At 45.3% G+C, this 115,343-nt stretch carries 121 protein-coding genes and 1 pseudogene (2 of these 122 cut by a window edge); 87 read left to right on the top strand and 35 right to left on the bottom strand.

Translation table 11 applies throughout. The features are described 5' to 3' along the window. On the bottom strand, positions 1-271 hold the beginning of the coding sequence (locus tag CK797_RS04260) for an SDR family NAD(P)-dependent oxidoreductase (RefSeq protein ID WP_104688556.1). 500 nt of this gene lie to the left of the window's left edge; 271 of the gene's 771 nt are visible here — the first part of the coding sequence; the start codon lies at positions 269-271; the stop codon falls past the left edge of the window. Between the two features lie 587 nt (positions 272-858). On the opposite strand from CK797_RS04260, the gene adhP reads away from it, so the two are divergent. The 7 genes and pseudogenes from adhP (at position 859) to CK797_RS04295 (ending at position 14,505) form a co-directional block, all read left to right on the top strand. After that, a complete protein-coding gene (gene adhP / locus CK797_RS04265; protein WP_104688557.1) occupies positions 859-1,881 on the top strand; it encodes an alcohol dehydrogenase AdhP in 1,023 nt (340 codons plus the stop codon). Between the two features lie 144 nt (positions 1,882-2,025). Next, positions 2,026-2,493, top strand: a complete 468-nt coding sequence (locus CK797_RS04270; protein WP_104688667.1) for a CtsR family transcriptional regulator — start codon at positions 2,026-2,028, stop codon at positions 2,491-2,493. Positions 2,494-2,506: 13 nt separating this feature from the next. Then, positions 2,507-4,999, top strand: a complete 2,493-nt coding sequence (locus tag CK797_RS04275; RefSeq protein WP_104688558.1) for an ATP-dependent Clp protease ATP-binding subunit — start codon at positions 2,507-2,509, stop codon at positions 4,997-4,999. Between the two features lie 129 nt (positions 5,000-5,128). Then, positions 5,129-5,737 (top strand): TetR/AcrR family transcriptional regulator, encoded by a 609-nt coding sequence (locus CK797_RS04280; protein WP_104688559.1) that lies wholly within the window; start codon positions 5,129-5,131, stop codon positions 5,735-5,737. A 213-nt stretch (positions 5,738-5,950) separates the two neighbouring features. Next, positions 5,951-9,568: a DNA-directed RNA polymerase subunit beta gene (locus CK797_RS04285; protein ID WP_104688560.1), complete on the top strand. Its 3,618-nt coding sequence runs from the start codon at positions 5,951-5,953 to the stop codon at positions 9,566-9,568. Between the two features lie 43 nt (positions 9,569-9,611). Beyond that, complete coding sequence (gene rpoC, locus CK797_RS04290; RefSeq protein WP_104688561.1) at positions 9,612-13,247, top strand: DNA-directed RNA polymerase subunit beta'; 3,636 nt, start codon at positions 9,612-9,614, stop codon at positions 13,245-13,247. 78 nt (positions 13,248-13,325) lie between these two features. Then, a pseudogene (locus tag CK797_RS04295) lies at positions 13,326-14,505 on the top strand (ABC transporter permease). A gap of 38 nt (positions 14,506-14,543) precedes the next feature. On the opposite strand, the gene CK797_RS04300 reads toward CK797_RS04295, so the two are convergent. Then, complete coding sequence (locus CK797_RS04300; RefSeq protein WP_104688562.1) at positions 14,544-15,221, bottom strand: A24 family peptidase; 678 nt, start codon at positions 15,219-15,221, stop codon at positions 14,544-14,546. Positions 15,222-15,474: 253 nt separating this feature from the next. Here CK797_RS04300 and rpsL point away from each other — a divergent pair, with 253 nt between their 5' ends. The 42 genes from rpsL to CK797_RS04510 all read left to right on the top strand — a co-directional run bounded on the left by rpsL (position 15,475) and on the right by CK797_RS04510 (position 41,030). Further along, on the top strand, positions 15,475-15,888 hold the full coding sequence (rpsL, locus tag CK797_RS04305; protein ID WP_057805858.1) for a 30S ribosomal protein S12: 414 nt from the start codon (positions 15,475-15,477) through the stop codon (positions 15,886-15,888). Positions 15,889-15,909: 21 nt separating this feature from the next. Beyond that, positions 15,910-16,380 (top strand): 30S ribosomal protein S7, encoded by a 471-nt coding sequence (gene rpsG, locus CK797_RS04310; protein WP_057805856.1) that lies wholly within the window; start codon positions 15,910-15,912, stop codon positions 16,378-16,380. A gap of 132 nt (positions 16,381-16,512) precedes the next feature. Then, a complete protein-coding gene (gene fusA, locus CK797_RS04315; protein ID WP_104688563.1) occupies positions 16,513-18,603 on the top strand; it encodes an elongation factor G in 2,091 nt (696 codons plus the stop codon). A 538-nt stretch (positions 18,604-19,141) separates the two neighbouring features. Continuing rightward, positions 19,142-19,450 carry a 30S ribosomal protein S10 gene (gene rpsJ / locus CK797_RS04320; RefSeq protein ID WP_104688564.1) on the top strand — a complete coding sequence of 103 codons (309 nt, stop codon included), beginning with the start codon at positions 19,142-19,144 and terminating at the stop codon, positions 19,448-19,450. Positions 19,451-19,498: 48 nt separating this feature from the next. Further along, positions 19,499-20,161: a 50S ribosomal protein L3 gene (gene rplC / locus CK797_RS04325; protein ID WP_104688565.1), complete on the top strand. Its 663-nt coding sequence runs from the start codon at positions 19,499-19,501 to the stop codon at positions 20,159-20,161. 21 nt (positions 20,162-20,182) lie between these two features. Beyond that, positions 20,183-20,806: a 50S ribosomal protein L4 gene (gene rplD, locus CK797_RS04330; RefSeq protein ID WP_104688566.1), complete on the top strand. Its 624-nt coding sequence runs from the start codon at positions 20,183-20,185 to the stop codon at positions 20,804-20,806. Further along, complete coding sequence (rplW, locus tag CK797_RS04335; RefSeq protein WP_104688567.1) at positions 20,806-21,102, top strand: 50S ribosomal protein L23; 297 nt, start codon at positions 20,806-20,808, stop codon at positions 21,100-21,102. Before rplD ends, rplW begins: the two co-directional genes overlap by 1 nt. Positions 21,103-21,127: 25 nt before the next feature. Then, positions 21,128-21,973: a 50S ribosomal protein L2 gene (rplB, locus tag CK797_RS04340; RefSeq protein WP_104688568.1), complete on the top strand. Its 846-nt coding sequence runs from the start codon at positions 21,128-21,130 to the stop codon at positions 21,971-21,973. A 34-nt stretch (positions 21,974-22,007) separates the two neighbouring features. Continuing rightward, positions 22,008-22,286 (top strand): 30S ribosomal protein S19, encoded by a 279-nt coding sequence (rpsS, locus tag CK797_RS04345; RefSeq protein WP_057805838.1) that lies wholly within the window; start codon positions 22,008-22,010, stop codon positions 22,284-22,286. A 17-nt stretch (positions 22,287-22,303) separates the two neighbouring features. Next, entirely contained in the window at positions 22,304-22,651 is a 348-nt protein-coding gene (rplV, locus tag CK797_RS04350; RefSeq protein ID WP_104688569.1) for a 50S ribosomal protein L22, read from the top strand. 12 nt (positions 22,652-22,663) lie between these two features. Continuing rightward, a complete protein-coding gene (rpsC, locus tag CK797_RS04355; protein ID WP_057805834.1) occupies positions 22,664-23,329 on the top strand; it encodes a 30S ribosomal protein S3 in 666 nt (221 codons plus the stop codon). Between the two features lie 3 nt (positions 23,330-23,332). Then, positions 23,333-23,767 carry a 50S ribosomal protein L16 gene (rplP, locus tag CK797_RS04360; protein ID WP_104688570.1) on the top strand — a complete coding sequence of 145 codons (435 nt, stop codon included), beginning with the start codon at positions 23,333-23,335 and terminating at the stop codon, positions 23,765-23,767. Further along, positions 23,757-23,963, top strand: coding sequence for a 50S ribosomal protein L29 (gene rpmC, locus CK797_RS04365; RefSeq protein WP_057805829.1), 207 nt, complete (start codon positions 23,757-23,759; stop codon positions 23,961-23,963). Before rplP ends, rpmC begins: the two co-directional genes overlap by 11 nt. Positions 23,964-23,987: 24 nt before the next feature. Next, on the top strand, positions 23,988-24,254 hold the full coding sequence (gene rpsQ, locus CK797_RS04370) for a 30S ribosomal protein S17 (RefSeq protein WP_057805827.1): 267 nt from the start codon (positions 23,988-23,990) through the stop codon (positions 24,252-24,254). A 63-nt stretch (positions 24,255-24,317) separates the two neighbouring features. Beyond that, positions 24,318-24,686, top strand: a complete 369-nt coding sequence (rplN, locus tag CK797_RS04375) for a 50S ribosomal protein L14 (RefSeq protein ID WP_003714461.1) — start codon at positions 24,318-24,320, stop codon at positions 24,684-24,686. Between the two features lie 34 nt (positions 24,687-24,720). Then, positions 24,721-25,029: a 50S ribosomal protein L24 gene (rplX, locus tag CK797_RS04380; protein ID WP_057805826.1), complete on the top strand. Its 309-nt coding sequence runs from the start codon at positions 24,721-24,723 to the stop codon at positions 25,027-25,029. Between the two features lie 28 nt (positions 25,030-25,057). Beyond that, a complete protein-coding gene (gene rplE, locus CK797_RS04385; RefSeq protein WP_104688571.1) occupies positions 25,058-25,600 on the top strand; it encodes a 50S ribosomal protein L5 in 543 nt (180 codons plus the stop codon). A 15-nt stretch (positions 25,601-25,615) separates the two neighbouring features. Beyond that, positions 25,616-25,801, top strand: a complete 186-nt coding sequence (locus CK797_RS04390) for a type Z 30S ribosomal protein S14 (protein WP_003664547.1) — start codon at positions 25,616-25,618, stop codon at positions 25,799-25,801. A gap of 31 nt (positions 25,802-25,832) precedes the next feature. Further along, the gene (rpsH, locus tag CK797_RS04395) at positions 25,833-26,231 is read left to right on the top strand and encodes a 30S ribosomal protein S8 (protein WP_057805823.1); all 399 of its coding nucleotides are present in this window, start codon (positions 25,833-25,835) and stop codon (positions 26,229-26,231) included. 28 nt (positions 26,232-26,259) lie between these two features. After that, entirely contained in the window at positions 26,260-26,796 is a 537-nt protein-coding gene (gene rplF, locus CK797_RS04400) for a 50S ribosomal protein L6 (RefSeq protein WP_104688572.1), read from the top strand. 56 nt (positions 26,797-26,852) lie between these two features. After that, entirely contained in the window at positions 26,853-27,218 is a 366-nt protein-coding gene (gene rplR, locus CK797_RS04405; RefSeq protein ID WP_318531294.1) for a 50S ribosomal protein L18, read from the top strand. Positions 27,219-27,240: 22 nt separating this feature from the next. After that, positions 27,241-27,750: a 30S ribosomal protein S5 gene (gene rpsE / locus CK797_RS04410; RefSeq protein WP_104688574.1), complete on the top strand. Its 510-nt coding sequence runs from the start codon at positions 27,241-27,243 to the stop codon at positions 27,748-27,750. A 14-nt stretch (positions 27,751-27,764) separates the two neighbouring features. Next, the gene (gene rpmD / locus CK797_RS04415) at positions 27,765-27,947 is read left to right on the top strand and encodes a 50S ribosomal protein L30 (protein ID WP_047767366.1); all 183 of its coding nucleotides are present in this window, start codon (positions 27,765-27,767) and stop codon (positions 27,945-27,947) included. A 32-nt stretch (positions 27,948-27,979) separates the two neighbouring features. Further along, complete coding sequence (rplO, locus tag CK797_RS04420; protein ID WP_057805816.1) at positions 27,980-28,414, top strand: 50S ribosomal protein L15; 435 nt, start codon at positions 27,980-27,982, stop codon at positions 28,412-28,414. 1 nt (position 28,415) lies between these two features. Next, positions 28,416-29,735, top strand: a complete 1,320-nt coding sequence (gene secY / locus CK797_RS04425; RefSeq protein WP_104688575.1) for a preprotein translocase subunit SecY — start codon at positions 28,416-28,418, stop codon at positions 29,733-29,735. Further along, complete coding sequence (locus CK797_RS04430; protein WP_057805812.1) at positions 29,732-30,388, top strand: adenylate kinase; 657 nt, start codon at positions 29,732-29,734, stop codon at positions 30,386-30,388. Before secY ends, CK797_RS04430 begins: the two co-directional genes overlap by 4 nt. Before the next feature lie 133 nt (positions 30,389-30,521). After that, positions 30,522-30,740: a translation initiation factor IF-1 gene (infA, locus tag CK797_RS04435; protein ID WP_003664537.1), complete on the top strand. Its 219-nt coding sequence runs from the start codon at positions 30,522-30,524 to the stop codon at positions 30,738-30,740. Positions 30,741-30,773: 33 nt separating this feature from the next. Continuing rightward, positions 30,774-30,893: a 50S ribosomal protein L36 gene (gene rpmJ, locus CK797_RS04440; protein ID WP_003714521.1), complete on the top strand. Its 120-nt coding sequence runs from the start codon at positions 30,774-30,776 to the stop codon at positions 30,891-30,893. Between the two features lie 30 nt (positions 30,894-30,923). Further along, positions 30,924-31,289, top strand: a complete 366-nt coding sequence (gene rpsM, locus CK797_RS04445) for a 30S ribosomal protein S13 (protein WP_057805809.1) — start codon at positions 30,924-30,926, stop codon at positions 31,287-31,289. A 35-nt stretch (positions 31,290-31,324) separates the two neighbouring features. Further along, positions 31,325-31,714, top strand: coding sequence for a 30S ribosomal protein S11 (gene rpsK / locus CK797_RS04450; RefSeq protein WP_003716676.1), 390 nt, complete (start codon positions 31,325-31,327; stop codon positions 31,712-31,714). A gap of 79 nt (positions 31,715-31,793) precedes the next feature. Next, positions 31,794-32,738 carry a DNA-directed RNA polymerase subunit alpha gene (locus CK797_RS04455; RefSeq protein WP_104688576.1) on the top strand — a complete coding sequence of 315 codons (945 nt, stop codon included), beginning with the start codon at positions 31,794-31,796 and terminating at the stop codon, positions 32,736-32,738. Between the two features lie 32 nt (positions 32,739-32,770). After that, positions 32,771-33,154 (top strand): 50S ribosomal protein L17, encoded by a 384-nt coding sequence (gene rplQ / locus CK797_RS04460; protein ID WP_057805804.1) that lies wholly within the window; start codon positions 32,771-32,773, stop codon positions 33,152-33,154. A 210-nt stretch (positions 33,155-33,364) separates the two neighbouring features. Beyond that, positions 33,365-34,189, top strand: coding sequence for an energy-coupling factor transporter ATPase (locus CK797_RS04465; protein WP_104688577.1), 825 nt, complete (start codon positions 33,365-33,367; stop codon positions 34,187-34,189). Beyond that, positions 34,168-35,031, top strand: coding sequence for an energy-coupling factor transporter ATPase (locus tag CK797_RS04470; protein ID WP_412458020.1), 864 nt, complete (start codon positions 34,168-34,170; stop codon positions 35,029-35,031). The genes CK797_RS04465 and CK797_RS04470 overlap by 22 nt, the downstream gene beginning before the upstream one ends. After that, complete coding sequence (locus CK797_RS04475; protein ID WP_104688578.1) at positions 35,024-35,830, top strand: energy-coupling factor transporter transmembrane component T family protein; 807 nt, start codon at positions 35,024-35,026, stop codon at positions 35,828-35,830. The genes CK797_RS04470 and CK797_RS04475 overlap by 8 nt, the downstream gene beginning before the upstream one ends. A gap of 2 nt (positions 35,831-35,832) precedes the next feature. Beyond that, complete coding sequence (gene truA / locus CK797_RS04480) at positions 35,833-36,588, top strand: tRNA pseudouridine(38-40) synthase TruA (protein ID WP_104688579.1); 756 nt, start codon at positions 35,833-35,835, stop codon at positions 36,586-36,588. A 109-nt stretch (positions 36,589-36,697) separates the two neighbouring features. Further along, positions 36,698-37,141, top strand: a complete 444-nt coding sequence (gene rplM / locus CK797_RS04485; protein ID WP_104688580.1) for a 50S ribosomal protein L13 — start codon at positions 36,698-36,700, stop codon at positions 37,139-37,141. A gap of 7 nt (positions 37,142-37,148) precedes the next feature. Further along, on the top strand, positions 37,149-37,550 hold the full coding sequence (gene rpsI, locus CK797_RS04490) for a 30S ribosomal protein S9 (RefSeq protein ID WP_104688581.1): 402 nt from the start codon (positions 37,149-37,151) through the stop codon (positions 37,548-37,550). 182 nt (positions 37,551-37,732) lie between these two features. Continuing rightward, positions 37,733-38,506: a (S)-acetoin forming diacetyl reductase gene (locus CK797_RS04495; protein ID WP_104688582.1), complete on the top strand. Its 774-nt coding sequence runs from the start codon at positions 37,733-37,735 to the stop codon at positions 38,504-38,506. 127 nt (positions 38,507-38,633) lie between these two features. Then, positions 38,634-39,257, top strand: coding sequence for a glycoside hydrolase family 73 protein (locus CK797_RS04500; RefSeq protein WP_104688583.1), 624 nt, complete (start codon positions 38,634-38,636; stop codon positions 39,255-39,257). Between the two features lie 22 nt (positions 39,258-39,279). Then, a complete protein-coding gene (locus CK797_RS04505) occupies positions 39,280-39,855 on the top strand; it encodes a xanthine phosphoribosyltransferase (protein ID WP_104688584.1) in 576 nt (191 codons plus the stop codon). Positions 39,856-39,875: 20 nt separating this feature from the next. Next, entirely contained in the window at positions 39,876-41,030 is a 1,155-nt protein-coding gene (locus tag CK797_RS04510) for an ATP-grasp domain-containing protein (protein WP_104688585.1), read from the top strand. A gap of 159 nt (positions 41,031-41,189) precedes the next feature. Here CK797_RS04510 and CK797_RS04515 read toward each other — a convergent pair whose 3' ends face one another. Then, entirely contained in the window at positions 41,190-42,521 is a 1,332-nt protein-coding gene (locus CK797_RS04515) for an MATE family efflux transporter (RefSeq protein WP_104688586.1), read from the bottom strand. 168 nt (positions 42,522-42,689) lie between these two features. On the opposite strand from CK797_RS04515, the gene pcrA reads away from it, so the two are divergent. The 8 genes from pcrA (at position 42,690) to rlmD (ending at position 54,031) form a co-directional block, all read left to right on the top strand. Next, the gene (pcrA, locus tag CK797_RS04520; RefSeq protein ID WP_104688587.1) at positions 42,690-44,954 is read left to right on the top strand and encodes a DNA helicase PcrA; all 2,265 of its coding nucleotides are present in this window, start codon (positions 42,690-42,692) and stop codon (positions 44,952-44,954) included. 18 nt (positions 44,955-44,972) lie between these two features. After that, positions 44,973-47,012 carry an NAD-dependent DNA ligase LigA gene (ligA, locus tag CK797_RS04525; RefSeq protein ID WP_104688588.1) on the top strand — a complete coding sequence of 680 codons (2,040 nt, stop codon included), beginning with the start codon at positions 44,973-44,975 and terminating at the stop codon, positions 47,010-47,012. Positions 47,013-47,014: 2 nt separating this feature from the next. Then, positions 47,015-48,139 (top strand): CamS family sex pheromone protein, encoded by a 1,125-nt coding sequence (locus CK797_RS04530; RefSeq protein WP_104688589.1) that lies wholly within the window; start codon positions 47,015-47,017, stop codon positions 48,137-48,139. A gap of 148 nt (positions 48,140-48,287) precedes the next feature. After that, positions 48,288-48,605 carry an Asp-tRNA(Asn)/Glu-tRNA(Gln) amidotransferase subunit GatC gene (gene gatC, locus CK797_RS04535; protein ID WP_104688590.1) on the top strand — a complete coding sequence of 106 codons (318 nt, stop codon included), beginning with the start codon at positions 48,288-48,290 and terminating at the stop codon, positions 48,603-48,605. After that, positions 48,605-50,077 (top strand): Asp-tRNA(Asn)/Glu-tRNA(Gln) amidotransferase subunit GatA, encoded by a 1,473-nt coding sequence (gatA, locus tag CK797_RS04540; protein WP_104688591.1) that lies wholly within the window; start codon positions 48,605-48,607, stop codon positions 50,075-50,077. Before gatC ends, gatA begins: the two co-directional genes overlap by 1 nt. Position 50,078: 1 nt before the next feature. Next, positions 50,079-51,503 (top strand): Asp-tRNA(Asn)/Glu-tRNA(Gln) amidotransferase subunit GatB, encoded by a 1,425-nt coding sequence (gene gatB, locus CK797_RS04545; RefSeq protein WP_104688592.1) that lies wholly within the window; start codon positions 50,079-50,081, stop codon positions 51,501-51,503. Between the two features lie 16 nt (positions 51,504-51,519). Beyond that, the gene (locus CK797_RS04550) at positions 51,520-52,527 is read left to right on the top strand and encodes a diacylglycerol kinase (protein WP_104688593.1); all 1,008 of its coding nucleotides are present in this window, start codon (positions 51,520-51,522) and stop codon (positions 52,525-52,527) included. A 127-nt stretch (positions 52,528-52,654) separates the two neighbouring features. Further along, positions 52,655-54,031, top strand: a complete 1,377-nt coding sequence (rlmD, locus tag CK797_RS04555; protein WP_104688594.1) for a 23S rRNA (uracil(1939)-C(5))-methyltransferase RlmD — start codon at positions 52,655-52,657, stop codon at positions 54,029-54,031. Positions 54,032-54,617: 586 nt separating this feature from the next. Here rlmD and CK797_RS04560 read toward each other — a convergent pair. After that, complete coding sequence (locus tag CK797_RS04560) at positions 54,618-55,265, bottom strand: NAD(P)-dependent oxidoreductase (protein ID WP_070366300.1); 648 nt, start codon at positions 55,263-55,265, stop codon at positions 54,618-54,620. A gap of 20 nt (positions 55,266-55,285) precedes the next feature. Next, positions 55,286-56,452 carry an alpha/beta hydrolase family protein gene (locus CK797_RS04565; RefSeq protein WP_070366299.1) on the bottom strand — a complete coding sequence of 389 codons (1,167 nt, stop codon included), beginning with the start codon at positions 56,450-56,452 and terminating at the stop codon, positions 55,286-55,288. Positions 56,453-56,539: 87 nt separating this feature from the next. Here CK797_RS04565 and CK797_RS04570 point away from each other — a divergent pair, with 87 nt between their 5' ends. Then, positions 56,540-57,112, top strand: coding sequence for a TetR/AcrR family transcriptional regulator (locus tag CK797_RS04570; protein ID WP_104688595.1), 573 nt, complete (start codon positions 56,540-56,542; stop codon positions 57,110-57,112). A 132-nt stretch (positions 57,113-57,244) separates the two neighbouring features. Here CK797_RS04570 and CK797_RS04575 read toward each other — a convergent pair whose 3' ends face one another. The 28 genes from CK797_RS04575 to CK797_RS04710 form a co-directional block, all read right to left on the bottom strand. Further along, entirely contained in the window at positions 57,245-58,822 is a 1,578-nt protein-coding gene (locus CK797_RS04575) for a recombinase family protein (RefSeq protein ID WP_104688596.1), read from the bottom strand. After that, complete coding sequence (locus tag CK797_RS04580; RefSeq protein WP_104688597.1) at positions 58,815-60,476, bottom strand: recombinase family protein; 1,662 nt, start codon at positions 60,474-60,476, stop codon at positions 58,815-58,817. Before CK797_RS04580 ends, CK797_RS04575 begins: the two co-directional genes overlap by 8 nt. 29 nt (positions 60,477-60,505) lie before the next feature. After that, positions 60,506-60,745, bottom strand: a complete 240-nt coding sequence (locus tag CK797_RS04585) for an SHOCT domain-containing protein (protein ID WP_070366295.1) — start codon at positions 60,743-60,745, stop codon at positions 60,506-60,508. A gap of 95 nt (positions 60,746-60,840) precedes the next feature. After that, positions 60,841-61,248: a holin family protein gene (locus tag CK797_RS04590; protein WP_070366294.1), complete on the bottom strand. Its 408-nt coding sequence runs from the start codon at positions 61,246-61,248 to the stop codon at positions 60,841-60,843. Beyond that, positions 61,238-61,612, bottom strand: a complete 375-nt coding sequence (locus CK797_RS04595) for a phage head closure protein (RefSeq protein WP_070366293.1) — start codon at positions 61,610-61,612, stop codon at positions 61,238-61,240. Before CK797_RS04595 ends, CK797_RS04590 begins: the two co-directional genes overlap by 11 nt. After that, entirely contained in the window at positions 61,613-61,891 is a 279-nt protein-coding gene (locus tag CK797_RS04600) for a head-tail connector protein (RefSeq protein WP_070366292.1), read from the bottom strand. 16 nt (positions 61,892-61,907) lie between these two features. Beyond that, a complete protein-coding gene (locus CK797_RS04605; protein WP_070366291.1) occupies positions 61,908-63,086 on the bottom strand; it encodes a phage major capsid protein in 1,179 nt (392 codons plus the stop codon). A gap of 21 nt (positions 63,087-63,107) precedes the next feature. After that, complete coding sequence (locus CK797_RS04610) at positions 63,108-63,779, bottom strand: head maturation protease, ClpP-related (RefSeq protein WP_070366290.1); 672 nt, start codon at positions 63,777-63,779, stop codon at positions 63,108-63,110. Continuing rightward, the gene (locus CK797_RS04615; RefSeq protein WP_174532785.1) at positions 63,776-65,041 is read right to left on the bottom strand and encodes a phage portal protein; all 1,266 of its coding nucleotides are present in this window, start codon (positions 65,039-65,041) and stop codon (positions 63,776-63,778) included. Before CK797_RS04615 ends, CK797_RS04610 begins: the two co-directional genes overlap by 4 nt. 97 nt (positions 65,042-65,138) lie before the next feature. Further along, entirely contained in the window at positions 65,139-65,420 is a 282-nt protein-coding gene (locus tag CK797_RS04620) for a type II toxin-antitoxin system RelE family toxin (protein WP_412052693.1), read from the bottom strand. After that, complete coding sequence (gene relB / locus CK797_RS04625; protein WP_070366289.1) at positions 65,420-65,647, bottom strand: type II toxin-antitoxin system RelB family antitoxin; 228 nt, start codon at positions 65,645-65,647, stop codon at positions 65,420-65,422. The genes CK797_RS04620 and relB overlap by 1 nt, the downstream gene beginning before the upstream one ends. A gap of 67 nt (positions 65,648-65,714) precedes the next feature. Continuing rightward, entirely contained in the window at positions 65,715-67,313 is a 1,599-nt protein-coding gene (locus CK797_RS04630; protein ID WP_225365025.1) for a terminase large subunit, read from the bottom strand. A gap of 65 nt (positions 67,314-67,378) precedes the next feature. Beyond that, positions 67,379-67,585: a DUF5049 domain-containing protein gene (locus tag CK797_RS04635; protein ID WP_070366287.1), complete on the bottom strand. Its 207-nt coding sequence runs from the start codon at positions 67,583-67,585 to the stop codon at positions 67,379-67,381. Then, positions 67,572-68,210 carry a hypothetical protein gene (locus CK797_RS04640; RefSeq protein ID WP_104688598.1) on the bottom strand — a complete coding sequence of 213 codons (639 nt, stop codon included), beginning with the start codon at positions 68,208-68,210 and terminating at the stop codon, positions 67,572-67,574. Before CK797_RS04640 ends, CK797_RS04635 begins: the two co-directional genes overlap by 14 nt. A gap of 63 nt (positions 68,211-68,273) precedes the next feature. Beyond that, entirely contained in the window at positions 68,274-69,509 is a 1,236-nt protein-coding gene (locus CK797_RS04645) for a site-specific DNA-methyltransferase (protein ID WP_070366285.1), read from the bottom strand. Then, positions 69,509-70,051: a P27 family phage terminase small subunit gene (locus CK797_RS04650; protein WP_104688599.1), complete on the bottom strand. Its 543-nt coding sequence runs from the start codon at positions 70,049-70,051 to the stop codon at positions 69,509-69,511. Before CK797_RS04650 ends, CK797_RS04645 begins: the two co-directional genes overlap by 1 nt. 119 nt (positions 70,052-70,170) lie before the next feature. Beyond that, complete coding sequence (locus CK797_RS04655) at positions 70,171-70,548, bottom strand: HNH endonuclease (RefSeq protein WP_003671980.1); 378 nt, start codon at positions 70,546-70,548, stop codon at positions 70,171-70,173. Positions 70,549-70,696: 148 nt separating this feature from the next. After that, the gene (locus tag CK797_RS04660; RefSeq protein WP_104688600.1) at positions 70,697-71,164 is read right to left on the bottom strand and encodes a restriction endonuclease; all 468 of its coding nucleotides are present in this window, start codon (positions 71,162-71,164) and stop codon (positions 70,697-70,699) included. After that, positions 71,161-72,516, bottom strand: a complete 1,356-nt coding sequence (locus CK797_RS04665; RefSeq protein WP_104688601.1) for a DEAD/DEAH box helicase — start codon at positions 72,514-72,516, stop codon at positions 71,161-71,163. Before CK797_RS04665 ends, CK797_RS04660 begins: the two co-directional genes overlap by 4 nt. Then, entirely contained in the window at positions 72,497-72,778 is a 282-nt protein-coding gene (locus CK797_RS04670) for a VRR-NUC domain-containing protein (protein WP_104688602.1), read from the bottom strand. The genes CK797_RS04665 and CK797_RS04670 overlap by 20 nt, the downstream gene beginning before the upstream one ends. Before the next feature lie 213 nt (positions 72,779-72,991). Continuing rightward, a complete protein-coding gene (locus CK797_RS04675; RefSeq protein ID WP_104688603.1) occupies positions 72,992-75,247 on the bottom strand; it encodes a phage/plasmid primase, P4 family in 2,256 nt (751 codons plus the stop codon). Between the two features lie 2 nt (positions 75,248-75,249). Next, positions 75,250-75,636: a hypothetical protein gene (locus CK797_RS04680; protein WP_003672034.1), complete on the bottom strand. Its 387-nt coding sequence runs from the start codon at positions 75,634-75,636 to the stop codon at positions 75,250-75,252. A gap of 86 nt (positions 75,637-75,722) precedes the next feature. Further along, positions 75,723-77,657, bottom strand: a complete 1,935-nt coding sequence (locus tag CK797_RS04685; RefSeq protein WP_104688604.1) for a DNA polymerase — start codon at positions 77,655-77,657, stop codon at positions 75,723-75,725. 55 nt (positions 77,658-77,712) lie between these two features. Beyond that, positions 77,713-78,288, bottom strand: a complete 576-nt coding sequence (locus CK797_RS04690; RefSeq protein WP_104688605.1) for a DUF2815 family protein — start codon at positions 78,286-78,288, stop codon at positions 77,713-77,715. After that, positions 78,266-79,405, bottom strand: coding sequence for a DUF2800 domain-containing protein (locus CK797_RS04695; protein ID WP_104688606.1), 1,140 nt, complete (start codon positions 79,403-79,405; stop codon positions 78,266-78,268). The genes CK797_RS04690 and CK797_RS04695 overlap by 23 nt, the downstream gene beginning before the upstream one ends. Then, positions 79,402-79,719, bottom strand: a complete 318-nt coding sequence (locus CK797_RS04700) for a hypothetical protein (protein WP_104688607.1) — start codon at positions 79,717-79,719, stop codon at positions 79,402-79,404. The genes CK797_RS04695 and CK797_RS04700 overlap by 4 nt, the downstream gene beginning before the upstream one ends. Further along, entirely contained in the window at positions 79,703-79,903 is a 201-nt protein-coding gene (locus CK797_RS04705; protein WP_104688608.1) for a hypothetical protein, read from the bottom strand. Before CK797_RS04705 ends, CK797_RS04700 begins: the two co-directional genes overlap by 17 nt. A gap of 93 nt (positions 79,904-79,996) precedes the next feature. Continuing rightward, on the bottom strand, positions 79,997-80,518 hold the full coding sequence (locus CK797_RS04710) for a sigma-70 family RNA polymerase sigma factor (protein ID WP_104688609.1): 522 nt from the start codon (positions 80,516-80,518) through the stop codon (positions 79,997-79,999). Positions 80,519-80,891: 373 nt separating this feature from the next. Here CK797_RS04710 and CK797_RS04715 point away from each other — a divergent pair, with 373 nt between their 5' ends. The 12 genes from CK797_RS04715 to CK797_RS04770 all read left to right on the top strand — a co-directional run bounded on the left by CK797_RS04715 (position 80,892) and on the right by CK797_RS04770 (position 97,792). Beyond that, on the top strand, positions 80,892-82,112 hold the full coding sequence (locus CK797_RS04715; RefSeq protein ID WP_104688610.1) for an ABC-three component system protein: 1,221 nt from the start codon (positions 80,892-80,894) through the stop codon (positions 82,110-82,112). After that, on the top strand, positions 82,102-82,329 hold the full coding sequence (locus tag CK797_RS04720; protein ID WP_003652749.1) for an ABC-three component system middle component 7: 228 nt from the start codon (positions 82,102-82,104) through the stop codon (positions 82,327-82,329). Before CK797_RS04715 ends, CK797_RS04720 begins: the two co-directional genes overlap by 11 nt. Next, positions 82,313-83,968: a DUF2326 domain-containing protein gene (locus tag CK797_RS04725; RefSeq protein ID WP_075667494.1), complete on the top strand. Its 1,656-nt coding sequence runs from the start codon at positions 82,313-82,315 to the stop codon at positions 83,966-83,968. Before CK797_RS04720 ends, CK797_RS04725 begins: the two co-directional genes overlap by 17 nt. Then, positions 83,949-84,197, top strand: coding sequence for a helix-turn-helix domain-containing protein (locus CK797_RS04730; protein ID WP_011678941.1), 249 nt, complete (start codon positions 83,949-83,951; stop codon positions 84,195-84,197). The genes CK797_RS04725 and CK797_RS04730 overlap by 20 nt, the downstream gene beginning before the upstream one ends. Before the next feature lie 3 nt (positions 84,198-84,200). Beyond that, a complete protein-coding gene (locus tag CK797_RS04735) occupies positions 84,201-86,216 on the top strand; it encodes a site-specific DNA-methyltransferase (RefSeq protein ID WP_104688611.1) in 2,016 nt (671 codons plus the stop codon). 3 nt (positions 86,217-86,219) lie between these two features. Continuing rightward, on the top strand, positions 86,220-89,195 hold the full coding sequence (locus CK797_RS04740) for a type III restriction-modification system endonuclease (RefSeq protein WP_104688612.1): 2,976 nt from the start codon (positions 86,220-86,222) through the stop codon (positions 89,193-89,195). 1 nt (position 89,196) lies between these two features. Beyond that, a complete protein-coding gene (locus CK797_RS04745) occupies positions 89,197-90,489 on the top strand; it encodes a hypothetical protein (RefSeq protein ID WP_104688613.1) in 1,293 nt (430 codons plus the stop codon). After that, positions 90,470-92,362, top strand: coding sequence for a DEAD/DEAH box helicase (locus CK797_RS04750; RefSeq protein ID WP_104688614.1), 1,893 nt, complete (start codon positions 90,470-90,472; stop codon positions 92,360-92,362). The genes CK797_RS04745 and CK797_RS04750 overlap by 20 nt, the downstream gene beginning before the upstream one ends. Before the next feature lie 15 nt (positions 92,363-92,377). Next, the gene (locus tag CK797_RS04755) at positions 92,378-92,713 is read left to right on the top strand and encodes a hypothetical protein (RefSeq protein WP_075667499.1); all 336 of its coding nucleotides are present in this window, start codon (positions 92,378-92,380) and stop codon (positions 92,711-92,713) included. A 573-nt stretch (positions 92,714-93,286) separates the two neighbouring features. Continuing rightward, positions 93,287-94,444 (top strand): CPBP family intramembrane glutamic endopeptidase, encoded by a 1,158-nt coding sequence (locus CK797_RS04760; RefSeq protein ID WP_104688615.1) that lies wholly within the window; start codon positions 93,287-93,289, stop codon positions 94,442-94,444. 274 nt (positions 94,445-94,718) lie between these two features. Then, the gene (locus CK797_RS04765; protein ID WP_104688616.1) at positions 94,719-96,362 is read left to right on the top strand and encodes an IS1096 element passenger TnpR family protein; all 1,644 of its coding nucleotides are present in this window, start codon (positions 94,719-94,721) and stop codon (positions 96,360-96,362) included. A gap of 113 nt (positions 96,363-96,475) precedes the next feature. After that, positions 96,476-97,792, top strand: a complete 1,317-nt coding sequence (locus tag CK797_RS04770) for an FAD-dependent oxidoreductase (RefSeq protein ID WP_104688617.1) — start codon at positions 96,476-96,478, stop codon at positions 97,790-97,792. Positions 97,793-97,921: 129 nt separating this feature from the next. Here CK797_RS04770 and CK797_RS04775 read toward each other — a convergent pair whose 3' ends face one another. Together CK797_RS04775 and CK797_RS04780 are read right to left on the bottom strand one after the other, a co-directional pair. Beyond that, positions 97,922-99,436, bottom strand: a complete 1,515-nt coding sequence (locus CK797_RS04775; protein ID WP_104688618.1) for a YfcC family protein — start codon at positions 99,434-99,436, stop codon at positions 97,922-97,924. 10 nt (positions 99,437-99,446) lie between these two features. Further along, positions 99,447-100,598 carry an ArgE/DapE family deacylase gene (locus tag CK797_RS04780; protein WP_104688619.1) on the bottom strand — a complete coding sequence of 384 codons (1,152 nt, stop codon included), beginning with the start codon at positions 100,596-100,598 and terminating at the stop codon, positions 99,447-99,449. Positions 100,599-100,994: 396 nt separating this feature from the next. On the opposite strand from CK797_RS04780, the gene CK797_RS04785 reads away from it, so the two are divergent. The 17 genes from CK797_RS04785 to CK797_RS04865 form a co-directional block, all read left to right on the top strand. Further along, positions 100,995-101,498 carry a helix-turn-helix transcriptional regulator gene (locus CK797_RS04785; RefSeq protein ID WP_104688620.1) on the top strand — a complete coding sequence of 168 codons (504 nt, stop codon included), beginning with the start codon at positions 100,995-100,997 and terminating at the stop codon, positions 101,496-101,498. 116 nt (positions 101,499-101,614) lie between these two features. Then, complete coding sequence (locus tag CK797_RS04790; RefSeq protein ID WP_104688621.1) at positions 101,615-101,878, top strand: hypothetical protein; 264 nt, start codon at positions 101,615-101,617, stop codon at positions 101,876-101,878. Positions 101,879-101,894: 16 nt separating this feature from the next. After that, the gene (locus CK797_RS04795; RefSeq protein WP_104688622.1) at positions 101,895-102,215 is read left to right on the top strand and encodes a hypothetical protein; all 321 of its coding nucleotides are present in this window, start codon (positions 101,895-101,897) and stop codon (positions 102,213-102,215) included. 22 nt (positions 102,216-102,237) lie between these two features. After that, positions 102,238-102,444: a hypothetical protein gene (locus tag CK797_RS04800; RefSeq protein WP_104688623.1), complete on the top strand. Its 207-nt coding sequence runs from the start codon at positions 102,238-102,240 to the stop codon at positions 102,442-102,444. Between the two features lie 335 nt (positions 102,445-102,779). Further along, complete coding sequence (locus tag CK797_RS04805; RefSeq protein ID WP_104688624.1) at positions 102,780-103,535, top strand: SDR family NAD(P)-dependent oxidoreductase; 756 nt, start codon at positions 102,780-102,782, stop codon at positions 103,533-103,535. 16 nt (positions 103,536-103,551) lie between these two features. Next, positions 103,552-104,505 carry a 2-keto-3-deoxygluconate permease gene (locus CK797_RS04810; RefSeq protein ID WP_104688625.1) on the top strand — a complete coding sequence of 318 codons (954 nt, stop codon included), beginning with the start codon at positions 103,552-103,554 and terminating at the stop codon, positions 104,503-104,505. A 248-nt stretch (positions 104,506-104,753) separates the two neighbouring features. Further along, positions 104,754-105,380, top strand: a complete 627-nt coding sequence (locus CK797_RS04815) for a GyrI-like domain-containing protein (RefSeq protein ID WP_104688626.1) — start codon at positions 104,754-104,756, stop codon at positions 105,378-105,380. Positions 105,381-105,465: 85 nt separating this feature from the next. After that, positions 105,466-106,719 carry a hypothetical protein gene (locus tag CK797_RS04820; RefSeq protein WP_104688627.1) on the top strand — a complete coding sequence of 418 codons (1,254 nt, stop codon included), beginning with the start codon at positions 105,466-105,468 and terminating at the stop codon, positions 106,717-106,719. Positions 106,720-106,730: 11 nt separating this feature from the next. Further along, on the top strand, positions 106,731-107,465 hold the full coding sequence (locus CK797_RS04825) for a hypothetical protein (RefSeq protein ID WP_104688628.1): 735 nt from the start codon (positions 106,731-106,733) through the stop codon (positions 107,463-107,465). Positions 107,466-107,478: 13 nt separating this feature from the next. Next, on the top strand, positions 107,479-108,045 hold the full coding sequence (locus tag CK797_RS04830) for a hypothetical protein (protein ID WP_104688629.1): 567 nt from the start codon (positions 107,479-107,481) through the stop codon (positions 108,043-108,045). 17 nt (positions 108,046-108,062) lie between these two features. After that, positions 108,063-109,859 carry an AAA family ATPase gene (locus CK797_RS04835; protein WP_104688630.1) on the top strand — a complete coding sequence of 599 codons (1,797 nt, stop codon included), beginning with the start codon at positions 108,063-108,065 and terminating at the stop codon, positions 109,857-109,859. A 67-nt stretch (positions 109,860-109,926) separates the two neighbouring features. Next, on the top strand, positions 109,927-110,310 hold the full coding sequence (locus CK797_RS04840; protein ID WP_104688631.1) for a hypothetical protein: 384 nt from the start codon (positions 109,927-109,929) through the stop codon (positions 110,308-110,310). 11 nt (positions 110,311-110,321) lie between these two features. After that, the gene (locus tag CK797_RS04845) at positions 110,322-111,443 is read left to right on the top strand and encodes a DUF3114 domain-containing protein (RefSeq protein ID WP_225365026.1); all 1,122 of its coding nucleotides are present in this window, start codon (positions 110,322-110,324) and stop codon (positions 111,441-111,443) included. Positions 111,444-111,520: 77 nt separating this feature from the next. Further along, a complete protein-coding gene (locus CK797_RS04850; protein ID WP_104688632.1) occupies positions 111,521-112,189 on the top strand; it encodes a type 1 glutamine amidotransferase in 669 nt (222 codons plus the stop codon). Between the two features lie 132 nt (positions 112,190-112,321). Beyond that, positions 112,322-113,854 (top strand): glutamate--cysteine ligase, encoded by a 1,533-nt coding sequence (locus tag CK797_RS04855; protein ID WP_104688633.1) that lies wholly within the window; start codon positions 112,322-112,324, stop codon positions 113,852-113,854. Between the two features lie 82 nt (positions 113,855-113,936). Beyond that, positions 113,937-114,866, top strand: a complete 930-nt coding sequence (locus CK797_RS04860; RefSeq protein WP_104688634.1) for a lactate/malate family dehydrogenase — start codon at positions 113,937-113,939, stop codon at positions 114,864-114,866. Further along, on the top strand, positions 114,859-115,343 hold the 5' portion of the coding sequence (locus tag CK797_RS04865) for a TIGR00730 family Rossman fold protein (RefSeq protein WP_104688635.1). 97 nt of this gene lie beyond the right edge of the window; the window shows 485 of its 582 coding nt (coding positions 1-485); it begins with the start codon at positions 114,859-114,861; its stop codon lies off the right edge, out of view. The genes CK797_RS04860 and CK797_RS04865 overlap by 8 nt, the downstream gene beginning before the upstream one ends.

The following is a 115,343-nucleotide window of genomic DNA, read 5'->3' on the forward strand; positions in this document are numbered from 1 at the left end:
TGACCAGAACGTCAATCTTGCCAAATTTTGCAATCCCCTTAGCGATAGCATCGACCCACTGTTTCTCCTGGGTGACGTCTAACTTTAGCGGCAGAATCACGTCACCGTGTTGTTCCCGCAGGGCGTCTACATGCTGGTTGAGCAGTTTAATGTTGACGTCAGTTGCGATTACTTTCGCACCTTCTTTAACGAACAGTGCCGTTTCGGCTGCCCCTTGGCCGCTGGCTGCCCCAGTGATCAGTGCTACTTTATCAATTAGTCGTTTTGACATAGGTAATAACTCCCTTAATCTTTTCTAACAAAATATCAGTTACATAATATCAACAAAACCAGATCGAGAGCAATTAAATTTAAGTTACCGAAAGATTAAAATTATTACAGGGACATAAGCAAACCCTAAATGGTAATACTGGGTACTTCAACATTAAATGCAGGTTACTAAATCGTCGGCTGAAGATCTACATAGGGTTACCCTTGCTTTATATTAAAGAGTCTGTTTATGGCTGAAGCTTAATCGAGATCGTCCATCTTAGATGGCACTATGTTTCTGCAGAATATGCAGACGAGAAACATGACGAATGATCGGGTATTCCGGCGTCTAATCTATGCTCTTAAAGAAATAACAAAATTGTGAAGTGCTCACAATTTTGTTACTTTTAGTTAGTAATACGATTTATTTTTTATAATTGGTTTGCTTTGCTTGATTCCAGTCATAACGCTGTCATTGCCAATTTAATCATAAATGGTTCGCTTTCATTAATGATTTTTTTGCAAAATGGCCTTTAAAAACCGAGGGTGTTCTGCTATTATAATAATTGTGAAAAATATAACATGTCTTTGAGAAGGAGATCTTACCTTATGAAAGCTGCTGTTATCAATGATCCAGTAGATGGATACGTTACTGTTAAGGATGTTAAGCTTCGTGACCTTAAGCCAGGCGAAGCATTGGTTGACATGGAATACTGTGGTCTTTGCCACACTGACCTTCACTGTGCTGCCGGTGACTTCGGCAAGAAGCCTGGCCGGATTATTGGTCACGAAGGGGTAGGCCGTGTATCTAAGGTTGCCCCTGGTGTTACCTCATTGAAGGTTGGGGACCGGGTATCAATCGCTTGGTTCTTCAAGGGCTGTGGCCACTGTGAGTACTGCCTGACCGGTCGTGAAACCCTTTGCCGTAACGTTCTGAACGCTGGTTACACCGCTGATGGTGCCATGGCTCAACAGTGCATCGTTCCAGCAGACTACGCCGTTAAGGTTCCAGAAGGATTGGATCCTGTTGAAGCTACCTCACTAACCTGTGCTGGTGTTACGATGTACAAGGCATTGAAGGTTGCTGATATTAAGCCTGGTCAATGGGTATCAATTGTTGGTGCCGGTGGTCTTGGTAACCTCGGTATCCAGTTTGCCCACAATGTCTTTGGTGCCCACGTTATTGCCGTTGATGGTAATGAGGACAAGCTGAAGGCTGCCAAGGAAAATGGTGCTGAAATCTGCATCAACCGTCATGATGATAATGTTGATCAACAGATCCAAGAAAAGGTTGGCGGTGTTCATGCCGCAGTTGTTACAGCTGTTACAACTGCTGCCTTTGACCAAGCCGTTAACTCCCTTCGCCCAGATGGTCGCTTAGTTGCTGTTGCCCTTCCACAAGGTGACATGAAGCTAAACATCGCTAAGACGGTTCTTGATGGGATTATCGTTGCCGGTTCCCTAGTTGGTACCCGTCAAGACTTAGCAGAATGCTTCCAATTCGGTGCAGAAGGTAAGGTTCACCCAATCGTTCACACACGGAAGCTTTCCGAAATTAACGACATGATCCAAGAGCTCAAGGACAACAAGGTTGTTGGCCGGAATGTTGTTGACTTCAGCCTCGAAGACTAACTAAATTCAATTTAATAATACATAGAACTACAAGGAATAACGTTATTCCTTGTAGTTTTTTCGTTTAAGGCGTTATTCGGGCAGAACTCGGCAAAATATGGTAAAATAATGGTCAAGATTAGTCAGATGATGGAGGGCGATGAAATGGAGAACCGAAGTATTTCGGATGTTATTGAAGCATACCTTAAGGAAATCTTTGGCGACGATACCCAAATTGAAATCCGTCGTTCTGAAATTGCCGATCATTTTAACGTTGTTCCATCACAAATTAACTATGTGATTAAGACCCGGTTTACTATCCAGAATGGCTACCTCGTCCAGAGCAAGCGGGGTGGTGGTGGTTACATCCGCATTGAGCGCGTTAATTTACTTGGTGACGTGGATGTGTTAGACTCACTGGTCCAGGCAATTGGCGATTCAATCCGTGAGCGGGATGCGTTTGCGATTATTCAAACGCTTTACAATGAGAAGGTGATTTCACAACGTGAGGGTGACTTAATGCTGGTGGCACTATCAAAGCAGACATTAGCAGTTGATGATACTAATACGGAAAATAAACTTCGTGCACGGATTTTAGTTTCATTTCTTAATCGATTACGGTATGAAAGTTAGAGGATGATTGCAGATGGATAACATGTTTACACCCAGCGCTAAGCACGTTTTAGCAATTGCTCACGAACAGGCAAAGTACTTTAAGCACCAGGCCGTGGGGACCGAACACCTTCTGCTGGCCCTGTCAATGGATAAGGACGGGATTGCCAACAAGATCTTCGAGCAGTTCTCAATCACGAGTGACGATATTCGGGAGGAGATCGAGCGACTGATTGGGTATGGAACGATGGATGACCTTGGGCCGGCTGATTACCTGCCGTACTCACCAAAAGCCAAGCAGGTCCTGGCTTTAGCGGGTCGTGAAGCTCAACAGATGCACGCTTTAAAGATTGGAACAGAACACTTACTTCTTGCTCTGATTGCTGATGAAGGAGTGCTTTCATCCCGGATCCTGTTCAGTCTTGATGTCTTGCCACGACAGGTTCGCAAAGTTACCCTACGTCGGCTTGGGATCGCTGAGAGCCAGGTCCAGCAGGCTAGTCAGAAAGGTAATGGTACCCAGCCATCTGGGACGCCAACTCTGGATAAACTGGCTCGTGACATGACCCAGTTGGCCCGAACCAACCGACTTGATCCAGTTGTCGGCCGGGACAAGGAAATCAAACGTGTTGTTCAGATTCTGAGTAGACGGACGAAAAACAACCCCGTTCTAATTGGTGAACCCGGGGTTGGGAAGACGGCGATCGTCGAGGGCCTGGCTCAACGGATGATTGCTGGGACGGTTCCCGCGGAATTAGCTAATAAACGACTGATGGTCCTTGATATGGGATCCTTGGTAGCTGGCACCAAGTATCGTGGTGAATTTGAAAACCGATTAAAGAAGGTTATCGAAGAGATTCAAAACGACGGCCACGTTATTCTCTTTATTGACGAACTTCACACTCTGATCGGGGCTGGTGGGGCTGAAGGGGCTATTGATGCCTCCAATATCTTGAAGCCGGCCCTGGCTCGGGGTGAGTTGCAGACGATCGGGGCTACTACACTGGATGAGTATCAGAAATACATCGAGTCCGACGCGGCCCTGGAGCGGCGGTTTGCGACCGTTCAGGTGGATGAACCATCTTCTGAGGCGACCCTGCATATCTTGAAGGGGTTGCGGCCGAAGTATGAGGCCCACCACCATGCTAAAATTACGGATGACGCCTTGAAACAGGCGGTCAAGCTATCTGATCGCTACATTACAGATCGTTTCTTGCCTGATAAGGCTATTGACCTGATGGACGAATCAGCGGCAATGGTTCGGATTGATGCTGAGGAGAAGCGGGATCGGCAGCCATCTCTTCAGAGTAAGCTGGACGATCTGCGTGCGGCTAAGGAGACAGCGATTGAGAACCAAAACTTCGATCGGGCTGCTCAACTTCGCCAAGATGAGCTGACACTGAAAGCTGAATTGGATCGTCAGCAGAAGAAGATGGCTTCAAAGAAGAATACCAAGGGTAACTATCATCTGAAGGTTACTGGTGAAGACGTCGCTAAGGTAGTGGCCGAATGGACCGGGGTGCCGCTAACCCAGTTGAAAAAGAGTGAGAGTGAACGTTTGGTTAACCTTGAGCGGGTTCTTCACCGGCGGGTTATTGGCCAAGAGGAGGCAGTTGCTGCCGTGGCTAAGGCTATCCGGCGGGCTCGCAGTGGGCTCAAGGACCCGAACCGGCCAATCGGCTCCTTTATGTTCCTAGGACCAACTGGGGTCGGGAAGACCGAACTTGCTAAGGCCTTGGCCGAGGCCATGTTTGGCTCCGAAGGCAACATGATTCGGATCGATATGTCTGAATACATGGAGAAGTACAGCACCAGTCGGTTGATTGGAGCTGCTCCGGGATACGTCGGCTATGACGAGGGTGGACAGCTGACTGAGAAAGTTCGTCAGCATCCATATTCGGTAGTTCTGTTGGATGAGGCTGAGAAGGCACATCCCGACGTCTTCAACCTCCTTCTTCAGGTGCTTGACGATGGCTACTTGACCGATGCGAAGGGGCGTAAGGTTGATTTTCGAAATACGATCATTATCATGACCTCCAACCTGGGAGCTACCCAGCTTCAGGATGAAAAGGCAGTTGGCTTCGGGGCTAAGGACTTGAGTAGTGATTACAATGCCATGGCAGCGGCTATTAAGCAGCAGTTGAAGCTGCACTTCCGGCCTGAGTTTCTTAACCGGATTGATGAGACAATCATTTTCCACTCCCTCAACAAGAAAGAGTTGCATCAGATTGTTAAGTTAATGGCTGGTGAGCTGAGTGCTCGGATCGCCGAGCAGGGTATTAATCTGAAAATTACACCGGCCGCAATTGACGAGATTGCCAAGATCGGGTACAATCCTGCTTATGGAGCCCGGCCACTGCGGCGGGCGCTCCAGGACCATGTTGAGGATAGCCTCAGCACGGCTCTGTTGGACGGCCAGATCAAGGTTGGCGATGACGTCACCATTGGCGCTCACCGTGGCCAGCTGACGATGAAGATCAAGAATGCTAACACGACTAAGCCTATCTTGGTTAAGATGAATAAGTAATAGATTAGGAGCTGTCTCTGTGATGAGCCAGCTCCTAATTTATGATGAACTTATGAAACCGTTGTTAAGTAACGTTGGCTGGTAATATAATATTGATAAAAGTGATTTTTGAGGAGGATGTCAATTCAAATGAAACGAACGGAGCAGCTTGAAAAGACACGGGCCGCGATTCTACGGACAGCAACGCGTCTCTTCTTGCAAAAGGGGTTTGCCCAAACATCGACCAGAGACATTGCAAAAGAGATTGGAATCACCCAACCAGCACTGTACCACCACTTCAGCGACAAAGAGGTGCTCTTTTTGAGTGTGATGACGGATTTTTCTGGGAAAGTACGTGCGGACATCAACAAGGTCCTGCGCAAGCATAAGTTATCACCGGAGGAGCAGCTCTTCGAAATCGTTAAGGTTTTGAAGAAACATCACCCAATCAGCATTTACGACCAGTATAACCAGGCTATGCAGCTGCTTTCCAAGAGTGCCCAGCGGAAATTCAATATGATCTTCGTAATGGACTACTTGATTCCGATTGGTGAATACTTTAAGCAGCCTGAGTTTAACCTGCGGGCGGATCTTCTGCCAAAGGAAGCAGCAGAATTATTTTTGGCCAGTCTGACGCCAGTCTTTGGTACCTACCAGGTGATCGGTGGTCAGGCCATTACCAATGACCAACGGACTAAGTTGATCATTGATTGTATCGTTAATGGCCTAAAGCGGACACCTAAGGAAGAAATTATTTAACCCTTGACAAGTTAATATTTAGAACTTATACTATTGTAGTATGTAATTTGTGAGTTCATTTGGTTCTGGTGATCTATTGTCCATCAGGTCCTGCAATAAAACCAAAGACAGTTTCCAACTGTTTTTGGATTTTTTTTGCCCAAAAGTTGCATTTTGAGGTAATTGTAACCAAAATGTAACATTTGGAAATGACTCACCCAACAAATTAGAGAGGTGAACAGTTTGGCCGGACATTTAGTAAAATACGGTAAGCACCGTACCCGTCGTAGTTACTCCCGGATTAAAGAAGTTCTCGAGTTGCCTAACCTGATTGAGATCCAGACCAATTCCTACAATTGGTTTATGGACAAAGGGTTGCGGGAAATGTTTGATGACATTATGCCAATTGATGACTTCCAGGGTAAGCTTTCCTTGGAATTCGTTGACTATCAACTTTTAGAACCTAAGTACACTGTTGATGAAGCACGTGAACACGATGCTAACTACTCAGCACCATTGCACGTTACTTTACGGTTAACCAACCACGAAACTGGTGAGATCAAGTCGCAGGATGTTTTCTTCGGCGACTTCCCACTGATGACTGATCAGGGGACTTTCATTATCAACGGGGCTGAGCGGGTAATTGTTTCCCAATTGGTTCGTTCCCCTGGTGTCTACTATAATGAAGAAACTGACAAGAATGGTCGGCCAAGCTACGGTGCTACCTTTATTCCTAACCGTGGTGCTTGGCTGGAATATGAAACCGACGCCAAGAATGTTTCCTACGTCCGGATTGACCGGACCCGGAAGCTACCAATGACCGAATTGGTTCGGGCATTGGGCTTTGGTTCCGACGATGAAATCATTGATATGTTCGGTGGCGATAGTGAGACCCTGTCTTTGACGTTAGATAAGGATGTTCACAAGAACGCCGAAGATTCCCGTGTTGAAGAGGCATTGAAGGACATTTACGAACGTTTACGTCCAGGTGAACCAAAGACCGCCGATTCCGCACGGAACTTGCTGACTGCCCGCTTCTTTGATCCAAAACGTTACGACATGGCACCGGTTGGCCGTTACAAGACCAACAAGAAGCTGATGCTCAAGTACCGCCTGCTCGGAGAGACGCTGGCTGAAACCTTAGCCGATCCTGATACCGGTGAAGTATTGGCTCAAAAGGGTGACACGGTTACCAAGGAAGTCCTCAAGAAGCTTGAACCGTACCTGGACCGTGACGACTTTAAGATGGTTACCTACACGCCATCCGACGAAGCCGTAGTTACGGAACCCGTTAAGCTTCAGAAGATCCTGGTATACTCCAAGAAGGACCCAGAACGGGTCGTGCCAATCATTGGTAACGGCCACATTCCATTGGAATACAAGCACATTGAGCCAGCTGATATCCTGGCTTCTCTGAACTACTTCTTCAACCTTCAAGAGGGTATTGGTTCAACTGATGATATTGATCACTTGGGTAACCGGCGGATTCGTTCTGTCGGTGAGTTGTTGCAAAACCAATTCCGGATCGGTCTGGCCCGGATGGAACGGGTGGTTCGTGAACGGATGTCAATTCAAGATCCTGACACCGTAACCCCGCAACAATTGATCAACATTCGGCCGGTGGTTGCTTCAATCAAGGAATTCTTTGGTTCATCTCAGCTATCGCAATTCATGGACCAAACTAACCCACTGGGTGAGCTGACCCACAAGCGGCGTCTGTCTGCCCTTGGTCCTGGTGGTTTGACGCGTGATCGGGCTGGTTATGAAGTCCGGGACGTGCACTATACCCACTACGGCCGGATGTGCCCAATTGAAACGCCAGAAGGACCAAACATTGGTCTGATTAACAGTCTGTCTTCCTATGCCCGTGTTAACAAGTATGGTTTCATTGAAACGCCATACCGGCGGGTTTCCTGGAAGACCCACAAGGTTACTGATAAGATCGACTACCTGACAGCCGACGAAGAAGATAACTTTGTGATTGCCCAAGCCAACTCACCGCTGAATGACGATGGTTCATTCGTTGATGATGAGGTTATGGCTCGTGACAAGGATGAATACGTTGAAACTAGTGTTGAGAACGTCGATTACATGGACGTTTCACCAAAACAAGTTGTCTCCGTCGCTTCCGCATGTATTCCATTCCTTGAAAACGATGACTCTAACCGTGCCTTAATGGGTGCTAACATGCAGCGGCAAGCCGTACCGTTGCTTAACCCACACGCTCCGCTGGTAAGTACCGGAATTGACTACAAGGCTGCGCACGACTCCGGGGTTGCTATGATTGCCAAGAAGGCCGGGACCGTGGAATACGTTGACGCTCGTGAGGTTCGAGTTCGCGAAGATGACGGCACACTTGATACATACAAGCTGATGAAGTTCCGTCGTTCTAACGGTGGTAAGAACTATAACCAGCGGCCAATCGTCAAGGTCGGCGAACACGTTGACGCTGACGATGTTCTAGCCGATGGTCCATCAATGGAGCAGGGAGAATTGGCCCTTGGTCAGAATCCACTGATTGCCTTCATGACTTGGCAGGGTTACAACTTCGAAGATGCCATTGCTATCAACGAGCGCTTGGTCAAGGATGATGTCTACACGTCCATTCACATCGAATCCTACGAGTCCGAAGCGCGGGAAACCAAGCTTGGACCAGAAGAGATGACCCGGGAAATTCCAAACGTCGGTGACGACGCCCTGAAGGATCTTGATGAAAACGGGATCGTTCGGGTTGGTGCTGAAGTTCACGACGGCGACATCCTGGTTGGTAAGGTTACGCCGAAGGGAATGACTGAACTATCTGCCGAAGAACGGCTTCTGCACGCCATCTTCGGTGAAAAGTCCCGTGAAGTTCGTGACACCTCACTGCGGGTTCCTCACGGTGGCGGCGGAATTATCCAGGACGTTAAGGTATTTACCCGTGAAAACGGGGACGAACTGTCACCAGGTGTCAACACCATGGTTCGGGTCTACATCGCTCAAAAGCGGAAGATTCAGGTTGGTGACAAGATGTCTGGTCGTCATGGTAACAAGGGTACTGTTTCCATTGTTATTCCTGAAGAAGATATGCCATACATGCCAGATGGAACACCAATTGATATCATGCTGAGTCCAATGGGTGTGCCAAGTCGTATGAACATCGGCCAGCTGCTTGAATTGCACCTGGGGATGGCTGCTAAGCGGCTTGGAATTCACATGGCAACGCCAGTCTTTGATGGGGCTTCTGACAAGGATGTCTGGGACGCCGTTCGGGAATCTGGTTTTCCAGAAGATGGTAAGACCATTCTCTATGACGGTCGGACTGGTGAACCATTTGAAAATCGGATCGCCGTTGGTTCCATGCACTACCTGAAGTTGGCTCACATGGTTGATGATAAGATTCACGCCCGGTCAACTGGTCCTTACTCACTGGTTACCCAACAGCCACTGGGTGGTAAAGCCCAATTCGGTGGTCAGCGGTTTGGTGAAATGGAAGTTTGGGCCCTCGAAGCTTATGGTGCGGCTTACACCCTGCAGGAAATTCTGACTTACAAGTCTGATGACACGGTTGGTCGTGTTCGGACCTACGATGCCATCATCAATGGTCAGCCAATTCCAAAGCCGGGTGTTCCTGAATCGTTCCGGGTTCTTGTTAAGGAACTCCAGGCCCTGGGTCTTGATATGAAGGTCCTCGATGGTCACCACCAAGAAGTTCAATTAAAGAACATGGATGAAGATGACTCCGAAGTTGTCAGTGTTGACGCCTTGGCCAAGTATGCTGAGCAGCACAACACCAGCAATGATAAGAAGAAAGATTCGGCTTCGAAGACCACATCTGCATCAACGACTGAAGATAAAACCAAGCAAGATTAATCGTTCTTCAACTAAGATTTACTGAAATAAGGAGGAACATCCTTTGATTGATGTCAATAAATTTGAAAGCATGCAGATCGGTCTGGCATCTCCAGACAAGATCCGTAGCTGGTCTTACGGTGAGGTAAAGAAGCCGGAGACAATCAACTACCGGACCTTGAAGCCGGAGAAGCAGGGTCTGTTTGATGAACGAATCTTTGGCCCAACTAAGGACTACGAGTGTGCTTGTGGAAAGTACAAGCGGATTCGTTACAAGGGTCGGATTTGTGACCGGTGTGGCGTCGAAGTTACCAGTTCCAAGGTTCGTCGTGAACGGATGGGCCACATTGAGCTGGCCGCTCCCGTTTCCCACATCTGGTACTTCAAGGGGATCCCAAGCCGGATGGGCCTGGTTCTGGACATGAGTCCACGCTCCCTGGAAGAAGTTATCTACTTTGCTTCCTACGTAGTACTTGATCCTGGTGATACCCCGCTGGAGAAGAAGCAACTGCTCTCTGAAGCCGAATACCGTGACAAGAAAGCTGAATTTGGCAACCGGTTCACCGCTGAGATGGGTGCCGCAGCTATCAAGAAGCTGCTCGCTGACGTGGATCTGGAGAAAGAAGCTAAGGAACTTAAGGAAGAATTAAAGGAAGCCACTGGTCAAAAGCGGACTCGGGCTATTCGGCGCCTGGACATCCTGGAAGCCTTCATTAAGTCTGGCAACAAGCCAGAATGGATGGTCATGGATGTTATTCCAGTTATGCCGCCTGATCTGCGGCCAATGGTTCAACTGGAAGGTGGTCGTTTCGCAACTTCTGACCTAAACGATCTTTACCGGCGGGTTATTAACCGGAATAACCGATTAAAGCGGCTGCTTAAGCTGCAGGCTCCTGGCATCATTGTGCAAAACGAAAAGCGGATGCTGCAGGAAGCCGTCGATGCCCTGATCGATAACGGTCGGCGGGGTCGTCCGGTTGCCGGTCCTGGTAACCGTCCGCTGAAGTCCCTATCCCACCTGCTCAAGGGTAAGCAGGGGCGGTTCCGTCAGAACTTGCTCGGTAAGCGTGTCGACTACTCTGGTCGTTCCGTTATTGATGTCGGTCCATCTCTGAAGATGAACCAGATGGGGCTGCCAGTACCAATGGCTCTTGAACTGTTCAAGCCATTCATCATGCACGAACTGGTTAAGCGGGGGCTGTCCGCCAACGTCAAGGCAGCCAAGCGCAAGATTGATCGGCGTGACGATGATGTCTTCGATGTATTGGAAGACGTTATTAAGGAACACCCAGTGTTGCTGAACCGGGCACCTACCTTGCACCGACTTGGTATTCAAGCCTTCGAACCAATTCTAGTTTCCGGGAAGTCCATGCGTCTACACCCATTGGTATGTACCGCCTACAACGCCGACTTCGATGGTGACCAGATGGCCATCCACGTGCCATTGTCTGATGAAGCTCAGGCCGAGGCCCGTTTGCTGATGCTGGCTGCTCACCATATTCTGAGTCCTCGTGACGGTGAACCAATCGTGTCACCATCACAGGATATGGTTATCGGTAATTACTACATGACCACCGAAGATAAGGGTCGTGAGGGCGAAGGAATGATCTTCAAGGATACCGACGAAGCTGAAATGGCCTACAAGAATGGTTACGTTTCCCTGCAGACTCGGGTTGGTGTTCAGGTTTCATCATTCCCTGACAAGCCATTTACCGACGAACAACGTGGTCGGATCATGGTAACTTCTGTTGGTAAGCTCCTTTTCAACCGGATCATGCCAAAGGACTTTGCCTACATTAATGAGCCAACCGATGCTAATATTCACGAAGGGGTCGACGACAAGTTCTTCCTCGAACCTGGTGAAGACATTCATGAATACCTCGAAAATGCACCACTGGTTCCACCATTCAAGAAGGGCTTCCTGTCCGACTTGATTGCCGAAGTTTACAAGCAGTACAAGGTTACTAAGACTTCTCAGTTCTTGGACCGGATCAAGGATCTTGGTTACTACGAATCTACTATTTCCGGCCTGACTACGGCTATGTCTGATATTCATGATTTGCCAGAAAAGCCAGAGATCATCAAGGATGCCCGTAAGCAGGTGGCCCTGATCACAAAGCAATTCCGTCGTGGTCTGATCACGGACGATGAACGGTACGAACGGGTTATTGCTGCCTGGAACGACGCCAAAGATGAAGTGCAGAACAAGCTGATTGAGCACATGGATATCCACAACCCAATCAACATGATGTCTGACTCTGGTGCGCGTGGTAACATTTCTAACTTTACCCAGCTAGCCGGGATGCGTGGTTTGATGGCCTCACCAAACGGTAAGATTATGGAGCTGCCAGTTCTGTCCAACTTCTACGAAGGACTGTCTGTTCTGGAAATGTTCCTGTCCTCTCACGGTGCTCGTAAGGGGATGACTGATACCGCCTTGAAGACTGCCAACTCAGGTTACTTAACCCGGCGGCTGGTCGATGTTGCCCAGGACGTTGTTGTTCGTGAGAAGGACTGTGGCACTGACCGTGGCCTTGAAGTTACCGCCATCACTAATGGTAACGAAATGATCGAACCACTGTATGATCGGATCATGGGTCGCTACACGATGAAGTCTGTTTTCGATCCAAAGACCGGCGAGAAGATTGTCGGCAAGAATGTTCTGATTGACGAAGATATGGCCCAGAAGATTGTTGACGCTGGGGTTAAGAAGGTAACAATTCGCTCTGCCTTCACTTGCAACACCGAACATGGTGTTTGTGAACGCTGCTATGGCCGGAACGCCGCTACTGGTGACCGGGTAGAAGCCGGTGAAGCCGTGGGGACGGTTGCCGCTCAATCAATTGGTGAACCAGGTACCCAGCTGACCCTGCGGAACTTCCACACTGGTGGGGTTGCCGGCAACGATGATATCACTCAGGGTCTTCCTCGTGTGCAAGAAATTGTGGAAGCGCGGAACCCGAAAGGTCGGGCAACAATCACCGAGGTAACTGGTGAAGTTGTTTCCATCGAAGAAAATCCTGCTGAACGGACCAAGGACGTTACTGTTAAGGGTGAAACCGACACTCGGACCTACACCCTGCCGATTACGGCACGGATGCGGGTTGCTGAAGGTGATTTCATCCACCGCGGAACGGCCCTTAACGAAGGTTCAATCGATCCAAAGGAACTGATTCGGGTTCGGGATGTTCTGTCCACAGAAACTTACTTGCTGGCTCAAATTCAGGGTGTTTACCGGATGCAGGGGATTGACCTGCTCGATAAGCACGTTGAAATCATGATTCGGCAGATGATGCGGAAGGTACGGGTCATGGATCCAGGTGACACCGACCTCCTGCCTGGTCAATTGATGGACATCAGTCAATTCCGTGATGCCAACAAGCCGACACTGTATGCTGGTGGTATTCCGGCAACTGCCCGTCCAGTTATCCTTGGGATTACCAAGGCAGCTCTTGAAACCAACAGTTTCCTCTCCGCAGCCTCCTTCCAGGAGACGACTCGGGTTCTTACCGACGCTGCTATTCGTGGTAAGAATGACCCGCTGGTTGGTCTGAAGGAAAATGTTATCATTGGTAAGATCATTCCAGCCGGAACTGGAATGCCAACTTACCGGAACATAAAGCCGAAGGAAGTCAATGTTGCTGCTTACTCCATTAAGGACCTTGAGGCCAAGATGAAGGAAGAAGACAAGCAGAACTAGGCTTGTGGATAAGTTAAAGAAGAGAGAGGCTGGTAAGTCGCTTACCGGCCTCTCTTTTGTTGTGAATGAGGTGTTTACTTGACCCAAAAATATCAAATTGAAATCCCGGAGGCAGCGCTGGATCAGACCGACTTTCAATCGGGAGACCAGCTGGCCCTGAGTGTTAATCACAAGCAGATTGATGTTCGGCCGGCACGAGTAATTGACCAGTTACCGCAGATCGCTTTCTGGTGGTATGCTCTACCGGCTGCGGTGGTCACTTTGCTCTTTTATGCTTTCTTTCGGCAACGAAATGCTGTTCATCCGATTCCGCTGACGGGCAGTGACTACTCCTTAGCCAACGGATCAATGTTTCTTGGGGTGATCTCGGGCCTGGTAATTTTTATCACTACCTTTATTGTGGAAAAGGTGAAGAAGGCTGGACCAACAAAGGACTTCTATTGGCGGAGTCTACCCCCGCTGGCAATTGCCTGTGGATTAATCATGGTCTTTTCCTTTTCGGCCTTCTTCTGGCTACTTGGTAAGATGTTTACAAATGCTAGCTTTGATCTCTACACGACGACAATCTTTGCCTTCGTGATCTTTGCCGCGGTGAACTACGTGATGATCAACTTGGCGATGACCCTGACCTCTAGTGTGGTTACCAACCTGTTAACGATTATGATTATCGGCGGGATGCTCTTCTCAATGCTAACTAACTCATCGCGAAATTGGTGGAAGCATAACTTCAGCTTCTTAGGGACTGCGGAGAATTCGGCTAGCCTCCAGTTCAATATCACCCTGATCTTCTCGGGCCTGTTGATGTTGACCCTGGTTGACTACCTGTTTGTCAACCTGCAGAAACGCTACCGGGGACCGCGGATACTGACACTGCGCTGGCTTCTGTACATGCTGTCAGCCTGCATTGCCTCGATTGGTCTCTTTCCCAACGATCCTCAGTTTCATGTTCTGCATGACCGGGTGTCAATGTGGCTGGTCTACATCATGCTGATCCTAATCGTACTGGTTCGCTGGATCTTGCCGGAGGTTACCCGACAGTTCCTGACCCTCTCTTACATCATGGGGGGGGCTGATGGGATTGGAGTACATTGTCTTCAAGCTTAGTGATTACCTATCACTGACGGCTTTTGAGCTGCTTGAGTTCGGCCTAGCTTTCTCCTGGCTGTTACTGTTACTTCAGAATATTGAAAATCTGGCCCGCTTCGGTCATAATCTTTTTCTGGTGAGGATTACTCCGGTTGGGGATAAAACTAAATAAGTAATGAAATTGGTCACGGTACGTTTACCGTGGCTTTTTTAGTAGCTGATGACGATTAGGGTGGCTAGACAAAGAGCCGGCAGAAAGGGTAAACGCTCTTGATGACTGTGGAAAAAGGCGAGGAGGGTACCTAAGCAGGCAAGCAGAATGATCAAAACTGTGGATTCAATCTCAAACGTTAAGAGGAGGACAGCAATGAAGAGAACATCCCCGCCACCGAGTCCATGAAAGCGGGTGACCATAATGGTGAGCAGGCCGAGGAAGAGCAAATCGGAGAGCAGCGTTGTTAGACTTGGCCAGGTCCAGTTAGGGATAATTAGGGGCAGGGGGAGAAGAGCAATTAAGCTGAGCGGATACAGGTAGCCGTGGTAGTAGTCACAGCTGGCGATGAAGAGGAGGGCTTGGATGACTAGGACCACTAGGAAACTGTGGAAAAGTTCAGGGTCGCTAAGCCGCCAGGCGAAGAAACCGCTGGCTAGTTCACATAAGGGATTATAAACTGCAATGCGTTGACGGCAGAAGTGACAGTGCCCGCCCTGAACGATCCAGCCGAGGAGGGGGATCAGCTGCCACCAGGCAAGGGGATGGTGGCAACGGTCACAGTAGGAACGCGGCGGCGACCAGGGAGACTGATCGTTACCGATGCGCTGGGCGCAAAGGACAGTGAACGAGGCGAGACAGACAGTGAGAATAATAGTGAATGACTTGGTAAGCATGGCAAAAACCTCCTATAATAAACGAACGTGGTTTATAGTAATTGGCGCCAAAATAAATCTGGTGATCACGTTGACATTCATTTGGGGACGTGATAGTCTATTTAAGGTGCTTTTTTAGCAACGGAGTGTCTGTCGTTGGGCAGACTTTTGCGTCAACGAAGGCACGACAATCTAATAACCATCCAGCAATTTTTTTATTCATCAAAAAGAACCACCTGGATGTGTGGACTTAAAACAAGGAAGGGGAAAAATTATGCCAACCATTAACCAATTGGTACGTAAGGGCCGTAAGAGCCACAAGGGCAAGTCAAAGTCACCAGCTCTTGGCTATGTTTACAACACGTTTAAGAAGGAAGAAGTTAAGGTACCAGCTCCACAAAAGCGTGGGGTTGCTACCCGTGTTGGTACCATGACTCCTAAGAAGCCAAACTCAGCGCTGCGGAAGTACGCCCGTGTACGTCTTTCCAACCTGATCGAAGTTACTGCTTACATTCCTGGTATTGGTCACAACCTCCAAGAACACTCAGTTGTTTTAATTCGTGGTGGTCGTGTTAAGGACTTGCCAGGGGTTCGTTACCACATCATCCGTGGTACCCTCGATACTGCCGGTGTTGAAGGCCGGATGCAATCACGGTCCAAGTACGGTACTAAGAAGCCTAAGAAGTAATTTTTAAGGAGGAGTTAAGTAATGCCACGTAAAGGACATGTACAAAAGCGTGAAATTTTACCAGATCCAGTGTACAACTCAAAGCTGGTTACAAGCTTAATCGACCGTTTGATGGTTGATGGTAAGCGTGGGACTGCTACGAAGATTTTATACGCAGCGTTCGACCAAATTAAGGAAGAAACTGGTAACGATCCAGTTGAAGTTTTCCAACAAGCTATGGAAAACGTTATGCCTGTTCTTGAAGTTAAGGCTCGTCGTGTTGGTGGTTCTAACTACCAAGTTCCGATCGAAGTTCGTCCAGAACGGCGGACCACGTTGGGCCTTCGTTGGATTGTTCAATACGCACGGCTGCGTGGTGAACACACCATGGTTGAGCGTCTTTCCCGTGAAATCATCGATGCTTCCAACAACACTGGTGCTTCCGTTAAGAAGCGTGAAGACACTCACCGGATGGCAGAAGCTAACCGGGCCTTTGCACACTACCGCTGGTAATCATCGGCAATTGAAACCAGTTGCCTGACTGGTTACAATAAAGGGGTGACGTAGTTGATTGATAACCGTCATCCCTTTTTCTAAAAATGACGATTATAAGATATTATCTTTCGGAAGGAGATACACTTTAAGATGGCTAACAAACGTGAATATCCACTTGCTAAGACGCGTAATATCGGTATCATGGCCCACATCGATGCCGGTAAGACGACTGCCACTGAGCGGATTCTTTACTACACCGGTAAGATTCACAAGATTGGTGAAACCCACGATGGTGCTTCACAAATGGACTGGATGGATGAAGAAAAGGAACGTGGTATCACCATCACGTCCGCTGCTACCACAGCCGTTTGGAAGGATTACCGTATCAACATCATCGATACCCCAGGACACGTGGACTTCACTGTCGAAGTTGAACGTGCATTGCGGGTGCTTGATGGTGCCGTAACGGTCCTCGATGCCCAAGCCGGTGTTGAACCACAGACCGAAACAGTTTGGCGTCAAGCCGACCAATTCAACGTTCCACGGATCGTCTTTGCTAACAAGATGGACAAGGTTGGTGCCAACTTTGACTACTCTGTTCAAACGATCAAGGACCGTCTGAACGTTACCCCACTGCCAATCCAAATGCCAATTGGTGCTGAAGATACCTTCTCTGGGGTTGTTGACCTGGTTAAGATGGTTGCCTACGTTTATGACGAAGATAAGCTGGGTACCAACTGGGACACCGTTGATATTCCGGATGACATGAAGGATGAAGCCCAAAAGCGTCACGAAGCAATGATCGAAACGCTGGCGGACATTGATGATAACATTATGGAAAAGTACCTTGAAGGTGAAGACATTTCCGTTGACGAAATCAAGGCTGCTATCCGTAAGGGAACCCTGGAAGAAAAGCTTTTCCCTGTACTGGCTGGTTCTGCCTACAAGGATAAGGGTATCCAAATGATGCTTGATGCCGTTATCGACTACCTGCCATCACCACTTGATGTTAAGCCATTCGTTGCTCATGATGCTGATGGGAATGAAGTTGAACTGACTGCCGGTGATGACAAGCCATTTGCTGCCCTGGCCTTCAAGATTGCCACCGACCCATTTGTTGGTCGTCTGACCTTCTTACGTGTTTACACCGGTTCCCTGCAATCCGGTTCATACGTTCTGAATGCCACTAAGGACAAGCGTGAACGTATCGGTCGTCTGCTTCAAATGCACTCTAACCAACAGCACGAAATCCCAGAAGTATTCTCTGGTGATATCGCCGCTGCGATCGGTCTGAAGAACACCACTACTGGTGACTCCCTGACCGACCCTGATCACCCATTACAACTTGAATCCATGGACTTCCCTGACCCAGTTATTCAGGTTTCCGTTGAACCAAAGTCAAAGGCTGACCAGGACAAGATGGACAAGGGTCTGCAAAAGCTGGCTGAAGAAGACCCAACCTTCAAGGCAGAAACGAACCCTGAAACTGGTGAAACTCTGATTGCCGGGATGGGTGAATTGCACCTGGACATCATTGTTGAACGTCTGCGTCGTGAATTCCACGCCGAAGTTACTGTTGGTAAGCCACAAGTATCCTACCGTGAAGCATTCACTAAGAAGGCTTCTGCACAAGGTAAGTTCGTTCGTCAATCTGGTGGTAAAGGTCAATACGGTGATGTATGGATCGAATTCACGCCGCTTAAGGAAGGGGAAGGCTTCGAATTCGAAGACGCCATCGTCGGTGGTGTTGTTCCTCGTGAATTCATTCCGGCCGTTGAACAAGGTCTGAAGGAAGCTATGCAAAATGGTGTCCTGGCCGGCTACCCATTGGTTGACATGCACGCTAAGCTCTACGATGGTAGTTACCACGAAGTCGATTCCAGTGAAGCGGCCTTCAAGGTTGCTGCATCTCTCGCCCTGAAGAATGCGGCTAAGAAGGCTGACCCAGTTATCCTTGAACCAATCATGAAGGTTGATATCGTTGTTCCACAAGACAACATGGGTGACGTTATGGGTCAAGTAACTGCTCGTCGTGGGACGATCGATGGGATGGAAGAACGTGGAAACGCTCAACTGATCCACTCATTTGTTCCACTGTCAGAAATGTTCGGTTACGCTACTGCCCTGCGTTCTGCTACCCAGGGTCGTGGTACCTTCACGATGACTTTCGATCACTACTCAGCTGTTCCTAAGTCAGTTCAAGAAGACATCATTAAGAAGAATGGTAAGGGTAACGACTAATTCGCTACCGTGACCATAATAAGGAAGATCGGTTTTGACCGATCTTTTTTATTTTTAAATTTAAAATGGTGGCGGTTGTCGGTTGTCCTGGTTACCAAGATGATTATTCACGGAATACATGTCGGATACTGATTGTTATTGTGATCCTATCGGCGATTAACCGTGATCTGATTACATCTATCCGTACCCAGATTTAGTTTATATAGGAGAACAAAATCGTCGACGGTGAATTTAGTCTATTGCTATTGATTTTTAAAGTTTTTATGAGGAAATTACTCTTATATTGAAAACGATTTTACTTTACAGAAAGATTTCAATCAAAATTAATTGCATTAAACACTTGATATGACAACGATTCTTTAGTATTATGGATAGGTGCTTGAGCGTTGGCGGGTAGATTTGCCCTACCCCCATAGGAGTTTAAGCTGCGAAGCGTTGATGCGGAAGGTTGCGACACACCCGGCCGCTTTGCCACAGGATGTGGCGGTAATTTCCGCGGAGCTAGTCAAATTTTAAATCTGACGAAGGAGGGAACATAATGGCAAAACAAAAGATTCGTATTCGGTTAAAGGCTTATGAACACCGTATTCTTGACCAATCTGCTGATAAGATTGTTGAAACCGCTAAGCGGACAGGTGCTCAAATTTCAGGTCCGATCCCGTTACCAACTGAACGGACTATCTACACGGTTATCCGTTCACCACACAAGTTCAAGAAGTCTCGGGAACAATTTGAAATGCGGACCCACAAGCGTTTGATCGATATCATCGACCCTACGCCAAAGACGGTTGACTCATTAATGAAGCTCGACCTGCCAAGTGGTGTTGACATCGAAATCAAGTTGTAATTATTTCTTACTTTATTAAAATAAAAACATTAAATTGGAGGTGTACTCATGGCCAAAGGAATCTTAGGTAAAAAGGTTGGAATGACTCAAGTCTTCACTGACAACGGTGAATTGGTTCCAGTTACTGTTATCGATGTAACCCCAAACGTTGTTATGCAAATCAAGACTGTTGAAAACGATGGCTACAATGCCGTTCAACTCGGTTTTGACGATAAGCGCGAAATCTTGAGCAACAAGCCTGAACAAGGTCATGCAGCAAAAGCAAATACGACCCCTAAGCGCTTCATCGGTGAAATCCGTGACGCTGAATTAGGGGATGACATCAAGGTTGGAGACGAAGTTAAGGCTGACGTCTTCTCTGAAGGTGAAACCGTCGACGTTACGGGTGTTACCAAGGGTCATGGTTACCAAGGTAACATTCACAAGGACAACCAATCACGTGGTCCAATGGCTCACGGTTCTCGTTACCACCGTCGTCCAGGTTCTCTGGGTGCAATCATTAACCGGGTATTCAAGGGTATGAAGCTCCCAGGCCGGATGGGTAACAAGACTGTTACTATGCAACACTTGAAGGTTGTTAAGGTTGACCTCGACAACAATGTATTACTGATCAAGGGTAACGTTCCTGGCGCTAACAAGTCATACGTTACGATTAAGAACTCTGTGAAGGCAAACACCAAGAAGAGCCTGAGCAAGCAACACAACAAATAATAAGAAAGGAGGAAGTAAATAATGACTAGCGTTAATTTGTACAAGCAAGATGGTAGTCAAAACGGCACCATTGAACTGGACGCAGCAGTATTTGGCGTTGAACCAAATCAAAACGCTGAATTCGATGCAATCCTGCGTCAACGTGCTTCATTACGTCAAGGTACTCACGCTGTTAAGAATCGTTCTGCAGTTAGCGGTGGTGGTAAGAAGCCATGGCGTCAAAAGGGTACTGGTCGTGCTCGTCAAGGATCAATCCGTTCACCACAATTCCGTGGCGGTGGTATTGTCTTTGGCCCAACTCCACGTTCCTACAAGTACAGCCTTCCTCGTAAGGTTCGTCAACTGGCTATTAAGTCAGCTCTCTCCCAAAAGGTACTGGACGACAGCTTAGTAGTTGTTGACTCCCTGAACTTCGATGCACCGAAGACAAAGGACTTTGCAGCTGCCTTAGATAACTTGAAGGTTGCCGAAAAGGCACTGATCGTTGTTACTGACGATGACAAGAACGCTGCTTTATCTGCGCGCAACCTGGCTAATGCGTCTGTTGTTACGCCAGCCGGTGTTAACATCTTAAACGTTGTTGACGCTCAGAAGGTTGTCATCACTAAGTCAGCTCTTTCTCAAGTAGAGGAGGTGCTCGCATAATGGAAGCACGTGAAATCATTTTACGTCCTGTTGTCACTGAAGCCTCAATGGCTGGCATGGACGACAAGCGTTACACGTTCGATGTTGATTTACGAGCAACCAAGACGCAAGTCAAGAACGCAGTTGAAGAAATCTTCGGCGTTAAGGTTGTTAAGGTAAACATCATGAACATCAAGGGTAAGAAGAAGCGTCAAGGTCGTTACGTTGGCTACACTAAGCGCCGTCGCAAGGCTATTGTTACGCTCTCTGCCGATTCTGATGAAATCAAGCTGTTCAACGACAACAGTGAAAACTAATCATTAAAAAAAGGAGGAAAACACAGTGGGAATTCGTAAGTACAAACCTACTACTAACGGTCGCCGGAACATGAACGGTTACGACTTCGCGGAAATCACGAAGAACACCCCTGAAAAGTCATTGCTGGCACCATTGAAGAGTACTGCTGGTCGTAACAGTTACGGTCACATTACTGTTCGTCACCGTGGTGGTGGAGTTAAGCGTCAATACCGGATCATTGACTTCAAGCGGATCAAGGATGATGTTCCTGCAACTGTTAAGGCCATTGAATATGACCCTAACCGGACTGCTAACATTGCATTGCTTGGTTACGCTGATGGTACCAAGTCATACATCATCGCTCCTAAGGGCTTGAAGGTTGGTATGACTGTTCAATCTGGTCCAGATGCTGATATCAAGGTTGGTAACGCTCTTCCATTGAAGAACATTCCAGTTGGTACTGTTATTCACAACATTGAATTAAAGCCAGGTAAGGGTGGCCAACTTGCTCGTTCAGCTGGTGCATCTGCACAACTGCTTGGTAAGGAAGAAAAGTACGTCTTAGTTCGTCTCTCATCCGGTGAAGTTCGGATGGTTCTGGCTACCTGCCGTGCCACGATTGGTACCGTTGGTAATGATGAACACGCCCTGTTAATCAAGGGTAAGGCTGGTCGTACGCGTTATGCAGGTCAACGTCCACACGTTCGTGGTTCTGTAATGAACCCTAACGATCACCCACATGGTGGTGGTGAAGGTAAGCAACCTGTTGGTTTACCATCACCTCTGTCTCCATGGGGTAAGAAGACCGTTGGTAAGAAGACCCGTTCACACAAGGCTCGTTCAAACAAGTTCATTGTTCGTGGTCGGAAGCGCGGTCCACATACTCGTTAATTTACGTTTTATTACCCGAGAGGAGGTACACTAAATGGGTCGTAGTTTGAAGAAGGGACCTTTCGCTGACGCTTCATTATTGAAGAAGGTCGAAGCTCAAAAAGATTCCGAAAAGAAGACTGTCATCAAGACATGGTCACGTCGTTCAACCATTTTCCCAAGCTTTATTGGTTACACTTTTGCTGTTTACGATGGTCGGAAGCACGTACCAGTTTACGTTCAAGAAGACATGGTTGGCCACAAGTTAGGTGAATTCGTACCAACGCGGACTTTCCATGGTCACGCTACCGATGACAAGAAGACTGGTAAGTAAGGAGGGTGAATTAATAAATGGCTGAAAACATTACATCCGCTAAGGCAACTGCCAAGATGGTTCGGGTTGCACCCCGGAAGGCTCGTCTTGTGTTAGATGCAATTCGCGGCAAGAGTGTTGCCGAAGCATTTGCTATTCTGAAGTTCACCAGCCGCGGTGCCGCTTCAGATGTTGAAAAAGTATTAAATTCTGCTGTTGCAAACGCTGAAAACAACTTTGACTTAGATCGTGCATCTTTGGTTGTTAGCGAAGCTTATGCGAACGAAGGACCAACCTTAAAGCGGTTCCGTCCACGTGCAAAGGGTTCTGCTTCACCAATTAACAAGCGGACTAGTCACATCACAGTGGTTGTTACAGAACGATAGGAGGAATGAATAGTGGGTCAAAAGATCAATCCTAATGGTTTTCGTGTCGGAGTCATTCGCGATTGGACTGCAAAGTGGTACGCTGACAAGAACTTTGCCGACTATCTGAACGAAGACCTTCGGATCCGTAAGTACATTGAAAAGCGACTTGCTGATGCCTCTGTATCAACCGTTGAAATTGAACGTGCCGCTAACCGCGTTAACGTTTCAATTCACACTGCCAAGCCAGGAATGGTTATCGGTAAGGGTGGTTCAGAAGTTGAAGCACTTCGTAAGGAATTAAACAAGTTAACTGGCAAGCGTGTCCACATTAACATTGTGGAAATCAAGAAGCCAGACTTGGATGCACACCTTGTTGGTGAAAGCATTGCTCGTCAACTGGAAGCGCGGATTGCCTTCCGTCGTGCAATGCGTGGAGCAATGCAACGTGCAATGCGTGCCGGTGCTAAGGGTATCAAAACCCAAGTTGCTGGTCGTCTGAACGGTGCTGATATGTCTCGGGTTGAATCATACTCAGATGGTACTGTTCCGCTTCACACACTCCGTGCAGACATTGATTACTCTTGGGATGAAGCTAACACTACTTACGGTGTTCTCGGTGTTAAGACTTGGATCTACCGTGGTGAAGTTCTTCCTGCCAAGAAGAATGAAAATGACGATGAACAAGGAGGGAAGTAAAACATGCTAGTACCAAAGCGAGTAAAGCACCGTAAGGTTCAACGTGGTCACATGCGTGGTGAAGCCAAGGGTGGCAAGACGGTTACCTTTGGTGACTACGGTTTGCAAGCCCTTGATTCTCACTGGATCAGCAACCGTCAAATCGAAGCTGCCCGTATCGCCATGACCCGTTACATGAAGCGTGGTGGGAAGGTTTGGATCAAGATCTTCCCTCAACTTTCCTACACCAGCAAAGGTGTTGGTGTCCGGATGGGTAATGGTAAAGGTGCTCCAGAAGGCTGGGTTGCCCCAGTTAAGCGCGGCAAGGTTATGTTCGAAGTAGGGGGCGTTTCTGAAGAAGTCGCTCGTGAAGCTTTGCGTCTTGCCGGTCACAAGTTGCCAGTTCGCACTAAGATCGTACAACGTGAGGAAGTAGGTGGACAATCTAATGAAAAGTAAAGATTACGTACAAGAACTGAATGGATTAACCACTGACAAGCTACTTGACCGTGAGAAGGAATTGAAGGAACAATTGTTTAACTTACGTTTCCAGTTAGCAACCGGCCAATTGGAAAACACTGCAAGTCTGAAGCAAGTACGTAAGGACATTGCACGGGTTAAGACAGTTCTTCGTCAACAACAATTAAACAAATAAGAATACGAAAAGGAGGATTAGCGCATGAGTGAAGAACGTAATGCACGTAAGGTTTACCAAGGCCGCGTTGTTTCTGACAAGATGGATAAGACCATCACTGTCGTAGTTGACACTTACAAGAGTGCCCCTGTCTACGGCAAGCGTGTACGTTACTCAAAGAAGTACTACGCACATGACGAAAACAACGAAGCTAAGACCGGCGACACTGTACAAATCATGGAAACTCGGCCACTGTCAGCTAAGAAGCGTTTCCGTCTTGTAAAGATTGTCGAAAAGGCTGCTACCCTTTAATTAGCAGATAACTCTTAAATTCGTATTCTAATTCTTATTTGTAAATGGAAGGAGGACCTAACCGTGATTCAACAGGAAAGTCGGTTGAAAGTCGCTGATAACTCCGGTGCGCGCGAAATCTTAGTTATCAAGATTTTGGGTGGTTCCCGAGTTAAGACTGGTAATATTGGTGACATTATTGTTGCTACTGTAAAGCAGGCAACACCAGGTGGCGTTGTTAAGAAGGGTGACGTTGTTAAGGCCGTTGTCGTACGGACTAAGCATGGTCTGCACCGTAAGGATGGTTCATACATCAAGTTTGATGAAAACGCTGCTGTTTTGATTAACAATGATAAGAGCCCTAAGGGTACCCGTATTTTTGGCCCAATCGCTCGTGAGCTCCGTGGTGATGACTTCATGAAGATCGTCTCACTCGCTCCAGAAGTTCTGTAAGATTTAACCAAGAATAAGGAGGTGCACAATCAACATGTTCATTAAGACAGGTGACAAAGTTCGCGTTATTGCCGGCAAGGACAAGGGCAAGGAAGGTAGCGTTAAGAAGATCTTAGCTGCTGAAAACCGTGTTGTTGTTGAAGGCATTAACAAGATCAAGAAACATCAAAAGCCAAACAACGCTAACCCAAATGGTGGTGTTATCGATACTGAAGCCCCAATCAATGCTTCAAACGTAATGCTGATTGATCCTTCAACTAACGAACCAACTCGGGTCGGTTACAAGTTTGTTGATGGTAAGAAGGTTCGCGTTGCCAAGAAGTCAGGCAAGACCCTCGACTAATATTGGAAGAAAGGAGGAATAACGACTAATGGAAAACCGTTTGAAAGCTAAATACGAAAGCGAAATTCGCCCAGCCTTAATTGAAAAGTTCAACTACTCTTCAGTTATGCAAGCACCAAAGATTGACAAGATTGTTTTGAACATGGGTGTTGGTGATGCTACTACCAACTCAAAGAACCTCGATGAAGCCGTTGAGGAACTTGGCCTTATCGCTGGTCAAAAGCCATTGATTACCAAGGCTAAGAAGTCTATCGCCGGCTTCCGTCTTCGTGAAGGTATGGCAATTGGTGCCAAGGTTACCCTGCGTGGTGAACGGATGTACGATTTCTTGGACAAGTTGATCAACGTTGCTCTGCCACGGGTTCGTGACTTCCACGGTGTAAGCAACAAGGCCTTCGATGGTCGTGGTAACTACACTCTCGGTATTCGTGAACAATTAATTTTCCCAGAAATTGATTACGACAAGGTAAATCGTGTTCGTGGTTTGGATGTTGTAATTGTAACAACTGCTCAAAGTGATGAAGAATCACACGAATTACTTGCCAAGCTCGGCATGCCATTTGCTAAATAAAGGAGGTTCCACAAATTGGCTAAAAAATCAATGATTGCTAAGTGCAACCGTCCCGCTAAGTTCTCAAGTCGTGAATACACACGTTGTGCTCGTTGTGGACGTCCGCACTCAGTTTACCGTAAATTCCACCTATGCCGGATTTGCTTACGAGAACTTGCCCACAAGGGACAAATTCCTGGTTTGAAGAAGGCTAGCTGGTAAACAAATCACCGACAAAAGGAGGAAAACATCGATGTCTATGAGTGATCCAATTGCAGATTTCTTAACTCGTATTCGTAACGCTAACATGGCTCAACACGAATCAGTTGAGGCACCTGCATCAAAGATGAAGAAGGACATCGCTGAAATCTTGAAGAACGAAGGTTTCATTCGCGATGTTGAATATGTTGACGATAACAAGCAAGGCATCATCCGTGTATTCTTGAAGTACGGAAACGACGGCCAACGCGTTATTTCCGGTTTGAAGCGGATTTCAAAGCCTGGTTTGCGCTCATACGTTAAGGCCGACGCTGTGCCAAAGGTTCTTAACGGATTAGGTATTGCCATTATCTCAACATCTGAGGGTGTTGTGACTGACAAGGTTGCTCGCGCCAAGAACATTGGTGGCGAAGTTATCGCCTACGTTTGGTAATATTAATAATTAGTTAGGAGGTGTACGCATGAGTCGTATTGGTTACAAGGAAATTGACCTGCCAAAGGGCGTTGAAGTATCACAAGATGGTAACGTGGTAACTGTTAAGGGTCCTAAGGGTACTTTATCTCGTGAAATCTCACCATTGATTAAGATGACCGTTGCCGACAACGTTGTTAAGTTTGATCGTGATGGCGATTCCAACAAGTTAAAGATGATCCACGGTACTACCCGGGCTAACGTTAACAACATGGTTGAAGGTGTTGTTGATGGTTACAAGAAGGTTCTGAAGCTCGTCGGTGTTGGTTACCGTGCACAATTCAAGGGCAACAAGCTGATCTTGACTGTTGGTTACTCCAACCCAGTTGAAATTGACAAGCCTGAAGATGTTGACATCAAGGTGCCAGACAACACCACGATCGAATTGAGCTCAATCAACAAGGAACACCTTGGTGATTTTGCTGCGCAAGTTCGTGCCGTTCGTTCACCTGAACCATACAAGGGTAAAGGTATTCGTTACGAAAACGAACACATCATCCGTAAGGAAGGTAAGACTGGTAAGTAATCTGATTAGGTTATTAGACCAGCAATTCATAATTAACATAAAATATTCAATAAGAGGTGACTATTGTGATTTCTAAACCAGATAAGAACAAGATCCGTCAACGCCGTCACATGCGCGTTCGCGGTAAGATTTCTGGTACTGCGGAGCGCCCACGCTTAAGTGTTTACCGTTCAAACAAAAACATTTACGCTCAATTAATTGATGACGTAAAGGGTGTGACGCTCGCTAGTGCCTCCACAATGGACAGTGAAGTTAGTGGTAAGACAAAGACTGAGCAAGCTAGTGGTGTTGGTGCATTGATCGCCAAGCGTGCTATTGCCAAGAACATTAACAATGTTGTCTTCGATCGTGGTGGATACCTTTACCACGGCCGTGTCGAAGCCTTAGCTGACGCTGCTCGTGAAAACGGACTTAAATTCTAAAGAGAAGGAGGAATAACCTGCAATGACATCATCAGAATTCATTGATCCAGCAAAGTTGGACTTAGACGATCAAGTTGTTGCCATCAACCGGATTACCAAGGTTGTTAAGGGTGGTCGCCGGATGCGGTTTGCTGCCTTAGTAATCGTTGGTGATCGGAAGGGCCATGTTGGTTTCGGTACTGGTAAGGCTCAAGAAGTTCCGGAAGCTATTCGGAAGGCTCAAGCTGCTGCTGAAAAGAACTTGATCACTGTGCCAATCGTTGGTACGACTATTCCACACGAAGTTATCGGTGTATACGGCGGTGGAAAGATCATGTTGAAGCCAGCCGTTGAAGGTTCCGGAGTTGCTGCCGGTGGTGCGGTACGTAACGTTATGGATCTTGCTGGTGTAGCTGATGTTACTTCAAAGCGTCTTGGTTCCAACACTCCTGTTAACGTTGTTCGTGCAACGTTTGAAGGTTTGAAGCAATTGAAGAGTGCTGAAGAAGTTGCCAAGCTTCGTGGCGTTTCAGTTGACCACTTGGCAGAATAAGGAGGGCACTAATTATGGCTAAAGTTAAAGTTACCTTAATCCACAGTGTTGCCCACCGTGAACCAACCCAACGTAAGACCGTTAAGGCATTGGGTCTGGGCAAAATCGGCAGTTCTAACATCCTGCCAGATAACGCCGCAACACGTGGTCAAATTTTCAAGGTTGCACACTTAGTTTCTATTGAAGAAGTTAAGTAATTACAATTAAATAATAAGGAGGTGCCTAGTAAATGAAGTTAAATGAATTGAAGCCTGCAGAAGGTTCTCGTTCAAAGCGTCTTCGTAAGGGTCGTGGCCTTTCATCCGGTCATGGTTTTACTTCCGGACGTGGTACGAAGGGTCAAAAGGCTCATGGTAAGACTCGTCTGGGCTTTGAAGGGGGCCAAATGCCACTCTACCGGCAAATCCCAAAGCGTGGTTTTACCAACATTAACCGTAAGGAATACGCTATTGTTAACTTGACTGCATTGAACAAGTTCGATGACGGTACTGAAGTTACTCCACAAGTCCTGATGGAAAGCGGCTTGGTCAAGAACTTGAAGAGCGGTGTTAAGGTTCTTGGTAGTGGTAAGCTTGAGAAGAAGTTAACTGTTAAGGCTAACAAGTTTTCCGCTTCCGCAGTTTCTGCAATTGAAGCTGCCGGTGGTAAAACTGAGGTGATGTAATTTGTTCAAAGCCGTCAAGAATGCACTTGGGGTTAAGGACATTCGTAAGAAGATCCTGTTTACCCTGTTTGTGCTGATTGTTTACCGGATTGGGGCGGCTATCACTGTTCCTGGAGTTAATGCTGCTGCACTGCAGGAGATTTCCTCGACCGGGTTAGCATCGATCCTCAATACTTTTAGTGGTGGTGGATTGGAGAACTACTCATTGTTTGCGATGGGGGTATCTCCATACATCACTGCTCAGATTGTTGTTCAACTGCTGCAGATGGATATCGTTCCGCGGTTTGTTGAATGGAGTAAGCAAGGTGAAGTTGGACGGCGAAAATTGAATCAAGCGACTCGGTGGTTGACGATTGTACTGGGCTTTATTCAGTCGATTGGGATTACTGCCGGGTTTAATGCCTTGAGTTCAATCCACTTGGTTAATCACCCGGGGGTTCAGACCTATCTGACCATCGGGTTGATCTTGACCGCTGGTACAATGTTTGCTACTTGGATGGGTGATATGATCACGGAACGGGGCCTCGGTAACGGGGTTTCCGTAATCATCTTTGCCGGGATCGTTGCACAGATGCCGGGTGGAATTCGGCAACTCTGGGATGATCAAATTGCAGGTGAATCTGGTTCCGCCCTCTGGATGGGAATCGGCTTCATCGCCTTAGTAGTTATTGCATTAGTTATTATTGTGGCATTCGTTACCTGGGTTCAACAGGCCGAGCGGCGGCTGCCAATTCAATATACTCGTCGGACAACCACTTCACCATCAAGTAGTTATCTACCATTGAAGATTAACGTTTCTGGAGTTATTCCAGTTATCTTTGCCGGATCCTTCATTTCGACGCCGCAGACCATTCTGATGGCGTTTCAACAGAATCACGGGGGAGATACCTGGTACCAAGTTATGTCAACGATCTTTAACATGCAGTCTGGACCGGGGATTACCCTTTACATTCTGCTGATTGTTGTCTTTACCTTTTTCTACGCCTTTGTTCAGGTTAATCCCGAAAAGTTGGCCGAAAACTTGCAGAAGCAAGGCAGTTACATTTCAGGTGTTCGTCCTGGAAAGGGCACGCAAGATTATGTTTCGTCACTGTTAATGCGTTTGAGTACGGTTGGTTCACTATTCCTGGGCCTGATTTCGTTGATCCCATTGGTTGCAAGTAATGTTTGGAACCTCAGTCAATCAATCGGTCTTGGTGGTACTAGTTTACTGATCATTGTCCAAATCGCATTGGACTTGGTTCGGCAATTGAACGGTTTAACAATGAAGCGTGAATACATCGGATTTATTCGCGAACCTGAAGGAGGAAATGGTAAATGAGTATGAATCTTGTTTTAATGGGTTTGCCCGGCGCTGGTAAGGGTACCCAAGCTCAGAAGATTGTGGAAGACTTCGATATTCCTCACATCTCAACCGGTGACATTTTCCGGGCGGCGATCAAGAACGAAACGCCGATGGGGCTCGAAGCTAAGAAGTACATTGATAAGGGTGAACTTGTTCCAGACGAGGTCACTAACGGTATCGTTAAGGAACGGTTAGCTCAAGACGACACCAAGAACGGCTTCATGCTTGATGGTTTTCCTCGTAATCTTAACCAGGCAGCAGCCTTGGATAAGATGTTAGCAGAGAGTGACCGTCACTTAGATGCAGTCATCAACATCCACGTTGAACCGGATGTGTTGGTTGAACGTCTGAGTGGCCGGTTCATCTGTCGCAACTGTGGTGCAACTTACCACAAGGTTTACAACCCAACCAAGGTTGAAGGTACTTGTGATGTTTGTGGCGGCCACGAATTCTACCAACGTGACGATGACAAGCCGGCAACGGTTAAGAATCGTCTTGATGTTAACATCAAATTGAATACACCACTGGTAGATTACTACCAAAAGCAAGGCGTTTTGCACACGATCGATGGCCAACAGGACATTGACAAGGTTTACGACGACGTCAAGAAAGTGCTCAATAACCTTTAATCTGGGTTATGCCTTGCGAAGTGCGGCTAGTTATGCTAAACTAGGCAAGGTTTATCTAGCTGACAGTGGGAAGTGACCGCACTTTCCACCGTTTTTACGTAATTTTCTTGATTAGGCAAGGAGGAACCATTCCGTGGCAAAAGCCGATGTGATTGAAGTAGAAGGTAAAGTTACCGAGACTTTGCCTAATGCGATGTTTAAAGTTGAACTGGAAAATGGAGCTGAGATCTTAGCTCACGTCTCCGGTAAGATTCGGATGCACTACATCAAGATCTTACCTGGTGACCGGGTTAAGGTTGAAATGTCCCCTTATGACCTGACTAAGGGTCGGATCACGTTCCGGTTTAAGTAGTAGTTAACAGGAACTCTCTAGGAGGATTTAATAATGAAAGTAAGACCATCAGTCAAGCGGATGTGCGAGCACTGCAAGATCGTTAAGCGTCATGGACGTGTTATGGTTATTTGCTCTGCAAACCCTAAGCACAAGCAGCGTCAAGGTAAGTAATAAAATTAATTAAGAACGGAGGTGCAATAAATGGCTCGTATTGCAGGTGTCGATTTACCTCGTGACAAGCGTATCGTAATCGGCTTAACTTATATTTACGGTATTGGTGATTCTCGTGCAAAGAAGATCCTTGAAAATGCCGGTGTTTCAGAAGACATTCGTGTTCGTGATCTGACTCCAGATCAAGAAGAAAAGATTCGTGCACAAGTCGACCAGATCCAAGTGGAAGGTGACTTGCGTCGTGAAGTTTCCATGAACATCAAGCGGCTCCAAGAAATTGGTTCATACCGTGGTATGCGTCACCGTCGTGGTTTGCCTGTTCGTGGTCAACACACGAAGAACAACGCCCGGACTCGTAAGGGTAAGGCTGTTACCATCGCAAACAAGAAGAAGTAATTAGATTTTATTAAAAAAGGAGGTTAGTACTAGATATGGCAACCAAAAAGGGTACGCGTAAGCGTCGTGCAAAAAAGAATGTTGAAACTGGTGTTGCCCACATCCACTCAACGTTCAACAACACTTTGATCATGATCACTGATGTTCAAGGTAACGCTGTTGCTTGGTCATCAGCCGGTGTTTTAGGCTTCAAGGGTAGTCGTAAGTCTACACCATTCGCTGCTCAAATGGCATCAGAAGCTGCTGCTAAGCAAGCAATGGAACACGGTATGAAGACTGTTGAAGTTGAAGTTAAGGGTCCAGGTTCCGGTCGTGAATCTGCCATCCGTGCTCTTCAAGCAACTGGTTTGGAAGTTACTGCTATTCGTGATGTAACTCCAGTCCCACACAATGGTTCTCGTCCTCCAAAGCGTCGTCGTGTTTAATTGACAGTGTTGGTATTTGCCAGCGATTGCCTTTTCGTCTCAAATGCGAACCACGTTTTGAAAGGGGTACAGGGATAGAATGATCGAATTTGAAAAGCCAAACATTCACAAAGTTGAAGAGACTGATAACTACGGCAAGTTTGTTGTAGAACCACTTGAACGCGGTTATGGAACTACTCTTGGTAATTCATTAAGACGTGTACTGCTGGCTTCACTCCCGGGTGCAGCAATCACCAGTATGCAAATTGATGGGGTTTTGCATGAATTCAGCACCGTTGAAGGTGTCACTGAAGATGTAACCCAAATTATCTTAAATCTTAAGAAGGTTTCCTTGAAGATTAACTCTGAAGATCAAAAGGATCTTGAGCTCGATGTCAAGGGACCAGCCGAAGTAACTGCCGCGGATATCCAGGGTGATGGTGAAGTCACCATTTTAAACCCTGACCTGCACATTGCAACTGTTGCTGACGGTGCGGAATTACACATTAAGATGACAGCTGATAAAGGTCGCGGTTACCTTTCTGCTAATGATAATAAGGCCCGGATGGAAGACCTTGCCATCGGTGTATTGCCAATTGACTCCATCTATACCCCAATTGAACGTGTAAACTACACTGTCGAAAATGCACGTGTTGGTCAACGCAACGATTACGATAAGTTGACTTTGGATGTTTGGACTGACGGTTCATTAACACCTACTGAAGCGGTGAGCCTAGGGGCCAAGATTTTGACCGAACACCTGGCAATGTTTGTGGATCTTACCGAAGAAGCACAAAATGCCCAAGTGATGGTCGAAAAGGAAGAAACCCATAAGGAAAAGATGCTCGAAATGACGATTGAGGAACTGGACCTTTCAGTCCGTTCATACAACTGCCTTAAGCGGGCGGGCATCAACACCGTCAAGGAATTGACTGATCGTACCGTTTCGGACATGATGAAGGTTCGAAACTTAGGACAGAAGTCATTAGAAGAAATTAAGCTTAAGTTAAATGATCTCGGTGTTTCATTCCGCCAAGATGATTAATTAACACCAATTGCAAAGGAGGGAACCACTTCATGAGTTACCGTAAATTAGGACGTACAAGTTCACAACGTAAAGCTTTATTACGTGATTTAACTACTGATTTAATTGTTAATGGTCAAATTACCACTACCGAAGCACGGGCTAAGGAAGTTCGTAAGACTGCTGATAAGATGATCACGCTTGCCAAGCATGGTGATCTTGCATCCCGGCGTAAGGCTGCTGCTTATCTTCGGAACGTCGTTGCTGACGTTAAGGAAGACGGCGACAACATTCGGATTCAATCTGCTCTTCAACACCTGTTTGAAGAACTTGCTCCAAAGTATGCTGACCGTCAAGGTGGTTACACGCGGATTCTGAAGACGATGCCTCGTCGTGGTGACGGTGCACCAATGGTTATTTTGGAATTCGTTGACTAATACTTTGTCGACCAATAACTAAATACGTAATAAAGAATCACTATCATCAGTGGTATAGAGCGTTACGATGGTGGGAGCAATCCCTAGTCTAGCTCGAATGCGGAAACCCCGCGCACCTTGGTGGTAAGTGATTTTTTAGTTTAAAATCCTTTTGATGGCAGTGGTTCGCTGTTAAAATAGTGATATTAACGATGTGAGGAGGAACGCGTGGTGGATGCAGTCACACTGACCAACGTTCAATTTCAATATCCCAATACTGACCGACCGATTCTTGATGACGTCAGCCTCAGCTTTCCGGTAGGGGAATGGACAGCGATTATCGGTCGTAACGGGAGCGGGAAGAGTACCCTAGCCCGCTTGATCGATGGCCTATTGATGCCTAAGCAGGGACAGATTAATGTCTGTGGTTTGTCGGTGACCGAGGAGAATATGGCCCAGGTGCACCAGCAGGTGGGGATCGTCTTTCAGAACCCCGACAATCAGTTTGTTGGTGCCACGGTAGCCGATGACGTGGCGTTTGGTCTGGAGAATCGCCAGGTCGCCACAAAAGAGATGGCGCCACGGATTCAACGCGCTCTAGCAGCGGTTGGAATGGAGAAAATGGCAAACGCTGAACCAGCGATGCTGTCTGGGGGCCAGAAACAACGGGTGGCAATTGCTGGTATTCTGGCACTTAAACCAAAAGTAATTATCTTGGATGAGGCCACTAGTATGCTAGATCCGGCTGGGCGTCAGCTGATCCTGGACCTTCTCCAGCGCCTGCGGGGCGAGCGGAATTATACAATTATTTCAATTACCCATGACCCCGTTGAGATGGCAACCGCGGACCGGGTTCTGGTATTGGACGCTGGTCAGGTCATTCGCCAGGGAAAGACCGCGACGGTTCTTCAGGATGTGGACCTTTTGCGGCGCATCGGAGTCGGTGTACCAGCTGGCCAAGCCCTTCGCCAGGCACTGGTTGATCGTGGAGTGTTTGTGCCGGCCCAGTACTTCACGGAGGAAGCGATGGTGGAATGGTTATGCCAACAATTGTAATTAAAAATGTCAGCTTTAACTACTCGTCCCCGGCAAAACGGCCGGCACTTGATAATGTGAGTGTACGGATTGCGGCTGGCAGTTTTGTCGGCATCGTCGGCCATACCGGGAGTGGAAAGAGCACCCTGGCCTCGTTGATCGATGGCTTAGGCCGACCGACCAGTGGTCAGATTCAGGTGGGGGATGTCACGGTAACTGCCCAGTCATCTCCGGCGGACCTTGCTCGGCTGCGGCAGCATGTTGGTTATGTCTTCCAATTTCCCGAGCAGCAGCTCTTTGCTGAGACGGTCGGTCAGGACATTGCTTTTGGTCCCACAAATCTTGGCTGGTCACCCGAGCGTGTACAGGCAGCGGTTAGTGATGCCCTTAAACTGGTGGACCTGCCTGCGACCTTTGCCGACCGATCACCGTTTGCCCTCTCCGGTGGTCAAATGCGGCGGGTTGCCATTGCCGGGGTACTGGCCATGCGCCCGGCTATCCTGATCTTAGATGAGCCGACTGCCGGCCTTGATGCCGCTGCCACCCATCGTCTGCTTGCTAACATTGCCAAATTGCATGCGGCTGGAACAACCATCCTCCTGATTACTCACCAAATGGACCAGGTGGCCGAGTATGCTGATCAAGTGGTTGTAATGAACCAGGGACACCTGGTAAAAAGTGCGCCACCACGAGAGATTTTTGCCGATCCAGCCTTTCTAGCAGCTAATCACCTTAACGTTCCAGCTGCCGTAGGAATGGCCCACCGGTTGCGCGATGCCGGGGTATCGGTTGACCCGGCGCTGAGTATCGATGCCCTGGCTGATCAGCTAGCGGCTAAGTTAGGGGGAAAACACGGTGAATAACAAGATTGTCTTTGGAAGTTACGTCCCAGTTGCCTCGCCCCTTCACCGTCTCGATCCTCGGATGAAGCTTTTAATGTGTGTCTGGTACGTCGTTCTGGTCTTCTTTGCCAATAGCTGGGGAACCAGTCTTTGGCTACTGGCGGGGCTATTGGTGGCAATACTAATGAGTCGTGTTAGTTTCCACCAGTACTGGCAGGGGCTGCGGCCGTTAACATGGGTGATCATCTTTACAGTTGCCTTTCAAGTCCTTTTCAGCAGCGGGGGACAACTTTACTGGCACTGGGGGATCATGTCGATCACGCATGACGGGCTGGTCAACTCTCTGATCATCTTTTATCGGTTTATGGTTATTATCACTGCCTCGACTGTCCTCACGGCGACAACGCCGACTCTTCGTATTGCTGACGGATTAGACTGGTTTATGCGGCCGCTAAAAGTCCTGCGAGTCCCGGTTAACCAGATCACTTTAATGCTGTCAATCGCCCTGCGGTTCATTCCAACAATCATGGATGAGGCGGGAAAAATTACCAATGCCCAGCGGTCCCGGGGGATGAACTTCCATCAGGGGAACCTGGTTCAGCGGATTAAGCACCTTGTTCCAGTCCTGATTCCGTTGTTTGTCAATTCCTTTAAACGGGCTGAGGATCTGGCAACCGCTATGGAAGCGCGAGGGTATGACCCCGATTCCCCCCGGACTCATTTCCGTCAGCTTCATTGGCAGGGTCGCGACACCGTGACATTCGTGGTGATGGTTCTGGTAACCGTCATCTTATTCATGATTAGAGGAGGATTATTGTAACTTTGTATCGCTATAAAATTACCTTTGCCTATGATGGCACTAACTTCTCCGGCTTCCAGATTCAGCCTCACAAGCGGACGGTGGAGCAGGTCCTGAAGAATGCCGTTAACAAGATTGCCAAACATCCGGACCCGGCAATTGCTGTGATTGGGTCGGGACGGACGGACGCTGGAGTTCACGCGCTTAACCAGGTGGCCCATTTTGATATTCCTTATCATTTGAGCAACGATTCGATGCGTAAGGCCTTAAACAGCATCCTGCCACTCGATATTCTGGTGAAGAAGGCTGAGGAGGTCAGTACCGACTTTCATGCCCGTTATAGTGCTCATCGAAAGACCTACCGTTATCGAGTTGACCAAGGGGAGTTTGTCAACCCCTTTAAGCGCAACTACACGGCTCACTATAAGTACCCGCTTGACCTGGCGAAGATGAAGGCGGCGGCGAAGGACTTTATCGGTGAACATGACTTTACCTCGTTTGTGGCCTCGGGAAGCCAGGCCAAGAGCAATGTTCGGACGGTAGAGAAGATAATAATTTACCGCGACGAGCACGACAATGAGGTAATCTTCGAGTTCACGGGGAACGGCTTTCTCTACAACCAGATCCGAATCATGGTTGCCTTCCTGCTCGAGGTCGGTAGTAACCAGCGACCGGTCAGTGACGTCAAGCGGGTTCTAGCTGCCAAGGATCGAACCCAGGCCCGGATGACTGCACCGGCGAGTGGACTGTATCTGGTGTCGGTGGATTATGGAAAATGATTGACGTCAGGGGTAGAAGAAGGTATACTAGCACTTGGTATTTCTTTTCCATCTAATAACTCGGTACACTATTATATGTAAAAGAAAAACAAAATTGGAGGACTTAATCGTGAGAACGACATACATCGCAAAACCTGGTGAAGTTGATCGCAAGTGGTACGTTGTCGATGCTAAGGATGTCCCAATGGGTCGTCTGGCCACCGTCGTCGCATCAATTCTGCGTGGTAAGAACAAGCCAACATTTACTCCACACGTTGATACTGGTGACAATGTTATTGTTATCAACGCTGCGCAAGTTAAGTTAACTGGTAAGAAGGCTTCACAAAAGAAGTACTACCGTCACTCAAACTACCCTGGTGGTTTGAAGGAACGGACTGCCGGTGACTTCCGTGCTAAGGAACCAGAAAAGTTGCTGGAAACTGCTATCAAGGGTATGCTTCCCCACAACTCTCTGGGTCACAAGATGGGCATGAAGCTGCATGTTTACGCTGGTGAAGACCACAGTCATGCTGCACAAAAGCCTGAAGCATTGGATATTACGAACTTAATCTAAGGAGGGAATGGAATTGGCTCAACAAGTACAATACAGTGGTACTGGTCGGCGTAAGGACGCAACCGCACGTGTTCGCTTAGTACCAGGTTCAGGTAAGATTACGATGAACGGCAAGGCAATTGAAGACTACATTCCATTTGCCAACTTACGTGCTATCGTTAACCAACCATTCGATGTTACCAAGACTAACGGTCAATACGACGTTATCGCTAACATCAATGGTGGTGGATTCTCCGGTCAAGCCGGCGCTGTTCGTCACGGGATTGCCCGTGCCCTGCTCAGCGTTGACCCTGACTTCCGTGACGCCCTCAAGAAGGCCGGTCTTTTGACTCGTGACCCTCGTATGAAGGAACGTCGTAAGCCAGGTCTGAAGAAGGCTCGTAAGGCTGCTCAATTCAGTAAGCGTTAATATTCGATTATCGCTTCAATATCAAAAGCATCAGCTATTTGGCTGGTGCTTTTTTGTGTCTTAAGATGCGTGTTGGCAGATATATTTTAACGACTGATAACATCCTATCGCTTCACTTCTGAAAGCGCTTCAATTATAATAAAGGTGTTGATGGAAATTGGATAATAAGGAGGTAAACTCTCATGGCAAAGAAAGTTGCAATTGTTACCGGTGGTAGTCAAGGTATCGGGAAGGCGATTGCTGAACGCCTCGTTCGGGATGGCTTTGCAGTCGCCTTGTTAGCTCTGGAAAAGGATAAGTTGGATGACACTGCCAAGGAGTTTAATGATAGGGGCGGTGAGGCACTACCGATCGTGGCCGACGTTTCTGATCGTGATGCTGTCTTTGCAGCGGTTGATCAAACTGTTGATCACTTTGGCGACCTCAACGTCATGGTTAACAATGCCGGCTTGGGGCCGACCACTCCGATCGACACGATTACCCCAGAACAATTCAGTAAGGTTTATGGTGTCAACGTTGGTGGGGTCCTTTGGGGAATTCAGGCGGCCCACCGGGCATTCAAGAAGCTGGGGCACGGCGGTAAGATTATCAACGCAACCTCGCAGGCTGGGGTGGTTGGTAACCCGAACCTAGCTCTCTACTCTGGAACCAAGTTTGCTATTCGGGGGATCACTCAGGTAGCTGCCCGGGATTTCGCTGATGAAGGGATTACTGTTAATGCCTACGCACCAGGAATTGTTAAGACACCGATGATGTTCGATATTGCCCACCAGGTTGGAAAGAACGCTGGCAAGAGCGATGAATGGGGGATGCAGACCTTTGCTAAGAACATCGCCTTGAAGCGGCTCTCTGAACCAGCAGACGTTGCCAATGTGGTTGGGTTCTTGGCCGGACCGGACTCCAATTACATCACTGGCCAGACCATCATTGTCGATGGTGGGATGCAGTTCCACTAGAATGAAGTTAAATAAGGACTCAGCTGAGGATTGTTCGGCTGAGTCCTTATTTTTGTTTTAAAATTAGCGCCAAAATGGGTTTATTTTGCTACAATTAAGAACTAGTAGGATAAAGGAGGCCCATTTTTTGGCAAAACGTAGAAGAACAAAGAAACGCCGCTCGACGACTAGGACGACGGTATGGATACTAGCAGTCATTGTGATCTTCCTGGGGGTGTATGCCGGGCACCACTTCTACCGGATTTGGAACCAGCAGCGGATTGAGCAGCAGGCCCGAGAGCGTGATCGTCAGGCCAAGGAGCTCTTTATTAAGCAGGTTGCCCCTGAGGCCCAGGCAATGCAGAATACCTACCATGTTTACGCCTCGATCACGATTGCTCAGGCGATTCTGGAATCACAGTGGGGAACCAGCAAGCTGGCATCCCAGTACCATAACCTCTTTGGAATCAAAGGAACTGGTCCCAACTCTCGGGAACTAACTACGAAGGAATATATCAATGGTAAGTGGATCGTGACCAAGGGGCGTTTCCGGGTCTACGATAGCTGGAGTGACTCGATCAAGGATCACACCAAGTTGATGTTAACGGGGACCGACACTAATCAGCAGAACTATGACCGGGTGGTTAAGGCCAGCAACTATCAGGAGGCGGCCAAGGCCCTCCAGGATTCTGGTTACGCCACTGATCCAGATTATGCGCAGAAATTAATCTCGGTAATCAAGACTTATAAGTTATATAATTATGATAAGTAGCAAATAAAGGGGTGTAGCGACGATGCGTGAACTAGAGGAAAAGATTAGAGAATATGGAACGGTCTTGCCAGGCAACGTCCTCAAGGTGGACGCATTTTTGAACCACCAGGTGGACCCAGAGTTGATGCTGCACGTGGGCCAAGAGTTTGCTAAACTCTTCGCCGATTCCGGCGTCACCAAGATTTGGACGGTCGAATCATCCGGGATTGCTCCGGCGGTAATGACCGGGTTGGCGATGAAGGTGCCAGTAATCTTCGCCCGCAAGCATAAGAGCCTGACATTAAACCAAAACATGTACGTGGCCGATGTCTACTCATATACCAAAAAGACGACTAACCGCATCTCAATCTCCAAAAAGTATGTCTCACCGGATGACAAGATTTTGATGATCGATGACTTCCTGGCAAACGGTCAGGCTGTTGAGGGAATGCTCGAGATTGCCGACCAGGCCGGTGTCCAAGTAGCTGGCGCCGGAATCGTGATTGAAAAGAGCTTCCAGCCAGGTGCCAAGGAACTCAAGGACCGGGGAATTCGTCTGGAATCACTGGCGCGGATCAAGTCCCTGTCGGACAATCAGATTGAATTTATGCCCAACTAGATAGTGAAAGGAGCTTAAGCATGAAGAGGAATGCTTTTTATCCAGGGAGTACCCTGGGAATCATTGCCATCAACCGTAACGGCGGTGCCCTGATTGCGGCGGCAAAAAAGGCTGGGTTCAACGTTCTGGTTTACGTTGATCATGCCCAGCCGACGATCACTAAGATGGCTGATGAGACCATCATCGGGGCTTACAATGATAAAATTAAGCTGGCCCAGTTTGGCGAATCCTGTGATGCAATCATCTACCAGACGCCAAACGTCGATGCCCGGGTTTTGCATTTTCTGGGTCAGTATGCTGCTATTCCACAGGGGATCAATGGTCTGGAGATTATTCAGGACCGCTTGATGGAGCGGGCTTTCCTAGATCAGGTCAACATCAATATTGCTCCCTACGTCACGGTGGTCAGCCTGGATGACGTTTACCAATCGATTGACTCGATCGGTTATCCAGCATTGCTAAAGCCGATTCAGCGGGGCCTTGGTGAACAGTCGATGATCATCAAGCGTCAGTCTGACATTGTTCGGGCAGCAGATTTCATTGAGACCGGAACCTATCTGCTGGAGTCTTGGATCGATCATACGAGCGAGTACACGATGACGGCGGCTACTGATGGCGAGGATACAGAGATCTTCCCACTGGCCAAACTGCATTTCACGGCGGACCGTCAGCTGGTTTCGGTTGCCACTCCAGCAACGGTCAACGATGACCTGCTGGCTGAAATGCAACGGATCGTGAAGAGCGTTGCCAATTCGCTTGAATACAACGGGGTCTTCTCGGTCAACTTTTACGTCACCGGGACGGGCACCCTCTATGTCAAGAACATCGAACTGGGCCTGACTTCAATTGCCAACGTCTATGACACCACAGCCAATGTTGACCAGTACGAGGAACAGGTTCGGGCCACAGTGGGGATGCCGCTCCACCAGGTCCAACCACTCCAAGTAGGTTTGCTGATGGTAGTTCGCAGGTACCAGCAAATCGCTATCCAGCGTCAGTGGCTGTTGAAAAACAACTGGCAGTTCCGGTTCTTCAATGACCAGGATGGCGACGACCAGAGCATTCTTGGCTTTGTTTGGGTTACGGGCAGTGATAACTTGATTGACCTGGAGAACCAGGTTGATGATACCGAGGTCTGGAAGGAACCGGTTAGTGAGGATCAGGAAGATAATTAAGAGTAGAAAGAAGCTTATTTCCCGTAACTACTTTATAATATTCGGAACTGAAAAAGGGGCTGGGAGAAACAACATTTTCTCCCAGCCATTTGTGGTTTTCTGGATACTTTTAATGTTACGGGGAAACTGATATGCTAGCCGTCCAGGATACCAAGCGGTTTATTTCCTCTTTTTGAAGCGTGGCCGGTAGACATGGTAAAGAAAGGCGGCTAGGACTAAGGTGAGGACGTCTGAGCAGGCCTGGGCAGCCAGAATTCCAGTGTAACCGAAGAAGTGAGTTAATACGATAATAACAATGGCAAAGATCAGGCCTTGCCGGCTGAATGAGAGCCAGAATGCGGGGATGGCCTTACCCATCGATTGGAAGGTGGTGGTAAGGACCATCACGATCCCGGCGATGGTTGTCGATGAGGCCAGCCAACGCAGCATCCCAGTCCCTTCACGGACAATGACCGGATCGTGCATGAAGAGGTGAATAATCTGGGGAGCCAGGATCATCATCAGGATAGTCAGAATGATTGCCAGGCCAGCTACCACGGCCAGGTCAAAGCGAAGAGTCTCCTTGAAGCGGCGCTCATCGCGGGCTCCATAGGTGTAACCGATCAGTGGTTGGGCTCCGAAGGCAAAGCCGACCATTACCATGACGATAATGGTATTGACCTTCATGGCGATCCCCATCGCGGCGACACTATTGGCCCCGTAGGCAATCAGGTAGCGGTTGGTGACAGCGGTGGCGAAGGTCACCATGATGTTGGTCACTGAGGCGGGAATACCAATGGCGTAGATCTCGCGCTGGAGCTGGCCGCTGATTCGGGTCTCGTGGATCGAGGTGGTCAGTTTCTTGCTCTTGGTTCGCAGGTAGTAGACCATCAGAATGTCGGCGATGACGTTGCTGACCACGGTGGCGAGGGCTGACCCAGCTGCCCCCAGTCCGCAGGTAAAGATGAAAATCGGGTTGAGGACAATGTTGATTCCGGTCCCGGTAATGCTGGCGATCATTGACTGTGTTGCCAGCCCCTCGGTTCGGAGGATGTTAGTAGGCGATAGACCGAAGATAATGAAGGTTGCTCCAGCGGCAATCACCAGATAGTACTCCCGGGCATACTTCCAGGTGGCTGGTGACGCCCCCAGCATGTGGAGAATTGGTGTCTGGAAGATGAACATCAGGGCGGTAACAATCAGGCCGCAGACGATGGCAGCGTAGAAACAGTAGCCACTGACGTAGCGGGCAGTTTTATCGCGGCGCTCACCAAAGAGACGGGAGATCACCGAACTACCGCCGAGACCGAAGATATCCCCGATGGCGATCATCAGCGTGAAGATCGGGGCCCCTTGAGAGACTCCGGCAACTAGGTCGGGGTTCCCGGTTTTGGCAACGAAGAAGGTGTCGACCATGTTGTAGATGATCGTGATCGCCATGCTCATAACTACCGGTAAGGCCAGAATGAAATAGGCGCGCTTGATCGAGGTGTTTTCAAATAGCTTATCCACACAATTCCTCCTTAAATAATCCTAATTTGCAAAACAGGTTATTTTAGCACGTGTGTCGCTGTCCGGACAAGGCTGCCGGTATAAATTAGGGGGAGTGTTTCGGCCCAAGGAAGTTGATTATTTGGTATAATATTAGCCGATGATTTTTTAAGAGAGGACGGTAACGGCGTGAATAACAGTCAAGAGCTTTTAGAAGGAATGAATGACAAGCAGGCTGAGGCGGTGGTAACCACTGAGGGGCCGCTGTTGGTGATGGCTGGAGCAGGTTCTGGAAAGACCCGGGTGCTGACGCATCGGGTGGCCTACCTGATTGAAGAGAAGGGGGTTCTGCCCTGGAACATCCTGGCAATTACCTTCACTAATAAGGCCGCTAAGGAGATGCAAGAGCGGGTCGGCAAGCTGCTCGGCGAGAGTGCCAACGATGTCTGGGTATCGACATTCCACGCCTTGTGTGTGCGGATTCTGCGCCGCGATATCGAGAAGATCGGCTATAACCGGGCCTTTACGATTGCTGATACCAGTGAGCAGCGGACACTGATGAAGCGAATCTGTGGCGAGTTGAATATCGATACCAAGAAGTTCGACCCGCGCAGTATCCTCAGTGAGATTTCCAATGCCAAGAACGCATTGCTGACTCCAGCGGAATACAGCGATAAGGCCGACAGCATGTTTGAGAACATGGTGGCACGGGCCTACAAGCTTTACCAGCAGGAACTGGAAGCCAACCAGGCCTTGGATTTCGACGACCTAATCATGAAGACAATCGAGCTGTTTGAACAGGATCCTGAAACCTTAGAGTTTTACCAAAACAAGTTCCACTACATCCACGTCGACGAATACCAGGATACCAATGACGCACAGTACCGGCTGGTTAACCTGTTGGCCAAGGGTTATCAGAATCTTTGTGTTGTTGGGGATGCCGACCAGAGTATCTATGGCTGGCGGGGTGCCAACATGAATAACATTCTGAACTTTGAGCATGACTACCCGCAGGCCAAGACGGTTATGTTGGAGCAAAACTACCGGTCCACCCAGAATATTTTGGATGCAGCCAATGAAGTCATCGTGAATAACGTCAACCGGCGCAAGAAGAAACTTTGGACCGAAAATGGCCAGGGGGAGAAGATTTCCTACTATCGGGCCCAGAGTGAGCACGATGAAGCTCAGTTTATCGTTTCTAAGATTATGGAAGAACGTGAAAAGCACGGTTACCACTACAACGACTTTGCTATTCTCTACCGAACCAATGCCCAGTCACGGGTGATTGAGGAAACCTTCCTGAAGAGCAGTGTGCCCTATACGATGGTCGGTGGTCATAAGTTCTATGACCGTAAGGAAATCCGCGACGTCCTGGCCTATCTGACCCTAATCGTCAATCCGCAGGACTCGATGAGCTTTACCAGGGTTGTCAACACTCCTAAACGGGGGATCGGACTGACCAGTGTTGAGCACCTGCGGGAGTTTGCTAACGACAATCACTGGTCCCTCCTCCAGGCAGCTGAGAATGTTGACATTGCCAACCAGATCACCAGCCGGACCCGGAACAAGATCGCTGAGTTTGGTGACTTGATGAGGAACCTGACTAAACAGGCCGAATATCTGAACCTGACTGATCTGACCGAACAGATCCTGGAACAGAGTGGTTACAACAAGATGCTTGACCAGGACAAGAACCTCGAGGCCCAGACTCGTCGGGAGAACCTGGATGAATTTAAGTCAGTGACTCAGGAGTACGACGAAAAGCACAAGGACGACGGTGACGACAACGTCCAAAAGATCACCAACTTCCTAGCCGATCTGGCCCTGGTTTCCGACCAGGATGACGTCGACGAACAGGCGCCAGCGGTGACCCTGATGACCCTGCACGCCGCCAAGGGGCTGGAATTCCCGGTCGTCTTTCTTGTGGGGATGGAAGAGGGGATCTTCCCTCTCTCCCGGGCCGTCATGGAGAACGACGAGTTGGAGGAAGAGCGTCGTTTGGCCTATGTTGGGATCACCCGGGCCAAGAAGAAACTCTACCTGACCAACGCTTTCTCCCGACTGCTGTACGGCCGGATTCAGCGTAATCAGCCGTCAAGATTTGTCGAGGAAATCAACCCTGATCTGCTGCAGTTTGAGAACAGCAGTGAAGGCAATGACCTGAATGAACGCAAGCTGCCGTTTGGTAAGACGTCAGCCACGGCGTCAACCTACCGTTCCCAGCACGACTATCGCCACGCCGGGAAGAGGGTCAAGCCGATCACCAATACCGGAACCGGTGCCGACAAGGTCAGCTGGAAAACCGGTGACAAGGTTCAACACAAGAAATGGGGTCAGGGAACCGTGGTCAAGGTCAGTGGGACCGGTAACGATATGGAGCTCGATATCGCCTTTCCTCAGCAGGGCGTTAAACGGCTCTTGGCTAGTTTTGCCCCGATTACTAAAGTTGATTGAGAGAAGTGAGGCCATACAATGGATAAACAAGTACCAGTAAGCCAGCTCAGTTTGGCGGCGGCCAAAAAAGAAATTGTCCCCCTCCGTAAACAGCTTACCCAGTGGGGGAAGGAATACTATGAGCAGGATAACCCTAGCGTGGAAGACTATGTCTATGATCGGGCCTATCAGCGCCTGGTTGATTTAGAGACTCAGTTTCCGGAGCTGAAGACGGCCGACTCTCCGACACAGCGGGTTGGTGGGGCAGTGACCACCCAGCTCACCAAGGTCCAGCACGACATTCCGATGTTATCGATGGGGGATGTCTTCTCGGTGGATGAATTGATGGATTTTAACCGTCGTCAGCAAGAGAATGGCGACGTGACCGTAGAGCCGGAATATAATCTGGAACTCAAGATTGACGGTCTGTCCCTCTCCCTGGTTTATGAAAATGGAAAGCTGGTCCAGGGATCGACCCGGGGTAATGGGACGATCGGTGAGGACGTGACCGCTAACGTGATGACGATCAAGTCGGTGCCCCACGAGCTGCCCGAGCCGCTCACCCTGGAATTTCGGGGTGAGTGCTACATGCCTAAGGCATCCTTCGTGAAACTGAACCAGGAGCGCGAGGCAGCAGGCCTGCCCGTCTTCGCCAATCCACGGAACGCAGCAGCTGGCAGTCTTCGTCAACTTGACCCCAAAGTGACGGCCAAGCGGGATCTGGCGACTTTCATGTACTACGTTCCGGAATACCAGAAACTGGGCGTGACGACTCAGGCCGCTGCTCTTGACCGGATGCGCGAGCTCGGTTTTAGTGTTAACCCCAACAACCGGGTGGTTCACAACGAAGCGGAGATTACTGCCTACATCGATGAGTACACCAAGCAGCGTAACCAGCTGTCCTATGGGATTGACGGGATTGTAGAAAAGGTTAATGACCTAGCTACTGAGAACGCCCTGGGCAATACAGTCAAGGTACCGCGGTGGGAAATTGCCTACAAGTTTCCGCCGGAGGAACAGGCAACGATCGTTCGGGACATCGTTTGGACGGTTGGCCGGACAGGTAACGTAACGCCGACTGCGGTGATGGATCCGGTTCAGCTGGCCGGGACGACGGTCAGCCGGGCCTCCCTGCACAATCCGGACTACTTACGGGAGAAGGACATCCGCATCGGTGATACCGTCTACCTTCATAAGGCTGGCGACATTATTCCCGAAATCTCCCGGGTTGATCTCAAAAAGCGCCCAGTGGATAGCCAGGAGTACGTGATTCCGACTAAGTGTCCGGTCTGTGGTTCCGCCCTGGTCCACCTAGACGATGAGGTCGCCCTGCGCTGCATCAACCCGATGTGTCCGGCTCAGATCAAGGAGGGGCTAGCTCACTTTGCGTCTCGGAATGCAATGAACATCGATGGCCTGGGGCCGAAGATCATTCAGCAGCTTTGGGACAAACAGTTGATCCATGACGTGGCCGACCTCTACCAGTTAACGTATGACCAATTGTTAACTTTAGATAAATTTGGTGACAAATCGGCCAATAACCTATTGACATCAATCGATAATAGTCGTAATAATTCTGTCGAGCGCTTATTGTTCGGTCTTGGTATCCGCCATGTTGGTGCTAAGGCAGCACGGCAGATCATGGCCCACTTTGGCAACTTAGATCAGCTGATGACGGCCAGTGCCGATGAGGTCGCGGCCGTCGACGGGATTGGCCCGATCATCGGTGAGAGTGTCCATACCTACTTTGCTAATCCACAGGTGGTGATGTTGATCGATGAGCTCCGGGATGCGGGGATCAACTTCGCGTATCAGGGAGCAGCTGCCGCGGTGGCAGAGGAGAGTGACTGGAACGGTCGGCGAGTCGTCTTAACCGGGAAGTTGGAAGAGATGACTCGCAGTGACGCCAAACAGTGGCTCGAAGACCACGGCGCCAAGGTAACCGGTAGCGTATCAAAGAAAACAGACATTGTCATTGCGGGTACGGCAGCCGGCAGCAAGCTGACTAAGGCCCAGGACCTCGGAATTACCGTTTGGGACGAGGCCCGGTTCCATCAAGCAATGCAGGAGGAAGAATAATCGTGAATGCGAAAATGAAGAAAATCACTGCTGCCACCATGATATTGATGAGCAGCCTTATCCTGGCATCATGTGGCTTCGGCGGTCACTCATCCTCGTCTAAGGATTACACCACGACCGGCTCCGGTGGTGGTAACTACCAGGGGGTTATTCAGAATGGCCGCTATAAGACCAGTAAGGCCCGGGGAATCAACGTTAGTCAAAACGATAACCAGTACAACTTGAAAAGCTTTGAAAACGGGTTAACCCAGGTTTCTAAGCGGGTCTTCTCGCCGAAGAACTACATTTTCCAGGAGGGTCAGTACCTCGACAGCAGTACGATCGAGGACTGGCTGGGGCGGAAGACAAAGAACAACCCATCTGGCCTGAACCCGGCCGAGGGTAAGCGGAGCAATCCTAACCCGATATATGTTCAGCAGATTGAGGAGCAGGACTACATGGAAGAGAGTGGCAACTCCATGAAGCTGAAAGGGATGACCATCGGGATCGGGATCAATTCTGAGTACAACTACAAGAAGAAGGACGATGGCCCAAGCTTCACCAAGAAGATCAGCGATGCCGAGGTTAAGCGCCAGGGTGAGATCGCTGCGGCTAAGGTCCTGAAGCGGGTCCGGCAAAAGTCGGGTGTGGGCAATATTCCAATTGTAATTGCCCTCTATAAGCAGGCACCCGATGACAGCCTGGTCGGCGGCAGCTTCTTTGCCTACAGTAAGAATAGCGGCGACAAGATCAGCAACTGGCATAAGCTGGACTACAAGACGGTGGTTCTGCCAAAGGCCAGCGGCACGTCCAACTCAACCGGCAGTGCCAGCCAGACGGATAGCGACAGTTTCTCCAACTTCAAGAGTCAGATCCAGAGCTTCTTCCCGAATCTGAGTGGGGTTACCGCCCAGGCTCAATACAAGAATGGTCAGCTGGATGGGATGCATATTACCGTGACGACTCAGTTCTACAGCCAGTCGGAGATTACCAGCTTTACTCAGTACATTGCTCGGGCTGCCAAGAAGTATCTGCCAAACGGGATTCCAATCGACATTCGGATCCAGTCTGATTCTGAGATGCAGGCAATTGTTTACCGGGATGCCGGTTCTGACACCTTCCGGACGCACATTTTGACATCATATTAAGATCAATGAATCAGCTAGATTGGTTAGTCCGGTCTAGCTGATTTTGATTTATCCCACCGCTTTAATAAAAATCATTCGCATTCTGTGCTAAAATTATAAAATGTATGTATACAAAATTACTAAAATTACTGGAAAAGAGGTAGAGAGAATGGCCAGTAAAATCACTGAGCAACAAGTAGAACACGTTGCTGAACTTGCCAAGCTTGAGTTTCCAAAGGACGAGCTGGGCAAGTTTACCACTCAATTAGGAAGCATTATCGATATGTTTGAAGACCTCGCTGCCGTCGACACCGATGGGGTTGAACCAATGACTTCAGCCACCGATCGGATCAACGTGATGCGTGAAGATAAGGCCGTCAGATCATCTAAGGAGGAGCGCGAGGCAATCTTGAAGAACGCTCCGGACACCGATGGCGGTTACATTAGAGTTCCAGCAATCATTAACGAAAGCGAGGACGGTGAATAATGGATTTCTATCAAACTGATCTGACCCAGTTACACGACGACCTGGTCAATAAGAAGATCAGCGCCACGGAACTGACCAAGGAAACCTTCGACCACATTAAGGGTAACGATGATCAGGTTAAGGCCTTCATCACCCTAAATGAGGATGCAGCCATGAAGCGGGCCCAGGAGGTTGACGCTGCCGGGATCGCCGGGGACCAGCTGGTTTCTGGAGTGCCGCTAGCTGTCAAAGATAACATCCTGACGAAGGGATTGACGACAACGGCTGCCTCTAAGATGCTGGAGAACTTCAATCCGGTTTACGACGCCACGGTCGTTGATAAGTTGAACAAGGCTGGCTTTATCAACGTCGGTAAGACTAACCTGGATGAATTTGCCATGGGCTCCTCGACGGAAAACTCCGCCTTCTTCACTTCTCATAACCCGTGGGACCTGACTCGGGTACCCGGCGGTTCCTCTGGTGGTTCTGCGGCGGCTGTTGCAGCGGGTGACGTCCTTGGGGCTCTCGGGACCGATACCGGTGGTTCCATCCGGATGCCTGCTTCATTCAACGGGGTGGTTGGTATGAAGCCAACCTATGGCCGTGTTTCCCGGTGGGGGATTATTGCCTTCGGTTCCAGTTTTGATCAGGTTGGCTGGCTGACCCGGACCGTCAAGGATAATGCTTACCTGACTGCTCTGATTGCCGGTAACGACGAGCACGATATGACCTCTTCACTCAAAGAGGTACCAGACTGGGCTGCCAAGCTGAACGACAACACCAGTGTCAAGGGTCTGCGGATTGCCGTGCCAAAAGAATACTTCGATGACCTAGATGAGGACGTGCATGATGTTATTAAGGCGGCCCTGGATCATCTGGAATCCCTCGGTGCCATCATTGATGAGGTCAGTTTGCCACACACGAAGTACGGGGTACCGGCCTACTACATTCTGGCTTCGTCTGAGGCATCATCTAACCTGCAACGTTATGACGGGATCCGTTACGGTTTCCGGGCCAAGGATGTTAAAAACCTGGAAGACGTTTATGTTCATTCCCGTTCCGAAGGCTTTGGTGAGGAAGTTAAACGGCGGATCATGCTGGGGACCTTCTCCCTGTCCGCTGGGTTCTACGACGCTTACTTCAATAAAGCTGCCAAGGTTCGTCGCTTGATCGCCCAGGACTTTGACGATGTCTTCAAGAATCACGACCTGATCCTGGGGGCTACTGGTGCTTCCACTGCCTTCAAGATTGGTGCTGAAATCGACGACCCGAAGAAGATGTACATGAACGATGTCTTGACGGTTCCGGTTAACATGGCCGGTCTGCCATCGATGTCCGTACCAGCTGGCTTCTCTGCCAAGAACGGAATGCCAGTAGGCCTGCAGATCATTGGGAAGCCATTCGATGAGCAGACCATCTACAATGCTGGTTACGTCTTTGAACAGACGACTGACTTCCATAAAAAAGCACCAAAGTTAGGGGGCCAAAACTAAGATGAATTTTCAAACAACAATCGGGCTCGAAGTCCACGTTGAATTAAAAACGAATTCAAAGATCTATAGTCCATCACCGGTTGAGTATGGTGACCAGCCAAACGCCAACACCAACGTGATCGACTGGGGATACCCTGGTGTTTTGCCAACCCTGAATAAGGGGGTTGTCCGTGATGGGATCATGGCCGGTCTGGCTCTGCATGCGCAGATTGCCCACCACATGCACTTCGACCGGAAGAACTACTTCTACCCGGACAACCCGAAGGCCTACCAGATCACCCAATCTGATACGCCAATTGCCCATGATGGCTGGATCGAGATCGAGGTCAACGGCAAGAAGAAAAAGATCGGGATCAAAGAGATGCATATTGAAGAGGATGCCGGGAAGAACACCCACACCAGCAAGTATTCCTACGTCGACCTCAACCGGCAGGGGACACCGCTGATCGAAATTGTCTCCAAGCCGGATATTGCTTCTCCTGACGAGGCCGTCGCATACCTGGAAGCCTTGCGGCAACGGATCCAGTTTACCGGGATCTCTGACGTTAAGATGGAAGAAGGATCGATGCGGGTGGACACCAACATTTCCATCCGGCCAGTCGGCTCTGACCAGTTCGGGACCAAGACGGAAATGAAGAACATTAACTCCTTCAACTACGTCCGCAAAGCCCTTGCCTTCGAAGAGAAACGGCACCAAAATGTCCTGATGTCCGGTGGCCACATCGCTCAGGAAACGCGGCGGTATGATGAACCAACCGGGACCACGGTTTCCATGCGGACCAAGGAAGGGGCCGATGACTACCGTTACTTCCCAGAACCGGATATTCCAGATCTGAACGTCAGTGACGACTGGATCAAGGAGATTGAGTCTGAGATGCCGGAGATGCCGGGTGAACGGCGCAAACACTACGTTGACGACCTTGGCCTGACCGATTACGACGCCATGGTCCTGACCCAGACGAAGGAAATGTCAGACTTCTTTGAGGCAGCTGTCAAGGATGGTGGCGATCCAAAGCGGGTGGCCAACTACCTGATGAACGATGTGAACTCCTACTTAAACGATCAGCACCTCGACTTGCCAGAAACCAAGCTGACACCAGCCAACCTGGCCGGGATGGTTAAGCTGATCGAAGACGGCACTATCTCATCTAAGATGGCTAAGAAGGTCTTCAAGGGGATCCTAAATGGTGAAGAACCAAGTGCCTACGCTAAGGCACACGGCCTGGTTCAACTGTCGGACCCTGCCCAGCTGCAGCCAATCGTGGACGATGTGTTAGCCAACAACCAGCAATCCATCGACGACTACAAGAGTGGTAAGGACCGGGCATTCGGTTTCTTGATGGGTCAGATCATGAAGCAGACCCGCGGGAAGGCTAACCCTCAGATGGTTACCCAGCTGCTGAAGAAGTCCTTGGCTGCCATGTAGCAAAGGAGGGTTGATCATGCGAAAACGAGCGCGAGTGATTTACAACCCAACTTCTGGTCGGGAGGCTCTGCGCAGTGATCTGGTGGACATCCTGTCGATTTACGAGCAGGCAGGCTATGAGACCAGCGCCTTTGCTACCACGCCAGCGCCAGACTCTGCCAAGAACGAGGCGCGGCGAGCGGCTGAGGAGGGCTTTGACCTGATCGTGGCCGCCGGTGGTGACGGGACCCTAAACGAGGTCGTCAACGGGATCGCTGGGCTGAAACACCGGCCGACGATGGCAATCATCCCCGCCGGAACTACCAACGATTACGCGCGGGCGCTACGGATTCCGCGTGATGATCCGATTGCGGCGGCTAAGCTGATCCTGCGTAAGAACAAGAAGTTTAAGATCGACATCGGCCGGGCCGGTGAAAATTACTTCATGAACATTGCGGCCGGGGGAACCCTGACTGAGCTGACCTATGACGTGCCTTCCCAGATGAAGTCACTGTTTGGCTACGCTGCCTACTTTGCCAAGGGGGCCGAGCTTTTGCCACGGGTCAAACCGGTCGACGTATCCATTAAGTACGACAGCCAGGAGTACCGTGGTCAGGCCTCGACAATCTTTTTGGCCCTGACCAATTCGGTCGGCGGCTTCGAGCAGATCGTGCCCGATGCCTCCCTGGATGACGGGAAGTTTACGATGATCATCGTAAAGAAGAGCAATCTGATCGATATGCTGAGCCTGATGGCCAAAGCCCTTCAGGGTAAGCACATCGGTGATCCGGGGATCATCTATGCCAAGGCGACGGACGTTGAAATAACGCCACTGAGCAAGGATGATCGGATTATGATCAACTTGGACGGTGAATACGGTGGCGATGCGCCAATGAAGTTCCACGACCTCAAGCAGCACCTGGAAGTGATTGCCAACCTGGACGAGATTCCAGACGATGCAATTACCGAATCGCCTGACTTCAAGCGGGTTGAGAAGGACTTCGTTGAGGGTGTTGGTAAGATTAATAAGGATCAAGAAAAGTAGCATAAAAGAGCTAGGTGATTGATGAATTGCCTAGCTCTTTTTCTGTGATTGTTGTGACAGACGGGTTCCTGTGCTTCTGCTATAATAGGAGAAGTTTAATACGTTGAAAGTTGAATGGAGGAATATTGTGAAAGTTAAAGTGCCAGTTCATAAGAATGAAGAGTACCCGGCCAAGGTGGTTGACCTAACCTATGAAGGCAACGGGGTTGTCAAGATTGATGATTTCCCAGTCTTCGTGCCCAATGCCCTGCCGGGGGAAGAGGTCACTGTCAAGATTACTAAAGTGGCCAGCCACTTTGCCTGGGGCCGAGTGATGGCTTGGCAGACTAAGAGTCCGGACCGGGTGGACGTCAAGGATAAGAAGTACATCCAGACCGGGATTGCACCATTGGGCCACCTGAAGTATGCGGCTCAGTTGAAATTCAAACAGCACCAGATCAAGGAGCTACTTGAAAAAGCCCACCTAGATGATATTGCGGTGTTGCCGACAATGGGGATGGACCGGCCCTACCATTACCGGAATAAGGCTCAGGTGCCAGTCAAGACAATTCGTGGCCAGCTGCAGACCGGGTTTTACAAGCGAGGTAGCCACACCTTAGTGCCAATTGAAGACTTTTACATTCAGGATCCCAAGATTGATGCGGCAATCGTGGTTGTCCGCGACCTGTTGCGAAAGTACCATGTGACCCCGTATGATGAACGAACGGGGAAGGGCGTTATCCGGACAGTGATGGTTCGGCGCGGTTACTATAGCCACGAGGTAATGGTGGTCTTGGTTACCAACACGCGGCGGCTGCCGATGGCTGACCAGATTGTGGATGGCATCGTGGCCGGGGTGCCTGAGGTGAAGAGCATCGTTCAAAACATCAATGATAAGCGGACCAATCGTCTGCTGGGTGACCGTAACCGGACTCTGTGGGGTAAGGATGAGATTCATGACCAGCTGTTGGGGATCGATTTTGCAATATCGCCGTTGTCCTTCTATCAGGTCAACCCACAACAGACGGAGCGCCTCTATCAGACAGCGATTGATAACGCCGGGTTAGATGGTAGCCAGACCGTGATCGATGCCTACTGTGGGATCGGGACAATTTCCCTAGCTGTGGCTAAGCACGCCAAGCAGGTCTACGGGGTTGAAATTGTGCCTGCCGCAATTGCGGATGCTAAGCACAACGCTAAGCGTAACGGGATAAGGAATGCCCAGTTCGTGGTTGGCAAGGCGGAAGACCAGTTTGCTAAGTGGCAGGCATCTGGCTTAAAGCCGGATGTCGTTATCGTTGATCCACCACGCAAGGGGGTTGCCGAATCGTTGATTGAGGCCACCGGCAAGATGGGTCCGGAGAAGGTCATCTATGTTTCCTGTAATCCAGCAACCCTGGTGCGGGACATCAAGCGCTTCGGCGAACAGGGCTACCGCGTTGCTAAGCCAATCCAGCCAGTTGACCAGTTCCCACAGACGACACATGTTGAGTCAGTAACGGTGCTGGAACGTACAGAAAAATAGCCTGGGAATGCCGGTGTGACGGTATTCTTGATAGATCAAAAGTGTACTAATTCCCGCTTTGCTGATTGGAATTAGTACACTTTTTGTTTATTGAGCTAGAGGGTCGAGTGGACAGTGTGCTGGATTTTCGGGTTGAGTATGCAAGTGTCTGTTTTAGAGAGTTGAGTTGATTGGGGTTATGGAAATGGCGATAAAAGTTGATGTGGTGGGATTGATGCGGGATAACAAAATGGTTAAATTTTAGCTTAACAGTTGAGTGGACTAAGTTACTGATACAAAACCAATTTTTTCTTCTTGACCAGATTTTATTTAGGAGAATTATAAACTCAACCATGTTCAGCCCAAAAAGAAAAGCATGGTTGCTAAACCATACTTAGTAATTATTTTTATCGTTTGGTAAAGGAAATAGTAAATTAATTTAAACCTTGACCAATAATATCTTAGTATACTTGCTCGTCGGTGTCGCCTTCAGTATCGATTACTAGTATCCGAGAGGAGGAGTTTAATCCCAAACGCTGACGAAGGTTCTGATCTTACAAAACAGCATTGACAAATGCGAAACCAGCGACACCCAATTCACCGGAAACTATTTGTCTTGCCCTGAACACATAATCAACTGTTTACCAAAAGTTTTCTGGTCCTTGATAATTCTTAGCATTACTTGGGCTACATCACCACGATAAGTTCGAGGTGCACCTGGCATCTTATATCCCGAAGCAGCATCCCTAACTAAAGGATTTTCGGTCTTTTTACCATTAAACAACGGACCAGGATGAATAGTAGTCCAGTTTAAATCGGAATCCTTAAGTTGACTTTCACCTGCTTCATGGTCAGCAAAATTACCTTTCAAAAAACTTTTAGCCCCCATGCGGTAAGGATAACTGGTATTAGCTAAAGTTGTCCCAACGCCTAATGCAGAAAGACTAATTAATCGATTAATTTTTGCCTGATCCATTGCCTTAATAATATCAGGTATTGCAAAACTAAATAATTTACCACTACTGTTAGAAATTGGATTACCTAAAGTTACTAATACAGCTTCACATCCCTTCATTGCAGCAGCCATTGTTGCAACATCATCAAGTTGTCCTTTAACTATTGTTAGCTTAGGATCATTTATATTTAACTTTGAAGGGGTTCTAACGTAAGCAACTAATTTATCATTACGTGTTAATGCTTGTTTAACTATTTCAGATCCTGTTCTACCTGTAGCACCAATTAAAAAAAGTTTCATTAGCCTCTCCTTCCTATTAACTAAAAATTATCTTCAATCCAATTCATAATATATTCAGTTCCAGTTGCATAGCCACCCATTTGCGTATGTTGCTGAGCAGTTGAATTTTCATCAAACAGTAAGTAGTCCTTAGGACAGGTTAAAGCATCATAAAATCTTTTCGCTGCTCCATGAGTAACCTCTGCTGAACCATCTAAAACTAAGGTTTTAGTTTTAATATTTTGTACAATTTTTGTATTATCAAATTTCTTTAATTCATTAATTATGGTTTTATTATTTGCTCCATGCTTCCATTCATAGTCCTTTAAAACAAAGTCAATCATATTAGGTCGAATTATAGCTGGCATCTTAAGTGCTTTTTCTAAGCGTCCAGCGATCATACCGCCCCAATTCATATTACCGGGATCAGAAATAATAAACTTTAGGCGATCATCAAAAGCTGCACCGCGCGCTACTAAAAAGCCACCAAAACTCATGCCCATTGCGCCGATTTGTTGTGAATCAACTTCCTCTTGTTTTTGAGCAAAATCAATAACTGGTCCTAAAACATTTTCAAAGTCTGGTCTAAACTTTAAGTCTTGCAATCTTAATGCCATCCCTTGTCCAGGGCCGTCAAAAGTTAGGGCATGAATTCCGCGCTTAATTGCTGCGTCAGTAACCCAAATCGTATCATCTGCCCAGGTATCACGTCCTGGAATTACGATCAATAACGGTGCCTTTTTATTCTTAGCATATGGTGAGCGATAAAAATGACCTGGTAAATAAGTATTTTCATAAGGAATTCTTATTGCTTCACCTGGATAACCATTTAACTCTAAAGCACGATCATAACAATCTTTACTCCTTTGGGAATATTCTTGCATTCTAGAATCCTGCCAATCACCAAAGTACATTAAGGATACACGCCAGTAAGTAGAAGCTCGCAGATAACTACTACCAGCACTAATTAGTTTGCCATCCTTTTCAAACTTATGCGCACGAGTCTGTAAGTTTGCTGCCATATTACTCCAGGCATTAATCCAACTTTGCTCATCACTTTCTTTAATGTTCATAATAATTTCTAAGACTTCGCCTTCATCGCTCATACGATATGGCATCAAATCCATCACATGCTTGATTAATGCATCTTGCAGCATGTTTTTATTATATTTATATTCTGACCAATGTTTTTTAAATATTTCTGTCATAGATTACTACCTCTTTTTTATTGTTGATTTAATCTTAAAGAAAATAAGATTATAATTTAACTACAAAATGAGATGGAGTGTTGCATTTTGAGTAAATATCATAAGAAAAATGGAGAAACGGATCGAATAATAGAATCAGCACTATTAAAATTAATGGAATCACGTGATTTAAATAAAATCTCGATGAATGAATTAGCTGCCATGGCAAATATTAATCGTGTTACTATTTATCGCCACTTCAATGATAAATGGACAATTATTGAGCAAATCGAAGCTAAGTTTTTTACGGCATTAAAAAAACCACATCAGCAAATGCTCGATCAATTAGCATTAAAATCTGATAATGGTATTGAATATCTAACTAATTTTTTACAGGTCTTCAAAGATAACTTAACAACAATTCGTATTCTGACTTCTAGTCATGGTGACCTAAGTTTCTCAGCCAAGTTAATGAACCATTTATTGAAAATGGAAGGATTGTCGCATTCATTGATGCATTTACAAGCAAACAAAGATTTACAGGAACTATTTTCTTATTACAGTATTTCTGCGTTAATTGGAATTATTCGTTTTTGGACTATTCATCCCAACTATTCATCCAAAGAAATGGCTACTTTTTTCTTTAAAATGCGAAATGGAGAATTAACAAAATTAAGTTAACTGAAAACATGAAAAAAGGACTAATCTAATATATTAAATATTGAACCAGTGCATTAAAAGACGAGGCTAAGTTGTCAATATCTTAATTTAATGACATTGCAAAAATAGTTGCGTGCCGCACATCCTGAATATTTACATCTTAACTTTAATCACCTCACCATCTTTGAATGTGAACTCTATGTAACGTTGAAAGATGGTGATTTTTTCGATTAGGCGGCGGACAAGATGTGGATCGAACTCCTGAATACCATGTTGGTGTTCGTCTACGAAGTCGCTGACCTGATCGATGTTATGGAGCTTGACCTGATTTTCCGTTTCTAAACTTTGAACCTTTTCCTTTTGTTGGCGCAGGTCCATCACTTCTTGGGTAAGTTCATTGCAGTTTTGATGATGGTTTGCAGCTTGGATTAGTTTTAACTGTGCATCTTCCAGTTGCTTATCAAGTTCTTCAATTGTTGGCCCTTTGGAATTCTTCACGATCTTCATGATGTTAGCCTTAATTTGTTTATCGGCTAGCTCATGGCTTTCTATTAGCTGATTGATGGCATCAAGGGTTGCCGCTTTTAATAACGGTTCCTTAATATTACGGATCATACAACGTCGACCTTTCTTGCTACGTCTAATTCGGCTGGCACAACGCCAAACAGCAACTTTGGTTGGCCGATACCACATGTTTCTCTGGAAGATGTCACCGCATTTTCCGCAAAAGACCCGTTGCGAAAAGCAGTATTTGCCGTTAACTCTGCGGTGACGACCATTTTTGGTAGTAATGCCGTTACGCCGTTGACGGATTAGATTCTGTACTTGCATGAAGACCGATTTAGGAATAATCGCTGGATGGTCATTTTCAACATAGTATTGAGGCATGATCCCTTTATTCTTAACTCGTTTCTTGGTTAAAAAGTCAACAGTATAAGTTTTCTGGAGGAGTGCATCACCCATATATTTTTCATTTTTGAGGATCCGATTAACGCCACTAGATCCCCAATTGGTTCCCTTGCCGCCGGTTAAGACACCATCTACCTTGAGTGATTCGGCAATTTGTTTCATCGTCATGCCTTGCAGGTAGCTATAGAAGATTCGTTTAACCGTTTTAGCTTCTTCTGGTTCAATCACTAAATTGCCATCTTTATCCTTGGTATAGCCCAAAAAGTGATTATGGTTAATCAGAACCTTGCCTTGCTGGTAACGATATTGCAAACCAAGTTTAACATTTTGCGATAAAGATTCACTTTCTTGCTGGGCGAGGGAAGCCATAATGGTAATTAGGACCTCACCTTTGGCGTCCATTGTGTTAATGTTCTCTTTTTCAAAAAAGATTGCCACATTGATGGCTTTCAAGTCCCGGATATACTTTAGACAATCAATTGTATTCCGCGCAAACCGACTAATTGATTTGGTGACAATTAAGTCAATCTTACCAGCTTTACAAGCGGCAATCATTTTATTGAACTGTTCTCGCTTCTTGGTGTTGGTTCCAGAGATTCCATCATCGGCGAAGATGCCAGCCATTTCCCAGCTGGGATCTTTTTGAATCAGCTCTTTATAGTGACTAACTTGTGTTTCATATGAGTTAGCTTGTTCATCGAGTTCAGTTGAAACCCGACAGTAGGCCGCAACTCGTAGTTTTTCTGATTGTGGTTCATCTGGTAAACGGTGGACACTATTGCCACGTTGCTGATGGGCAGGAATAATATGAACTTTACTCAATTAAATCCACCTCGCTTTTAATGGTACTGTATAGATATTCAGCCTGTTTAACAGGTTCATTGAACCGTTGATGAATAACATCTCGATAGAAATGCTCGTTAACCATGGCTTTCTTGGTAAGATGCTCTTCCAAATTAAGTCCACATTTTAGCTGAAAGGTAATCTCATATTGATTAAGAACCTTAACTGACCGGACATAAGTTTGAAACAGTTTGGGATCAAACCTAGTTAGTAATTGTCCTTGCTGGCACCAGCGGAGCAGGTCACGAAAATCTTCTAAGTTATTAGCGTTATCAGTTTGATTACTATTGATTTGCTTGATCTGCTCTTGGTATTGATAGCTCGATTGCTCTAATTTAGCGGTTTGATTGATGTACAGCGATTTATCGATTAAGCCTTCCTGCATTAATTTAGTAAGGGTTGCTGCTTTTTGATCGTTTGCCTCAATTAGTTTTGTGAACTGGTTCAGTTTACCGTCAGTATCCGCATTAATTTGTTCCCTTAGCTTTTGTAGCAGTGGCTGGATGAGGAACTTTTTGCTGAAGACAAGCTTATTCATCATGGTGCAAAAAGCATTTCGAATCCCTTCTTCAGAGATCGCTTTCACCGGACATTGAGTTGCGGAATGTAAATGCTTTTGGCAAGCCCAGCAAATTCTATTTGATCGCGTTTGCCGCTTAAAAGTAGTACCGCAGTAGCCACAAATAAGTTTCCTAGTGAATAGGTAGTGTCGCTGGTATTTATGACTGCCGACTTCAATGTGCCGCTTTTGTGCGATGTGTTTTAATAAGTCCTGCGCGCGGTCAAAATCCTGATGACTAACTATTGCCGGATGATGGTCTTCAATTAGGTACTGCGCTAGTTCGCCGTGATTAATGTGTCGCCGATATTGATCATCTCGATAAGTTTTCTGACATAACATGTCGCCGGTATAGTTAATGTTACGCAGAATATTGATAATGGTACTGCTCCACCAATGATGACCATGCTGGGTTGGAATCTGTCTAATGTTTAGCTGCTTAGCAATTTGACTAGTTGATTGCCCCTGTAAGAAGTGGTTAAAAATTGTTTTAACGATTCGTACTTCATGAGGGTTAATCATTAGGTTGCCGTCCTGAATGAAATAACCATATGGAGCCGAAGAAACTCTAAAACTACCATCGGCGAACCGTTTTCGAATGGACCAGCGTAAATTACCTGCGGTTGAGTGTGATTCATCCTGGGCAATACTGCTAAGGATCGAAAGAAACAACTCACTGGCCATTTCACCGGTATTAATCCGTTCCTTTTCAAAGTAAATAGGAATGTTAAGTTGCTGTAGTTGCCGAACAATCTGTAAACAGTCAGTAGTATTACGTGATAATCGACTAATTGACTTAGTAATTACCAGGTCAATGCGATGGTTATTGCAGTCAGCTAATAACTCATTAAGAGCTTTTCGCTGTTGGGTTTTGGTTCCGGATAGCCCTTCATCATAGTAGATTCTAGCTAGCTGCCAGTTAGGGTGACGTCGAATATATTCTTGGTAATGTTGACGTTGATTTTCCAGACTTTCGAGCTGAGCAATATTGTCAGTTGAGACTCGACAGTAGGCAGCCACCCTTAGTTGCTGGACATTACGTTGGAATTCTTGAATTTTAGTAATGGTTGACATGGCAAACCTCCTTTCGTCAGTGTGGTATGTTAGCTCTGAACTGTTGATGTATCAACACCTTCCGGGCCGATTAAAGGAGGAAAGGACTGTCGATGCAATTGATCAATTTGGTGGAATTCATGGCTAGAGATTAGCCCTTTTTGCAAGAGTTTCAATGTTATTTGACGAGCCTGCTGGTAGTGAAGTTCATCTAATAGTTGTGATTGTGTCATACTGGTATTAACTGATATCAGTGGTTGGTGTGTTACGGTTTTTACTTTTTTAGTCATTGTAATTACCTCCACTGATAAGCCAGCCAAAGTAAAAAAGTAAACCATGACAAAATAAAAAAGCCTGCAGACTGCAGTCCACAGGCGAAAAGTAATTATTGATGGTTGTTCTTGGTATGCAATTGCTGGAGGGCACTTTTTAATTTATCAGGAATGGGCAAACCGAGCTGACTAGCATTTTCAAGAAGTGAAATTCCTTCATTGGAAATGTAAAAGAAGATGGTAGCAGTTCTAATTGCCGAGCCATTCTTTAATAAGTGAATGTCGAGCACATTGGCAATACCCACTAAGACTAAAATTAAAACTTTACGTGTCAGTCCTCGAAAGCCGATTTCACTCGAGAGCTTATGTTCACTGATGGCACAAAGAATACCGGTTAGGTAATCCACTACCATAAAAATTAAGAGGGCATACAAAAAGTCATCCATACCACCTAGATACCAGCCGAGGAAGGCTCCAATTGCACCCCAGCAAGAATTAATCGCAATCGCACTAATCTTCAAGTTTAATCCCCCTTTTGTATTCTGCTTTTAACTCCATAAACTCGTGCCCATATTTAACATCATCGATGAAGCCAATATCATAGCCGCGGCCTTCAAACCAGATATTAGTATCTTCATCAACGTCAGGACGATAGCGAATAATAAAGGAAAGCTGCTTTTCTAGTTTGACAGTAACGGCGGTGTAGTATTCCTGCCCGTGAAGGGAAGAAACCTTAGCCCAAACGTTACCTAATTTGACGTTTTTATACATACTCATCCCGGTATTTGGATTTTCGCCCACGTACTTTTCTTTCATGAGGGTGATTCGCTTGTTTAATTCGCCAATATCAGCGATTTTACTGACACGATTATTTTGTTGCTGCACTTAAAATTCCTCCTTTCGGTAGGGGGATAGGATTGCACGGAGAAATTTGATCATGGCATCAAAGTCAGCCGTTTCACGATACTCATAGAGATAAGCAGTTGTGTAAAGAATGGCGGTATGAATATCATCGGGAAGAGAATCAAAAGCAGACAAGGGTTGCCGTAGAACATTTTCAACGGTTGCGGTAGCTGATCCAATCAATTTAGTAATCAGATCATCTTCCGTTGTACTATCAACCCTTAAGTAGGTTTTTGCTTCGGCCAGAGTAACAGTAGCCACATTTCATCATTCCTTTCTACTTTGCAGCCATTGCTAGGGTTTTGATAGCTTCGGGGAGGATAACTTTAGCGTCGACCCGTTGTGAACCTAAAAAGCCCACTTGACCAGTAACAGCGTAAAGTTCGTTAAGACGCTTGAAAGTTCGTCCTTGGCGATCGGCAATCCAATAATAATTGAAATCGCCGAAGAGGACGGGTTTATTTCCAGCAGCCAAGTTAGGCATGTAGGGACTGGTGTAAACTGGGCAGTTTAGAATGCGATCCGGTTGTCCCGCTTGGACCGATGGTTGCCAAACGTATTGGTCATTCTTATCTTTCAGCTTACGAATTGCTTTGACAGTGTCATCGCTCATTAAAAATATGGCATTCTGCTGGTAAGGTGCTTTCAGTGAATAGAAGAGGTCAATTAGGTCATCAAATGTTAAGGTATCGGTTTTTGCTGCGGTTGAGCCAGCTGATGCACCGTTGGTATCTGTTAAAATTCCGGTTGGTTGATTGGTCCCTGTCCCGGTTAAGAAAGCTTGTTCCTCAGCATTACCCAGTCGACGACCAAATTCGCCAGAGAGATAAGTCATCAAATCAAAAGCCGAATCATTGAGTAATTCTTCAGATACCTTAATTAATGTTCCTAATTTATGGGCAGCCAGGGATACTTGGCTGAACTGGGTGTTGGATTCCGTGTAGGCAGCTTCTTCGTCCAGCCAAGCGGCGGTCCCTTCACTAGCAACTACAGGAATTTTATGTTCACCGCTGTTCGTTTGAATAACATGACTGATCGTCCGTAAGACGTTAGCTTCCTGTAGCTTCTGAATTAGTTGATTTTCAAACTCATCTGGAACCAGGAAACCACCATCAGGATCGGCGCCTTCTTTTAGGGCATCAACTACGCCCTGGCCACGCATCATCTGCCAAAAGTCCTTAGTATATCCAGTTGCCTTAATGGATTGCGTTTCAGCAGACGGGATATTAGTTAGAGCCTGGGAAGTGGGCTGATTGAGAGCCGCTTCGATTTCTTCTTGCTTGTGACGCCGGTCGATTTCTTTACCTAGATCAACGACATCTTGTTCCATCTTTTCGTAGGTCGCATTATCTTCAGCAGACAGTACATCTGATTCTTTCTGCTTAGCGTCAAGGAAATCTTTTGCCTGCTTCCAGATCCGGGCACGCTTATCTTGTAATTCAGTAATCTTAGTCATATTTAGGGTTCCTCCTCAAATTTAATGTGATAACAAAGAAAGCCGCTTTTGCAGCGACTTTACAGAGATAGTTGTTTTAGTTGTTGGTTTGAGTTTGTTCAGTAGAACAAGGTTCGACTGTTTATCAGAGTAGGAGTAACAATCTGTTACGTTCTTATTTTGCCCGAGCATCTCGTCAGCAAAACCAAGTTCAATTGCCTTATTAACGTTCATCCAGGTTTCGTTGTCCATCATTGTTGAAATCTTAGCTCGGGGCAGATTCGTTTTAAGCTCATAGGCGTTAATAATGGATTCTTTAGTTTCGGTCAACATCTGCACTGCCTGATCGAGGTCTTTCTTCTGCCCGCCCACAATAGTCAAGGGATTATGGATCATTAGCATTGCAGTCGGTGCCATTGAAACGGTAGTTCCCGCCATGGCAATGACTGAAGCGGCTGAAGCAGCTAATCCATCAATTTTGACGTTGACATCATTAGGGTAGTTCATCAGCATGGTGTAAATACGGCTGGCTGCAGTACAGTCACCACCAGGAGAGTTAAGCCAGAGATCAATTGGTCCTTGATCTTCATTTAGTTCATCTTGGAATACTTGCGGTGAAATATCGTCATTTACCCAGCTATCAGGTGCAATTACTCCAGAAATAGATAATTGACGCTGGTCACCGTCATGGTTCCAGTTCCAGAATCGTTTCAAATTGATTTATCCTCGCTTTCTTGTTTTGCCTTTGGATTATAGAAATTACCAGCTTGATTTAACGGAAGCATATTGCCATTAACTAAGTACTGATCACCACCTTCACTGGCGGGAATTTGGTTGAGGTCTTCCAGTTCACGAATGTCGTTAGCAGATAACCAGCCATTTTGCCGACCAATTGCGTAGCCGTTCATCCGGCTTTCATAGTCACCCCGAAGCAAGCCATCCACGTTAAATTTAATGAAGTATTTCTGCTGGTCGTCAGGTGAGAGCAGTTGCTGGTTCATGGCTTGCTCCCAGCGAACACACCAGGGATTTAAGGTATACTTCACGAATTCCAGTGATTGCTGTTCGATATTTGAAAAAGTTGATCGATCCAGATCACCGACCATATGAGGCGGGACGCGAAAGATCCGTGCGATTTCGTCTAACTGGAATTTTCTAGTATCAAGAAACTGCGCTTGATCAGGAGGAATCGAAAGTTGGTGGAAGGTCATGCCTTCTTCTAGAACCGCAATACTATGGTTGTTGGAACCCGAGAATTGAGCCTGCCAACTTTTACGTAAACGTTCTGGATCTTTGACCACGTTAGGGTGTTCAAGTACGCCACCGGGTGTGGCATCGTTTTTAAAGAAAGTTGACCCATATTGTTCAGCGGCCATCGATAAGCCAATTGCATTTTTGGCCATCGCAATTGGACTATAGCCAATCAAACCATCAAAACCTAGTCCGGCAATATGAAGAACTTCATCAGATAAGAGAATGACTTGCTTGGATTTATTCTTGGCTTGGTAATCATCATAGTTTTGGGTATAAGTGTAGTAGAGGTCACCGTTGGCAGCGCGATTGACATCCATGCGATCGGGCATCAAGGGATAAAGTCCAGTGATTTGTCCCTGACCATTTCGAATGATCTGGGCATAGGCGTTACCCCAAAGTAATAGATGATTCATCAAGGTTTCCCGAAAGACAAAGCTGGTCATTTCTGGATTAGGAGCATCATGGAGCAAAAAATAAAGCGGGTGTTTAATTGCCCGCTGTTTACCACCATCATTGGTGTATTGGTAAATATGAAGTGGCAGTTCTGCTAAACCTTCCGCTAATACCCGGACACAAGCATAAACTGCGGTGTTTTGCATAGCAGTGCGTTCGGTGACGTTTTGGCCGGCAATGGAACTGCCAAAAAGAAACGACATCGTGCTGGATAAGGTGTTTTTAGGTGAAGTTTTGTTGGTGTGGAATAGTTTATTGAGAAAGTTCATAGCATCAACTCCTTTTAGGGCATAATAAAAACACCGACTTGCTAAAAGTCGATGCTAATTAATATATTTTGATCTCTTTGGTAAGTTCAATCACCGCTTAACTTTTTCGTTTGTAGACGTCATTTCTTTTACCCGCCTTTACGACAACAACCGTAAAAACTTCGTCTTGAATATCGGCAATGATGCGGTAACTACCAGCTCGGTAACGCCATAGAGTACCCAGTTCACCTTCCAGGGCTTTACCCCAAACTCGCGGATTATCAGAACCTTCGATATGTTTGTCAAGCCAATTGATGATTCTTCGCTGAACAGGCTTGTCGAGATTTTTCTTAAAATCCTTTAGTGCCTTTTGATTAAATGACCAAGTGTATTTCATCATTAAAGGCCTAATTGCTTTTTAACGTCATTGCGAGATACAGTTTGGCCATGGGATTCACGGATGTTTTTGACTGCATCTTGATAGTCAAGACTATCTTCGAGCTTTTCTAAAACGGCATTTCGCATGAATTCGGTAGCAGATTGACCATCAAGATCCGCTTGTTTGTGAATCAAATTTAAGACGTCTTTATCAAAACGGATAGTGGTGGATTTAGTAGCAGTTGCCATGTTTGGACCTCCTTGGATTTGTTAATGATATTATATCATATCAGAATGCAAATGCGTTCTATTTTGATTAAAGCATTAATAGTCCGCGACCATCGTAAACTGAATCACCACTATCTTCATTTCGAATAGCCCGATCTAACCCCATGATAGTGGCGACTACACCATCGATCTTTTCGGTAGATTTGGCTTTATCTGGTTTGATATTACCGGCTGGATCTGTGCGGATGTAAATGTTATCCATCATCCAACGTAAAACTGGGTGTCCACCATGAGCAATCTTCTTTTCAAGGGTTAACCGCATCAATTCCTTGGTTGGCGGGGTCATATCCTTAAACCCTTGACCAAATGGCACGACTGTAAATCCCATACCTTCCAGATTTTGAACCATTTCAACGGCGCCCCAACGGTCAAAGGCAATTTCTCGGATATGATATTTTTTACCAAGATCATCGATAAAATGTTCAATGAAACCATAGTGAACAACGTTGCCTTCCGTAGTTTGTAGGTAACCTTGCTGTTTCCAAATATCGTAGGGAACATGGTCACGGCGAACCCGTAAATCAACGTTATCTTCAGGGATCCAGAAGTAAGGGAGCAGAGTGTACCCTTCTGATTCATCACGCGGTGGGAAAACAAGAACGAAGGCGGTAATGTCAGTAGTGGAGGATAAGTCCAAGCCACCAAAGCAATCACGCCCGCGTAGCTCATCTGGATCAACTGGGAAAGCGCAAGCATCCCACTTATCCATCGGCATCCAACGAACATCTTGTTTAACCCATTGATTGAGTCGCAGTTGTCGGAAAGTGTTCTCTTCAGCCGGATTTTCCTTTGCTGAGTTATAGGCATCTTTGACTTTCTCCATTTTGACCGTGATGCCTAAGGAAGGGTTAGCCTTTTTCCAAACCTCTGGGCTGGACCAATCTTCATCACGCCCAGCGCCGTAAATAACCGGATAGAAACGAGAATCATGCTTGCGGCCTTTCATAATATCGATCGCTTTTTGATGAACTTGGTAACAGATGGAATTTTCATCGTTTCCCGCAGTGGTGATCAAAAAGTAGAGTGGCTGGGTACGGGCATCCCCAGAACCTTTTGTCATGACGTCATAAAGTTTGCGATTCGGCTGAGTGTGCAATTCGTCAAAGATAACCCCAGATACGTTAAATCCGTGTTTAGAGTATGCATCAGCAGATAGAACCTGATAAAAGCTATTAGTTGGTTCATAAATTAACCGTTTCTGAGAAGCCAGGATCTTGCAGCGTTTCTTTAACGCCGGGTTCATGCGTACCATATCGGCGGCCACGTCAAAAACGATGGCAGCTTGTTGCCGGTCAGCCGCACAGCCATAGACTTCTGCCCGCTCTTCACCATCAGCACAGCATAGTAATAAAGCGACTGCTGCAGCTAATTCTGATTTGCCTTGTTTCTTGGGAATCTCAACATAGGCAGTATTGAACTGACGGTAACCATCCGGTTTAAGGATCCCGAAGATATCACGGATAATTTTTTCTTGCCAGTCAATTAAGTCAAAAGGCTTGCCTGCCCAGGTACCCTTGGTATGACAAAGGCATTCAATGAACGATACCGCAAAGTCGGCCGCATCTTTGTTGTAGGTGGAGTCTTTGGCCATAAAGCGGGTTGGTTTATAGTCCTTTAATTTACGCAAGGGGTAATCACATCCTTTCAGTGATACTAAAAAAGCACTGAGCTTTTAACTCAATGCCGCAATGTTTAGTTAAATTTACCAGTCAAAATCAGTTTGATGTATCCAGCACGATCAGTGTTTAAATATTTGATTAGATCATGGCAGTTATAGTAATAAGCTAGTCGTTTCACGTTTTCAACATCAAACATATTCGTTTCGCCAGTGTTGCGGATTTGCAAAACTTGTTGACGAATACGATCGCGTTGAGCTAATTCTTCTTTAATTCGGTTCATAGCTAAGCCTCCTCGTATTCTTAAATGCCGCCGATCCCGTTAAGTTGCGTAATAATATCTTACGTTGCTTTTTGTATTTGGAACCAATAAAACCCAGTCGCAATAAGAAACAACGAAAGGCATATTTTTCATTGCTTTCTTCGTGGGGTGTGGACATGATTCGCTGATGGCTCTGTGCGTATTGCACCAATTTATCGACAAATTCCTGATAGGCAGCAGTATCTTCTGGACTAATCTGATCAAACCAGTCAAATGATACACGTTGTTCATCAATGATAAGGTGTAAAGATTTGATGTCAAAAGCATCCTTAATTAGCTGACTTTTTGCCCATATTAAGTGCCGTAGGTTGTCCAAAGATTGTTCAGTAAAGTTTTCTCTAGGATAGGAAAGATTGAACTGAATGACCTTTGTTCCGTTAAAGCCTAATTTATTTAAGTATTCCAGCAATTGTGGTGGAATTTTATCTGGGGAACTTAGTGTGCCATTTCGACTGACATTATATTTGCCAATTTGATATGCGTATGTTGGTGTGTATTGGTATTCAGCTTGTTGCTTGGTATAAGTTGCAATGAGCATCACCAACTTTTTACGCTTTTTACCATGAACGTTAAAGTTAATTTCCATTATCTGTACCTCCTTGTTTAGTTACTGTATACATCACTCTGTAAGGCACAGATAGCAAGCTCTTTAAGCTGATTTTGGCGCTTTTTTTGCCCGACTATAAGGTAAAGTTTTGCCATCCCTTTCTACGCTAACTTTTTTGTCAGAGCCAGCCTGCTCAATATAGCGATTGATGATGACATCACAGTATTTCGGGTCTAGTTCCATCATGTAACAGATGCGATTGGTCTGTTCACAGGCGATTAGAGTAGATCCAGAACCGCCGAACGGGTCCAGTACCGTACAATTGGACATAGTGGAGTTCATAATTGGGTAGGCAAGTAAGGGGATTGGTTTCATGGTAGGATGTTCCTTACTTTGTTTTGGACGATCAAATTCCCAGATCGTTGATTCCTTGCGACCGGTATACCATTCGTGCTTGCCATCTTTTTTCCAACCATAAAGAACTGGCTCATGCTGCCACTGGTAAGGTGAACGACCGAGTACCAGCGATTGTTTCTTCCAAATGCAGCATCCAGATAAATAAAAACCAGCATCCTGGAAAGCGCGACGGAAGTTTAATCCCTCCGTGTCGGCGTGGAACACATAGATGCTGGCATCATTAGCCATGGTTTGGTTCATATTTTGAAAAGCAGCAAGCAAGAATTGATAGAATTTATCGTTGGCTTGGTGATCATTCTTAATTTTACCAGCTTTACTTTGATAATCGACATTGTAAGGTGGATCGGTAAGTACTAAGTTTACCTTGTTTCCACCAAGTAATTGTTGATAGCTGGCCTCCTTAGTGGCGTCACCGCATAATAAAGTGTGTTTACCTAAATGCCAAAGGTCGCCAGGTTTACTGAAAGTTGGCTTATTAAGTTCATTATCCACGTCAAAATTATCGTCGCGAGTATCATCTGCAGTACCGAGTAGATCGGTGATTTCACTCTCATCAAAACCGGTTAACGAAACGTCAAGATCACTAGCTTGTAAGTCAGTCATCAACAGGGCTAACTTGTTTTTATCCCAATCACCGCTGATTTTATTCAATGCGACATTGAGCGCTTTCTCTTTCTCATCATTGAGATTAACGACTACACAGTCAGCTTCTTGAATACCTTCGTCTTGCAGAATTTTTAAGCGTTGGTGACCACCAACTACATGACCGGTTTGTTGATTCCAGATGATTGGGTCAACGTAACCAAATTCATGCATTGAGCGTTTTAGCTTTTCGTAGTCCGGATCACCAGGCTTGAGATCTTTACGCGGATTATAATCTGCGGGGATCAAGTCGGTGATTTTCTTTTTGATAATTTTCATTAGTTCACTCCTTTCCGGCTTCGCAAAAGCCGTTCCATGACATCATCTTGTGGTGTAGATCCTTGATAGGCGGTTGCGTTGTTTTCCTTAACCACTTGAAAAATTTGAAACCATAACTGACTTGATTGCTTCATGTAATCGCGGCTCATTGACACATAGGGTGATGCAATCGCGTTCCCAGTGGTGGGGTGGCGAGCAAGGAAGCCAAATTTAGAGATACATTCCTCACATTGAATCCACCGGCTAACACTAACCGCATATTGTTCGATCAGCTGGGTGTTTACTAGTTTTTCACACCCCCGTTCCACTAGCCACTCCCACGTTTCCTTGAAGATATCAGCAGCATCAAACTCTAAACCATTTTTCTGCTTGGCTTTGAGGTACTTCTTCACTGGCGGCATAACGTGCCCTTCAAGATTAGTTGGAGTAGGCAAGTCGATTACAGTTGCTTCCTGGCCAGCTTCGAGCTTATCGTGAAGTGATTTAGATTTCCGGCCGGCTCCGACCCGAGTCCCGCCACGATTTGTACCATCTTTAGCCAAATCTCTCCCTCCTTTCGGCAGGGGTTAATACCCTGTTTGATTTCAATTTTTTGTACACGGAGGCCCAGGCCCGCTCCCGCGCGAAAAATTTTTAAGGATTTGATGGCCCCCTCCGTGGTTTAGTAATGATATCGACGTGGCTTTTTATGCCAGCGATCATCCATCTGGGCGGTGATGCGGGAGTGGCATGGCTTACATAATGCCATCAGGTTCTTGAACTCGTTGGTGCCGCCGTGTTCCAGAGGCAGAACGTGATGGACCTCGGTGGCTTGGGTATACCTTCCTTGGCTCAGGCACATCTCACAGAAGGGATGGTGGAGCAAGTAGCGTTGACGGATCTTTGGCCAGCCACGATGATAGCGCGGACGACTACGTTTTGGTCGTTGGTAACGATTGTAGTGAGAACTGACTTGCTTAGCATGGACGTCACAATAAGTGTTGTGGGTTAGTCGCGGGCAGCCAGGGTAACGACAGGGTTTCTTGGGTGAGTAGGGCATGACACTCCTCCTTTCTGAGGGTATAAGAAAAGCCCAGCAGTTTTGCACCGCTAGGCTTCAATGTTATAAAGCAAATGCCTTTATCCTAATTTTCTACGCTACCATCGTAACATAGATAAGCCGATTGTTTGTTCTGCGTTTTACCTTTCTAATGATGGGATCCATAAAGTAAGAGCGTGAGGTGATCGAGTGCTTTGTTCTTTCGATTGTAAGCAGTGGTTTTCGCAATGAAGTACTTGTCCATCACGATGGTTAGTCCCTCGTTCATTGACTGGTTTGGAGTGTGATAGCAGACATCTAAAACAAAGCGCTCGTCTTCAGATAACTCTTGCCAGGCTGGCTCGAACCACTTGAAGTAAAGTTGGGCTTGTTGGTAGCGTTCATTCAGCTTGGTTGTCTCATCGATGCCATGCAGCAGGCGATGCTCAGTTGGGTTATCTTTTTTACTGCTGCCAGGTACGAAACCGTAGCGTGGCGAACTGACACCAATCATTTGTTCCTTGGCTAGCTTCAGGTCGTCTTGGTAAGAGTCAATGATGAACTTCATACCATCGTAATCTTTCAAGGCTGCGACGGTCGCTCGCCGTTTGTCTAAGTAGTTCCACATGATACTCATGCCATAACACTTCCTTTCAGGTTGGCTTTCACTGCGTTAATTAAAGCTAACTGGGTTTTGTCTTTGCGTTTCAGGGCCGCCAGAATGTTTTCGTCAATGGTGCCTTCAGTGATGATGTGGTGGATAACTACTGGTTGACGTTGCCCTTGCCGCCAGAGCCGAGCGTTAGTTTGCTGGTAGAGTTCCAGACTCCAAGTTAATCCATACCAGATTAAGGTAGCACCACCAGCCTGCAGGTTAAGACCATGACCAGCAGAAGCGGGATGGATCAAAGCTAAAGGAATCTTACCGGCATTCCAGTCCTGAATGTCACGGGGTGTTTTGATCTCACGAACCTTGAAACGACTTTTAATCTGGATTAGATCATGTTTGAACCAGTAAGCTACCAAGACAGGTTTACCATTAGCAGCTTCAACCAAATCTTCAAGGGCATCAAGTTTTCGCTGGTGAATTTGAATAATCTGCTGCTGGTCGTCGTAGACACAACCATTTGCCATCTGGCAAAGTTTATTCGATAGACTGGCTGCGTTGAGGGCATCGATTTGTTTACCCTGGGCTGAAACTACTAGCTGGGCATTAAGCTCATCATAGATTGCCTGCTCACTATTACTCATTTTTACCGGAACGGTGTTCATAGTTAACGGTGGCAGACTCAAGTAATCCTTAGACTTCATAGAAATGGTGATGTCATCAATGGCGCGGTAGATACTTTGTTCAGCACCGGGCTTAGGTTTGTAGGTAAACACTTGATACATGTTTCGCTTGTCAGGGTCAAAGTAGTTCATTCGGTAAGATGAGATGAAACGGCCGAGTCGTTGGCCCATGTCTAGTACGCGGAACTCTGCCCACAAATCCATCAAGCCATTAGACGACGGTGTGCCTGTTAAGCCAACCACGCGCTTAATCAGTGGTCGCACTCGTTTGAGGGCTTTGAAGCGTTGTGAGCGGTAAGACTTAAAACTAGAGAGTTCATCGATCACCAACATGTCGTAGTCAAAGGAATTACCAGAGGATTCAATTAGCCATTTCAAGTTTTCCCGATTAATGATATAAATGTCGACATCTTGCTGCAGTGCTTTGATCCTTTGAAGCTTAGAACCAGTGACGACTGAATAGTTAAGGCCTTTTAAGTGGTCCCATTTTTCAATTTCTTCTGGCCAGGTTTGTTTAGCCACGCGCAGTGGAGCGACAACTAATACTCGTTGAACTTTACCTTGCTGAATAAGCTGCTTAATAGCAGTTAGGGTAATGACACTCTTGCCAAGTCCCATATCAAGCAAGATGGCTGTTACGGGATGGTCCAAAATAAAACGAGTTGTATATTGTTGATATTCATGCGGTTTGTATAGCATCAAGCATTCCTCCAATCTGATCAAGCTGATCGCAAACAAAGACTTGGAAACCAAGTTGTTTTAACTGGTTGAGTCTTTGCACTTGTAACGGGCGGGGATGTTTACCAGGAGCCTTCATCTCCACAAAGCCCATGTGACCATCAGGCAGGAGGACCAATCGATCAGGTACTCCGGCCATAGATTGCGAGATGAACTTTAGGCAAAGACCTCCGCGTTGGTGAGTAGCTTTGACAAAAGCGGTTTCGATTTGTTTTTCTAACATTTTTAAAATCCTTCCTAAACGTTGATATATCGGTGATTCGTCAGGGTTAATGACGGTCGTGACAGTTGATTTACTACTCTTCTCTATACCTCTTTTTTTCTATTTTTATTCCTATATACAAGTAAGGTAAAAGAGTGTCATGACTGTCATTAGGATTGGTAAATACTGATGTATCAAGCTTTTTAAGTTGTAAAGGGTGACAGTCGATGACAGTCAACTAAGGAATTCATCAGCCTTAACTTTTAATCGCAGTCCCTTGATGAAACGACCGTTTTGTTTGTGTTGACGTTGAAAGCCAGCATTTTTGAGGGCCGTGTAAAAGTCTGACGTGCTGCGGATATATTCACCGATACTTTGACAATATTCGCGATACTTTTGATAAAGATCGCCTGACTTTTGTTCATAACTGGGGTCAAGTTCACAATTCTCATGAAGAAAATGTCCTAGCCAATCGTTATCAGCGTGGTAGGATCGTACCGCTTTGGTTACGGCAACGGGGGTGGTTAACTGGTAATTTTGCTGAATGATTCGCTGGGCACCCTCAATAATCCACTGCAATACCGCTGGACCAGCTTGTTCGGTTAGATACTGAGCATAGTTTTTAATGTCATTCCGTTTAGCAATCGTGGCTTTAAAGGGAATTACAATCAATCGGCGCCAGATTCCTTCATCATTACCACCTACGTGGGGCAGGTAATTGGTGTATAACACGATGGTGTGGCTGGGCGTAAAAGAGAAAGGTTTCATGTATTTCTTTTCGGCATAGATTTCATCAGTTGAACAGAGTTGCTTGACGATGGAAGTGTTCAGTCGCTTACCTTCTTCTAGTTCAGCGGAGATGATTAGCCGCTTGCCTTTGACTTCGGCCATCTCTGGTTTGACGTTTCGCCGAACACCAGTGGTCAAGGCATCAGCTGAGAGGTGACCGGTATAAGTGCCGAGTACATTAGCGATGGTGTTCCAGAAGGTTGACTTACCATTCCTCCCGCTGCCGTAAGCAATAATCAGAGCTTCCAAGTACACCTGACCGATCGCCACCAGTCCCACAATTTCTTGGACGTAATTAATCAACGCTTGGTCACCACAGAAGAAAGTAGTGAGTGCTTCTTGCCAGAGTGAAGCTCCTTGATTACCAGGAACACAGGATGTGGATTTGGTGATTAATTCATCAGCTTGAATTTCCTGTTGACCGTGCATCCCTTTCTTTAAATTGAAAGGTCCGTTGGGCGTGTTCAACAAAAACGGATCAGCATCAAAATCATTAATCTCTTTGACGAGCTTTGGTCGAGAATTAGTTAAGATCCCGTTAATACCTCGAGTGCTGCGTTCCTTGAGAATAAAGGCTTCGTAAGCTTTAGCATTTTCGTAATCCTTGAATGCGGCTAGTTGTTCATCATTAAAAGTACGACTAGCTTTTGTTTTACCCATTGCTTGCAAAGCGGATGTCACACCATTTTGCTGAATCTTCTTATAACTATTAGTGACACGAAGCTGAGCATCAGTTAATTGTTTATCGCTAAAGCGCTGGACTTCACCGAGAGCTAAAGGTTCCGATTCCTGCCAAACCTTCCCATCGAACCACATAAAACCTGATTGGTTGGTATAGCAAACCCGCTCTTTGCAGTTGTTGACAAAGACATAAGATTCACCAGTATCCGAGTAATCATCCGGTTGTAGATCGTCATTGGGCTGATTGTATTCTTCAGGCGGAATATAACCTTTTTGACTAGCCATGCGCTGACCAAATTTGGTGGCACTATGCCAGATGTTTTTTAATTCCTGCTTGCTTAGTGGTGGATCACATTTAGCAGCTTCTTCCCGAAATGCCTGACGAGCTTCAGCAGTATTGCCAAGACGCATAATGATGCGACCGGCAAAATGTGAGAGGGTTGCATTACGTTGACCTTCATGGATTGATCCGATGTTTTGCTGAGCAAAGTAACGCTCGGCCATCATAAATTTGTCCACGGCTTGTGATCCTTCATGCCAGATGGCTTTAGTACTAGGCACACCAAAGACAAACCGGGCCGCATCAAGCGCATTGTCATCAAAATAGGGAAAGTATTCTTGAATTTCGTGTTTTAGTTCGGCGTAGGTTTTAGCATCCGTAATCTCAGTAATCGGAAAGTAGACGTGAAACTTAGGCCGGGGTGTTTTATGGTGCTTGGCCTTCATATTGTTTCGCGAGAAAGTAATGGCGTAGGAAACATCATCGAAATAGTTAGCAATGTTTGCAGGTTTGATCCAAGTAGTCGGATCGTCAGAATGATCGTTATCGCAGTCCATGATCAGGCAGTCAGCTTTGATGAAGTTGGCAATAGCGCGTTGGTTATTTGTAAATTGACCGCAGACATGGTCATAATGGGCAGCCTGTTCTAATTCCTGTGCGTTAGTGATAGTTTGTTGATGAGGATAGATCGTATTGCTAGCCTGACCGGAATTACCTGCCATCGATAAAGTAAAATGCATCTTTAGTTGGCCTCCATTTCATTATTAAAGTAGCGGATATTTTTATTTTTACGTTTGGCAAAGCGGATGAAGTAGCACATATCGTGCGTCGGTTTACCAAATGACCAGGCTTCGGCGCATTTAGTCAGTAGCACAATGTTAATAAAAGTGGCTACTTGAAATTCCTGTGAATGGTGCAGGTTAATAAATTGAGGTAGGTAAAGCTGTGGACAAATGGGAATGCCGCCATGTTGATAGACAAATCGGCAGTAAGACTGCACCTTATGAACGATCACTGGATCTTTTTTCACTACTTCCGTAAAGGGAGCGACTACGAAGATCAACGGTCGGTAGTTGGGATTAGGCTTATTGGTACGTAGCTTGGCGATAGCTAGCGTTGCTTCTGACATAGATTCAGATCCTTTCTTAATAATTTATGGGACTAAAAAAGCCCTCACTGATAAGCCAGATGAGGGCGAGAAGTAAACTATAAAAATTAATCTTTTTTGTAGAAGCCTCCGACAAAGCCAGCAGCATTGAGGATTAAGCCATCAGCCCAGTCAGGGACCTCGGTCATAATCTTAACTATTGTGTCGAGCGAGCGGTCTGTCGGAGCATCAATCACGGCTTCATCATGAATGTGCATTACGACAGGGTTACCAGCTGTTTCTAAGCGACGCATAGCCCCGGCTAACAAGTCCCGACTAGTTGCTTGGACAATGTTTTCTACCAGCTTGGCCCCATAGGTTTCAATTCGATCCCATTTTTTCACGGTGTTGTTCCCCATGAAGGTAATCGATTCAGAACCAAACCGGTTAATGCCAATTTTAGGTTGGGGGTAGCAAAGATAACGTCCCGACCGTAAACGAAGAAACATGCAGCCACTCCGGTAAATAAACTTCATTCCGTGGGTAGTTTGCGGGAGGTGCGTTTTAATACATTCTTTAGCTGCTTTATCAACGTCCCACCAAAACTGCACAATGTGAGGACTAGCATTACGCCACATTTGAACCAGTGGTGGTAATTCATCATCGGTTAGGCCAAGATTAGTGGCACCCATGGCTTTGAGCGCACCAATAGAACCGCCATAGCCCAGGGCGAGTTCCGCAATTTTACCCTTTTGACGGAGTTCACCATTGATTCCATGTTTGACCACCGGGACACCAAACATCTGGCTTGCAGATACACAATAGATATCTTCATTCTTGGCAAAGGATTCTTGTCGCCATTTTTCATTAGATAGCCAAGCAATCACCCGTGCTTCAACCGCTGAGAAGTCAGCCACGTAGAAATGATGATTTTTGCTAGGGATAAAAGCAGTGCGAATCAATTGTGATAAGACGTCTGGCACTGAATCATAAAGCATTGCAAGTGCTGGTACGTTGCCTTGCTTAACTAATTCGCGAGCTTCTTCGAGGTCTGGCATTGAATTACGGGGAAGATTTTGTACTTGTACAAGGCGACCAGCCCACCGACCCGTCCGGTTAGCACCATAAAATTGTAAAAGACCATGGACACGACCATCTTGGCACATAGCTTTCTGCATAGCCTGGTACTTTTTGACACTTGATTTGGAGAGTAACTGACGGAGAGCTAATACTTGATGAACCGTGCCGGTAGTGGTTTGTAATAGCTGTGCCACTGATGCTTTGGATAGTGAATTAGTTTTAATACCTTGCTGCTGGAGCCAGTCTTTTAGCTGTAATGGAGAGTTAGGATTTGCTAGACCTGTTAATTCTTTAGCAGTTTGTAAGTACTGGTCATGGAAGACGTTTTGACATTTGATCGCATTGTTAACCAGTTGTTGGTCAATCCGGATACCGCGATCATTAATGTCTTGATCCATCCAGTAGTTTTCCCATTCATTCTGTGGGACAGGGAAGCATTCAAGCTTCTGGGTGATTTCCATTTCAACCTCGACGTCACGCTGATTGTATTGCTTAAACTGTTGCCATTTATCAGGAGCATGGTAGGGGAAGTTACGAGTGCGATTTTGATTGGCCTTCGTAGGTTTGCAAGGTGTACAGAAGTAGCGCACAAGCTCTTTACCAGCAGTGATCTTTTGCCGTGGTAACCCTAACACGCTTCCAACATCTCGTAGTGATAATGGCAAGCCGAGAGTGGCAGACCAAACACGAGAACAATGCCAACCAGTTGGCTTTAAGCGGTGACCAACAAAGCGTGACAGACAGACCCGTTCAAATTGAGCATTAAAGGCACTTTTAATAATAGTAGGATCATCTAACGCCTTAATAACCTGAGGAGGAATTGATTCACCCTGAGTGAGGTCTATAACCTTTACTGGACCGAAGTCGATAGCGTAGCCAAAAAGCAGGAGTTCAAAGTCTTTACTGTCTGCATAACGATAGACACCAGTCTGATTTAGGTTGGTGCTGGAATAAGTTTCAATATCAATTGAAATTTGCTTCATCAGGAATCCTTTCTACAAAAAATGGGTAGTCAAAGTCGACTGCCCATCTTTTGGTTTAAGCTAAGAAATCATCGTTATTGCTATCATTAATCGCTGTGAAGTCATCGCTGGCACTAGCATGTCCACCTAACGGTTCGCCATCACGGATCTTTTGAATATTGCCGAGCCCACAAGCTACTCCGCGGTTACCATTGGTGTTAAAGGCGTAGAAGTTAATGGAAACCCGAGCATAGCAACCACTGTAGACTTCGTTTTGGTCGAGAATTGGTTGGACATGCTTGTCAACAATCTGTGGTGCGGTGATAGAATTAGCGTTGATAAAGTAGCTGTTCTGATAAGCTTCATCATCACGTTCGACATCACCATCGCGGAGTGGCAGTTTTAGGGTAGCCTTGTTTGGCTTCTTGTCACCAAACTTTCCAATTCCTTCCTGGATGGCAGCATCGATAGCTTTTTCGATGGCAGTGACTGTCTTTTGATCGGACTTGGGGATGATTAGACTAACTGAATACTTTTCCTTACCACCATTGATAGACTTTGGTTCCCAGACGTTAGCGTAAGAGAGACGAGTGTTGATACCAGTAACGACTTTAGTTTGTTGTGACATATTATTTTTCCTCCTTAAATTCATCTTGTGGGTTTGATTTGCCAATACTCTGACGCCGATCATAATTTGGTACTAAAGTTGGTTTACCCGCAGGTTTAACAATTTCTTGACTAAACAGTTCGGTGAATTTTTTCTTACCGACCTGTTTTTCTAGTTTTTTAATCGGTAATAGCTTCTTTTGGTAAATATCATGGTAGCCATGTTCTTCAGCAATTTTTGCTACGGCTGCTTCATCCTTGTAATGACGCACAGACCGTCCTTCGACAATTTTGTAGCCGGGCCATTGCTTACCATGATTGATGGCTAAGTTGGCAGCATAGTCTTTAACTTCGTGAGCCCAGCGGTTTAAATCGTCGATATGCTCGAGGACCTCAGTAACCTCACTATCTGTTAGCAAGTTCGGTGACCGTAGTTGAAAGCGGGTGAGCTTGTGATGATAGTCATAACGGGCTCGCAGTACAGCATTGCAAGCAGAGAATTGGCACCAGGGGCCATAATGGACGGTGCCTTGACCAGCGAAAGCAAGTTCGGCTTTTTCTTTTAACTCGGTATTGGCCCAATGCATTAGCTCTTTAGCGTTAATGGTCCAGGTACTAATATTGGCCATGCGAGGTTGAAAGATTGTCGTTTCAACTTCATCTATGTTATATAGACTACCGAACATCTCTAATGCTCCGACGGCATAAAGTTTCATCTGTGGATTGTTCTGGGCTTCCACTCGGACACCCTTGCCATATTTGAAGTCGATAATGTGGAGTAGGTGATCAGAAACAATTACGCAGTCGCCAGTACCAAAACCTTCAGGAACATATTTAGAGAAATCCAGTTTCTGCTCTACCTTGATCGTGGCATCAGGTGCATACTCCTTAGCTTTATGATATTGTTCCAGGACATAGCTTGCGTAATCATCAGTTAGGTCTTCCATCTCATCTGATTGGTAGTCAGAAGTAGGACGCTTGAATTTGTCACCAAGCAAGCGATGAATTTTATATTCACCGAGGGCATGGGCAGCCGTCCCTTCAGCAGCTACATTAGAAGTAGTGTGGGGGAAGTATTGCTCTAGTCGTGGGAGTGGTGAAGCACTTAGCCAACGATTAGCACTGGAAGCTGATAATAATGCGTGGTGGGTTGGTGAACTCATTGTCCTAATCCCTCCGCACTGTAGTAAAGATCTTCGTAATCTTTAGGGTCCACGTCAGAAAGCTTCTCCGCATCAAACTTATGGAGCAAAGCTTTAACTTGGTCGGTATAACCTTCGGCGCTCTTCTTTGCTAGCATCTTGCGGACAGTTACTTTATCTTCAACTGGATCGCGCTTTGGCTGCTCATCTTTAAATTGCTCTCCATTTTGGTTGCTTGATAGCAATCCATGAAGGGACAGAATAGCTTCTTTGGTCTGATCGATTAAGTTCTCAGCTTCCTTGAGTTTCAAATCAAGATCATTCATTGCGCTCATAGGAATCCTCCTTTACTTCGTTAATCTGTAGCTGTTGAACATCTTTGCCAAGTGCGATCACCATCAAGTGATGTGCTTTACCAAGCAGCAAACGCAGCAGTCGTTCACGGATCGTGACGTTGCGCATGTCGATGATGCCATCTTGAGGGTGCTTGGTAAGCTTAATTGACACTTTATTAGCCATCTTTTATCTCCTTTCAAATAACTGTGTGGGTCATTCCTCACATCTATTTGCCAGGAGAAGAAAAAAAGTGAACCATCTCTGGCTCACTTTTTCTTAATTACTTTTGATCCCGTAGAATTGTCGCAGCTTTGCTAAGCCAGCTTTAACATGTCTACCAGCCATGACATTACTGATACCCATATTGTTGGCGATTTGCCTTTTTCTGAGTTTCAGACAGTAGTAGCTCAGGACAGCATACCGCTGTTTGACAGTTAAAGTCTTTAAAGCATCTGGTAATTGATTAGCTAATTGTTGGCGTAGTTGATTGTCTTCATTTTTAATTAACATATCTAACAAATAATCTTTCCCGTAAACAGACGTGATTTCCATAGAATACCTATCCGCTAACGTATCGATTGCATTAATGTCTGGATCTTCTAATGAAGTAGCAAAGAACTTGTCTTGATGCCTTTCATTTCGATGATCTGAATTGTATTGATCATGATTAAAGTCAAATACAATATTTCCCTGCGCTTTGGTAATTGTAGTTACCTGCTTTCCCATGTGCTTTACCCTAACGATTAACTTGCCGTCCTTTTCACCGATTAATTCATACTCACTGTTATCTGTTTTCATTAATAAAACCTCCATTCCGGTCTCCCGAAACGAAGGCAAAGGACAAAAAGAGCCACTGGTAGTGTGCAAAACAGTCCGAAACTTATTCGTTTCGGGACTGCAGCAAACCTTCCAGTGGCTGGTTGCAGTTAAAGTATTCAATTTGGTAAGCATGCTGGAACATCGTTAGCTTGACGATGCATGCTGAATTAAATAGATAAAATTCACGATCGCCTAAATAATATTGAGAAACGTATATGTAAACGGTATACTTAAATAGTGAATTAAATCATTATCTTTAATTCACAATTAGTATATTGGAAACAAGAATTTGACCCCGGACAGTTTGAGACAAAATCGGGCATTTTTTGTCCGAAAGTAGAGTGTGATTAATATGGAATTTTCTGATTTCTTTGACATAATGTGGACTTACCTGGCTGACCCAGAATCTAAAGAAAGCAACAAAGAAGGCCGACCAGAGTTCCTTAAAAATTTAATTGATATGTTGATCCGTGAACCGCAAACAGAAGAGGAAGACCAAAAAGCGGAAAACGGAGATTTAAATCCGTTAAATAATAAGGAAGCAGACACGATTAATAAGTACTGTTCTGGATCCAGAAAAATTCCAAAAAAAGATGCAAAAGATATCTTGAAAAGAATCAGTGATGGAAATCGATTTTTTGAAAGAATTGTTTTTGCAGCTCCTGGGGCAAAAAAAGGTATTAGAGATGAACTTAGAAAAAGAAGTTTTAATGTTACTTCTGCTTCATTAGGTAAAGTATGTTTTGACATAATGAAAGCCTTCCTAGAAAAATTTAAGGAAGGAAAAAGTTCTGTGACTGAATCCGATATTGCAGATGATAAAAAGAATGTTACCTACTTAAAGTTAGTCCACGATGTTCGATTTAAATGTCCACTATGTGGACGAGAATTGATTACTGATGGAGATACTGAAGCAATTGCAGGATATGATGTGGTCCATATTTTTCCAGCCAATCTATCAATGGAAGGTAAAGCAGAATTTTCCAAAATAAAAAAAGCACCTGAAAATTCAGATGCTTTGGAAAATAAAATTCCCTTGTGCTTAAATTGTGCAAATCTTTATCTCGAGAATCCAACATTAAAGAATTATCAAACCTTAGTTAATGAAAAAAGACGTATTGATATTGAACACAAACTCGCCAAAGGACTTAATCAGTTAACCTTAGAAGATAATTTAATCAAAGTTATAAAGGGCTTAAAAGAGATAAAGCCCGATAAGATTACTAATCCCATTTCTTATGATGCGCATAAGATAGAAGAAAAGATTAACAATGACTATCCTTTGCAAGGTGCTGTTCAATTTTATGTTATGGGTTACTACAACAAAATAAGAGATCAATTCTCAAGTATGGAGGGTAACTCGTTCAGTTTTGATGATCTGGCCACAACAATTAAATTGGCATATATCAAATTTAAACGAGAAGGATTAAGTCAGAGTGAAGTTTTTAATCATCTGGCTCATTGGATTCTTGAAAAAGAACATTTGGAAAATGATTTTATAGAAGCGGCGAGAATTTTAGTTGCTTTCTTTGTACAAAATTGTGAGGTGTTTGAAGTTGAAATTGCCCAGTAAAGTTACTGATTATAAAGAGAGTACACTAGCCAATCTACCTAAAATTTTAAAAGCCTTAGATAAGGATGCTATGAATCCACAACAACTTTTTGCAGCCACAAAAAGATATTTTGATGATGTTGGCGAATTTGTTGAGTCCTTAGATTGTTTATTTACTTTGGGTAAAATTCGCATTGATAAAGAGACAGGTGTGATACACAGTGTTAAAGCAAATTAGTTGTGATCAATTTATTATTGATGGAAAGGTTCGAGGACCAATAAATTTTGGTAAGGGGCTAAATGTTGTACTAGGTGGAAAGGGTGGAACTAATTCAATAGGGAAATCTACCTTTTTAATGATCTTAGATTTCGTGTTTGGAGGGAATGATTACGTAAAGAAGGATAGTGACGTTCAAAAGAACGTTGGACAGCATACTATCAAATTTATTTTTGAATTTAATGGTAAAGACTACTATTTTTCAAGATCCACTGAGGATTTTCAAAACATCAATGTCTGTGATGAAAATTTTAAGCCTTTAGCGGATAAAAGGATGACAAGGGATGAATATTTAAAGTTCTTGTCTAAAAAATATAATTTGGACCTACCTGGATTATCTTTTAGAAACGCTGTTAGCAGATTTATTCGGGTCTATAACCGTCAAACAGTGAATGAAAGAAGACCGTTGCAAGCTGTTAATCAGGAACAAGGCAAGCAACAGGTTTATAGTTTGTTGAAACTATTTGATAGATATTCTCCGATAGAGGCGAGGGAAAAAGCTGCAAGTGACGCTGATAAAGCCTATAAAGTATTTAAAAATGCAGGTGCGTTTAAGTATGTGCCAATAGTAGATACTAAAAAGCAGTTCAAAGAAAACGTTGATAAAATTTCTGAACTTAAAGATGAGCTATCTGATCTAGAATCAAAAAATAATGAAGGAACATTAAATCTAGATGAAATACAGGCTGAACATCTTAGAAGTATTAGAGAAGATTTATCAAAATTGAGAGATTACAAGAATACATATATTAGTAGACTTAATGTTGTTAAGGCTAATGAGCAAGCTGGGCCTGGTAAATTTAGAAGTAATTATCGAGAATTACAACAATTTTTCCCAGACATTGATTTAAATAAGATAGAAGAAATCGACAAGTTTCATCATCAAGTTACCAAGTTCTTGAAAGAGGAATTTGAAAAAGAGAAGAACTCTTTAGAGAAAAATATTAGTGAAATTGATCATCATATTAACGAGCTAGTAACTGAAGCAAGGAAAATTAAAAATCAACAAGCTCCTAACGTTCAAACGGCTATTCTTAATGACTATGCTGATAAAAAAGCTGAACTTAAAAGGTTGGAAGACGAAAATAAAAATTATGAGAAGAAAAAAGAACTTAAAGAAGCGCAAAAAGATCAAAATGAAGCTTTAAAAACAACTGTGAATACTCAGCTTGCGGAAGTTCAGCACTTACTAAATGAAAAAATGGCCAAGCTAAATGAAGAGATATGTGGTTCATCCTCTTTTCAGCCGCCCCATATTGAATTAAAAGCTAACAATTATTCCTTTGAAACTATTAATGATCAAGGAACAGGTACCTCATTTAAAGGTCTAATTCTTTTTGATCAGGCATGCTTAGAGTTAACCAGATTACCGTTCTTTATTCATGATTCTTTGATGTTCTCTAACATTGAAATAGATCGCAAGGATAAGATCATTGAAATGTATGGAAAGGAAAATAAACAGGTTTTCATTTCTATTGATACTATTGATCTTCTTTCAGACAAGGCACAACAAATTATAAAAAAGCACACTGTTCTTACGTTAGAGCGTGGTGGTAAAGAGTTATTTGGGAGATCTTGGAATGAACAACAATCAAACTAAGTTAAAAATCAACTATAAGATGAGCTACAAAAAGTTATGGAAGTTACTAATTGACAGAGGCATGCAAAAAAAGGATTTGCAAAAACAATGTGATATTAGTGCAGCATCTATTGCTAAGCTAGGAAAAAATGCCAACGTTACTACAGATCTTTTAATGAAGATATGCTCAGGGTTAAATTGTAACCTTGCCGATATTTGTGAAACAGAACGCATCAACACAGGAGAATAATTAATGCAAACAGATAATGAAAGATATAACGAAACTGTGCAGCCAAACACAGCTTTCTTAAATGAACTGAAAGAAAAGCTACCTGAATTTTTTACCAAGGATGGGTCTTTTGATCTGGATAAGTTTAAGGACCAATTAAAAGATAAGAATGTCAATGAATTAAGTGAAGGTTATCAGTTAGATTTTATTGGTAAGGATTACGCTCGGCGCCAAGCTGGTGAAATGCCATCAACTGTAATTGTTCCTGATGAAAAGCAAAATCAGGGTGAGGGGAAGGACAGTAAGAACCTGTTCTTTACCGGCGATAATTTGGAAGTACTGCGTCATTTGCAGAACAACTATCAGAATAGAATCGACGTCATTTATATTGACCCACCATATAACACGGGTAGTGATGGCTTTGTTTATCCCGATTCCTTTGAATACAGTGACGACAAGTTAAAAGACATGTTTGGACTTGATGATGATCAGGTTGAGAGATTAAAAAGTATTCAGGGTAAATCAAGTCATTCGGCATGGTTGACATTCATGTATCCCAGACTAGTTTTAGCCAAAAGATTGTTAAATGATAATGGCGTTATATTTATATCGATTGACTCGAATGAGCAAGCAACTCTTCGAGAAATACAAGAAGAGATCTTTGGTGAGAATCAGTTTATTGCCGAAATAGTTAGAAATACAAATAGTTCAAAAAATAATAGTTTGTTTATTTCTACTAGCCATGATTATTGCCTTGTTTATGGAAAAGATAGACAATCATTAGAAAAAAAGTATGCTGAAAGAAAGTGGAGTGTTTATAAAAACAATATTTCTGAGTATCTAAAGCGAGTTAAAGATCTCCAGAATTCAGGTTTAACAAATAATGAAATATCTGATGAACTGAAGCAATTAACAAAGTATCCACGATTTATAGATTTTACGAACTATTGGTATATTGATAAAAGAGGACTTTATAGAAAAGATAATATTGGTGGTGTAAAGAATGGAAATATGGAACCATTATATAATCCCATTACAAAAAAGAATGATCCCGTTCCACCCAATGGTTATAGGTATAGCCCAGAAAAATTAAAAGAGCTGGTCAAAGAGGATCGTATACATTTTCATACGGATGGCAGTTTACCAGCTGTTAAAAGGTATTTGAATGAAAATTTGAAGCAGAGGCCCAAAGCCATTATGAGCGATGATCAGAGGCCTGATGATAAATTACTAAAATCATTTAAGACCCCTTTTAGCAATCCAAAACAGTTAGCGTTTATTACTAGAATACTAAGTATTTTTCCAAGCGATGCTACATTTTTAGATTTTTTCGCAGGGTCCGCTACAACGGCTCATGCAGTGATGAGTCTTAACGCTCAAGATAACGGAAAAAGGAAATTTATAATGGTTCAGCTCCCAGAAAAGACGTATCACACAAATAAAGATGGAAATGAAGTACCAACTGATGGGGGAAAGGAAGCTTATAAATTAGGGTATAAATCAATAGACGAAATTTCACGACGACGTATTAATATGGCTGCAAAAAAGATTCGTGAGGATAATGAATTAACCTTGCCAAAAGATTTTGATGGCAGTTTTAAGCACTATCGAGTAGTAAAGCCAGTCAAACAAACCCTAGAAGAAATTGATGACTTTGATCCAAATAACACCAATTTATTTACTAACATGGTCGATGGATTTTCTAGCAAGAGTTTGGGTATTGATGGGGATGCTACTGGGGAAGAAACGATTCTTACCACTTGGCTTGCAAAGGATGGTTATTCCTTTGATGCTGACGTTGAGGAAGTTAAGTTCGGCAATTACTCGGCCCACAAGGTTGAAGATAATCGACTTTACTTAATCAACGAAGGCTGGAGAGCAGATCAAACTAAAGAATTACTCAACCAACTTGGTACTTGCCAATTAGAAATCCAAAGTGTGGTTATTTTTGGCTACTCCTTTAACGTGGCAGAACTGCGTGAACTGGAAAATGGCTTAAAACAGCTAGACAGTAAAGTAACTTTAATCAAGAGGTACTAAACCATGAAGATTAAACTAGAAACTTTACAACACCAAACTGATGCCCTAGCTGCTATTGATAAAGCTTTCCCAGGCATGGATACCATGAGTAATAATCCAGATGCTAATTACATTTATGCCAATCCACTGATTAGGTGTCGTTATAGGGATGAAGCCAATATTGACATCAAGATGGAGACGGGAACTGGGAAGACCTATGTCTACACCCGGATGATGTATGAAATGCACCAAAAGTATGGCCTATTCAAGTTTGTCATTGCTGTACCGAGCCCAAGTATTAAGGAAGGTACTCGTAGCTTTATTAGTAGCGATTATGCTAAGCAGCACTTTAGCGAATTTTATGAAAATACCCGGGTCCAATTAAACGTCATCGACGCAGGTGACTTTAGTGCGCGTTCAGGACGACGCAATTTTCCGGCCCAGCTATCAGAATTTGTGGAAGCAACACGGCAGAATGCAAACCAAATTGAAGTATTGTTAGTTAATCAAGGGATGCTGCATTCTAAATCTATGCACCGTGATGATTATGATCAGACTCTTCTTGGTGGCGAAACTTCACCAATTAAGGCCATTGCGGCAACTAGACCTGTAGTCATTATTGACGAGCCGCAGCGATTCCCACGGGGTAAAAAGTTTTATGAAGATATTAAAGCAATGAAGCCCCAATTAATTGTCCGTTTTGGGGCTACTTTCCCGGAAACAACTACTGGTCGGGGTAAGAACAAAGTCGCTAAGATTGATTACTATCGTGGTGAACCTCAATTTAACCTTGACGCCGTTGATAGTTTTAATCAAGGCTTAGTCAAGGGGATTGATATTGATTATCCTGACATGACTGAGGAGCAAGCAAATAATCTATATAAGGTTAAGCAGGCCAAGGCTAAGGAACTTATCCTTATCAAGGGCAGTAAGGAATACCCGCTTAGTGTAGGTGAAAATTTAGCGGATGTTGATCCAGGCTTTGAGGGTAACATTACCTATGCTGGTGGAACAGAACGTGAACTATCTAATGGACTAGTACTTTCAAAAGATATGAAGTTGATTCCTGGTACCTTTGCCCAGAATTATCAGGATGAGATTATCTCCCAAGCATTAGATTGTCATTTCAAGGCGGAGGAAGAAAACTTCTTGCGCTTAAATTCAGGTGATAACGCCCCTAAAATTAAGACACTGTCTTTATTCTTCATTGATAGTATTTCTAGTTTTCGTGGGGAGAATAATGGTAAGGGTTGGCTTGCCCAACATTTTGAAGCTATTTTAACTAAGAAGCTAAAAAAGCTAATTGACCGTTATGAATTAGCCATCGATGATCGAGAAAAGGAATACTATGCCTTCTTACAAGCAACATTAAAAAGTTTACAGTCAGAGCATCAAGACATTTATGCTGGTTATTTCAGCGAAGATCGTGGAAGTTCAGATGCTGATATTCAAGCTGAAGTTGAAGACATTTTAAGCAATAAGGAAAAATTGCTTAGTTTCAAAGATAAGGATGGCAACTGGCTGACTCGTCGCTTTCTTTTTTCAAAGTGGACGCTACGTGAAGGCTGGGATAATCCAAATGTCTTTACGATTGCTAAGTTACGTACTTCTGGTTCAGAGATTAGTAAGATTCAGGAAGTTGGTCGTGGCTTACGTTTACCAGTTGATGAAACTGGACACCGTCTTAACCAAGATGAATGGCAAAGTCGATTGTCGTTCTTGATTGGATATGATGAGCGTGATTTTGCCCAGAAACTGGTTGGTGAGATCAATGACGATTCACCAATTAAGTTGAACCAAGAAGAACTTACGGATGATATGATCAAGCTGATTATTCAGGCCAAACAAAAAGCTGATCCGCAGTTTAATGAAGATCAGTTGCTTGATGATCTAGACGAGCACAATGTCATTACACGCTCTAACAAATTTAAAGAAAATGTCGAACTGGATGGTAAGACAATGTCTGGTTATGATGCGTTGTGTCATCTTTACCCAGAGCTTGTGCAGAAGACTAAAGTGGCTAAAGATAAGGTTCGGGATAAGAATTCAAAGGATAACACAGTGGTTAAGCTGCGAAAACAAAACTGGCAGCAATTGAAAAATTTGTGGCTGCAATTGGCCAAGCGACAGATGATTAAGTTTGACCCATCAGTTAATCAGGATGCCGAAACTGTGGCTCGTAATGTCTTCAATGATAGTGATAATAAGATTTTTGTCTTACAGCGGCCGCAAATGGTCCACCAAGAAGTCGTTACTGATAATAGTTCGGCGTCTGTTCGAGAAACGCAGGCAGATTACAGCACTGAATATTTGACCATGAAATATGGTAAATTTCTTAAAATCCTGGCCCAGCAAACAGACCTCTCTGTAAACTTATTGAACAACTTAATGATTAAGGCCATTAAGAGGTTAAGGAATAATACCAACTACATCAATGAAAAGACACTGGGGAACTTAATTCGAACTTTTAATAATCAATTTAACGAACGAATCAAGACTTCTTATAGTTATGAACCCTTGAAATTTTCAGCTTCTACTTCGATTTATAATGCCAAGAAACATGAATTTGTAGATTCAGTACCTGCTAGTGTCCTGGGTGTATATCAGTCAAATTCAACTTCTGATGAAAAGTACTTGTATGATCGGCCACCACTACGTTATGACAGTGCTGATCCAGAATTAAAGATTTTACAGCGCTCATATGGACCTAAGATTAGTGTCTTTGGTAAGTTACCAAAGAAGGCAATTAAGATACCTCGCTTCGATAACGGTACTACTACACCCGACTTTATTTTTAAGATTGAACATGGTAGTAAGCCAATCTATTTGGTGATCGAAACCAAAGCTGAAAACATGCGTTTAGGTGATGAAGAAATAAGGATTATTCAACAAAAGTACTTCGATCATTTAAAGGAATCTGGAGTTTACTATCAGATGGCTACTAGCGAGCAGGAAGTACATGATTTGATCAATAAATTGGAAAATGGGGAGTTGAACTGAAATGTTGTCGCTAATCGAATTAGCTAAAGAGGGAAAGTTAGAGAAAACCGGTGCCAAGCCCAAGTTACCGATTAAGGTTGATGGGGTTAGCTCTGAAACGTTGGATGTTTACAAGATTCCACTAGAATATGTCTATTACAACGATAAGAATGGACGAATTGCGACCGGAATCTCTCAGTATCGCGATGAATTACACCCAGCAAATGATCAAGAAGATCCGCAATATAACAATTTTGTTGCTAAGTTGATTGAACAGGATAATTCATCAGCATTAAAGCGGACTGAGAAATCGATCCAAGAATCTGGTCAACAGGTTTATGGTTATGTCCTTGATGATGGTCGGATCGTTGATGGTAATCGTCGTTATACTGCCTTACGTGATATTCACCAAACGTCTGGGCGAACGGTTTATTTTGAGGCCGTTGTTTTACCATTCTCATATGACAACACTACTGAACGAGCTAAAATTAAGAAATTGGAATTGGCCATTCAGATGGGTGTTGAAGAGAGGCAAGATTATGACCCGGTGGATTTGGCAGTTGACATTTACCAGACTACCAGTGGTGATAACCCAATTATGACCCAAGCGGATTATGCAGCTGACTCACATATGCGTCCGACAGAAGTTAAGAAATATTATGATGGTGCGGTCTACATGAAAAAGTTTCTAGAGTTTATTGGGGCTCCAGAAAATAACTTTAATATTATCAAAGAAAGCAAAGTTTGGTCGCTGTTCTATGAAATGGGTAAGTCACTGTCCAAAAATTTTGGTGATGATCCAGAGTCACAAGTTCGTAAAAATGAAACCATGAATTCTTACTTTGGCGTGATCCTTTATCAAATTCACGTGGGCGTTAGTGGGAATACTGCCAGAACTCATATACGTGAATATAGTAAAAATATCGTTAACAGTGTGGATAACGAAGACTTTAACGATGATGTTGCGGACATGGTGGACGATTTATCCGACTCTCTCCAGGATGATGAAATTAAGAACACCTCTGATTTAATGCAGAGTTTGACTGATGAAAATGAAACGGTTGAATCGCTAGGGGATACATTTGATACCTACATGCGAAATGCCCGCAACAGTGAGTCTGTAGATAAGTTCATTCGCAATATCAAGCAGAATGTGAAATACTACCATGATCTGAATGAAGATGGCGGATTAATTGGAAGTTTACGTTATAACGAGGTTAGTGAGGATCAGTTAAAGGAACTTCAAAAATATATGCGGGATTTAAATCAATTAAGTAAGGAGTTGTTCAGCAAGTATGGAGACGAAATCAGATAGTCCAATTATCATTAAAAATGATACGGGCCTGTTTCAATTATTAGATGACGATCGCCATACTCTGAAAACTAAGACTGCTCAGCGCGGCTTGTCAATTTTTGCTCCTTACTTCGAAGATGCTAAACAACGAACATTTAAACAAGATTTGACTTATGTTCAGTTACTTGAATTAGTCAAGAAGCTTAATCGTCGTCTGAAGCGTAAGGGATTACCCGAAGTCCAAACGAGTAATAAGTTTGATCAGTTTGTACAGCAACGACAGTATTACATTAAAGAACAAAGTCAGGCTGGGTTAACTATCAAAGATGGTGATCCTCGTTGGCAGCAAGAGTTTGATAATTTCAAAACAACTGTTAGTCAGGAGATTACGCGACCACTAAAACCAGAACAGGAAAAGGCTAGTTTCTTCATGACTATCATGAAACGGGCCGCTAACTTTTCAGTTCCTGGTGCGGGGAAGACTGCAATGATGTATGGAACTTTTGCCTACTTGTCTAGTCCTAGAGTGAATGAAGTTGATAAGCTCCTTGTAGTGTCACCATTAAATGCATTCGCTGCCTGGCGGACAGAATTTGAAGCTGTGTTTGGACCAAAACGGCAGCTGCATTATCTTAATATGCGGGATAAGAAGTACAACAATAATCCTGGAGTAGTTAAGCATGATTGGGTTCAAGCAGATGTGATCACGATTAACTATGAATCTTTACAAAGTAAGCTGAACATCATCAATGACTTACTGGATTCTAAAACTATGTTAGTTTTTGACGAAGTTCACCGAGTAAAAGGTATCGGTGGTCAGCGTGCTAAGGCTGCTCTAAGCTTGAGTCAAGCGCCGCATTATCGGTATGTTTTGACTGGAACGCCAATCCCAAACGGTTTCAGGGATATTTATAATTTCTTGCACTTGATGTATCCAGATGAATATTCCTCATTCTTTGCTTGGGATTTAACGACCCTAAACAACATTGATTCTGAAGACGTGAATAAGAAACTATCGCCATTTTTCTGGCGGACCAATAAGCAGGACCTTCATGTACCGAGACCAGATCCAGACATTATTAAAGAAGTAGCTCCTTCAAAAAATCAGGAGCTACTAGCACAGGCAATTTATGAAAATGAAAACGGAACTCTAGCAACGTTTATTAGGTTGTTGCAGGCTTCCACAAACCCCGAATTGCTGGCAACTAATATTAACTATAAAGAACTAGGACTGGTGGATGCTGATTCCGGTGTTTGGGATAAACAGTCATCTACTGTGGAAAAGGAAAACGCCAGCAGTGGGGATGCGTATAAGAAATATAATTTAGCCCAAGTTGAATCTCCTAAGTTTGAAATGGGGATTGACTTAATTGATAAATTAGTTAGCCAAGGCAAAAAAGTCCTGGTCTGGGGTATGTTTGTCGGAACAATGCAGAAGATTACTGATACTCTAAATGGTATGGGGATCAAGACCACCTTGGTTTATGGGGCCACTCCAAAGCAAGATCGTGAAGGAATGATTAATAATTTCCGGACCGGTGATGTTCAGGTACTTGTATCAAATCCTAATACTCTGGGGGAATCTATTTCTTTGCACCAAACCGTACATGATGCTGTCTATTTTGAATATAATTTCAATTTAACTTTTATGCTGCAGTCACGGGACCGGATTAATCGTTTGGGCCTACCTGCAGATCAATATACCCGTTACTATTATCTGATGACTAAGGGTGATGTTGCCCACATGAGTTTTATTGATAGTACGGTGTACAAGAAATTGAAGGATAAAGAAAAAGTTATGCTTGATGCCATTGATGGTCAATTGCTTGTCCCTGAATATACTGATGACTATCTGAAAGAAGTTAAGGATATTGTAATGGGAAGGTATAAATAAAGGAGAATATTGGGTATGGAAACTATTGTCCCATCAGTTGATACAACTAAGGAAGAATTACAAGAACGAGTAGATTACATGGTTAATACGGCCTCACACCTTGAAGAACTAGCTGAAACAGATGAACATGAAGCAATGAAAGAATTTATCGCGTTAAAAAATTTTGCATATGAAGAGTATCATGTGTTAACTTTACAAAAAAATGAAAAAGCAGTTAATAGTAATGTGCATTTATCCAATTATCGAGGATTTTTTACACATTTACATTTTACGGCTGGGAAAGTGCCCCTTAGACTTCTTCACTGGAATCTTGATGAATTCCATCAGGCAAATATGGGGTTTAGACTTTAGTTTTTTCCACAAACGCTTTAAGTTTAATTTGTGGCCTTTTATGTTCCCACAAACCAATAAAATATGGAATCTGCTATTAATCCCTAAAATGTGAGCAATTCCGGCATTCTGTAAGCGAGTTAACAAACACAATGTTTTGGGTTAAGAAAAGATAATGGGTTAGCGTAGCGGCTAATCCGGAATGTGTAATTGACAACATAAGGTCGTGGCATGTTGAATCCGTAACAGTGCTTGAACGTACAGATAAGTAGGTAACAAACGCCGGTACTACGACATTCTTAATAAATTGAAAGTGTACTAATTTCTTCCTTGATGATTGGAATTAGTGTTTGGGGCTAGTGGGTTGAATAGAAAGTGTGCCGGATTCTTTGGTTGTGTGTGCAGATGCCCAATTTGTAAAAAGGAAGTGGGGGACATAAAATAGGTAATTTGGGCGATTTATAGTGGGCGCAAAAGGGTAATTTTAGCAGGGAAACAGTAATTACCGCCTAAATATTTGCTCATTTTACTAAGCATTTTCTTGACCTTCCATGGTTTTGTATAATTGAAGGTGAGAAATGAGGCGAGACCATTATGAAATCTAATAAACGTATTAGGTACGGCTATATTTTACAAATAGTGGTAATAATCGGAATACAAATTATTAGCCTTTTAACTCAACCTTCGAGGTTTGTTACGGCTATCGTTTTGATAATTATTTTGGGAGCATATTTGACTGATGAATACTTCTGCCTATCAGGAACAATTCGTAAAGTAAATGTGATTGTTCAGATACTATTCCAACCATTTGCTTTTTCATATACGGCTGGGACTTTATTAACACTCATTACCCCTTTTAAAATTATGCCGGTAGTCAGTCTCTGTATTTTAGTTTGGTATACAATATCATTTTTTCCATATATTCAGCAATTTATTGCTCCAATTAAGAACAATGGTTTACGGCTATTCTGGCTTATTTATTTCTTCCAGATAGCGATTTCACCATTAGCTTATTTTGGAATAACCTCTTCGACTAATCCTTGGTTTGGGGCCTTCTTTTCAACTGGTCTGATTGGTGCAGTTGCGTATTCGATTGGTCTAATAAAAACAATGCAGGCTTGGCACTTTGGTGATCCAATTATATTAATTAAGAACCGTTCCAAAGATAATGTTTTAGTGATTTCAGTTTTTGCCATACTAGTTGCCTTGTTCATATACAGTAATCTAGTGAACATCAATACTTGGGCTAAATTAAGTTCACTGCGCTTTTGGCAATTGTTGTTAGAAGCAATGGAAGCGGGAATCGGTGAAGAAGTATTGTGCCGATTTGGTATTTTGACCTTGTTATTGTATTTTGTTAGGAAACTAAGCTTAAGAATACCGATTGCCATTATTGGTAGTTCGCTTCTTTTTGGCCTGTTTCATTTCTTAAACCTGACAGGTCAGGGGTTGGCGTTAACGATCTACCAATTTTGTTTTACCGCTGTATCAGGTATTTTCTTCTCATTATTATTCTTATATTCGGGCCATTTAGAGCTTGTTATTGTAATTCATTTTATGATGGACTTGCTTTCATATAGTGCTACTGGCGATTCGTCATTGAGTGGTAATATTACCTTGAGTGAGTATCAGTCAGTTATTAATTTAACTTTCTTGATGTTGGTATTACTGATTTGGATGATGTTTGGCAAGAGGCATCAAGTAATGGAAAAACATGCTAAGCTATTAATATCTAGAGGAAACGACAAGTAGTTTATAAAAACGGTAGGAAACTATATCACGGGTTATATCTTAACTTTAATTACTTCACCATCTTTGAACGTGAGATTCATATACGTTGGAAGATGGTGATTTTTAGTATCTTTTAGTAGAGCTATTTTTTGTCTAATTATTACTGAATGAATTTCTCAAATATAAATGAAAAATACTGGATACCGTGATACAATACTCAAAATTTAACGACGATATGATAGATGGACTAAAATTAGTAATATATTTTTGTTGGACAAGTTAAAGGAGAAAAACAATGACCCAGATAAATTTTGGGGATGACTTAACGTCCCAATTGACAAACGAAAAGGGCGCTCAGGCGCGGAAACCCTTAAAAACCTGGTTTATCAGTCCAATTAATGTTGAAGGTCAGACCTACTACCTCCATGTTGAAAAGTTAACGGGGCTGTTAGTGATTACTAAAGAGCTATCCTCCTTCACTGAAGTTTTTGCGGGCGTTCTTTACTCCATGGGGTTCCTGACGGAGAAGCAACAAGACCGTATTTTCGATCGAGTAGTGGATTCCGTTCAGTATCGTTATAACCCAGATGAAACAAGCTCAATGATTGCGGTATATAAACAATGTATCCACGATCACCAAGCAGAGATTACAAAGGTAACCAAAGCAGGTGTTCAACTACCGGAAGATATGTTCATGAGTGACCTTTCTCTTTTCCTGATTACGATGCTCGGTGAACAGGGGAGCCAGGTGCTAAACCATTTTTGCCAAATCGTTAATGAAGAAGTACCGATTAAGGTGGCTAAGCCCCGGTCTGGTGCAAAATATTGCACAGTTAAACCCCGATTTCGTGATCCACGGGACTGGCAGGAATTTACGGGTGAACTCTCCACAGATAACCCAACTGTTGTAACAGCGATTAAAAAGAATAATCAAAAGATGATCAACCATTTTCTTAAGAGCCGGGATGGTGAGATGATTATCAACCATGGGGCAGCCCGCGCTGTGCTGGAGGGTTACCTCAACGACTATTTGCTGCATGAACAGATTCGCTTGGTAACCACTAACTTAGCATTGGTGAATGTCTATTACTGTTTTATTCTGATGGCTGGGCAGGATGACTTTCCTATCGAGGTTTTCGAACGGTTCTTTACCTTCTTGAGCCGCACGGGAATTGTTAGTCAGGCGACGACGCAACACGTTGTGGACAATATGCAGGGTGCATTGGAAACTTTTGATCTTAATTTGGGCGAAACGTCCGGTGATCAAATAACCGAACTAAGTGACGATGAGATTGATCAGCTCTTTACTGACCTTCAGGAGTTTAATCATCAAGAAGGTCAAGATAGATCGCAATCCATTCATCCTGAACGGTTAGGATTAACATATGAAGTTACAGTTACCTTGAATGACTTTAAGCCACTGATGTCGAGGAAGTTTTACATTGCTGGCGATCAGCCGATTGCTAATTTGCAAGCAGTGATCATTGAAATATTCCATGGTAATTTTGAACATATGTATGATCTTGTTAATAAACAAAGTGGTGACTATTTTATCCTACCTGATTTTATTGATGAGGACTTTCTACCAGGCGGTGGGAAATATAATGTTGTTAATGCCGAAGCAGCGACAGTCTCAATGTTAAATAAAGGCGATCAGCTAGTATTCCATTACGATTATGGGGATGACTGGGTATTTAACGTTAAAATTAGTAAAACAGTTGCTAATTATGTTGGCTATCAGCCAATTGTGGTGGATGCCCATGGTTATGGCATCATTGAAGGAATTGGCGGTGTTGGTGGATTAGAAAATTATTACCAAGACTACCTGCATGGTCGGGTTGATCCGGCAATTAAAGAATGGCTCGGTGGTGAATTAATTGACCTGGATAAGGTTGATATTAATGAACTTAATCACCAGTTGCGGATACTTGAAGAATGAGATGAAAGTCTCTATACACGACTGGAAATTATTTCAGGAGCTCCATAGTAGTCACGTCAATCTCCCTATAGTATAATATACTTATAAAAAGTAAGTAAAAGGAGAGCCCCATTATGCAGACAGTGAAAAATATCATTATTGGTTTTGGTAAGGGTGGTAAAACACTAGCCAAGTTTCTTGCTCAAAAGGGCGAAGAAGTATTAGTTGTCGAAAAGTCTAAGCAAATGTATGGTGGTACTTGTATTAACATTGCCTGCCTACCATCTAAGCGGTTAATCATTGAAGCAGCTAATGGTGTGGACTTTGTTGAAGCCGTCGACGGTAAGAATGATATGACTGCCATGTTGCGAAACAAGAATTATCATATGCTAGCTGATGAAAAAACAGTAACGGTGTTGGATGGAACGGCTCGTTTTACTAGTAACCATCAAATTGCGGTTACCACTGATGATGGGGTTCAAGAATTTACCGGTGAGCGTATTTTTATTAATACAGGTGCGCAGCCGATTATTCCAAATATCCCGGGCTTACAAGAAAGTTCTGCCGTTCTAGATTCGACGGCAGCCATGGAACAAACTTCACTGCCTCAGCGCTTGGTTATCATTGGCGGCGGATATATTGGCTTAGAATTTGCTTCTATGTTTGCTACGTATGGTTCTAAAGTGACCGTTCTGGATAATCATTCTGACATTCTTCCACGAGAAGATGATGATATTCGGGAAGCAGTCAAGCAGGATTTACAGCAAGCAGGCATTGAATTGGTGTTAAATGCACAGGTAAATCAAGTCGCGGATCATGTGGTTACCTATGAACAAACTGACAGTCGCCACGAGATTACTGCAGACCGAATTCTTGTTGCTACTGGTCGGCATGCTAATACTGCAGAATTAGGATTGGAGAATACTGATATTCAATTAGACCCACGTGGTAACGTAATTGTTGATGACTATCTCAAAACAAACGTTGATAATGTATGGGCAATCGGTGACGTTAAGGGCGGTCCTCAATTTACCTATATTTCTCTGGATGACTTTCGGATTATTCGTGATCAACTATATGGGGATGGTCAACGCCGCATTAGTAATCGGATTAACGTACCAACCACCGCATTCATTACGCCACCGTTGTCGCAAGTCGGCTTGACGGAAAAAGAAGCCACAAAACGTAACGTCAAGTACAAATTGAAGAAACTACCCGTGGCAGCGATCCCCAAAGCACGTGTCCTTAAGGATCCCCGAGGATTATTTAAGGCGCTGATTGATCCTGACAATGGTGAGATCCTGGGTGCAACTTTGTACGGCCCAGAAAGTCACGAATTGATTAATACGATCTCACTGGCTATTAATAATCACATTCCAGCTAAAGTATTGGCTGAACAAATCTACACACATCCGACGATGACGGAAGCGTTCAATGACCTATTTAAATAAGATCAAAATTATATTAGTTGGATAAAGTCCTAACTAGATAAGGGATTTTGGTAAACAAAATTACCTAAGTAAAAGCGTGACCATAGTTTTTTCAAACCGTGGCCACGCTATTTTAAATGGTATAACTTTCTATAACATTGTCAGCACTGCTAGGTATACGCAGGTAACAAGGATGAGTAATAGGATAAACTTGTAAACCCACTTCCAGTAAACCGTAATGGGGATCCGTGAAAGAGCTAAGGCGCCGACTAACATTCCTGCCGTTGGGGTCACCGCAGTAATCAAACCGGTCGCTGCCTGGTATGAGGTAACAAGTACGCTGCCATCCACGTGGGCAAAGTGGGCTAGTGATCCCATGATGCCCATCGTGGCTGCAGCCAAACCAGAACTAGAAGGAATCAGGAAGGATAGGATAATAAAGAAGATAAAGGCAAAGATGATAAAGGCGGCTTTTGGCATTCCGCTCAATGATAATTCACCCCAGTGAAGGATCGTTCCTGTGATCTTACCATTGTTCATCACTACCTGGATCCCCCGGGCAACGGCAACAATAATGGCAACGTTTAGCAGTTCACACATTCCCTTCATAAAGGAATCAACAAAATTAGCTTCCTTGATATGACCAACAAACATGATTACCACTGACATGAATAGGAACAGCATCGTGATCTCATTGAAGTACCAGCTACCCAGTGCGGTCATGTCCGCACCTAAGAAGTTACCCAAGAATGGCACACTGGTCAGCCACTTGGTAAAGGTGTCAAAAAACGTCCAGGATTTATTAATGCTGGTCCATGGTACTAGACCAACAATCATAATGATAAAAGTTAGAGCAAAAACGACTAGAACATGTTTCTGAACCTTCGTTAACGGTTGCGGTTTACTGCTTCGCTCCGCAACTTCAAAGAATTTCATATCCGCTTTCCGTTGTTTATAAACCAGGGATTTCGTTGGATCTTGCTTAATCTTGTTCGCATAGTGGAGAATAAAACCAATGGTTAGGGCGGTCACAATCACCAAAAGGATAATCCGTGAGCCGAGGCCTGAGCCTGGGGATATTTTAATGATTCCGGAAGCAACCCCGGTTGAGAACGGGTTAACTGTTGAGGCTAAATCTCCAACCCGGGTCCCCAGGATAATTATCCCGGCTGCGACAAGGGAGTCATAGCCAACTCCCATCATGATCGGCACGATCAATGGGAAGAAGGCTAGGGTCTCTTCACCCATTCCATAGGTGGATCCACCGATAGCGAAGATAATGGTCAAAATAACGATTAGCCGTTTTTCGTGCCCCTTGGAATTGGTAACAATGGACCGAATGCCGTCATCTAGAGCACCAGTCTTATTTACAACGCCCAAAAAGCCACCAATGACCAGGATAAAGAGGGCAATGTCGATTGCTCCCGTGGTGGCTTTGTTACCGATCATCCCAATAATCGGTGCCATGAAGACATCCCAGATTCCCTGAGGATGGGAGGCAACCGTGTGATAGGTCCCGGAAATCATGTTTCCAGCGGAATCAACCTGATATTCACCGGCAGGAACAATCCAGGTTAGGACAGCAATCAGTACGATCAGCATAAATAAAATCGTAAATGCTGACGGCATATGGAATTTATGGTTAGTTTTTACTTGCTTCTCCATTTGGTTCACCTCAATCGGCAAAGAATTCCTTAGCTACTTGTTTGTAAAAGTCAACGGACTTATGAAAGATGTCAATTTCAACGTACTCATCGGTTTGGTGTTGCGTATTGTTGCCTGGCCCAATTTCAGCAATCGTAAAGTTGCCTTTACCATGTAAGAATTCCGACCCATCAGAGGCACCAGCTTGACCAATTGCTTTTACTGGGCCATCAAAGATTTCATCATGAACCTTTTCCATCAGCTTAATCAATGGGGCATCCTTATTCCCCGGCATAGCTTCTTCGGGGAAGCTATAACGAATACTCAGATTGTAACCAGGCTTTTGGTTAAGTTTGTCCACTAATTTATTTAAGGCATTGAAAACCACCTTGTTTGGGTATTCTGGAATGGTTCGGATATTACCCTTAATGATTGCCTTGGCGGGAACAGAATTGATCTGGGAGCCGCCTTGAAATACGGATTGGACGTGTGTCAGCCTGCCTAAGATTGGGTTAACCTTATCAAACTTTGCCATCAGTGGCTTAACCTGGGTAGCGAAGTCCACCAAGTGATCAATCGCATTAATGCCATTTTGGGGTTGGGAACTGTGAGCCTGTTTCCCAACCGATGTCACAATATAGTCAACGACCCCCTTAGAGGTGTAACCAATTTCGGACATGTTGTTACCGGGTTCAGCAATAATCAAGCCGGCCAATCCATCGGCATACCCTTGCTTAGTTAACTGGGCGGCGCCGTATTCACCGGTTTCTTCACCAACGGTACATAATAGGCGGATCTTACCAGGGACGCTATTGTTATCGAGCATGTCGAGCATGGCAATAATTAGGGCTGCTAAGCCGCTCTTCATATCTGTTGCGCCACGACCATAGAGTTTACCTTCCTTAATCGTGGCCTTGAATGGATCGAATGACCATTGACTAGCGTCCCCTTCAGAGACAACATCCTCATGTCCAGAAAAGCCTAACATTCGCTCACCAGAACCAATTGTGATAACCAGGTTATCACGGCCAGGGGCATATTGAACGCGGTCGATCTGGACACCCTGATCCTCATATGGCTTGAATAGTGATTCAATGTAGTCGGCAACTTCTGCTTCGTTATCATTAACCGATTTGATAGAAATTAATTTTGAAAGAATTGCGATTTGCTTATCCTTTTCCATAAGAGCCCCTCCCAATAGCTGTTGATGCTAATAACTTTATTCATGTCACTATTTAGTCAATATGATATCTATATATCAATAAGAGAACAAATCAATACACAAAAAACTATTAATATTATTTAGCAGCCATGATCGTTCATCTATTTGGCACGATTCATTTAAGAAGATTCAGCCTATTGCGTTACCAAGTATAGTAATCATGGGAGCAGGATACATATCAGAGTCACCACACAAAATCTGCATCATGGGAACTAACTCGTTGTGAACTTGATGGCTATTTGTATTTCCCGGGAAATATTGCTGGCGGGTAATTGGCGGTTTCCTGACGGGTAATTGTCGTGGCAATTAGCCATAGAACTCTTATCATAGAGGTAGAATTTAAGGAGATGAGAATCTATGGTAAAAAATAAGATCAAAGAGCTACGGACAGCATGTCACTTGTCACAGGAGCAGCTGGCGGAAAAGGCCCAGGTATCGGTGCGGACAATTCAACGGCTAGAGGCCGGGGATGATGCCAGCATTTCAACGTTAAACTTGGTTGCGGGGGCACTGGGTGTCGCGGTCGGCGACCTCTTTCCACATACTGATACTACGCAGGAGCAGCAGGAGAAGATCCAATCGGCGGATGAACAGTTGCAATACCAGCTTCAGGCTCGCCATGATGAGTTTCGGACCTTTAAGCACCTTTACTCAGCAATTTTTATCATTGTAATGTTGGCGTGGGGAGCATTATTTCCCTTGGTACACAATGACATCTATTCTTCTTTAATGGGTATTTTATGGATTGGTGCCTGGATTATGATGGGACCGTTAAAGAAATGTCTAATAATCAAGAAGATCGATCCTAAACTTGATCACAAGTTTCCACTAACGGCCAGCCGGGTCGATAAGGACAAGTAGCAATAACCTACTGTGCTATACTTAATTGAGTGAAAGTAACATCGGGTAAAGATATTTTCCAGGAAACGATCGGGAATTATTGCTGACACTAATAATTACGAGAAGAGACTGATTGGATGCGTGAAATACCAATTAAACAAGCCAAAGCGATTCTCAAGCGAGCGTTAAAAGGAACGACCGTTCAGCGGATCTGTCTGCTGACCAAGAAGAAGGATCGTTCCTTGACAATCGAAACCCGGGATGGGACCTTAACCTTGATTGAGCAAGGTTATGTTGTCGCCACTCAGATCTATCGGTTGCCAGGCGGGAAAGCTAAGCATGCGGTGACAACGGCATTTAAGCGAGAATTTCCGCGTAGTCATCGGGTGTACCTGAGCTAAATAATAGGAGGAGAAAATGCAAGTGGAGTTTTATGAACGCGGCTGCAAGTCCTTCTTTAAGAAACATCAACGCCAGCGAGAAGGCGTGGAGAAAATGATTGGTACTGCTATTGCCAGAGAAGCTTCAACAGGGATGACTAAGGTTAAGCTGGCGACTAGGAAGAAGGTTGCCGGGCAAAGTGTCTATGAGTTTCGGCTGAATCTTGGGAAAATTGGCTCTGCTAGAGTAGCGTTTATGGTGAAACAAGATCGGGCAATTGTATATTTCATCAGTAGTCACCTGCAGAAGACGACATTCAGCCACGAATTTGATCAGATTATTGCGAGAATTGTCTAGTAATGGTGAGGAGAACTTTGAAATGAGCAAATACAATCAATTGTGGAAGTGTATTGCCGATAGCGGACAGGATCAGTTAATGATCCCTTTTAGTGAGGTTGAAAGGGTAACAGGTGTTCCACTTGACCACTCTTTTTTGCAGTACAAGAAGGAGCTACTGGACTATGGTTATCAGGTTGATCACATTTACCTAAAGAAGCAGCAGATTCAGGTTAGTCGAACTAAATAATAGGAAAGAGCCAGTCGCCGGGATTACCGGGGCTGGCTTTTTAGTATATTTAAAATCTGAAATTAACAGGAAGCGTTAATAATACTTGCCTTAAGATTCACAAACTTGGGATTTAAGTCCTAACATATAAAAAGATAAATTAACTTAGAATAGCAATTACATTATTATTCTATACTAATGTATAGAATAATATACCATTAATGGGCCTAAAGACTTATAAAAATACATTATTATAAGTCTTTATGGATTAATTACTTTATAAGTGATAATATCGGCTTGTAAACGTTTACACAATAATTTAATGAAATACCTAATGTTCAGAAGAGGTGAGATAAATGATTTATGACTACCAAGGTAAAAATGCAATTGTAACCGGTGGTGCTAAGGGCATTGGGAAGGAAGTCGTTAAGGGAATCGTTAATGGTGGTGGTAAAGTTGCTCTATTAGATATTGATGACACAGCTGCTAAAGTAACCGCTGAGGAGTTTAATGGTAAGGTTAAAACCTATCATGTAGATCAAGGAAATCGTAACGAAGTTAATGAACAATTTAGGAAAATTATTGATGATTTTGGTAAAGTTGACGTTCTTATCAATGTTGCTGGGATCATCAGTGCTAAATCCTTTGACGATCTGCCACCAGAGGAATGGGATCAGACGATTAAGATTAACTTGACTGGTCCATATAACACTGTTCATGCTATTTGGCAGCATTTTAAGGACAATGGTGGTGGCCGGATTGTCAATGTTTCTTCTGTTGCTGGTAAGATTGGTGGCGGATTACTGGGAACTGTGGCATACGCATCTTCTAAAGCTGGATTAAATGGATTTACCAAAGCTATTGCCAAGGAAGGTGGGAAATATGGTATTGCTGCTAATGCGGTCGCTCCTTCATTCACTCATACCTCAATGACAACTTCGCTATCAGAAGATCCAGAAAAGAATGCTAAAGTAATTGGTATGATTCCGCTAGGACGTGCAGCTGAGCCAGTTGAAATTGCACAAATGATTCTCTTCTTTGGTTGTGATGCAGCTAGCTTTATTACCGGAGAAATCGGTGATTGCGACGGTGGTATTGTGATGGATGGCTAAGAAGGGATCGATAACTATGAGTTCTACTAAAAAATTAACAAAGAAAAAAATCTCTATTCCCGGTGGAAATATTATTATCCCCATGTTTATTGGTGCTTGCATTAATTCAATCTTTCCTTCATGGCTGAAAATAGGTGGCTTTACCACTCCATTAGCACAAGGTTCCGGTGCACTTGTCGGGGCATTCCTTTTCGTTATTGGTGGTTCCATTTCTTTCAAATCTACAGGTGCCGCAATCAAGCGTGGTGGAACGATTATTCTGACAAAGGTTATCGTTGCAGTTGCACTTGGTTTGTTTGTCGGTAAAGTTCTTAATAATAATTTTCTTGGACTAAGTGCATTAGCAATTATTGGAGCAATGTCATGTGCTAATAATGCTATGTATGCCGGAATTGTCCATGACTTTGGTGATAATATTGACCAGGCTGCTGTCGGAATTACCATACTTGCTGTAGGTCCTTATATTACAATGATTGCCTTAGCTTCCTCTGGATTAGCCTCTTTTTCATTCATTACATTAGTTGCTACGATCCTTCCATTATTAATAGGTATGATTTTAGCCAACCTATTTCCAACGGTTAAGAAGATTCTAAATGATGGAACGAATGCATCAATTATTGTTGTTGGATTTGCATTAGGTTGTACGATGACTTTTCAGCAAATATTTACTGGTGGGTTGTCGGGTATTATCTTAGGCTTTATTGTTACATTTGTTGGTGGTATTTTTACGATTTTCACTGACCGACTGACTGGGGGATCTGGAATCGCTGGTGCTGCAATCTCTAGTTGTGCTGGTGCAAATATGGCAACCCCAGCTGCATTAGCGACCGTTGATGCCAGCTACAAATCAGTCGTTGGGACGGCAACTGCTCAAATTACTGCCGCTGTGGTAGTTACTGCGATTTTAACGCCAATTTTAACTGCTTGGGTTGCTCGGTATAATAAAAAGAAAGCAACTCAGAAGGCCTGAGCCTGATAGTTAAGTTTCTATAAGAACGCTGATTTTTTGTTTATGGATTAGGAATTTGTTGTTTGGAAGTTTTAACGCCATTATTAAGTTATAAGATTTTAATGGTTTTATTTAGATCAATATGCTAAAAATCGAATCAGATAAGTGATATTAATAATGAGCTCATTCCTTGTGATAATTAAAATTAGGAATGAGCTTTTTCTATTTCTCTACTAAAGTACTAAAATAAATGCAAAGGAGGCAATACCATGCCATACGATTTCAAAAAAGAACAACGCACTCTATATCATCCGGGAAAGCGGCCAGCCCTTGTTGATGTGCCCGCAATGAAGTACATCTCCGTGCGCGGTCAGGGCGATCCAAACTTACCAGATAGTGAGTATAAACATTCAATTCAATCCCTCTACAGTGTGGCCTACACCATTAAGATGAGCAAGAAGGGGCCCCATCAAATTCCGGGTTACTTTGACTTTGTCGTACCACCGCTAGAGGGCTTCTGGTGGCAGGAAGGCAGCCAACCGATTGACTTCACCCGTAAGGACCGCTTTCACTTCATCTCCTGTATTCATATGCCGGACTTTGTTGATTCTGCCACCTTTGACTGGGCGGTCCAGACAGCAGGTACTAAGAAGCAGCTTGACCTTACTGGCGTTAAGCTTCTTACCCTCACCGAGGGTCGCTGCGCTCAGATTATGCACGTTGGCGTCTACGATGATGAGCCCGCCACCATTGCCAAGCTGACCCAGTTTGTTGCGGACAATAACCTCCAGTGTGACTACTCAGCCACCCGGCGCCACCATGAGATCTACCTCTCCGATCCGCGTCGTACCAAGCCGGAAAATCGCAAGACGGTGATTCGGATTCCGGTGAAATAATTTTACTGCACTTATTTCCCGGGTAATACACAACCCAGATCGTTCGTAGTAAAATTAAAGTGATTTGTGTAAGGAGGGATTGTTAATGGCATCAGGTTTTATTTTAGCTAACCAGCGCGGAATTGCGGTCTCAATGGATACCATGGAAGCAAGTTCACAGGGAGAGGAATATCGGGGCGTTAATCGGATATTTCCCCTTGGTGGGCAACATAAGATTGTCGCAATTTCTCGTGGCTTTGATAAGTTCATGAACATTCCGGTTGAAATTCTAATCCAACGCTTTGCTCATCAACTGGATGATCAGCCATTAGACAAGCTAACCGACTACCCCGTCGCTTTTGCAGATTTCTTAAACGATCAGCAATCAGGGTTAACCGATGAATGGTACCTTCGTGACAATGTTCGGTTTGTACTTAATGATTTATACAACTTTTATCAGCAGAATCTTCAGAATCATGGCCAGCAATACCCGTTTGAAAAACTCTTCAATCAAGCGGTAGCCCAGCTTGTGCAACGGTGGCAACCACAGAAGAGCGATCCGACAATTTGTGAAATCAGCAAGGCAGACTTTATTGAGCAGTACGGTTCCCAGGTCGGGCAAGTTGCCAGTGAGTGGCTTAAGGAATTACTTAGCTACGGTCCACAGACGAATGGTGGCAGTTTCGCCACCCAGCTGCAACAGCCGAGTCAATTAGACCAGCAGCGGAGTATCTTCTCAAATGAGTACCCGCAAATTTTTGACGCGATCTATCACATTATGACCGTCGGTATGCGTGGCAACCAGGCTTCAATTGTTTTCGCTGGGATGGGAAACAAGGAATGCTTTGGTAGTCTCCAATTATTGAATATTTATGGGTATTTACAGGGAATTCTTACAACCACGGACGAGGTGGAAACGATTAACCAGAATAATGCCCAGCTGATTAGCCCGGTTTCGACCTATACGCAACAGTCGATTGGGGCACAGCTGTTGCAAAGCGGGATGGCTGATACTTCCTTCAACCGTATTAAACAGATTTTAGAAGAAAACGGGATGCAAGAAAATGATGAACAACGGGTGTTGGGCGCGGTTCGCCGTTCGATGCTTGTCCATAATCAAGGGATTCAGCAAACCATCGTCAACCTTAGCCCGAGTGAGCTAGCCCGCATGTCGCGGACAATGGTTGAAGTCAATAGCTTTGTTTCGCGCTTCATGATTCGAAACGCTGGCGTGGGCGGCGATATTGAGACCGTGATTATTACTTATCAGGATGGTGTTGTCTGGCTTCATCGGCAACAAAACATTGATTATCAATTGAATCCAGCATTGCTCACCCGGCATGGCAATGCAGAAAATTAGGAGGCGCCAACATGACAGCAGAAATTGGTATTGGTAACCAGGCGGGGATCGTCCTTGCGGCAGATAGTGCCGTTAGTGAAACAGATTATAGGGGGCAGGTCCAGGCAATTTATGACTCCGCCCAGAAATTGTATACCCTTGGCTGGCAGCACTATATTGGACTTCTCACGTATGGTAATGCCTCATATGAAGGAACTCCGTGGAGTGTTCTCTTTAATCATTATCAGCGTCAAGTAGGCAGTGACCGCTTGCCGCACGTTACGGATTATCAGGCCGCCTTTCTCAATTACCTTTGCAAGGAACAACTGGTTAACCTTCCCGTAACGGATCGTCGGTCGACCATTTACCGAGTTGCAGATTCACTAACGTATAGCCTCTGTCAAAACTTCCTTACCGAAAATCGTAATAGTGATGAGGTGGCTGGATATGTACAGACGGCTTTAGAAAACATCATTAATAATTATCATCAAACTGACAACCAGCGTTTGGCCGTTAATGATTATTCCGAAAGCGATTTTCTTAACGATTATACTGACTCGCTGATGCGCACTAACCAAAATCAGCCTGAATCGGCGGGAATCATCGTCAAGCTGATGAAGTACTACGCGCAACAGATTAATCTAGAACTGAGCGGCGATAATAATTACCATGGTCTTTTTACCGATACAATGCGGCTCTTATGGCTTCGGGCAATGTATTATATTCTTTTTTGGGGGACTGAGTTCTGGAAACTGGAATTGGAATAGCACCTCCGGGATAGTGATTGCTGGTTATGGCAGTCAGGATAATTGGCCAGTCCTCAAGCAGCTTAATATCTATGGCTGTGTCGGGACTCACCCGATTTATACCGTCGCCGATATTGATCAGGTTGGTCAGCAGGAAGCTGATGGCAGCATTCAGCGAAGCATTTTCTTACCGCTTGCACAGACGGATGTAGCGAATACCCTTCGTTTTGGAATCAGTGATGATATCTATGGCGAGATGGAAGATACCCTGATGAATAAGACCGACCTGCCGAGTGACGTCAAGCAGCGGATAATGCAACAGATTACTGGTTACTTATACTCTACCTACGGAGGCCCGTTCGCCGCAGAAATAACAATGTTGAACATCCCCGAGCTTGCCGAAATTGCGGAGACCATGATAAAGGTTACCAGTTTTGAACGCCAGTATAATGGTGACCACTATGCGACGGTGGGCGGACCAATTGATATTTTGGCGATTACCCCGAATGATGGCCCGGTCTGGATTCACAAGAAGCACTATTTCGACCCTGATACGCGTGATAATCTTGGTCGGCTGCTTCGTCTGCAGCATGGTGAATAGGAGGGGAAGATACCGATATGTCGAACACGGTGATTAGTACGCAGGCTGATTTCGAACATGCATTTTTGAGGGGCGACGGCGATCTCCAACTGGCCCCAGGAACCTACAATTTACCAATTCCGGAAGATGCAGATAAAATTTATACGTTCAATGGCTCCATCGTTGGAACTGGGGATTCCCCAGATGACGTAATCCTGATTGGAAAAGTTGGTACAAATGACCACCTAATCCTTAAGAACTTAACGATGTGTAATGCTGATTATCTTGATGGCGTAATTGTTTTTAATGATTCTGTGTTATTGCTTCGTGATGTGAAAATGACGCGGCAAGGATCCTTTGACGCGGAAGAGTGCTACCCATTACGATGTGATACAAATGCTAAACTAGTAATGGATAACGTTACGGTTAATTACCCTTCGTGGGGAGGAATTCGCTGTTATGAAGGCGTTCAAGCTAATATTAGTAACAGCGAATTACAAGGCTTATTCTTATACAATGGCGGAAGCATATCGTTAGTTGATGTATCAGCTGGCGAGATTCTCGTAAATGGCTGGAACGTCGCAGCTACTAATTTACAGCTATATGATCATCCTGGGGATAAGGGCCACATATCTTTTGGCCCAAAGTCTGAATGGTATGAGAAATTAAAGGGTAAGAAGTGGTTGCTTTATGCTAACCAAGGTAACATCATGGTGAAGAATCTTAAATTGCCAGATGAGCTTTCTGCTGGAGTGAGCCCGCTGGGGATGTCTAGTGGTCAGATCATCGGTAATGTTGCAGATCCGGAACAATATGAGTACCAGCCCTGGGTAGACGTTAAAGAGGGTAAGGTGGAATTAGCTGGTGCTGACCAGCGTAACCCCTTTCAAGATGGTGATCATCAGTCGGACCATGAGGCGGTGGCCGAGCTTCAACAATTAATCGGCCTGGCGACGGTTAAGAAACAGGTAACTGAGTTTATTCAAATGGCCCTAATGAACAAGCGGCGGAAGCAGGCTGGCCTGACTCCAATTAGCAATTCATTTCATTCGCTCTTTGAAGGTAATCCGGGAACGGGGAAAACTACGGTTGCCCGTCTCGTTGGGCGAATTATGCATGAAGAGGGGATCTTGCCAACAAGTAAGTATGTGGAAGTTGATCGGGGTGACCTGGTGGCCGGATACGTCGGGCAGACAACCACGAAAACGAAAAAAATCTTGGAGAAGGCGACTGGTGGGGTCCTGTTTATTGATGAGGCGTACGACCTTGTTCATGGCAGTGATGATTCATTTGGCTTAGAGGCACTAGACTGTATCATGAAGTATATGGAGGACAACCGGGATAAGCTGATGATTATCTTTGCTGGTTACACCGATGACATGGAGAAGCTGCTTCAGCAAAATCCGGGAATGAAGTCACGGGTTCCAAATGTCTTTAATTTTGAAGACTACAGCGCTGCGGACATTGCAGCAATTGGGCGTCTACAGCTTCGTGGTAAGCAGATGCAATTTGACCAGCCTAGCACTGAGACACTCTACAATCAGCTTATTCAAGAACACTATGAGAATAGTAACGATCATAGTAATGGCCGGTGGATTCGGAATCAGAATGACTTGCTATTACGGCAAATTGCGGTTGCGATTAGTCAAAATCCAGGCCACCCGCTTGACCAAGTATGGGCCGACGATATTACGCGGGCGTTTAGCGGTGATGGCCTTAGTGATGGTTCAAGGACAGCGGGGAAGGGAGCAACTAGTGATAGTCAACCAACTGCGCCGTTGCCACCGCTCAATGACGATCCCCTGCCGTTCTTGACCGGGGATGAATTAAAATAGTAATAAGAAACGTTTTGGTCAGTTCGCTGTCCAGAACGTTTTATTTATAATAAAGAGGTGAGGTTACGTGTTCATTCGTCAGACGGCACCCTGGCCGATTCCACCGGATGCCCGACAACAGCTGCAGATTAAGTATGGTTACCGTCAGGTCAAGTATACTTGGCAGCAAGCAGGTTGGCACTATGAGGCCCGTTGGCACGAACGCACTCCGGCAGCCAAGCTGATTACCTGGTCCAGCTGGCGCCTTGACCGGGTTCGCCCCGGCATGGGTTACGGACCCCATGCCCAGCCCCGCTTAGCAGAAACAAGGGTAGGAGATCGTTGGCTACCCCTGCGGCGGGTCCGTTTTGCGGCAGCCCGTTATAATCATGGACACGCGACAATATCAGATATCCGCCTGCTCAGGGCGGCCCATCCGGCACCAATCGATAAAAAATTTCCCGGGAAATAAGGGGGAGGACGATGAATGAAGAAGTAGAACTTAATCGTCGATTAGTTAGGCAGGTTAACGTATTGGCGGGGGAGGGGTGGCCACGCCCTGCTCGCGTGACCTACTGGAACGCCCTTAGCCGAAGCCAGCTGACGTATCGGCGTCTTAATAATATGTTCCAACAGGCTCATCACATTGGCAGCTCATTGTATATGGAGATATTGCGGGCTAGTGGATTGACCGCCCGTCAACAGCTTACCCTCATTCTGGATGGTCACCTTCAAAGCTGTGTTGATCAGGACGGCTTCCTTCAACTGACCAGTCATGACTACCGTTTGAATCCAGCGATGTCACCGCTTAGTCCCTTCTATGCCAACTTTCGTCAGTTGGTTCGTGACGCCTACATCGGACCGCTCGGACTACGAGCTGATGAGCTGGGGCACCGCCTCCACCTCTTCCGGGCCTACCTAGATCTCCAGGCGATTAATTACATTCGTTCCTATTGTAATAATCTGCCAACAACCGCCCGGGACTTTGATCGCCTCTGTCAGTTTGCCCATGACCACCATATTGCCCTCGATTTTCGGACAGCTGCAGCCTATCATAACCGTTATCACGGCGCCCTCACATACCCGCAAAACATGAAGGTTCAACTTTGCCGCAATTCCCTCGTTCGCCGCGCAAATCCAGCCCGGATGATTGAGTTTATCGTCAACATTGACACCGGCGACTTTGTCAGTGAGTGGAACGTTTATCGCACCCGACCAGACGGGGCGGTGGACGGTGATCCTGACCACTACTCTCCAGCGGCCCTATACCAGGTAGCAAATACCGAGTCCTTCAACTACGGAATCCCTCACGGCGGCTACTTCGTCTGGCCCCGTGATCGGCAATCTCACCGCCGACTGGATATTGATCAGCCCCGAGACAGTCGCATCCGGGCTCGTGCTAAACATTACTGGAAGACACCACGCCCGTATACTGACTTGGTGAAGGGCCCCGATGACATCTCGGCTTGGCGAAGGGTACCCGTTGCTAGCAGAAGCCAGCTCTATCGTGCCTTTATCGCCGCCAATCCAGAAAATCGGAACTGGGGAATCAATCGCTTTTTATTGATGACTCCACAATACCGCCGTTACCACGTCAGCCATTGATGTGATAGAATAAGGCCATCTTAGGTACTTGCAGGCGATACCTAGACCAACATTGCCGTCGACGGAAAGGATTCAACATGCGGATTAATGTTTTGCAACACACGCCAAATGAGGGACCGGGTTCGATTCAGGACTGGGCCCACGCGCATGGCCATGACTTTTATGTTTATCATCCCTACCAATTCGGCAACCTGCCAACCGCTGCAACGACGAATCTCCTGATTGTTCTGGGTGGCCCGATGAGTCCCAACGATGATCTGCCCTGGATCAAACAGGAACGGGTGCTGATTAGGCAGTTGCTTGACCAGCACAAGCCGATCTTCGGCGCTTGTTACGGGGCTCAACAGATTGTAAAGACGCTAGGCTATGCGATCACCAAGGCGCCACACAAGGAGGTTGGTTGGGCACCGGTCTATCGTCAGTCCGATGCTATTCCGGGGGTCCCGGACCAGCTGACCGCCCTTCACTGGCACGAGGAAATGTTTCAAGTGCCAAAGGAGGCCCGGTTGCTGTTCTCCAGTGATCTGGTCAAAAACCAGGGCTTCCTGCTTGGCGATAATGTGATTGGCCTCCAATTCCATTTCGAGCCCCAGATTGACAATGTACGGGAGATGGCGGTTAACGATAATCAGTATCCGCTGGATCACAATGATTTGCACCAGGATCCGCAGGAGATTATCGACCACGGGGTGCCAGCCGCCAACAAGGCGGTGATGTTCAAGTTACTGGATTACATCACTAAATGAAAGAATTGGGGCGATATTTCCTATTATTAGGAACGTCCCCTTTAATTTTGGGAAATAGATTAAAATCTTGCTCATTATATCCCCAAAGTGGTACAGTTGAGTGCGAGATAAAAAGATGGGGGTGGAGAAGCGATGACTGGAAAATACGATGCGATCAAGGCGGCATTAAATGAGCCCGCAATGAACGCCAAGATGTTTGCCTGTCGCTTTGGATTGGAAGTAAAGAAACACCGAGTACTGACGAATGGGCGGGCCAGTCGTTACCAGTACCCGGTTAATCTGCGTTCCCGGCGGCATAACCTATACCTAAATTCCGGCTTTACTGATGATATGATTGACTTTGAAACCGAACCAGTTGTTGGGAGCAAACGGGCGGTACGTCATTTGAAGGCCCTTGAACAAATTATGATTGCCCACCTACACGAGGATGAACGTCTCTGGCCACTGAGCATGGCCCCGGCACCACTCTACCAAAATGACCTGGACTATCTTAAGACAGCCTTTACCAAGCCGTGGGACCAGGCCAACCATGACTACCTGGGCAAAAAATACGGGATCGCTCAGGAGATTCTTGGGGACGTTCACGTCAACTTCAGCCTGGACAATGATTTGGTCCGGGAACTTTACCAACGCTTCTATACCGACCGATACGCGAGCCAGACTGACTTCCAAAACCACCTCTACTTCAAGCTGGCCCAGCGTTTCTATCTCTATCAATGGCTTTTCACCTACCTCTTCGGCGCCAGTCCGGTCACCGAGGATATGCCGCAGAGTTTCCCAGATGATCTTCAATTGCCTGTGCGGAGCCTGCGCTGCAGCAACTATGGCGACGACAACCTGGCCACAGAGCAGGTGACCTATGCATCATTAGAAGAACACTTCAAGCAACTTCAATCCTATATCGACAACGGAACCTTCTATAGTTTGAAGGAGTTCTTCGGGCCGGTTCGGATGCGACGGCATAACCACGATAACAATGACCTGATGGGGATCCTCAATGACGGGATCAATTACCTGGAGTTCCGAAACTTTGACCTCGATCCACTGTCGCGGACGGGAATCAGTGATGATACGATCAATTTCTTGGAGCTTCTTCTCCTGGACAGCTTGGTTTCACCGTTACCGGATAACCTGGCTCATCGCCTGATCGAGGCTCGTAAGCTGAATAACGAGGTGGCGCTCCAGAAGGCTAAGGATGAAACAAATTGGATGAAGGAAGCGGCCAATGAGTTGATGGTCGAGCTCCAGACTTTTGTCGAGAATTTCAATGCTCCTCGCGAGTACCGGCTAGCATTGACCTTTGCCCAGCGGCGAATCGATGATCCGTCGCTGACCATCAGTGGCCAATTGGCAGACCAGCTGGAGAATGGGAATCTCCTGTCGTTTGGCCTGAAAATCGCCAATGATCGTTATACCGCTAATATCGGCTACCAGCACCCTCTGCAGGCCCTTAGCAATGAGTATTCTGACGATGCTCAACGCTTGGTACGGGCGGCAATCGAGCTCGGTGTTCAGACTCGTCTGGAACCAACCGCAATTACCCTATCGGTTGGTGATCACCAGGAGGTCTATCAACCGAACGGGGAGTTTGATTTCAGCAAGGGTGCCCGTGAGTTTGTCCTCAACGTTTTCCCTGAGGCTCAGGCGTTCCAGGAAGAACAATAAACAAAAGTTAAGGGGAAATACGAGCTGTGGCCAATAATTGGGCCCAGCTTTTTTATTACCCGGGAAATAAAGGTGAGAATAAATGAGTAAGATTGGAATCATTGGATTAGGACATGTTGGCCGTCTCCTGGCCCACCAGCTACTGGTGAGCGGGGAGGGCGATGACCTGGTACTGATTGATCAGGATGACCAGTTAGCCCTGGCCGTCATGACCGACCTTCAGGACGCTGCCACCGCCCTGGCAGGTCATCCCCGGATTGTCATTCAGGATTATGCGGCCCTGAAAGATGCACAGGTTGTTATTGTGGCGGTGGGGAAGAGTAGCTTGATTGCTGACCAACCGATGGCCGAGCTGACTTTCAACCATACTGCTATTAAGCAGGTGGCTGCCCAGGTCAGGGCAAGCGGCTTTGGGGGGATCGTCCTCAACTTGAGTAATCCTAACGAGGCGGTCACTGCCTACCTCCAACAGTGCCTTCTTTTGCCACCCAAGCAGGTAATAGGGATCGGTACCGTCCTGGAAACTGCCCGATTGCACCGGGCAATTGCCGCAGCTGCCAAGCTTGCTCCGGCCAATGTAAGTGGTTTCGTCTACGGTCAGCACGACGGCCAGCAGGTTTTTGCCTGGTCGACGGTTCGGGTTAACGGACAGGCGCTTGACCAGACGATCAACGGTCACCAACTTGACCGCCAGCAGCTCAAGATCAACGCTGACCTTGATAACTGGTACACCCTGCAGGGGTTGGGCTACAACGCCAGTGCGGTTTGTACCTGGGCGTCCCGGATCATCCGGGCAATCCTGACCGATGAGCAGTTGGCCCTGCCGGTGGCGATCTTTCAACCTCAATACGAGGGTTATGTCAGTTTTCCGGCCCTGATCGGTCGTCAAGGAGTGGGCAATCTATTGTTGCTTAAACTCTATCCGGTTGAGGAGGCCGGAATCAAAACCGCCGCAGCAACGATTAATCAGCAGCTTGCGGCACTACAAAGGATGGATGAAGATAATGATTAAACGATTAGCAGTATACTGTGGGGCTCGTGACAGCTACGATCCCCGTTACCTCCAGTCAGCCCACGAACTTGGCTTGACGATGGCCCACCACCAAATTGAACTGGTTTACGGTGGGGGTCAGTATGGTCTGATGGGAGCTGTTGCCCAGGGCGTCCTCGACGGTCAGGGGATTGTTCACGGGGTGATCACTAAACAGCTTGCCGGCCGTGGGGTCACCTTTCAGGCGGTTACCGACCTTCACTTAGTTGACGACATGGACACCCGTAAGGAGACGATGATGGAGCTGGCCGATGGGATGCTGGCGCTACCCGGCGGCCTGGGTACGCTGGAGGAGGTTAGCCAGGCAGCATCTTGGATGACGCTGGGTGACAACGATAAGCCTATTGCCTTTTATAACCTCAACAACTTCTATGCGCCACTGCAAAAGCTCCTTGTGGAAATGAACAAAACCGGGTTCCTCGAACAGCGTTATCTGGA

This window comes from Limosilactobacillus pontis, assembly GCF_002940945.1.
Lineage (GTDB): Bacteria > Bacillota > Bacilli > Lactobacillales > Lactobacillaceae > Limosilactobacillus > Limosilactobacillus pontis_A.

Excerpts from the sequence above, each read along its gene's own strand:
- CK797_RS04280 (WP_104688559.1), top strand. The coding sequence starts at position 5,129 with ATGAAACGAACGGAGCAGCTTGAAAAGACACGGGCCGCGATTCTACGG.
- CK797_RS04270 (WP_104688667.1), top strand. The coding sequence starts at position 2,026 with ATGGAGAACCGAAGTATTTCGGATGTTATTGAAGCATACCTTAAGGAA.
- rpmJ (WP_003714521.1), top strand. The coding sequence starts at position 30,774 with ATGAAAGTAAGACCATCAGTCAAGCGGATGTGCGAGCACTGCAAGATC.
- CK797_RS04300 (WP_104688562.1), bottom strand. The coding sequence starts at position 15,221 with ATGCTTACCAAGTCATTCACTATTATTCTCACTGTCTGTCTCGCCTCG.
- CK797_RS04750 (WP_104688614.1), top strand. The coding sequence starts at position 90,470 with ATGGAGACGAAATCAGATAGTCCAATTATCATTAAAAATGATACGGGC.
- CK797_RS04565 (WP_070366299.1), bottom strand. The coding sequence starts at position 56,452 with ATGACAGAAATATTTAAAAAACATTGGTCAGAATATAAATATAATAAA.
- adhP (WP_104688557.1), top strand. The coding sequence starts at position 859 with ATGAAAGCTGCTGTTATCAATGATCCAGTAGATGGATACGTTACTGTT.
- CK797_RS04730 (WP_011678941.1), top strand. The coding sequence starts at position 83,949 with ATGAACAACAATCAAACTAAGTTAAAAATCAACTATAAGATGAGCTAC.
- rplX (WP_057805826.1), top strand. The coding sequence starts at position 24,721 with ATGTTCATTAAGACAGGTGACAAAGTTCGCGTTATTGCCGGCAAGGAC.
- CK797_RS04795 (WP_104688622.1), top strand. The coding sequence starts at position 101,895 with ATGCAAGTGGAGTTTTATGAACGCGGCTGCAAGTCCTTCTTTAAGAAA.
- CK797_RS04740 (WP_104688612.1), top strand. The coding sequence starts at position 86,220 with ATGAAGATTAAACTAGAAACTTTACAACACCAAACTGATGCCCTAGCT.
- CK797_RS04430 (WP_057805812.1), top strand. The coding sequence starts at position 29,732 with ATGAGTATGAATCTTGTTTTAATGGGTTTGCCCGGCGCTGGTAAGGGT.
- CK797_RS04695 (WP_104688606.1), bottom strand. The coding sequence starts at position 79,405 with ATGAGTTCACCAACCCACCACGCATTATTATCAGCTTCCAGTGCTAAT.
- CK797_RS04705 (WP_104688608.1), bottom strand. The coding sequence starts at position 79,903 with ATGGCTAATAAAGTGTCAATTAAGCTTACCAAGCACCCTCAAGATGGC.
- CK797_RS04835 (WP_104688630.1), top strand. The coding sequence starts at position 108,063 with ATGTCGAACACGGTGATTAGTACGCAGGCTGATTTCGAACATGCATTT.
- CK797_RS04560 (WP_070366300.1), bottom strand. The coding sequence starts at position 55,265 with ATGAAACTTTTTTTAATTGGTGCTACAGGTAGAACAGGATCTGAAATA.
- CK797_RS04495 (WP_104688582.1), top strand. The coding sequence starts at position 37,733 with ATGGCAAAGAAAGTTGCAATTGTTACCGGTGGTAGTCAAGGTATCGGG.
- CK797_RS04550 (WP_104688593.1), top strand. The coding sequence starts at position 51,520 with ATGCGAAAACGAGCGCGAGTGATTTACAACCCAACTTCTGGTCGGGAG.
- CK797_RS04780 (WP_104688619.1), bottom strand. The coding sequence starts at position 100,598 with ATGGAAAAGGATAAGCAAATCGCAATTCTTTCAAAATTAATTTCTATC.
- rpsI (WP_104688581.1), top strand. The coding sequence starts at position 37,149 with ATGGAATTGGCTCAACAAGTACAATACAGTGGTACTGGTCGGCGTAAG.
- rplO (WP_057805816.1), top strand. The coding sequence starts at position 27,980 with ATGAAGTTAAATGAATTGAAGCCTGCAGAAGGTTCTCGTTCAAAGCGT.
- rplC (WP_104688565.1), top strand. The coding sequence starts at position 19,499 with ATGGCCAAAGGAATCTTAGGTAAAAAGGTTGGAATGACTCAAGTCTTC.
- CK797_RS04605 (WP_070366291.1), bottom strand. The coding sequence starts at position 63,086 with ATGACTAAGATTACTGAATTACAAGATAAGCGTGCCCGGATCTGGAAG.
- relB (WP_070366289.1), bottom strand. The coding sequence starts at position 65,647 with ATGGCAACTGCTACTAAATCCACCACTATCCGTTTTGATAAAGACGTC.
- rpsM (WP_057805809.1), top strand. The coding sequence starts at position 30,924 with ATGGCTCGTATTGCAGGTGTCGATTTACCTCGTGACAAGCGTATCGTA.
- CK797_RS04455 (WP_104688576.1), top strand. The coding sequence starts at position 31,794 with ATGATCGAATTTGAAAAGCCAAACATTCACAAAGTTGAAGAGACTGAT.
- rpmD (WP_047767366.1), top strand. The coding sequence starts at position 27,765 with ATGGCTAAAGTTAAAGTTACCTTAATCCACAGTGTTGCCCACCGTGAA.
- CK797_RS04745 (WP_104688613.1), top strand. The coding sequence starts at position 89,197 with ATGTTGTCGCTAATCGAATTAGCTAAAGAGGGAAAGTTAGAGAAAACC.
- CK797_RS04850 (WP_104688632.1), top strand. The coding sequence starts at position 111,521 with ATGCGGATTAATGTTTTGCAACACACGCCAAATGAGGGACCGGGTTCG.
- rplF (WP_104688572.1), top strand. The coding sequence starts at position 26,260 with ATGAGTCGTATTGGTTACAAGGAAATTGACCTGCCAAAGGGCGTTGAA.
- CK797_RS04815 (WP_104688626.1), top strand. The coding sequence starts at position 104,754 with ATGCCATACGATTTCAAAAAAGAACAACGCACTCTATATCATCCGGGA.
- CK797_RS04860 (WP_104688634.1), top strand. The coding sequence starts at position 113,937 with ATGAGTAAGATTGGAATCATTGGATTAGGACATGTTGGCCGTCTCCTG.
- CK797_RS04470 (WP_412458020.1), top strand. The coding sequence starts at position 34,168 with ATGGTTATGCCAACAATTGTAATTAAAAATGTCAGCTTTAACTACTCG.
- CK797_RS04585 (WP_070366295.1), bottom strand. The coding sequence starts at position 60,745 with ATGACTAAAAAAGTAAAAACCGTAACACACCAACCACTGATATCAGTT.
- CK797_RS04785 (WP_104688620.1), top strand. The coding sequence starts at position 100,995 with ATGGTAAAAAATAAGATCAAAGAGCTACGGACAGCATGTCACTTGTCA.
- gatB (WP_104688592.1), top strand. The coding sequence starts at position 50,079 with ATGAATTTTCAAACAACAATCGGGCTCGAAGTCCACGTTGAATTAAAA.
- rplQ (WP_057805804.1), top strand. The coding sequence starts at position 32,771 with ATGAGTTACCGTAAATTAGGACGTACAAGTTCACAACGTAAAGCTTTA.
- CK797_RS04825 (WP_104688628.1), top strand. The coding sequence starts at position 106,731 with ATGACAGCAGAAATTGGTATTGGTAACCAGGCGGGGATCGTCCTTGCG.
- CK797_RS04700 (WP_104688607.1), bottom strand. The coding sequence starts at position 79,719 with ATGAGCGCAATGAATGATCTTGATTTGAAACTCAAGGAAGCTGAGAAC.
- rpmC (WP_057805829.1), top strand. The coding sequence starts at position 23,757 with ATGAAAAGTAAAGATTACGTACAAGAACTGAATGGATTAACCACTGAC.
- CK797_RS04755 (WP_075667499.1), top strand. The coding sequence starts at position 92,378 with ATGGAAACTATTGTCCCATCAGTTGATACAACTAAGGAAGAATTACAA.
- CK797_RS04505 (WP_104688584.1), top strand. The coding sequence starts at position 39,280 with ATGCGTGAACTAGAGGAAAAGATTAGAGAATATGGAACGGTCTTGCCA.
- rpsH (WP_057805823.1), top strand. The coding sequence starts at position 25,833 with ATGTCTATGAGTGATCCAATTGCAGATTTCTTAACTCGTATTCGTAAC.
- CK797_RS04715 (WP_104688610.1), top strand. The coding sequence starts at position 80,892 with ATGGAATTTTCTGATTTCTTTGACATAATGTGGACTTACCTGGCTGAC.
- CK797_RS04275 (WP_104688558.1), top strand. The coding sequence starts at position 2,507 with ATGGATAACATGTTTACACCCAGCGCTAAGCACGTTTTAGCAATTGCT.
- CK797_RS04670 (WP_104688602.1), bottom strand. The coding sequence starts at position 72,778 with ATGTTAGAAAAACAAATCGAAACCGCTTTTGTCAAAGCTACTCACCAA.
- CK797_RS04680 (WP_003672034.1), bottom strand. The coding sequence starts at position 75,636 with ATGTCAGAAGCAACGCTAGCTATCGCCAAGCTACGTACCAATAAGCCT.
- CK797_RS04660 (WP_104688600.1), bottom strand. The coding sequence starts at position 71,164 with ATGAGTATCATGTGGAACTACTTAGACAAACGGCGAGCGACCGTCGCA.
- CK797_RS04770 (WP_104688617.1), top strand. The coding sequence starts at position 96,476 with ATGCAGACAGTGAAAAATATCATTATTGGTTTTGGTAAGGGTGGTAAA.
- CK797_RS04665 (WP_104688601.1), bottom strand. The coding sequence starts at position 72,516 with ATGCTATACAAACCGCATGAATATCAACAATATACAACTCGTTTTATT.
- rpsK (WP_003716676.1), top strand. The coding sequence starts at position 31,325 with ATGGCAACCAAAAAGGGTACGCGTAAGCGTCGTGCAAAAAAGAATGTT.
- rpsS (WP_057805838.1), top strand. The coding sequence starts at position 22,008 with ATGGGTCGTAGTTTGAAGAAGGGACCTTTCGCTGACGCTTCATTATTG.
- CK797_RS04580 (WP_104688597.1), bottom strand. The coding sequence starts at position 60,476 with ATGTCAACCATTACTAAAATTCAAGAATTCCAACGTAATGTCCAGCAA.
- ligA (WP_104688588.1), top strand. The coding sequence starts at position 44,973 with ATGGATAAACAAGTACCAGTAAGCCAGCTCAGTTTGGCGGCGGCCAAA.
- CK797_RS04735 (WP_104688611.1), top strand. The coding sequence starts at position 84,201 with ATGCAAACAGATAATGAAAGATATAACGAAACTGTGCAGCCAAACACA.
- CK797_RS04760 (WP_104688615.1), top strand. The coding sequence starts at position 93,287 with ATGAAATCTAATAAACGTATTAGGTACGGCTATATTTTACAAATAGTG.
- rplW (WP_104688567.1), top strand. The coding sequence starts at position 20,806 with ATGGAAGCACGTGAAATCATTTTACGTCCTGTTGTCACTGAAGCCTCA.
- rpsJ (WP_104688564.1), top strand. The coding sequence starts at position 19,142 with ATGGCAAAACAAAAGATTCGTATTCGGTTAAAGGCTTATGAACACCGT.
- CK797_RS04640 (WP_104688598.1), bottom strand. The coding sequence starts at position 68,210 with ATGGAAATTAACTTTAACGTTCATGGTAAAAAGCGTAAAAAGTTGGTG.
- CK797_RS04845 (WP_225365026.1), top strand. The coding sequence starts at position 110,322 with ATGAATGAAGAAGTAGAACTTAATCGTCGATTAGTTAGGCAGGTTAAC.
- CK797_RS04820 (WP_104688627.1), top strand. The coding sequence starts at position 105,466 with ATGGCATCAGGTTTTATTTTAGCTAACCAGCGCGGAATTGCGGTCTCA.
- CK797_RS04510 (WP_104688585.1), top strand. The coding sequence starts at position 39,876 with ATGAAGAGGAATGCTTTTTATCCAGGGAGTACCCTGGGAATCATTGCC.
- CK797_RS04675 (WP_104688603.1), bottom strand. The coding sequence starts at position 75,247 with ATGCATTTTACTTTATCGATGGCAGGTAATTCCGGTCAGGCTAGCAAT.
- rpsG (WP_057805856.1), top strand. The coding sequence starts at position 15,910 with ATGCCACGTAAAGGACATGTACAAAAGCGTGAAATTTTACCAGATCCA.
- CK797_RS04800 (WP_104688623.1), top strand. The coding sequence starts at position 102,238 with ATGAGCAAATACAATCAATTGTGGAAGTGTATTGCCGATAGCGGACAG.
- rpsQ (WP_057805827.1), top strand. The coding sequence starts at position 23,988 with ATGAGTGAAGAACGTAATGCACGTAAGGTTTACCAAGGCCGCGTTGTT.
- rplE (WP_104688571.1), top strand. The coding sequence starts at position 25,058 with ATGGAAAACCGTTTGAAAGCTAAATACGAAAGCGAAATTCGCCCAGCC.
- rplP (WP_104688570.1), top strand. The coding sequence starts at position 23,333 with ATGCTAGTACCAAAGCGAGTAAAGCACCGTAAGGTTCAACGTGGTCAC.
- CK797_RS04615 (WP_174532785.1), bottom strand. The coding sequence starts at position 65,041 with ATGAACTTTCTCAATAAACTATTCCACACCAACAAAACTTCACCTAAA.
- CK797_RS04710 (WP_104688609.1), bottom strand. The coding sequence starts at position 80,518 with ATGAAAACAGATAACAGTGAGTATGAATTAATCGGTGAAAAGGACGGC.
- CK797_RS04790 (WP_104688621.1), top strand. The coding sequence starts at position 101,615 with ATGCGTGAAATACCAATTAAACAAGCCAAAGCGATTCTCAAGCGAGCG.
- CK797_RS04620 (WP_412052693.1), bottom strand. The coding sequence starts at position 65,420 with ATGATGAAATACACTTGGTCATTTAATCAAAAGGCACTAAAGGATTTT.
- rpsE (WP_104688574.1), top strand. The coding sequence starts at position 27,241 with ATGACATCATCAGAATTCATTGATCCAGCAAAGTTGGACTTAGACGAT.
- CK797_RS04685 (WP_104688604.1), bottom strand. The coding sequence starts at position 77,657 with ATGAAGCAAATTTCAATTGATATTGAAACTTATTCCAGCACCAACCTA.
- CK797_RS04635 (WP_070366287.1), bottom strand. The coding sequence starts at position 67,585 with ATGAACCGAATTAAAGAAGAATTAGCTCAACGCGATCGTATTCGTCAA.
- CK797_RS04645 (WP_070366285.1), bottom strand. The coding sequence starts at position 69,509 with ATGAAAATTATCAAAAAGAAAATCACCGACTTGATCCCCGCAGATTAT.
- rplV (WP_104688569.1), top strand. The coding sequence starts at position 22,304 with ATGGCTGAAAACATTACATCCGCTAAGGCAACTGCCAAGATGGTTCGG.
- CK797_RS04805 (WP_104688624.1), top strand. The coding sequence starts at position 102,780 with ATGATTTATGACTACCAAGGTAAAAATGCAATTGTAACCGGTGGTGCT.
- CK797_RS04655 (WP_003671980.1), bottom strand. The coding sequence starts at position 70,548 with ATGCCCTACTCACCCAAGAAACCCTGTCGTTACCCTGGCTGCCCGCGA.
- CK797_RS04855 (WP_104688633.1), top strand. The coding sequence starts at position 112,322 with ATGACTGGAAAATACGATGCGATCAAGGCGGCATTAAATGAGCCCGCA.
- gatC (WP_104688590.1), top strand. The coding sequence starts at position 48,288 with ATGGCCAGTAAAATCACTGAGCAACAAGTAGAACACGTTGCTGAACTT.
- CK797_RS04810 (WP_104688625.1), top strand. The coding sequence starts at position 103,552 with ATGAGTTCTACTAAAAAATTAACAAAGAAAAAAATCTCTATTCCCGGT.
- gatA (WP_104688591.1), top strand. The coding sequence starts at position 48,605 with ATGGATTTCTATCAAACTGATCTGACCCAGTTACACGACGACCTGGTC.
- rpsL (WP_057805858.1), top strand. The coding sequence starts at position 15,475 with ATGCCAACCATTAACCAATTGGTACGTAAGGGCCGTAAGAGCCACAAG.
- CK797_RS04690 (WP_104688605.1), bottom strand. The coding sequence starts at position 78,288 with ATGAATTTAAGGAGGAAAAATAATATGTCACAACAAACTAAAGTCGTT.
- CK797_RS04775 (WP_104688618.1), bottom strand. The coding sequence starts at position 99,436 with ATGGAGAAGCAAGTAAAAACTAACCATAAATTCCATATGCCGTCAGCA.
- CK797_RS04765 (WP_104688616.1), top strand. The coding sequence starts at position 94,719 with ATGACCCAGATAAATTTTGGGGATGACTTAACGTCCCAATTGACAAAC.
- rplD (WP_104688566.1), top strand. The coding sequence starts at position 20,183 with ATGACTAGCGTTAATTTGTACAAGCAAGATGGTAGTCAAAACGGCACC.
- fusA (WP_104688563.1), top strand. The coding sequence starts at position 16,513 with ATGGCTAACAAACGTGAATATCCACTTGCTAAGACGCGTAATATCGGT.